Here is a 112122-nt window from a genome sequence, read left to right as displayed (position 1 = left end):
CGATCCCGCCGAGGGCGAGGCCGAAGATGCGGCGGCTGTCCTCATCGGCGACGCCGCCTGAGCGGCATCCGGATGGATCGGCGGCCGCGGTGATCACTCGACCATCAGGTCGTCGATCTCGAGATCCTCATCGAGCAGGCAGTAGATGATCAGGTCGGGGTACTCCTCCGGCGCGATGAAGAGCAGCGTGATCCCGCCGTCGCCGAACACGATCACACCGTCGAGGGCGATGTCCTCCTTCAGCGCGGACAGCGCCTCGGCCATGTCGACCTCGTCGTCGTCGTCCTCGTAGGCTGCCTCGGTGAGCTCTTCGACGACCTCTAGCTCGCGTGCCTCGAGGATCTCCTCGGTGAGCCGTGCCAGAGCGTGCGTCACGGTCTCCTGCATCGCGTCGAGGTCGGGCAGATCCTCCCGCTCGACGGGCTCGTCGTCCTCGTCGCCCTTGTCCTCGTCCTCGTCGTCGTAGTCGAACTCCTCATCGAATTCGTACTCGACTGTGACGCGTCGCCCTCCGGGCAGTTCCACGGACGCGGTGAGCGCGCCGTCCTCATCGGTGTCGATGTCATCGAGATCGATCATGAGAGCCACCTCCTGTCCGCCATGTTCTCACCGGTGCGCCCGAGACGGAAGAGCCGGACTCGACGCGGTGCGGCTGCGGCGCTGTTCTAGGGTCGTCACATGAGAAGAACGCGCGGACGAGTCGTCGATGTCGACACGCTCGAGGACTTCGACCGCCGTCTCGCCGAAGGCGTCCGTTCGCTCTCCGGCTGGCGGATGCGCGCCCTCGACCTCACCGAGCGCGGCAGCGCGCTGCGGTCGGTCGACGTCACCGGATCCCTGTTCCTGGGCTGCCGCCTGACCCTCGCCGACGAGTCGTCGGTGCGTGCCCGGGGCGCTGTCGTGTTCCCCGCACTCCCGGGCATCCCGATCGACACCTACCGCACCACCCTGTACACGCCGGCGGATCTCTTCGGGACCGCCGACTACCACGACAGCCTCGACGCGCGCACCTACGCCTGGTCGAAGCACGAGACGTCAAGGGATGCCGCACTCGCGAAGTCGCTGCACGATCACGCCATCGATCTCGCGCTCTCGGAGTGGGTGTCAGGCAGGAGCCTCGTCGGCGTCATGGGCGGACACGGCGTGATGCGCGGCAGCCGCGACTACGCCGACGGCGTCGAACTCGGACAGCGTCTCTCTCAGACCCTCGCGGTCGCGACCGGCGGCGGCCCCGGTGCGATGGAGGCCGTCAACCTCGGCGGGTATCTCGCCGATCGAGGAGCGGATGCTCGCGAGCAGGCACTCATGATGCTCGCCGCCGTGCCGAACTTCACGCCCAGCATCGCCGCATGGGCCGACGCGGCGTTCGCCGTGCGGCGGGAGTTCCCCGATGGCGGCGAATCCCTCGGCATCCCGACCTGGCACTACGGGCACGAGCCGCCGAATCCGTTCGCCAGCGTGATCGCCAAGTACTTCCGCAACGCGCAACGCGAGGCGATCCTGCTGGAGGTGTGCCAGGCGGGCATCGTGTTCCTGCCCGGAGCAGGCGGAACAGTGCAGGAGATCTTCCAGGACGCGTGCGAGAACTACTACGCCGACGAGTCGTCCGTCGCGCCGATGATCCTCGTCGGACGCGAGTACTGGACCGAGCAGTATCCCGCCTGGCCGCTGCTGACCGCGCTCGCCGCAGGTCGGCCGATGGAGCACCATGTGCACCTCGTCGACACCGTGCAGGAGGCGGCCGAGCTGGCATCCGCAGGCGCATGATGCCGCAACCCGCCCGGCTGACCAGTGCGATTTGGCGCGACCCCCGGCCGCTGGTAATGTAATTCCTCGGCCGGGGAAATCTTCCCGGGCCACGCACCTCTAGCTCAATCGGCAGAGCAACTGACTCTTAATCAGTGGGTTCAGGGTTCAAGTCCCTGGGGGTGCACGGATCAGCTCCGGAAACTCTCGCCAGTTTCCGGGGCTTTTCTGCTTTCGCGCCTCGCCGCGTGATCCGGCACGTAGAGTTCCGGCATGGAGATCACGCCCGACGTCGTCGTCACCCTGCGCCCCGATGAGGTGTTCGTCTTCGGCAGCAACGCGGCCGGGCAGCACGGCGGCGGCGCCGCCCGTGTCGCCTACGAGAAGTTCGGCGCGGTGTGGGGCGAAGGACACGGCCTGCACGGCCAGAGCTATGCCATCGACACGATGAGCGGCCTCGGCGTCCTCGCGCGTGAAGCGCGTGCCTTCGTCGAGTTCGCGGCCGAGCATCCGGACCTCCGCTTCCTGCTGACCCCGGTCGGATGCGGCATCGCCGGGTACACGCCCGAGCAGGTCGCGCCGCTGTTCGCGGGCGTCCCCGACAACGTCGCCGTCCCCTCCTCCTTCGTGCCGTATCTTTGAGGCTCCCGGGCCGTACCTCGCCCGCCCGAAGGTCCGTTTCGTGTCTGGACCGATATCCTGCGGGCCGGTTCGGCCGAGGAGCCGCGCTTATCCTGGATAGGTGACCGACACCCGCGACGACGCCGACCTCGCTGCCGATCTCGCGCTCGCTCTGCGGCTGGCAGACGCGGCGGACGCACAGTCACTCCCCCGGTTCGACGCCGCCGATCTGCAGGTCTCCCGCAAGGCGGACCGCTCGCACGTGACCGATGCCGACCTCGCCACGGAGCGCGCGATCCGCGAGCTGCTGGCCGCTGAGCGCCCCGCCGACGGTATCTTCGGCGAGGAGTATGGCGCCGAGGGCGACACCCACCGACAGTGGATCATCGACCCGATCGACGGCACCGCGAACTTCCTGCGCGGCGTGCCGCTGTGGGGCACGATGATCGCCCTCGCGATCGACGGGGTTCCCCGCGTCGGCGTGGTCAGCATGCCCGCGCTGTCGCGCCGCTGGTGGGCGGCTGACGCTCTCGGTGCGTGGACGAACACCGCCGACGCTCCACGTCGCGTGTCGGTGTCCGGTGTCGACACGCTCGACGACGCGAGCGTCAGCTTTCAGAGCATCGGGCAGTGGGCCGACGCCGGCAGGCTCCCCGAGCTCCACGCCGTCGCCGACCGGGTCTGGCGCGACCGGGCGTACGGCGACGTGTACAGCTACATGCTGCTCGCTGAGGGCCGCATCGACATGGTGGCCGAGTTCGACGTCAAGGAGTACGACATCGCCGCGGCCGTGGCGATCGTCCGAGAGGCCGGCGGCCGGATGAGCGCCTTCGACGGAACCGAGACCCTGTCGGCGCTGTCCACGCTCGCCACCAACGGCATCCTGCACGACCCCTTCCTGTCCCTGTTCCGCGACGCGCGACTCCCCTGAGCGCCGCGGCCCCTCCCCTCTCCCCGGATCCCCTATGAGCCCCCGCACTCCCCTCGCGTTCAGCGCGCTCGCAGCCGTTCTGCTGCTGGCGTCCTGCGCTGCCGCCGACCCCTCGCCCACACCGTCATCGTCCGGTTCGTCCGTGAGCGCCGAACCGACGACCGCCGTGACGACGACCCCGGTCGACGAGACACCGACGCCCGGAGCCGAGCCCACCTGCAAGACGATCATCACCCCGGGCACCGTCGACGCGCTGACCGACCAGGGGTGGACCGCGAAGCAGGAAGAGCTGCGCATCGGGGAGACGCTGGTCGAAGACGGCCTGCTGTGCATGTGGGCCGACTTCAGCACGGCATCCGACCACGGCCAGATGTACGGGTGGGGCACGCTCGACGCGCGCACCTCCGACGTCACTCAGTCGCATCTGAAGCGAGACGGCTGGCTGCGCTCGACCGAAGGTGACGTGGTGTACTTCACCGAGGACCCCGCGTACGCCATCGCGACCGACGACGACGGCTTCGGCATGACCTACGAGTTCGGCGAGGGCTGGGTGAAGTTCGCAGACACGAAACAGGGCCTGCTGCTCATCGACTGGAAGGGATGAGCGAACAGGCCCGCAGAGGAAGGCGCCGCCCGCGAGCGGCGCCTGCCGTCACTTCTGGCGCTGGCCCCAGTTGTCGGTGCGGCGGGTCGCCGAGCCGCGCTGGCGCATGACCCAGGCCATCGCCAGGCTGACGAGGATGATGCCGGCGCTGAACGCCACACCCTGCCATGCCGGCATCTCCCATGCGGCGCCGAGAAGCCACATACCGCCCAGGAACAGCACGAGGAACACGATGAAGTCGACCATGTCGAAGCCTTTCCGATCGTCGGATTACCTTCCCAGCTTACCGGTCTGATCGCCGGCTCCGCGGCCCCACCCGACGGGACCGCACGGCTAGAGTCGAGGGATGCTGAGGACCCGCCCGTGACCGCGACGACCGATCGTCCCGCGCGTCGCGGGCGCCCGGGGCACGACCGCGCAGATGTCATCCGTGTAGGGGTCCAGCTGTTCAATGAGCAGGGCTATGACGCCACGTCTGTCTCGGACCTGACCACTCGTCTCGGGGTCACGAAGTCCGCGCTGTACCACCACGTCGACTCGAAGGAGCAGATCCTCCAGATCGCCCTCGACGACGCCCTCGGTGCGCTGGAGGATGCCCTGGATGCTGCGCTCGAGCATCCCACCGCTGACGCACGGCTCACAGCCATCGTCGACGGCGCCGTGCGGGTGCTGACCGAGCGGCAGCCGCAGGTGACACTGCTGCTGCGCCTGCGCGGCAACAGCGTCATCGAGCTCGCGGCTCTCGAGCGCCGACGTCGCTTCGATCACACGGTCACCGGTCTGGTGCGACAGGCGCAGGCGGAGGGATTCGTGAGAGCGGATCTGGATGCCGGTGTCGCCACGCGCCTGATCTTCGGCATGATCAACTCGGTCGTCGAGTGGTACCGTCCGGACGGCCCGGTGGATCCGGAGCTGCTGCGCGCAGAGATCCGCGCGGTCGCGCTCGACGGGCTGCGCCCACGGGCGTGACCCCCAAGCGCGTGACGCTCGAGGGCGCGACGCTTCAGGGTTGATATTCCACAGTGACCGCGGTTGTGGAGCTGGGGGAATCGAACTATGCCGATCGAGTTTCCGCTCGGTCCTGTCTGATTGGAAACCGTGGAATCACGGGATCTTCGAGAGTTGGTGTTCCTGAGGTCAGGACGCCCAATCTGGGGCGATTGTGAGTGTCAGCCAACCGGCCATGAACCCACTGATTGCCGGTACTCCGTCGCTTCCACATCCTCGTTGAACTCGAGAATATTCCCCACCTTCTGAAGAAGGACCTCGCGGACTTCGGAAGGCGTTGCGAAGAAGAACTCCTTGCGCGCATTCGCGCGGTTGAGCGCGCGCTCTGCGAAGTGTCGGTGCAGTTCCGCCTCGAGGGTGACAGCGTCTTCGGAGAAGAACAGCGTGTGGGTGTCGAAGCGGAAGGGGACGGATGCTCCCCCGAGTTCCAAGATTCGCTCGCGGGGCTCGAGCCGGCGGGTGAGTCCGATCTTGACGACGTTCTTGCCGAACGCACCCTGGTTGGAGATCACGTAGACGTAGCCCGCGCGGATGTTTGCGGCCCGGTAGTCGTTCTGCTCGATTGCCTGGTCGACCTCCGCGAGGCGTTGCGCGAGCGCAACGTCCGTCCTTCCGCCCTTCTGAAGTGCCGAAAGGGTGTTGACCAGGTGCAGGCGTTCCTTGTCCAGCCGGACCCGCTCTTCCGCAAGCTCCTTCTCGACGCGTTTCTCCTCACGCAATCTCGCACGTTCCTCACGCTCGGCTTCACGCTCCTGTTGCTTCTTCATGAGCCAATCAGCGGTCAGCTCGATCTCCTTGACGCGCAAATCGTGGAAGTCCTCACTGATGCGCATCTCCATCAGATGGCCGAGCTTCGCAATCGCCGTGCGTGACGCTTCCAGCCGACGCCTCGCCGTCTGAACGTTTCCTGCGCGGAGCGTGCGGATCGCATTGTCCGCCTCGGCGTTGTACGCGCGAAGCATGAGCTTGCCGAGATCGTCACTCATCCGCCGACCCTGAGCGAGCGAATTGTTGAAGGTGAACATCTCGGAGCGCACGATCGCGCGTCCCTCCTTCACCACCGCTGCGACCTGCTGCTCGAGCGCCTTCAGTTCGACCTGATAAGCAGCTGCCGACTCGAGGGGATGGTGGTACCGATAGATGCCGACGTCCTGCAAAACTCGAGCATCATCCAGTTCCACGACGTCTCCAGAAGACGCACTCGCCAACCGCTGCTTCAATGCCGCATTCTCGGCTTCGAGGAACGCGAGGCGTCCATCTACCACTGCGGGCGCGAGCTCATCTGAGTGGTTTGCCGAAGATTCGGCGGACGCATCCGCATGTTTTGGCTCGGTCGAGAGCCAGAGTTGCCAACCCGGCGGCGGCTCCGGCCAGGACGGGTCGGGAGTCCACCCCGCTGGCGGGACCCAACCGGACGGCGGCTGCGGCCAACCGGGAGGCGGGTTGAAGGAAAGTCCGGAGGTAGTCATCGAGCTCGACGTACCCCGGCCGTCGCGATCGGTGTCAGAGCGTGAGGGTTCTTGGAGACCGCAGCCCCCAGGTGCTCCAGGGTCGCCGCGGGAACGACTGCCGAAAGATCAATCTTCTCGAACTCCTCCCGCCGAACGGCAACCGCGACCAAGGGGACGTAAACGGGCTGCCCCGTCGCCGGGCTGATCGTCTCCGTACCAAGTTCGAGCGAAACACTCTGGATCAGCGCGCGACGATCAGCTTCGAAGATCTCGTGCATCGAGCGAAGCGCGACGTTGTGAACGAGCGCGGCGTAGCGGTCTTTCGTGTCCTTCTGGGTTGCAGCGACCGGTGTGATCTCGTCCGACGCCTTGGTGTACTTGAAGTGCTTCACCGCCGGAACGATCTCGGGCCCCGGAACCAGAACGCGCACGGTGAGCTCTGCCTGGCTGGGTTCGAACTCGGCCGAATGGGACACCTGCAACCACTCCGGGTACACCGAGTTCGCGAGGACGATTGAAACATACTCTTGGACAGCGTCGACCGTTCCGTAGCCGAGGCCCGCGATCAGCTGGTCGAGAGCCTCGTTCTGCTCAGCAACTTCGCGCTCACGAGCCGAGCTTTCTTCCGCATATCGAGCCTCAGCCGCCGCGAGCTTCTGCGCCCGCTCAGCCTCCGCACGCGCATGGGCTTCGGCCTGCTCAGCGCGGCGTGCAGGCAACGCATCCGACTCTGCCTTCCACGCCCAGTAGTCCGCGGCGTACTTCTCCTCCACCGCCGCGACGGCTTGCTCCTGCTTCTGCTTGCGCCCGAAGAGCCCCTTGACCGGCTCGGGTTCCTGCTTCACCGGAAGTGACGGAGCAGGGATCGGCGCGGGGGCACGGACCGGCACTCGCAGGCCCATCTCAGGGAACGGAGGATGCTGAACGACCACACGGAGAGTCGCCAGGTCAACGAAATCATCGACGTCCAAAGTCGCACTCAGGATCCCATCAAGCTCTCTGAAGCGCGCCTGGAGCTCGGCCGTGGCGTCTTCAGCCTCGGCGACGCGGGCAGCCGCATAGGCCTGAGCTGCTTCACGCTCAAGACGCTTTCGGTCTTGCTCCGATGCTCTCTCAGCGGCTAGACGCGCACGCTCCGCGGCACGTTGAGCAACTTCCGTCCGCCGTGCTGCCTGAGCCTGCTGCCGAAGCGCGGCCTGCTGCCGCTGCTCTGCCAGCTTTGCTTGATGCTGCATCTCTGCAAAGAACCCACGACGACGCGCCACAGTCACTCCCTAGTCAATGCCCGTGAGTATATCGGCGGCCCAGAGATCGGTCCGGATGAACGTAGATGTGCCAGTGTCAACTTGCGTGGCGCAACACCCTGGTGGCTACGCCCCCAAAGTGCGCTCGTCCCGGGCGCTGACGCGCATGGCCCCCAAGGATCACCCTTAGGCCGCGAAGACGAGCATCCGAACGACGTCGTGGTTCAGCAACGCACTGGCCGCTGCCCACACCGAGCGGTTGACCCCGCACGACCTCCGGCACACCGCCGCGAGCCTCGCGATCTCATCCTGCGTCAACGTCAAGGGCGTGCAGCGCATGCTCGGACACAAGTCCGCGGCCATGACACTCGACACATACGCCGACCTGTTTGACGACGATATGCCGACGTCGCCACCCGGATGACCGAAGGCGAGCTCTCCGCCGACGTGGGCAGACTCTGGACCTGTCCTGCCCGAGTCCTGAGAAGTTGTGGGCAAATCGCGAAAACGCTCGTAACCCCCCGACATGAAAAAGCCCCTCGATCCCAGGGGATCGAGAGGCTTCTTCAGTGACAGCGGCTGGTGGAGCTGGGGGGAATCGAACCCCCGTCCGACGCTGCTAATCCACGTCTTCTCCGGGCGCAGTCTGTGGAGGCGTTCTGCTCGGCTCCGACCTTTGTCACAGACACCTAAGTCGACGAGCCCAGCCTGGGAAGAGTCCCACGTGACGTCCAGACGCCATCACGCAGCAAGATCCCTAGATGACGCCAGGGTCCGTATGGGGATCACATACGGTCTGACGGACTATCGGGCTCGCTTAGGCAGCGAGGGCGAAGTCGTTGCGCTTGGTTTCGGCAACTATGGTTTTGCAGGGAGCGTTCACGAGATAACCCTGCATCCTCGGCCCGCTTCTCGTCGATACACAGGCGCCGTCGAAACCGATCAGCCCCGTGGACCTTCTTGCGAAGGAGCCGCTGTCACACTGTGGAATTACCAGCAGGAGCATGTGCTCCCGAGCATCACAGACTACAACGGATCGACTGCGGATGCTATTCCGCGACAGGCCTGTCGCCGGTGTGCCGTACAGTCGCTCGCATGAGCGAAGTCATCATCACCGTCCGCGGCGAGCACGAACTGCGCGTCGCACCCGAGCGCGCGACCGTCAGACTCACGGTGGCGTTCGACGGGCCAGAGCGCGAGGATGTGGTGCGGCGTACCCTGACGCTCGCCGAGCCGGTGCGCGAGGGCATCGTCACACGGGAGCAGGCCGGCAGCGTGACCGCGTGGACGAGCCAGCGGCTGAGTGTGTACGCCGAACGGCCCTGGAATGCCGATGGCCGAAAGCTCGCGCCCGTCTACCGTGCGAGCGTGGACTTCACCGCCACTTTCGCCGACGTGTCGGAGCTGTCGATCTGGGCCACGGAGCTCTCAGCCGAGGAGGGTGTCGCACTGGGCGATATCGACTGGCATCTGACGCCAGAGACCGAGCGCGAGGTGGAACGCGAGGTCGCCACGCGGGCCGTCGGCGTCGCGGTGTCGCGTGCACAGGCGTATGCGGAGGCACTCGGGCTGCACACCGTCACACCGCTGGAGATCGCGGACCGGGGCCTGATCTCCACCGAGGCTCCTGCGTTCAAGGCCGTCGCGATGCGATCGGCCGTCGCCTTCGATGCCGCTCCGGCGATGGAGTTCCAGGGCGAGGAAATCACCGTCTCCGCCACCGTGGAGGGCCGCTTCTCGGCATCCTGAGATCCGCTCCTGCTGCGGGCGGAACCCCCGCCCGCAGCAGGAAGCGACTAGCTGGCGGCGAAGGGCGCCAGCTCAGCAGCCAGCCTCTCGGAGACATGTGCGTGCACAGCCGTGCCGTGCTCCTCGTGCACCGCCGAGATCAGCACGCCGCTCTCATGCACCGCCGAGATGAGATCTCCACGGTCGTAGGGCACGAGGGCGCGCACCTCGACGGCGGGCATCGGCAGCCCTCGCTCGATCTCCGCGCGAAGCTCCGCGATGCCCTCCCCCGTGCGCGATGACACGAAGTGCGCGTCAGGCGCCAGACCTCGAAGCACGAGCCGCTCGTCGTCATCGATCAGATCGGCCTTGTTGAAGACGACGATCTCGGGGATGTCGCGGCCACCGACGTCGCCGATCACATCGCGCACCGTCTGCAGCTGCGCAGACGGATCCGGATGCGAGCCGTCGACAACGTGCACGAGCAGGTCGGCCTGGCCGACCTCCTCCAGCGTGGAACGGAACGCCTCGACCAGCTGGTGCGGCAGGTTGCGCACGAAGCCCACGGTGTCGGTGAGTGTGTACACGCGGCCATCGGCCGATTCGGCGCGGCGCACAGTGGCATCCAGAGTCGCGAACAGGGCGTTCTCGACCAGGACGCCCGCGCTGGTCAGCGCGTTGAGCAGGCTCGACTTGCCCGCGTTCGTGTACCCCGCGATCGCCACCGAGGGGATGGTGTTGCGCTTGCGCTCGGCCCGCTTGGCGTCGCGTGCCGGGGCGAACTCGCGGATCTGCTTGCGCAGCTGCGCCATGCGGGTGCGGATGCGACGACGATCGAGCTCGATCTTCGTCTCACCCGGTCCACGCGAGCCCATGCCCGCGCCGCCGGCGCCGACCTGACCACCGGCCTGGCGGCTCATCGACTCGCCCCAGCCGCGCAGGCGGGGCAGCAGGTACTCGAGCTGCGCGAGCTCGACCTGCGCCTTGCCCTCGCGGCTCTTCGCGTGCTGGCTGAAGATGTCGAGGATCACGGTGGTGCGGTCGATGACCTTCACCTTCACGACATCCTCGAGCGCACGTCGCTGGCTGGAGGCGAGTTCGGTGTCGGCGATCACGGTGTCGGCGCCGACGGCGGCGACGATGTCCTTGAGCTCCTGCGCCTTGCCGCGACCGAGGTACGTGGCAGGGTCCGGATGCGGCCTGCGCTGCAGCAGCCCGTCGAGCACCGCCGCGCCGGCGGTCTCGGCGAGGGCCGCGAGTTCGCGCAGCGAGTTCTCGGCATCCTCCTGAGCGCCCTGCGGGTACACGCCGACCAGCACGACGTTCTCCAGACGCAGCTGACGGTACTCGACCTCGGTGACGTCCTCAAGTTCGGTGGAGAGCCCTGCCACGCGGCGCAGTGCGTGCCGGTCCTCGAGATCCCACTGCGCGCCGTCCGCGTCGGTGTGGGCGGCGGATGCCGCATCCTGCAGAGCCTGGGCGGCGCCGAAGACGCGCGCCTGCGTGCGCGGCTCGGCATTCGCGAGCACGCGATCCAGGGCATCCTGTGTGGTGTTGTCGTCGTTGGTGTTCGTCATCCGGTGGTGAACTCTGTCCTCTCTGAGAAGCGCCTTAACCTTAGCCCGCGGCGTCCGGTACGCTCACTGCATGCCGTCGTCCGATCATTACTTCAGTGCGGCCCCGGCCAGTGCCGAGAACCTCCGAACCATCACCGTCCCGCTCGCAGGACGAGATCGTGAGGTGACCACCGCCGGCGGAGTGTTCAGTCCCGACCGGCTCGACGCCGGCACCGCGGTGCTGTTCGCCAACATGGCTCCCCTGCCGCCCAGCGGCAACTTCCTCGACCTCGGATGCGGCTGGGGTCCGATCAGCCTCACCATGGCCCTCTCGGCGCCGCACGCCACGATCTGGGCGGTCGATGTCAACGAGCGAGCACTGGATCTGACCCGGCGCAACGCCCAATCCCTGGGCCTCACCAATGTCAACGCGGTGAAGCCCGAAGATGTTCCCGACGACATCGGGTTCACCACGATCCGCTCGAACCCCCCGATCCGGGTCGGCAAGAGCGAGCTGCACTCCATGCTCGAGCACTGGATCCCCCGTCTCGACGAGCGCAGCGACGCATGGCTGGTGGTTCAGCGCAACCTCGGCTCGGATTCACTGCAGCGGTGGATGTCGACGGTCTTCACCCCCGGCTTCAGCGTCACGCGCGCGGCGACGGGCAAGGGATACCGCATTCTGAAGGTGCGCCGACACGGCACGCCGCCGACCGCCCCGATCGTGCTGCCCTGACGGTCGGGTCGCTTCAGACCAGATCGATCTCGCCGCGGTAGACGAGCTGCGCGGGCCCGGACAGCGCGACGTGCTCGCCGTCCTCCGCAGGGAACATCCGCACACCCAGCACACCCCCGGGCACCTCGACTCGCCACTGATGCGGAGCGCGGGACCCCGCCCAGTGCCGCACCGCGAGGGCGGTCGCTGCGACGCCCGTGCCGCAGCTGAGCGTCTCGCCGACCCCGCGCTCATGCACCCGCATGCGCACGTGCCCGATGCCGTCTCGCACCAGCGGCTCGCCGGGCACGACGAACTCGACGTTCGCCCCTTCCACGGGCGCCGGATCGAGCACGGGAGTGGGATTGAGGTCGAGTTCGGCCAGTTCGTCGTCGGATGCCAGGGCGACCACCACGTGCGGGTTGCCGAGGTCGATGCCAAGTCCGGGTCGCGGCACCGAGAGACCGGCTGCGCGGGCGAGCGGCTCACCGCCGGCGAGCTTCCACAGGCCGAGATCCACCTGGTAGCCGCTCTCGGAGCGCATCACATCGCGCACCCCCGCCCTCGTGCCGATGGGGAGCGTCGAGCCGCTCTCGATGGTGGCGAGCCCGGCACGGAGCAGGTAATGCGCGAAGACCCGGATGCCGTTGCCGCACATCTCCGCGATCGACCCGTCGGCATTGCGATAGTCCATGAACCACTCGGCGTCGGGCTCCTCAACGAGGGCCGCCGCACCCTCGGGGATCGCCGCCGATCGCACCACGCGCAGCACGCCGTCGCCGCCGACGCCGAAGTTGCGGTCGCACAGCGCCTGGACCTGGGTGACCGTCAGATCGAGTTCGCCGTCGACGTCTTCGATGATCACGAAGTCATTGCCGGTGCCGTGTCCCTTGGTGAATGCGACCATGCGAACAGTCTAGAGAGCGCGTAACCGGAAACCGCCCGGCTCAATGGAGCAGTGACTCGACGTCGACGGGGTGCTCGACCCACTCGATGTCGGGGTAGCGCTTGAACCACGACACCTGCCGCCGCGCATAGCGCCGGGTCAGCGCCTGGGTCTCGGCGATCGCCTGGTCCTGAGTCATCTCACCGCGAAGCTGCGCGAGCGCCTGCGCGTAGCCGATCGCGCGCGACGCGGTGACGCCCTGCTCGATTCCGTCGGCGCGCAGGCTCTCGACCTCTTCGAGCATCCCGTGCTGCCACATGCGCTCCACGCGTCGGTCAAGACGCTCGACCAGCAGCTCTCGGGGGGTGTGCAGACCGATGATCCGTGTCGCCGGATGCCACAGCTGGGGCTTCTCGGGCAGAGCCGCGCCGTGCGTGGTGGCGCCCTGCTCGATCACCTCGAGCGCGCGGACGATCCGTCGCCCGTTCTTCGGATCGATGCGCGCGGCGGTCTCGGGATCGCGTGCGCGCAGCTGCTCGAGCAGCGCTGCGGCACCGCGCTCCTCGAGCTCGGCCTCGAGGCGGGCTCTCACCGCCGCATCCCTCGGCGGGAAGCGGAAATCGAAGATCACGCTCGAGACGTACAATCCCGATCCGCCTACCAGGATCGCATCTCCGCCGCGCGCATGGATGGCAGTGATGACCTCCCGGGCACGCGGCTGATACCAGGCCACGGCCGCCTCGTCGGTCACCTCGCGGACATCGAACAGATGATGCGGGACGCCGCGACGCTCATCGACGTCGAGCTTCGCCGTGCCGATGTCCATGCCGCGATACAGCTGCATGGCATCCGCGTTGACGATCTCGGCGGGGTTGCCGCGCGCGCGCAGTCGCTCGGCGAGGTCGAGGGCGAGCTCGCTCTTGCCCGTGCCGGTGGCGCCGACGATCGCCCAGAGCTGCGGCGAGTCGACACGCGCCGAGCCACCGGTCAAGAGCCGACGGGCCGCAGCGTGGGCAGACCCAGCGAGACCGCGCGCGGTGCACCGGACTCGCCTGCGGGGGCAGGGACGCCGCACGACGCCGCCTGTGCGCGATCCCATGCGTCTCCGCCGCGGGTCCGGCGGATGCGCAGGGGCGCACCGGTCGGGTCGTCGGCGAGCAGGTGGAAGGGCGCGCCGTGGGTGATCGTCACGGTGACCACGTCGCCGGGCCGCGGCAGCTCCGAGCCCGGGGTCACCTCGAAGTGGACGAGGCGGTTGTCTTCGGCGCGTCCCGTGAGGCGGTGCGTCGAGGCATCCTTTTTGCCCTCGCCGACCGATACCAGCACCTCGACCTCGCGACCGACCTGCTTCTGGTTCTCTTCCAGCGAGATGCGCTCCTGCAGGGCGATCAGGCGGTTGTAGCGCTCCTGCACGACCTCCTTCGGCACCTGGTTCTCCATGGTCGCGGCGGGCGTGCCCTCGCGGATGGAGTACTGGAAGGTGAACGCGCTCGAGAAGCGGGACTGCTCGACGACGCGCATGGTGTCTTCGAAGTCCTCATCGGTCTCACCGGGGAAGCCGACGATGATGTCGGTCGTGATCGCGGCGTGCGGGATGCGTTCGCGCACGCGCTCGATGATGCCGAGATAGCGGGAGCTGCGGTACGAGCGACGCATCGCCTTCAGGATGCTGTCGCTGCCCGACTGGAGGGGCATGTGCAGCTGCGGCATGACATTGGGGGTCTCGGCCATCGCGTCGATCACGTCGTCTGTGAAGGCGGCGGGGTGCGGGCTGGTGAAGCGGATGCGCTCGAGCCCCTCGATCTCCCCCGCCGCGCGCAGCAGCTTGCTGAAGGCCCGACGGTCGCCGAACTCGACGCCGTAGGAGTTGACGTTCTGGCCGAGCAGCGTGACCTCGATCGCACCGTCTTCGACGAGCAGGCGGATCTCGTTGAGGATGTCACCCGGCCGGCGGTCCTTCTCCTTGCCTCGCAGGCTCGGGACGATGCAGAACGTGCAGGTGTTGTTGCAGCCGACCGAGATCGACACCCAGCCGCTGTGCGCGGAATCGCGCTTGGTGGGCAGAGTGGACGGGAAGATCTCGAGCGATTCGAGGATCTCGAGCTCCGCCTCGCCGTTGTGACGTGCGCGCTCGAGCAGGCCAGGCAGGGAGCCCATGTTGTGCGTGCCGAATACGACGTCGACCCAGGGAGCCTTGTCGAGCACGGCCTGCTGGTCCATCTGCGCCAGGCACCCGCCGACCGCGATCTGCATGCCCTCGTGCTTGTCCTTGCGGGACTTCAGGTGCCCGAGGGTTCCGTACAGCTTGCCGGCGGCGTTGTCGCGCACGGCGCACGTGTTGATGATCACGATGTCGGCCTCGTCGCCGGCATCCGCCCGCACGTACCCCGCACTCTCGAGCGAACCCGACAGGCGCTCCGAGTCGTGCACGTTCATCTGGCAGCCGAAGGTGCGCACCTCGTAAGAGCGACGGTGCCCGTCGGCGGTGATCGCCGCGTCGGAGGGCGCGATGATCGTCGGTTCGGAAGAGAGAGAAGCCATGGTCAGTCCATTCTACGAGCCGCTCGGCCGGGTGGCCGAGCGGCTCGTAGACCGAATCCTCACTCCGAGTCGACGAACCGCACGCCGGAGGAGGGCGCACCGAACGAGCGGCTCGTCGCGCGACGCACTCCCACCTCGCTCAGCGCAGTCCGAGCGGCGTCCATCGCGATGGATCCGCCGTAGCCGCGACGGGCGAGCTGCCCGTGCAGCCGGCGCAGCGCCGTGTCGTAGTCGAGGCGGCTCATGCCGGACGCCTTGCTGCGGGCGAACTCCAGAGCCCGCTCCGCGTCGTCGTCGGGCAGCTCTTCGAGAGCGTTGTCGATGATGTCGCGCGGGATGCCACGCTGCGCGAGCGAGCGTGCCAGGGCGATCCGCCCCTGCCCTTTCCGCTCGGACCCGGAGGTCACCAGCAGCGAGGCCAGCGTGTGATCGTCGAGATAGCTGCGGCGCAGGAACTCGTCGATCACGTCGTCGATCGAGTCGCGATCGAGGTCGTTCTCCCGCAGCACCGACCGCGCCTCGGAGACCGACAGCTGCTTGGCGCGCAGCTTGCGGACCAACGCCTCCTCGGCGCGCTCACGGATCTCGTCGGCATCCGGTTCGACGGGTGCGGTTTCCTCGTGGTCGTCGAGCCGCACGTCAGCCCGAGCAGCACCGCCGAACAGCGGGATCACCGGGGCGAGGTCGTCATCAGCGGATGACATAACTCACCCCGGTTGTTGAGCGACGTCGAAACACGGTTGTTGAGCAACGTCGAAACACGGTTGTTGAGCAACGTCGAAACACGTCGGCCGAGGACATCACGCGGGACGGCGCTCTGCGAGCTCGTCGACAGTGGCCTCCGCCTTGACGCCCACGCCCAGCTTCTGCTTGATCTGGGTCTCGATCGCCATGGCGATGTCGTCGTTCTTGATCAGGAAGTTGCGGGCGTTCTCCTTGCCCTGGCCGAGCTGGTCGCCGTCGTAGGTGTACCAGGAGCCGGACTTCTTGACGATGCCGTGTTCGACGCCGAAGTCGATCAGGCTGCCCTCGCGGGAGATCCCGATGCCGTAGAGGATGTCGAATTCCGCCTGCTTGAAGGGCGGGGCCATCTTGTTCTTGACGACCTTGACGCGGGTGCGGTTTCCCACTGCCTCGGTGCCGTCCTTCAGAGTCTCGATGCGACGGATGTCGAGGCGCACCGAGGCGTAGAACTTCAGCGCCTTACCACCGGCCGTGGTCTCGGGTGAGCCGAAGAACACGCCGATCTTCTCGCGCAGCTGGTTGATGAAGATGGCGGTGGTCTTGGTCTGGTTCAGTCCACCGGTCAGCTTTCGCAGCGCCTGCGACATGAGTCGGGCCTGCAGACCGACGTGCGAGTCGCCCATCTCGCCCTTGATCTCCGCCTCGGGCACGAGGGCGGCGACGGAGTCGATGACGACGAGGTCGATCGCTCCGGAGCGGATCAGCATGTCGGCGATCTCGAGAGCCTGCTCACCAGTGTCGGGCTGCGAGACGAGCAGCTGGTCGATGTCGACGCCGAGCTTGCGTGCGTACTCGGGGTCGAGCGCGTGCTCGGCGTCGATGAACGCGGCGATGCCGCCAGCACGCTGCGCGTTGGCGATCGCGTGCAGGGTCAGCGTGGTCTTACCGGACGACTCGGGACCGTAGATCTCGATGATGCGTCCGCGCGGCAGACCTCCGATGCCGAGGGCGACATCGAGGGCGATCGATCCGGTCTGGATGACCTCGACGGGAGCGCGCTCGTCGCTGCCCAGTCGCATGATCGAACCCTTGCCGAACTGACGCTCGATGTGCGCGAGTGCGGAGTCCAGGGCCTTCTCGCGGTCGTCGGTGGATGGCATGACGTGCTCCTCTGTATTTCGAAGTTCTGCCGCCTGTAGGCTGTCGCGGCCGTTCCGGATGGAGTGACTCTGCGACAAGGCGTATGGCTCTGTGCCACATCCCTCACCGTACGAGCGGCCACCGACATTCCATCGGCGACAGCGTCTGATGTGGAGAAGATGACGTCAAGACCACTTGTGCAGAACGTTACGCGCACATCGAACACATCTTCGACGACACGCCGGTGCGAAGCGACTGACCTTCGGTCAGCGCTCGCGCGGGTCCAGGCGCCCGACGCCGTACCGCCGGGTGGCGGGCACGTCGGTCTCGCCGCACAGGGCGAGCCAGATATCGCGCGGCGGCACACCGGCATCCAGCGCCTCCCGCGCTGTCATACCGAGCGACCCGAGGATCAGATCGTACGTGAGCGAATCCGCGCGACCGCCGAACTCGTCGTCGACCGCGCGGAGGAATTCACTGCGTCGCATGGGAGGAGCGAGGCTGCCCGCTCAGCGCAGCGTCAGCTCTGGCTCGACCTCGGCGACGAGATCGTCGGGCACGACATCCGGGAACGGGCTGAGGCCCTCGAGAACCGAGATGCGGTCGCCGACCTCGCGCATGATGGTCGAGATGGGCACGTCGAGCGCTTCGGCGACGGAGGCGAGGATCTCGCTCGACGCCTCCTTCTGGCCGCGCTCGACCTCGCTCAGGTAGCCGAGAGCCACAGAGGCCTTGCTCGCGACCTGGCGCAGGGTGCGCCCCTTCTGCAGGCGGAAGTCCCGCAGCACATCGCCGATCTCCTGTCTGACGAGGATCATCGGAACCTCCTTTCCGTCGCGCCACCCGGAGCCTGCTCCGAGGGGATCGCCAGTCTAACCCGATTGGGTGTCGTTGAATCTACTGTTTCTCGCTGTGCTTGAGTTGTGAGTGGACGACTTGTCACGTGGAGGAGAACGCCGGCGCGCGTGGGCCTATTCCCGCACCGCGCCCAGCGCCGCCCCGATCGCCGCAGCGGTCGCCTGCGCGCGGATCTGTGCGCGGGCGCCTGCGAACAGGTGCGGGATGCTCCGGATGCCCGTCGGCGTGACCACACCGATGTGCACGGTGCCGACCGGCTGACCATCGGGCGAGTCCGGACCGGCGATCCCCGTCGTCGCGATGCCCACATCTGCGGGGCGTCCTCCGACGGCCACAGCGCGCCGCACGCCCTGCGCCATCTGAGCGGCCACTTCGGGATGCACAGCGCCGTGCTCGGCGAGCAGATCGGCGTTCACGCCGAGCAGCGTGTGCTTGACCGGCGTCGCATACGCGACCACCCCGCCCAGCAGAGTCGCTGACGCCCCTGGAACCGACACGATCTCGGAAGCGACCGCGCCGCCCGTCAGCGACTCCGCCACCCCGAGGGTCCAGCCTCGCTCGCGGAGAGCGGCGACCAGCAGCTCGGCATCGATCATCCGGCCCTCCGGCGGCCGCGCACCTGCGCCACGACGTAGTCGATGCCGCTCGCGACGGTGAGCACGAGCGCCAGGAGCATCAGCACCTGCGTGACCACGACCCACGCCGTCTGCCCGACGAGGCCGTACAGCGGCAGCAGCGCCCAGCTCAGTGCCACGCCCTGCACGACCGTCTTGATCTTTCCCATCCAGGCCGCGGCGACGACGTGCTCGTGCACGAGCGTGAAGCGGTGGATCGTGATCGCCCATTCCCTCACGAGGATGACGATGATGATCCACCAGGGCACCTCGCCGAGGATCGCGAGGCCGAGGAAGCCCGCTCCGGTGAGCAGCTTGTCTGCGATCGGATCCCACAGCTTCCCGAAGTCGCTCACGATGTCGTATCTGCGCGCGAGATAGCCGTCGACCCAGTCGGTCGATATGGCGAGCACGAACAGGCCGGCCGCCACCCAGCGCATGATGACGTCGTCGGCACCGAATGTGCCGGCGATGAGCAGGAGAACGAAGAAGACGACTGCGAGCGGGATGCGGGCGATGGTGATCGCATTGGGAAGCTGCCGCGGAATGGTCATCAGTCGCGTCCCGTCAGTCCCCAGGCGTCTTCGTCGCCGTCGTCATCGCTCTCGACCACGGGCAGCCCCTCGAACTGCTGAGCCACGGGGTCGCGGCCGTACGGGTCGTCGGCAGCGGATGCGCTCGCGCTCGGTGCGGGCGCCGCCGGCGCCGGCGCATCCTCTCCGCGCAGCTTCGCGAGCACGCCCGGGAGCTGTTCCGACGTGACCAGCACGTCGCGGGCCTTCGACCCCTCGGAGGGTCCGACGATCTCGCGTGACTCGAGCAGATCCATGAGGCGTCCGGCCTTGGCGAAGCCGACGCGCAGCTTGCGCTGCAGCATCGAGGTCGAGCCGAACTGCGATGACACGATCAGCTCGGCCGCAGCCAGCAGCAGCTCGAGATCGTCCCCGATGTCCTCGTCGACCTCCTTCTTGCGCGCCTCGGCCGACTCCTGCACGTCGGGGCGATACTCGGGGCGCGCCTGCTGCGTCACGTGCTTGACGACCGCCGAGATCTCGGCCTCGTCCACCCAGGCGCCCTGCAGACGGAACGGCTTCGACGAGCCCATCGGCGAGAACAGGGCGTCACCCTGACCGATCAGCTTGTCGGCACCCGGTGCGTCGAGGATGACGCGGCTGTCGGTGACGCTGGTCACCGCGAAGGCCAGACGCGAGGGCACATTGGCCTTGATCAGACCCGTGACCACGTCGACGCTGGGGCGCTGCGTGGCGAGCACGAGGTGGATGCCCGATGCGCGCGCCAGCTGAGTGATGCGCACGATCGAGTCCTCGACGTCTCGTGGCGCGACCATCATGAGGTCGGCGAGCTCGTCGACGACGACCAGCAGGTAGGGGTACGGCTTGAGCACGCGCTCGCTGCCCGGCGGCACCTGCACCTCACCCGCGCGGACGGCCTTGTTGAAGTCGTCGATGTGGCGGTACCCGAACGACGCGAGGTCGTCGTACCGCATGTCCATCTCCTTCACGACCCACTGCAGCGCCTCGGCGGCCTTCTTCGGGTTCGTGATGATGGGCGTGATCAGGTGCGGCACGCCCGCGTAATTGGTCAGCTCGACCCGCTTGGGGTCGATCAGCACCATGCGCACATCGGCGGGGCGGGCGCGCATGAGCAGGCTCGTGATCATGGAGTTGACGAAGCTGGACTTTCCCGAGCCCGTCGACCCGGCGACGAGAAGGTGCGGCATCTTGGCGAGGTTCGCCACCACGATGTTGCCGCCGACGTCCTTGCCGACGCCGATCGTCAGCGGGTGGGTGCTCTTCTGCGCGGCGGTCGAGCGCAGCACGTCGCCGAGCGCGACGGTCTCCTTGTCGACGTTGGGGATCTCGATGCCGATGGCGCTCTTGCCGGGGATGGGCGACAGGATGCGCACGTCGTTCGACGCGACCGCGTAGGCGAAGTTGTTGCTCAGCTGCAGGATCTTCTCGACCTTGACGCCGTGACCGACCTCGACCTCGTACTGGGTGACCGTCGGACCGCGCGAGAATCCGGTGACCTTGGCGTCGACCTTGAACTGCTCCAGCACGCTGGTGATCTGCTCGATCGTGCGGTCGGTCGCATCCGAGCGGATGACCGGCGGCGGTCCTGCCTTCAGCACGGCCGTCGAGGGAAGCACGTAGGGCGCGGCGGGAGCCTGCATCCCCTTGTCTCCCGGACCGTCGGTTCCGAAGCCGTCGAGGCCGGGCAGCTCTCCCGTGGAGCCCGAGTCGTCGAGCAGTGCGGTCGTGTTCTGCTCGCCGAGCATCCCGGTGAGGGCGCTGACATCGGAGAGCACTTCGGTCGCCGCATCCGCCCCGCCGTGCGTCGCCGGCTCGTCATCGACGATGACCGCCTGGTCGTATGCCGTCTTCTGCGCGGGTTCGTCGAAGAGCGCCGTGATGGCCTGGGAGTCGACGTCGTCGTCCGGCGTCTCCTCCCTGCCGCTCTTGTTGCGTCGCCACCACGGCAGCGCGTCGTCCTTCTCGGCGTCGTCGGCGCTGTCGGCGGCGACGGACTCCTCGGCGCTCGGGCGCATGGGACGCTCGGCGCCGAACATCCAGGCGTACAGATCACCCAGCCGCTCGCCGATGCGGTTCGGGGGCGTCTTGGTCAGGATCAGGATGCTGAGCACGGTCAGCAGCGCGAGGATGATGTACGCGACGACGGAGGTCAGGAAGGCCAGCGGCTCACCGAGCATCCAGCCGAAGAGGCCGCCCGCGGCGCTGAGCTCGGGCATCCCGTCCCGCGGCTGTGGCCGGATGATCGCGCCGGTCGCGCCGGCGGTACCTGAGGCGACATGCAGGATGCCGGCGAGCGAGAGCACGAAAAGGCCGAAGCCGATCCCGATCCGGCCGTTGTCGTGCACCGACGAGGGATGCCGGAACAGCCACCCTGCAAGCAGAAGCAGCAGCACGGGGAGCACGAACGCGACGCGGCCGACCAGCAGACCCCAGGTGAACGCGCTGATGTTCTGCGCGATCACGTTGCCGATGAAGAACCACTCGACGACGCCGCCGATGATGGCGAACAGCACGAGCAGCAGCGGGAAGCCGTCGCGCCGCTGGTCCTTCTCGAGGTTCTCCGGCCCGAAGGCGCGGAACAGCCCGCCGACGCCGTGCGCGAGGGCGAGCCACATGCGCACGCCGAGCGGCGGGCGCTCAGCCTCGTCGATGTACTTCTTCGGAGCCGGAGCGGCTTTCGCGCTCGATCGAGCCGTCGTCTGCCGCTTCGGGCGAGACGAGCTCGCGCTCTCGGACGCGCGCTCGGATTTGGTGGTGCTCCTGGCCATGTGTTCCACGGTACGGCCGACGGCGGACAACGGCCTGCAGTGACGCGGCTTTGCGCGGTATCAGGCCTCGATCACGAGGGGCACGATCATCGGGCGACGGCGCAGCTTCTGGTTGACCCAGCGCCCGATCGTGCGTCGGATGATCTGCGAGAGCGCGTGGTTGTCGCGCACGCCGTTGCTCGCCGCCTCCTTGAGGGCGGCGACGATCTTCGGCGTGATGTCGTCGAAGACCCTGTCGTCCTCCGCGACGCCGCGCGCGTGGATCTCGGGTCCGGAGATGATGCGCCCGGTCGAGGAGTCGACGACGACGATGATCGAGACGAAGCCCTCTTCGCCGAGGATCCGGCGGTCCTTGAGATCCGCGTCGGTGATGCCGCCCACCGTCGACCCGTCGACGTACACGAAGCCGATGTCGAGCTGACCGGCGACCCGAGCCTCGCCGTCGCGCAGGTCGATGATGGTGCCGTTGCCGCCGACGAACGTGCGCTCCTCCGGCACGCCGGTGGCCTGGGCGAGCTTGGCGTTCGCGATCAGGTGACGGTACTCGCCGTGCACCGGGAGCACGTTCCTGGGCTTCAGGATGTTGTAGCAGTAGATCAGCTCGCCGGCCGCGGCGTGGCCCGAGACGTGCACCTTCGCGTTGGCCTTGTGCACCACGTCGGCGCCGAGCTTGGTGAGTCCGTCGATGACGCGGTAGACCGCGTTCTCGTTGCCGGGGATGAGGCTCGAGGCGAGGATCACCGTGTCGCCCTCACCGGGCTCGATCGCGTGATCGAGGTTGGCCATGCGGCTGAGCACGGCCATTGGTTCGCCCTGCGAGCCCGTCGACATGTAGACGATCCTGTCGTCGGGCAGGTCGCGGGCCTTCTTGTAGTCGATCAGCACGTTCGCGGGGACCTTGAGATAGCCCAGCTGCTCGGCGATGGTCATGTTGCGCACCATGCTGCGGCCGAGGAACGCCACGCGACGGCCGTGCGCGTGCGCGGCGTCGATCACCTGCTGCACTCGGTGCACGTGGCTGGAGAAGCTCGCGACGATGACCCGACGCCGGGCCTTGCCGATCACCTGCTCGAGCACGGGGCCGATCGATCGCTCGGTCGGCGTGAAGCCGGGCACGTCGGCGTTGGTGGAGTCGACGAGGAACAGGTCGACTCCCTCCTCGCCCAGACGGGCGAAGGCGCGCAGGTCGGTGATCCGCCCGTCGAGCGGCAGCTGGTCCATCTTGAAGTCGCCGGTCGCCAGGGCGAGTCCGGCCGGAGTGCGGATGGCGACGGCCAGGGCATCCGGGATCGAGTGGTTGACCGCGATGAACTCCAGGTCGAACGGCCCGACCTTCTCCTCCTGGCCCTCCCTCACGGTGAGGGTGAAGGGCTTGATCCGGTGCTCCTTGAGCTTCGCCTCGACGAGCGCGAGGGTGAGGCCCGATCCGATCAGCGGAATGTCCTGCTTCAGGCGCAGCAGATACGGCACCGCGCCGATGTGGTCTTCATGGCCGTGCGTGAGCACGACGCCGACCACGTCGTCGAGGCGGTGCTTGATCGGCTCGAAGTCGGGCAGGATCAGGTCGACGCCGGGCTGGTGCTCCTCGGGGAAGAGCACACCGCAGTCGACGATGAGGATCTTACCCTCGTACTCGAACGTGGTCATGTTGCGACCGATCTCACCCAGACCGCCCAGCGGGGTGACCCGCAGCGTTCCGGGGGCGAGCGGGGCGGGTTCGGCGAGGGGGAAGGACATTCGGTCTCCTCAGCCGGGCAGGCGAGGCCCGGTCATGTCGTTGTCAGCGCGAAGCAGCGCTCATCGGGTGGTGCCGTGCACCTTGGGCAGTGCGCCGCCCGCGGCCGCATTGCGGTCGGGGCGGAAGTTCGAGAAGTCGGCGCCGGCGATGCCCGTGACGAGCGCGAGCTCGTCTTCGATGACGGCGGCCTCCCACTCCTCCGGGCCGACCAGCGGCAGGCGCACGCGCGGGCTGTTGATGCGGCCGAGCCCGTGCAGGATGTACTTGGCTGAGACGGTTCCAGGCACGTGGGTCATCGCCGCGCGCACGAGCGGCTCGAGGCGCTTGTGCTCGGCGGTCGCGGTGGCGAGGTCGCCGCGGTTCACCGCGTCGACGATCGTGCGGTAGGGCGCGGAGGTGATGTTGGCTGTCACGCCGATCATGCCGGTGGCGCCGATCGACAGGTGCGGGAGGACGTTCGAGTCGTCCCCCGAGAAGTACATCAGGTCGGTCTGGTTCAGCACGCGGCTGACCTCGCTGAAGTCGCCCTTGGCGTCTTTCACCGCGAGGATGTTGGGGTGCTTGGCCAGGCGCAGGATCGTCTCGTACTTGATCGGCACGCCGGTGCGGCCGGGGATGTCGTAGAGGATGACCGGCAGGTCGGTCGCGTCTGCCACGAGCCGGAAGTGGGTCAGGATACCCGCCTGAGTGGGCTTGTTGTAGTAGGGCGTGACGATCATGATGCCGTCGGCGCCGGCCTTCTCGCTGGCCTTGTACAGCTCGATGGCATGGGCGGTCTCGTTGGACCCGCCGCCGGTGATGATCTTCGCGCGCCCTGCGGAGACGTCCTTTCCGACCTCGACGAGACGGATCTTCTCGTCGTCGGTGAGGGTGGAGGTCTCGCCGGTCGTGCCGGTGACGACGATGCCGTCGGCGCCGTCGCTGATGACGCGGTCCATGTGCTTCTCGGTGGCGGGCCAGTCGACCTCGCCGTCGGCGGTCATCGGTGTGACCAGCGCGACGAGCACCTGTCCGAAGGGATTATCCGCGTGCGTCATCCTCTCAGCGTAGCGTTTCAGTGCCTGGCGTCGGCACCGCGCGTCAGACGCGCCCGCGTCGCGCGACACCGGAGGTGAGCCGGCTGGGCAGCACCCGCGTGAGCGCGACGATGAGCTTGTACCTCAGCGAGGGGACCGACACGGGCCGGCCGAGCGCGGCGTCCCGCAGTCCCGCCCGCACGACGCGGGGCGCATCGAGCCACATGATGGCCGGCACGCCCTCCTGCCCCGGGGTGAGCCCCATCCGCTCATGGAAGCTCGTGTGCGTGAATCCGGGGCACAGGGCCGTCACGCTGACGCCGTCGCGGCCGTACTCGGCGTTCGCCCACCGGCTGAAGCCGATCAGCCACGACTTGCACGCGGAGTACGTGGAGCGGGAGATGAAGCCGGCGACGGATGCCACGTTGATGATCCGCCCGCCTCGGCCGCGCATGGCGCGGATCGCGGCGTGCATGAGACGCATCGACGCCTCCACATGCACGCGCAGATGCCGCACCTCGTCCTCGATCGGATTGTCGGCGAACTGCAGCGGCAGACCGAAGCCGGCGTTGTTGACGAGCAGATCGACGGGCGCGTCGGCATCGGCGATGCGCTTCGCCACGCGCTGCACGTCGTCCTCGTCCGCCAGATCGGCGGTGAGCACCTCGACGTGCACGCCGTGCTCGTCGCGCAGCTGCTCGGCCAGCGCCTCGAGCGCGTCCGCGCTGCGGGCGACGAGCACGAGGTCTGCGTGGCGCGCGGCGAGCTGCCGTGCGAACTCCGCGCCGAGTCCGGCGCTGGCTCCGGTGATCAGTGCGACGGGCATCAGCGCTCGTATCCGAGGAAGCGGTATCGGATGCCGGTGCGGGACATCTGCCACTCCCCCTCGTCTGCCAGATGCCAGCCGTCGACCGACGGCGCGTAGGCATCGCCGTCGACCTCGATGTCGAGCTCGGTCACCTCGAGCCGATCGGCGTCGTCGATGACCTGACGGAAGATCTCCGCTCCCCCGATGATCCACACCCGCTCCTGACCGCGCACCGCCTCGGCGATGCCGGCGACCCGGCGAGCGCCCTCCGCGCTCCAGTCCTGACTGCGTGTGATCACGATGTTCTCGCGGCCGGGCAGCGGACGGAAGCGCTCGGGCAGCGAATCCCAGGTGCGTCGGCCCATGATCACGGGCGCACCGGAGGTGACCTCCTTGAAGTGAGCGAGATCCTCGGGCACGTGCCAGGGCATCCCTCCGCCTGCGCCGATCACGCCGCCTCGCGCCTGGGCCCAGATGAGCCCTGCCCAGGTCATACGGCCACCGCCGCGCGGATCGCCGGGTGGTGCTGATATCCCTCGACGACGAAGTCCTCGTAGCGGTAGTCGAGGATCGACTCCGGGGTGCGCGCGAACCCGAGGGTCGGGTAAGGGTACGGGTCCCTGCTGAGCTGCTCGCGCACCTGGTCGATGTGGTTGTCGTAGATGTGGCAGTCGCCGCCGGTCCAGACGAAGTCACCCGGCTGGAGACCGGTCTGCTGCGCGACCATGAGGGTCAGCAGCGCATACGAGGCGATGTTGAAAGGGACGCCGAGGAACAGATCGGCGCTGCGCTGGTACAGCTGGCACGACAGCCTGCCGTCGGCGACGTAGAACTGGAACAGGGCGTGGCACGGGGCGAGCGCCATGTCGGGGATGTCGGCGGGATTCCACGCCGAGACGATGAGGCGGCGCGAGTCGGGAGTCGCCCTGATCTGCTCGATGACCTGGGAGAGCTGGTCGATGTGGCCGCCGTCCGGCGTGGGCCACGAGCGCCACTGCACCCCGTAGACCGGGCCGAGGTCACCGGAGGCATCCGCCCACTCGTCCCAGATCGTCACCCCGTTCTCCTGCAGCCAGCGCACGTTCGAGTCGCCACGGAGGAACCACAGCAGCTCGTACGCGATCGACTTGAAATGCACCCGCTTGGTGGTGATCAGCGGGAATCCCTGAGAGAGATCGAAGCGGATCTGCCGACCGAAGACGCTGGTCGTGCCCGTGCCGGTGCGGTCGTCCTTGTGCGTGCCCGATTCCAGCACGTCACGCAGCAGGTCTTCGTAGGGTGTCGGCACGACTGCACTCATGCCAGCAACGATACGTCACACGGGGTCGGACTCGGATGGGCTGGCATCGTTCGACGCAGCCTCGACGCGTGCCTCTCGCGACCGCGGGCGCATCGACCTGAAGCCTGTTCCGACGCAGCGCCCGTCTGGATAGGCTGGCCGGGCGACGCGAACCCGCGTCTGCGATGCGACGAGCGATTCTCGGAGGAACCATGACCGTCACCAGCGAAGCCGCAACCACCTGGACCGGATCCCTGATGGAGGGCTCGGGCACCGTCGCCTTCTCGAGCTCGAACCTCGGCACCTTCCCGATCGACTGGAAGTCGCGCAGCGAAGGATCGGACTCGACCACGACCCCGGAAGAGCTCATCGCCGCCGCGCACGCGTCGTGCTTCAGCATGGCGCTCTCCCACGCCCTGGCCGAGAACGGCACTCCGCCCGAGCGCGTGAACACGTCGGCATCCGTCACCTTCAAGCCCGGCACCGGCATCACCGGCAGCCACCTGAACGTGAATGCGAGCGTCCCCGGACTCACTCCGGAGAAGTTCCAGGAGATCGCCGAGGGCGCCAAGACCGGATGCCCGGTCTCGCAGGCGCTCGCCGGCATCGAGATCACCCTCGAGGCCAGCCTCGCCTGATATCTCCGATGTCAGGGCCGGGTCCGCGAGAGCCTGATCGCCTCGCGGATGCTGGCCCTGGCATCCTTCCGCCGCCCGGCGGCATCCTGCACCACACCGAGCCGGTAGCGGGCGCGCCAGTCGTCCGGCTCCGCCTCTGCGGCCGAGCCGTATCGAGAGATCAGCGGATCGACGTCGTCGCGCATCAGACGCCCGCTCGGCGCCAGCTGCTCCGGCGCCTCCGGCATCCCGCCCTCTGCATCGAGCGTGCGGCCCAGCCGATCCGCTGCGAAGCCGAACATCACCTCTCGAACCAGCGCCCACGCTCCGATCGGTGCGATCACGATCAACGCGGTCGCCATCCCGATCGAGACCGGAGTCGCCACTCGTAGGAACATCACCGCGAGCCAGCCCGCGATGACCACGTAGAGCAGCAGCGCCGCCCCCATCACCGCAACCCCGATGCGCGAGCTCACGAGCGCGCCCGGATGCCGATGTCCACGAGGTTCTCCAGTCCCACGACGACCCCGCGCGCATCGCGCGCGAACGGCACCGCCAGGCGGATGCCAGGGGCGTATGCCGCTGCGGAGTCGACCGTGTCGTGCACGATCGTCAGCGACTCCCCAGGACCCGACAGGATCGCCTCCTGCTTGGCGATGACCCCCGGCCGACGCAGGGAGTGCACGGGCACGCCCGCGACCTGCTGTCCTCGCGCGCGCTGGTCGACGTGCGGCGCCTGGAACGGACCCTGCGCCTCACGAGCGGCGACCATCAGCTCGGCGGTGCGCACTGCAGTGCCGCTGGGCGAATCGATCTTGCGTTCGTGATGCGCCTCGACGATCTCCGCTGAGGGGAAGAACGGCGCTGCGGCGGCGGCAAGCGCCGATCCCAGCGCCGAGCCCAGCGAGAAGTTGGGGATGAACACCGCGCCGGTGCCGGCGGACTCGACCAGAGGCCGCACCAGCGCGATGCGCTCCTGCGACCACCCCGAGGTCCCGACGAGGACGTTGATGCCGCGCTCGACGGCCGCGCGCACGACATCGATGCTCGCAGCCGGCGTCGACGCGTCGACGACCAGGTCGGCGCCGTCGATCTCGGCGAGGTCGCTCGCCGACCCGAGCACGGAGCGCACCTCGAAGCCGTCGAGCTGGTCGATCACCCCGTGGATGATCCGTCCGAGTGATCCTGTACCGCCGACGAGGGCGACCTGTGTCGTCATGGTCCCAGTCTAGAATCGCCCGATGAACGGATCCGCCGTCGTGACCCACGTTCGTGACGCGGCGGGTGATCGCCGAGTCAGACCAGAGCGCCCTCGGGCAGCCCGGTGCGCAGCTCCATCGGCAGGTGGCCGAGATCGTTGTGGCTCAGCAGCGTCCACGGCCGGCCCTGCTTCTGCGCGATCACGGTGAGACCGCAGTGCGCCTGGTTGAGGGTCATCCAGCGCCAGTCGGGCGCGCCGAGCACCTCGCGCACGAACCAGGAGATGACGAAGTTGTGGGTGATGAGCACCTCGTGCACGTCGCCGTTGCGGCGTCGCAGGAACTCGCCGACCGCATCGGCCATCTGCGCAGAGCCCGCCTCGATCTCCGCGTCGCTCACCGAGCCGAAGAACGGCTCGTAGACCGATGGCACGTCTTCGCTCATGCCGCTGGGCACGCAGTCGAAGAGCAGGGCGGACGGCACGGGGTCGACCGCGGGCAGTCGTGCGGCGACCGTTCGCGCGGTCTCGGCCGCGCGAAGCAGCGGCGAATGCCAGACGGCGTCGAGCGGCAGCCCGGAGAGCCGATCCGCGATCAGCTCGGCCTGACGCCGCCCTCGAGGCGAGAGAGGTCCGTCGTCGATGCCGTGCTCGGCATCCTGATGTTCACCGTGTCTGACCAGATATATGTAGTGCGTCACTGCCCGCTCGCTTCAGCCCCGCCGTCTCGGTGGGGCGATTCCAGCTTAGGTCACGGCGCCGACACGCCGCCGAGGCGCGACACGATGCGCACAGTCTGTGCGCTCACTCGCCGGCGCGGGTGAGCTCGGCGACCTGCGAGCGCAGCAGCGAGACGCCGGCGCCCTGCATGAGCTCTTCGACGTGCTGCGGTGCGAACGCGTTCACGATCGGCGCCACCACCGTGCGCTGCGCGAGCAGCCACGCGATCGACACGGCCGCGACGGGCACCGACAGCTCGGCCGCGATGCGGTCGAGCACCCGCAGGACGCGGATGCCACGGCGGTTGAGATTGCCCTTCATCTGCTCGCCCCGCACGCCGACGGCGGCGGACTTGCTGCGGTGCTGGCCGGAGAGGAATCCGTGCTCGAGCGCGTGCGAAGGCGTGACGGCGAGGTTCTGAGCCCCGGCCACCAGGCGCAGATCGCCCTCGAATCCCCCACGTCGCACGAGGTTGTAGGGCTCATCGACCACCTCGATGCGCGGGTATCCGGCCGAGGCGAGGATACGCGCCTCGACGAGTCGCTCCGCAGGGAAGCGGAACGCGCCCACCGAGCGGATCTTCCCGGCATCGCGCAGCCACTCCACCGTCGCGAGAGTGTCTTCCAGCACCGAGCTGCTGTCGAGCGTGGCGTCCAGGTACAGCACGTCGATGCAGTCGACGGCGAGTCGCGTCAGCGAGCCCTCGACCGCACGGACGAGGTTCACCGAGCCGAGACCGGGGTTGTCGGCGTGAGAGCCGACGCGCACGCTCAGGCTGATCCGGTCGCGGATGCCGCGGGCGCGAAGCCACTGCCCGATGATGTGCTCGCTGCGTCCACCCGAGAACCCATCGGCCGTGTGCACCGCGTTGCCGCCGAATTCGACGTAGCGGTCGAGGATATGGCTGCTGGTGAGCTGATCGATGCTCCAGCCGAACTCGGCGGCGCCGAGCATGAGCGGGAAGATCGAGAGCCCCGTCTCGCCGAGCGGCACTCGGATGCCTTCGCCGACGCCGGGTCCGACCACGGGGATCGGCGCAGAGGGATGCGAGTCGAAGCCGGGCGCGGTGCTGGTCGGCGCGCCGGCCGTGTCGGCTGCTCCTGTGCCGAAGAGCTTCACATCGCCACCCCCGTAGCTGCGCACCTCTGGTGCGTACTTCGAGGGTAGGCGAGTGCAGACCCGGTTCCGGTCACGACAGCAGCGCGCGTGGGAAGTTCTCGTAACGGTTCGATCACATCGGATACGAAAGAACCCGGGGTCGCGGCGATGTGCGCACGATCCCGGGTTCCTCGATCATGGATGCTGCTCAGCAGACATCCGGACGGCTCACGCCTCAGCGGTCTCCGACTCGCCCTCAGCGACGGCGTCCTCGATGACAGGCTCGAGCGACAGCTTGCCGCGGTCGTCGATCTTGGTGATCTTCACCAGGATCTTCTGGCCGACCGAGAGCACGTCGTCGACGTTCTCGACGCGCTTGCCACCGGCGAGCTTGCGCACCTCGGTGACGTGCAGCAGTCCGTCCTTGCCGGGCAGCAGCGACACGAAGGCGCCGAAGGTGGCGATCTTCACGACGGTGCCGAGGAACTGCTCGCCGACCTCCGGGTTGGTGGGGTTGGCGATCGCGTTCACCTGGGCGCGGGCGGCCTCAGCCGACGGGCCATCGGTCGCGCCGATGTAGACGGTGCCGTCCTCCTCGATGGAGATCTGCGCGCCCGTCTCGTCCTGGATGGCGTTGATCGTCTTGCCCTTGGGCCCGATGAGCTCGCCGATCTTGTCGACCGGGATCTGCACGCTGATGACGCGCGGCGCGGTCGGCGCCATCTCGTCGGGAGCGTCGATCGCGGCGTTCAGCACGTTGAGGATCGTCAGGCGAGCGTCGCGCGCCTGGGTCAGCGCGCCGGCGAGCACCGACGACGGGATGCCGTCGAGCTTGGTGTCGAGCTGGATCGCCGTGACGAACTCGCTGGTTCCCGCGACCTTGAAGTCCATGTCGCCGAGGGCGTCCTCTGCGCCGAGGATGTCGGTGAGCGCCGCGTAGCGGGTCTCACCGTCGACCTCGTCGGACACCAGGCCCATGGCGATGCCGGCGACGGGTGCGCGCAGCGGCACGCCGGCGTTCAGCAGCGACAGGGTCGACGCGCAGACCGAGCCCATCGAGGTGGAGCCGTTGGAGCTCAGCGCCTCGGAGACCTGGCGGATCGCGTAGGGGAACTCCTCGCGCGAGGGCAGCACCGGCACGAGCGCGCGCTCGGCGAGGAAGCCGTGCCCGATCTCGCGACGCTTCGGCGACCCGACGCGACCGGTCTCACCGGTCGAGTAGGGCGGGAAGTTGTAGTGGTGCAGGTAGCGCTTGCTGGTGGTGGGCGACAGCGAGTCGATCTGCTGCTCCATCTTGAGCATGTTCAGCGTGGTGACGCCCAGGATCTGGGTCTCACCGCGCTGGAAGATCGCCGAGCCGTGCACGCGCGGGATGACCTGCACCTCTGCGTCGAGCGGGCGGATGTCGGCGAGACCGCGGCCGTCCATGCGAACACCCTCGGTGAGGATGCGTCCGCGGACGATCTTCTTGGTGACCGACTTGTACGCCGCGGAGAACTCCAGCGGGGCACCGGCAGGCAGCGTGCCCGCCTCGGTGGCCTCGATGAGCTCAGCCTTGACACGGTCCTTGACCGCGTCGTCGGCGTTCTGGCGCTCCTGCTTGTCGGCGATCTGGTAGACGTCCACCAGCTGCGAGTGCGCACGGTCGGCGACGAAGCTGTAAACCTCTTCGCTGTACGGCAGGAAGACCGGGTACACGCCCGGCTCCTTCGATGCGGTGGCGGCCAGCTCGGCCTGAGCCTTGACCAGCTGCGCGATGAACGGCTTGGAGGCCTCGAGACCCTGCGCGACGATGTCCTCGTTGGGCTTGGTGGCGCCGGCCTTGATCAGGTTCCAGCTGCCCTCCGTCGCCTCGGCCTCGACCATCATGATCGCGACGTCTTCGGACCCGTCGGCCTTGGTGACGACGCGGCCCGCGACGATCAGGTCGAACACGGCCTCGGAGACCTGCTCGGCGGTGGGGAACGCGACCCACTGGTCGGCGTGCTCGCCGTGACCGGGGATGAACGCAAGACGCACACCGGCGATCGGGCCGGAGAACGGCAGACCCGAGATCTGGGTCGACGCGGAGGCGGCGTTGATCGCCAGTGCGTCGTAGTACTCGCCGGGGGCGATCGACAGCACGGTGATGACGATCTGGACCTCGTTGCGCAGGCCGTCGACGAACGACGGGCGCAGCGGACGGTCGATCAGACGGCAGACGAGGATCGCCTCGGTGGAGGGGCGGCCCTCGCGACGGAAGAACGAGCCGGGGATCTTGCCGGCGGCGTAGGAGCGCTCCTCGACGTCGACCGTCAGCGGGAAGAAGTCGAAGCCCTCGCGCGGGTGCTTGCCCGCGCTGGTGGCCGACAGGAGCATGGTCTCGTCGTCGAGGTAGGCCGCGACCGAGCCCTGAGCCTGCTGGGCGAGGCGTCCGGTCTCGAAGCGGACGGTGCGGGTGCCGAAGCGGCCGTTGTCGAGAACGGCCTCGGTGGCGGTGATTTCAGGACCTTCCAAGAGGTCTCTCCTTCTTTGTTTAGGCTCGCTCGCCCGTGTGGCGCGCGAGTTATCGCGAAGGAGCGGATGCGGGCAGATATAAGCGCGCGGGGATCCCCGCTGATCTCGCCTGCGCTGGCCACCAGTAGAAGACCACCCGGCGCATGTGCGACGAGGAACCCACCACAGGGGACCAGCTTCTCAGCCGACCGCTCCGTGAATCGATGTGAAGTTGTGCGGCGCAGAATGCACCACTGTCGATCGTAGCAGTCGAGGCGTTCACCCGCGGCCGACGCCGTCTTCGCCTAGGCTGACGAGCATGAGCGAAGACAAGGCAGTCTCTTCCGAGGAGATGAAGCGCAAGTTCAGGGAAGCGCTCGACAAGAAGAATGCGCACAATCGGGGCGGAGAGTCGCATCTGGACGGCGACTCCGCCGTGCATGCCACCCACGCGCCGCAGATGAAGCGCGAGTTCCGCCGCAAGAGCGGCTGAGCTGCTTCCGAATCAACGGCGAAGGGCTGCGACAGGAATGTCGCAGCCCTTCGCCGTTCACTCTCCCGAGTGGTTCGCCCCGGCCGTGAGCGCTCACTCCCCGGCGAGTCCGCCGAGCATGTGCCCGAATGAGCGTCCCTCCCCGAGGTAGGTGGCGGGATCGTACGGGTCGACGACCTCCGCAGCGCCGCGCCTGGAGATCGCCTCGGCGAGCTCCTTCGCGCCCTTCTCGACGCGCTTGGCGAGCGGGGCGACCTCGTCTCCTGCACCGCCCCAGTCGCTGGATGCCGCGAACACTCCTGTGGAGACCGCCTCGGCATGCAGGTAGGCGAACAGCGGGCGGATCGCGTAGTCGATCGCCAGCGAATGCCGGGGGGTGCCGGCGTTCGCGCCGATCAGCACGGGTTTGCCCGTCAGGGCATCCGGGTCGAGAACGTCGATGAACGACTTGAAGAGCCCGGAATAGCTCGTGGAGAAGATCGGCGTCACCGCGATCAGCGCATCGGCGGACACGACCGTGTTGATCGCGGTCTCCAGCGCGGGCGGGGCGAAGCCGGTGAGGAGGTTGTTGGTGATGTCGTGCGCGAGGTCGCGCAGCTCGATCACGTCGACCTTCACGGCGATATCCCGCTCGCGCAGCGCCTTCGCGGTCTCCGCCGCGAGGCGGTCCGCCAGCATGCGGGTGGATGAGGGATTGGACAGGCCCGCGGAGACGACGGCGATGCGACGCTCGCTCATGTCACGCGTCCTTCCGGCCGAGGCCGAAGGCTGCACCGGCGGCGACCGGCGCATCCTGATACGGGGATCCGGCGGTGAGGTTGTCTCCGCGGTTCGCCGACGGGCGCGCCTGTCGCGAAGGCCCCTCACCGTAGACGGCGCGCACTCGGGCGGCATGGGTGGGGGCATCCGGAACCGTCTCAGGACGGTTCTTCGCGAGCTCGCGACGCAGCACCGGCACGACCTCGCCGCCCAGGATGTCGAGCTGCTCGAGCACGGTCTTCAGCGGGAGTCCGGCGTGGTCGATGAGGAACAGCTGACGCTGGAAGTCGCCGAACGTGTCGCGCATCGACGCATAGCGGTCGATGACCTGCTGCGGCGATCCGACGGTCAGCGGCGTCATCTCGGTGAAGTCCTCCATGCTGGGGCCGTGACCGTAGACGGGCGCGTTGTCGAAGTAGGGGCGGAACTGCGTCACCGCATCCTGCGAGCGGGCGGCCATGAAGACCTGTCCCCCGATGCCGACGATGGCCTGCTCGGGCGTGCCGTGGCCGTAGTGGGCGTACCGCTGCCGGTACAGCTCGATGAGGCGCTGGTAGTGCTCCTTGGGCCAGAAGATGTTGTTCGCGAAGAAGCCGTCACCGTAGTACGCGGCCTGCTCGGCGATCTCGGGCGTGCGGATCGATCCGTGCCAGACGAACGGCGCCACCCCGTCGAGCGGCCGCGGCGTCGCGGTGAAGCCCTGCAAGGAGGTGCGGAACTTCCCCTCCCAGTCGACGACGTCCTCGTCCCACAGCTTGCGCAGCAGGGCGTAGTTCTCGATCGCGAGCGGCAGCCCCTGGCGGATGTCCTTGCCGAACCACGGGTAGACCGGGCCGGTGTTGCCGCGGCCGAGCATGAGATCCATGCGCCCGTCCGAGACGTGCTGCAGCATCGCATACTCCTCGGCGATGCGAACGGGGTCGTTGGTGGTGATCAGCGTCGTCGAGGTCGACACGATCAGCCGCTCGGTCTGAGCGGCGACGTGGGCGAGGAAGGTCGTCGGGCTCGACGACCAGAACGGCGGGTTGTGGTGCTCGCCGATGGCGAAGACGTCGAGGCCGACCTGTTCGGCATGCTTGGCGATCGTCGCCGTCGCCTTGATGCGCTCGGCTTCGCTCGGGGTGGCTCCGGTCGTCGGATCCTGCGTGATGTCGCTGACGGACATGATGCCGAACTGCATCGCGCTCTGCTCGTTCACTGTTCTCTCTCCACTCCGGACCCCCGAAGGCATCCGTTCTATTCACTTGAATGTACTTGATGGAACGCCGAAGCGGCAACATTATTCCCGCAAACCCGCAACCGCTAGCCTCGTGCCATGAGCAGTGCCGAGCATCCGCCCGCGACCGCCTCGACCGGCGCCGTCGCCCGGCCGCGTCGCCGAGTCCCCTTCTGGGACAACGCGCGGTTCGCGTGCATCGTGCTGGTCGTCATCGGGCACGGAACGCAGCGGCTGATCTACGACTCGGATGTCTCGTACGCCTTCTACCTCTGGGTGTACGCGTTCCACATGCCGGCGTTCGCGATCATCTCCGGCTACTTCTCGAAGGCGGGAAGCCCCACGAAGCGCCAGATGGCCCGGGTGATCACCGACATCCTCGTACCGTACGTGATCTTCGAGGGGCTGTGGACGCTCACCAAGTGGCTGGTCGAGGGAAGGGTGGAGCCGAACCTCACGAAGCCCTCCTGGACGCTGTGGTTCCTGCTCGCGCTGGGCATCTTCCGCCTGGTGCTCCCCTACCTCGCCCTGCTGCGGTGGCCTCTCGCCTGGGCCCTCGTGATCTCCGTCGGCGTCGGGTACGTGACGAACGTCGACAGCACGTTCTCGCTCTCGCGGACGCTCGGACTGATGTTCTTCTTCACCCTCGGGTGGTGGCTCAGGGAGCGGGATGTGGTGCGCCGACTGCGTCTCATCGAGTACCGGCCCTGGTGGGTGCGGGCGATCGCAGTCGGGGTGCTCGCGGCGTGGGGCTGCGCCAGCTGGGTGTGGCTGGATGTCTGGAAGGCCATCGACCTCAGGCACTGGCTGTTCTACGACGACTCGTACGCCGATCTCGCCCGTGAGCAGTGGTGGGCCGGCGGCATCCGCCTCGGGCTCATCCTGCTCGCCGTCCTGCTCAGCGCATGCTTCTTCGCGCTGCTGCCGCGCCGGGCGCAGAGCTGGACCACGCTGGGCCAGTACACGATGTACGTGTACCTGCTGCACTCCTTCGTGCTCTACCCGTTCCGCGAGTCGGGAGCGCTGCGCGGGCTGCAGCCCACCTGGATCTGGCTCCCGCTCATCATCGCGGTCGCCGTCGGTATCGCGTTCGCACTCTCCTCGAAGCCGGTGCGCGCGCTGTTCCGCCCGCTGATCGAGCCGCGGCCGCACTGGATGTTCCGCGACTCGGAGCTGACGTCGGGAAGCGACCACCGCAGCGACCCCACCGGGTCGCGGCGCAGCCGCTGACCCTCACGCGACTCGCGCCGCTGCCTCACCCGGTAAGAGAAGGCAACATTCGTGCACACCGGCGCACCGAGTCCTAGCGTCGACGCATGACCGATCTCACCCTTCCCATCCTCGACCTGTCACAGCTGGATGCCGGTGACGACTCGGCAGCGCGGTTCCGCGCCGATCTGCGCGCGGCGACCCGCGATGTCGGCTTCTTCTATCTCACCGGCACGGGCATCCCGGCCGACCTGGAGCAGCGGCTGCACCGCGCCGCGCGAGACTTCTTCGCCCTCCCCGACGAGGACAAGCTCGCCATCGAGAACGTGAAGAGCCCGCACTTCCGCGGTTACACGCGCATCGGCGGGGAGCGCACCAAGGGCGCCGTCGACTGGCGCGAGCAGATCGACATCGGCCCGGAGCGGGATGCGGTCGCGGGCGGGCCGGGGTTCAACCGTCTCATCGGACCGAATCTCTGGCCGGAGGCGCAGCCGGAGCTGCGCGCCGTGGTCGCTGAGTGGCACGCCGCCCTCTCCGGCATCGCGCGCAAGCTGCTTCGCGCCTGGGCGCTGGCTCTGGGCGCCGACGAGTCGTACTTCGACGACCACTTCGGTGAGCCGTCCACGCTCATCAAGATCGTCCGCTACCCGGGCACGACCGACCCCGAGCCTCAGCAGGGCGTCGGCGCCCACAAGGACAGCGGCGTGCTCACCCTGCTCTGGGTGGAACCGGGACGCGGCGGCCTGCAGGTCGAGCGCGATGGCGAGTGGGTGGATGCACCGCCCGTCGACGGCGCGTTCGTCGTGAATATCGGCGAGCTGCTCGAGTACGCGACGAACGGCTACCTCAAGGCGACCAACCACCGCGTCGTCTCACCCCGAGCGCCGCACGATCGCCTGTCGATCCCGTTCTTCTTCAACCCCGCTCTCGACACTAAGCTGCCGCTGATCGAGCTGCCGGCTGATCTCGCGGCGCACGCGCGCGGCGTGACCAGGGACCCGGCGAACCCGATTCACAGCCTCTACGGCGAGAACGCGCTGAAATCGCGTCTGCGCGCGCACCCGGACGTCGCCGCGATCCACCACGCCGACCTCGTCGAGGTCGCGCAGGTATGACGAGAGCCGCCCACACCGGTGGGCGGCTCTCCAAGAATGTTCTGCGCGATTGAACGCTGGTCGATGCCTTATCGACGAAGACCGAGACGCTCGATGAGCGAGCGGTAACGGTTGATGTCGACGTCCTGCAGGTAACCCAGCAGGCGACGGCGCTGACCGACGAGCAGGAACAGGCCACGGCGCGAGTGGTGGTCGTGCTTGTGTGCCTTGAGGTGCTCGGTGAGGTCCTTGATGCGCTGCGTCAGCATTGCGACCTGCACCTCGGGGGATCCGGTGTCACCGGGGTGCGTCGCGTACTCTTCGATGATCGCCTTCTTGACGTCTGCTTCCAGTGCCATAGATTCGATCCCCTCTCTGCTTGTTGCGCGGTGCCCGACGCCGAATGCGAGGGCTCTCTTTATCCGCGGCCGATCAAACGGCAACCTCGACAGCTTACCAGCATCCCGGTCGCCTGAAGCGCACCGGTAGCCTCGACGGGTGCAGTTCTCCCGCGCCCACCTGATCGATCTCTCCCCGCTGCGATCCAGCCCTGCTTTCGCACGCATGTGGATCGGCTCGGCCCTTGCCGGGATCGGAGGCCAGCTCACGATCGTGACCGTGATGCTGCACGTCTTCGAGCTCACGGGCAGCACGTTCGCCGTCTCGATGATCGCGGTGGCGGGTCTCGTGCCGATGATCCTCGCCGGGCTCTACGGCGGGATGCTGGCCGATGCCTTCGACCGCAGGCGCGTGGCTCTTATCGCTGCGACCGTCGCGTTCGCGGCGACCGTGCTGCTGTCGGTGCTGACGTGGACGCGCGCCGAGACGATCTGGTGGCTGTACGGGCTGAGCATGGTCATCGCCGCAGCGAACTCGGTCGGCATGGCGACGCGCACGGCGATCGTGCCGCGCCTGATCCCGCTGAACCAGCTCGCCGCTGCGTCGGCTCTGAACGGCGTCGCCTTCGGCCTGACCGTGATGGTCGGCCCGCGGTGGCGGGCGTGCTCGTCGCGCTCACCGGGTTCGGCTGGACATACACGATCGACGTTGTGCTCATGCTCTGCATGTTCCTGGGCCTGTGGACCCTGCCCGCTCTGCTGCCGGAGGGCGCGATCGTGCGACCGGGACTGACATCCCTCGTCGACGGTTGGCGCTTCCTGCGCCGCGCCGGCAACATCCGCGCCCAGTACCTGCTCGACATCGCCGCCATGACGTTCGGCAACCCGCTCGCCCTCTACCCCGCGCTCGGCACGGTGCTGCTCGGCGGCGGAGCGGTGACGACGGGCCTGCTCACCGCCTCCGTCGCGGTCGGCACGTTCGCGTCGAGTCTGTTTTCGGGCCGGATCGTCCAGTACCGCTGGCACGGCCGCGGAATCGCCAGGGCGGTGCAGGCCTACGGCGCCACGATCGCACTGTTCGGTGCCATCCTCCTCATCGGAGCTTTCCTGCCAGGGGCATCCGAGGACTCCCCCGACGTCCCGCTCATCGTTCTCGCCTGCGTCGCGCTCGCCCTGTCGGGAGCGGCCGACAACATCAGCTCGATCTACCGCAACACGATGATGCAGGCCGCGGTGCCCGACGCGATGCGCGGACGCCTGCAGGGCGTCTTCATCATCGTCGTCGCGGGCGGCCCCCGACTCGGGGCGCTGTACGCCGGCACTCTGGCGACGCTCACCGCGCTGTGGTTCCCGCCGCTGCTGGGCGGGATGCTCGTGATCGGCCTCGCAGTGATGATCGCGCGCCTCACACCCCGCTTCCGCGCCTATGACGCACTGAACCCGGAGGCCTGAACCGCCTGCGGCGGCTCGACCTCCGGGCTCGAGGACGCCGACTCAGGCCTGCAGGGCGCCCTGCAGGTCGAGGTTGATCGTGATGTCCTTGCCGACGAGCACGCCGCCGGTCTCGAGAGCGGCGTTCCAGGTGAGGCCGAAGTCCTCGCGGTTGATCACGGTCGTCGCCGAGGCGCCCGCCTTGTAGTTGCCCCACGGGTCGGAGCCGAAGCCGCCGAAGTCGAACTCGAAGCTGACCGGCTTGGTGATGCCGCGAATGGTGAGGTCTCCGTCGACGAAGAAGTCGCCGTCTTCGACACGGGTTCCGGTGGAGACGAACTCCATGGTCGGGAAGTTCTCGGTGTCGAAGAAGTCCGCCGAGCGCAGGTGCGTGTCGCGTCCCTCGTCGTTGGTGTCGATGGAGGCGACATCGACGGTCGCCTCGACCTTGGCCTCGAGCGGGTTCTCGGGGGCGACGAGGGTGGCGTTCTTGATGCCGAAGGAGCCGCGCACCTTCGAGATCATCATGTGGCGCACGCTGAACGTGACCTCGCTGTGGCTGGGGTCCAGCACCCAGGTGCCGGGGCGGTAGCCGGGGATCTCGATCGACATGTGTGTGTTCTCCTTGACGTTCATCGGCGCGCTCTCGCGCCGTACCGAGGATAACTTGCATTCACCTGCATGTATTCCTCGATGTCCGGATTCATGCAGAAGCCCCCGCCCGCCGAGGCGGACAGGGGCTGTGATCAGCAGATTCGGATCAGCCGACGGCGACGAGATCGATGATGAAGATGAGGCTCTTGCCGGAGAGGAAGTGCCCGCCACCGGCCGGGCCGTACGCCAGGTGCGGCGGGATGACGAGTTCACGGCGACCGCCGACCTTCATGCCGGGGATGCCGTCCTGCCACCCCTGGATCAGGCCGCGCAGCGGGAACTGGATGGTCTCGCCACGACCCCACGACGAGTCGAACTCCTCGCCGGAGTCGTACTCGACACCGGCGTAGTGCACGGTGACGGTGTCGCCGGGCTTCGCCTCGGCGCCATCGCCCTCGATGATGTCGCGGATGACCAGCTCTGCGGGGGCAGGGCCAGTGGGGGCGTCGAACTCTGGCTTCGTGCGTTCAGTCATGGATCCATCCAACCGCGATGCGCGGGCCACGGTCAATGCAGAACGTCCGCTGAGCGCGTAACACACCGACAGGCGAGTGCAGCCGGAAGCTCTCCCGGCCTCAGGCGACACTTCGGAGCCGGCGCGTGGAACAATCCAGTATGGAATCGCTGACGTCTCCCACCGGTGCGCGCGCCGAGCCGGACCGTCAGCGCAGTCGTCAGCCGCATCGGCTTCAGGGCGCGCTGTTCCGGTCGATCGGGGACGAGGGCCGGGCGGAGCTGGTCGTGCGACGTCTGGTTGACGCGATCCACCGCGGCCACCTGCGCGCCGGTGAGCGACTCCCCTCCGAATCCGAGCTCGCCCGCAGCTTCGGAGTGGCACCGGTCACCGTGCGGGAGGCTCTGCTCACCCTGCGCGGTCGAGGGCTGATCGTCACCCGCCGCGGACGCAATGGCGGCAGCTTCGTCGTCGATGACGCCGACCCGCTCGCGTTCGCACGCGACGCGCTGATGCGCACGTCGCGGCTCGCGCTGCGCGATATGGGTGCGCACTACAGCGCGATCACCGCGGCGGCGGTGCGTCTTGCCGCGCGGCGAGCGGACGCGAGCGAGGCCGGTCGCGTGCTGCATCGTCTGGAGCTTCTCGACGACCTGGATGTCGACCAGCAGCGTCGTGTGCTCGACGACGTGCTCGTCGAGCTCGTCTCGCTGAGTCAGTCGGCACGCCTCACCCGCGAGCAGATGAAGCTGCAGGCGGAGTTCTCGCCGTACCTGCGCCTCGCCGCGCCCGACGACGCAGGGCTGCGCAAGCAGGCCGCATCGCTCGCCGACATCATCAGCGCGGTGGAGCAGAGCGATCCCGACACCGCCGGCGTCCGCACCGAACGCCTGGTCGCAGGCGTGATCGACGCCCTGATCCACCTGCAGAGCTCACCCGCCGGCATCTCATGATCATCTCCATCGACGTGCACTGGAGGACGCGATGAACACCCCCGCCACCACTGCCCCCGCTGCGGCCGCGCGGATCGTCGAGGAGTACTTCAGCTCCCCGATCCGCATGCTCGACTCCTGGGTGGGCTCCTGCGCCCATGAGCTCGCGCAGCTTCTCGATGAGGGTGCGCTCACCCGCCCGCGTCTGGATGCGATCGTCGAGCCGTACGCCGAGCGCACTCTGGCTCTGGGCGCCGTGCCGGTGTACGGTGCCGGGTTCATCGCTGCCATCGGCCTTCTCTCCGACGCGCGAAGCCATCTCGCCTGGTGGCAGGGTGAAGGCGGCCGGCAGCTGGTGCTCGCCTCGCAGACGGTGAACAAGGAGTACATCGACTACAGCGAGCTCGAGTGGTACCGCGTTCCGATGAGCACAGGAAGACCGCACATCGCGGGGCCCTACGTCGACTATCTGTGCAGCGACGAGTACACCATCACGATCGCTGTTCCGGCGAGCGCCGGTACCCGTCTGCTGGGCGTCGCCGGACTCGACCTGCTCGTCGCCGAGGTGGAGCGGGAGCTGACTCCCCGCTTCGCCTCGCTGGGCCATCAGGTCACTCTCGTCAACGGCGTCGGGCGCGTCGTGGTCTCCACCGATCCGCGCTGCGCCACGGGGGACTCGGTGCGCGGAAGCCGGCTCTCCGACCTTCCCCGCATGTCCTGCTCGGGCATCGCCCTCGACGTGATCGTCGAGGGCGTCTGAGGTCGCGATCGACGCAGAGGTCTTGACTTCGCCCGGCGTGCGAGGCACCCTGTCTGTGTAGATCAACTCAGCGCCCGGGAGACCAGCAGGCATCGCCGCAGCACCGGGCGCTGAGTGCGTCTGCGCTGGATCGCCCGAGGCGGTCAGTACGCGAGCAGCCGCGCTCTGGCATCCCGGGTGCGCATCAGCAGCGCGTGCTCGTCGGCGGCGGCCAGCGGGTCTCGACCGGTGATCGCCCGCTGGCGCACGGCAGCCAGCGCCGCGGCATCGCGGATGAACGCCTGCATCACGCGGCGTCGGTCGCCGCGAAGACCGGATGCCCACTGCAGACCGGTGCGCCTGCCTGCCGGAGTGGCCAGCATCTCGACCTCCTGGGGCGTGAACCATCCCGCGGTGACGTAATCGCCGAGGCGCAGACGCGTCAGTCGCGCCTCCTCGCGACGCAGCGCCAGAATCGCGATGATGAAGCCGATGAACAGCGGCACCTGCGTGGTGATGTACAGCGCGAGGAAGTCGCCCAGCAGAGAGGAGCCGTTCCAGTACGCGTGCAGTCCGATGGCGCCGACCAGACCTATCGCCCCGGTTCCGACGGCGGAAGCGCTGCTCGCGCCACGTCGCGCGGCGAGCCCGATGGCGAATCCGGTCAGCGCGGTGAACATGGCGTGCGCGAACGGCGAGACGAGTCCGCGGAGGATGAACGTGAGCGTGAGCTCGCCTGCACCGCCAGAGGTGAGGCTGGTGCCGAAGTACTGGATGTTCTCCGTGAACGCGAAGCCCGCACCCACCAGCGCACCGTAGACCACCCCGTCCACCGGGCCGTCGAAAGCCCGGCGGCCGATGACGAACACCAGCAGGACGCCGATGCCCTTGGCGAGCTCCTCGATCACGGGCGCCTGGATGACGGCGGCGAAGAACTCGTTGCGCTGCCCGACCGCCAGCGCGAACGCGACGTCGACGAGCAGAGCGATCCCGGCGCTTGCCACGGCACCCCAGGCCAGGGCGAAGATCACGAGGCTCTTCGGCTCCGGCTCCCATCGATCGATCATCCGCACGCCGGTGAGCACGATCGCAAGCGGCACGAGCGCGAGGACCAGTCCGACGATCGATGCCCCGACCCCGAGGAAGAGCGCGAAGTACGCGATCAGCGCGATCATCACGAACGCGAGCACCCCGAATACCCACACCGAAGCGCTGCGTCCGCGCCTGGCGGGCACTGGCAGGGCCGGCATCGCCGGAGCGGGTGCGGGCGCTGCGGGCGCCGGTGGAGCGTACGGAGAACGCCTGGCGAGCAGGGTCGGGAACGGTTCCGAGGGCTGTGCGGCCGAGGGCCGTCCTCCAAAGCTCATGAGCAAAGCCTAGAGGCCGCCTCTGCCACGGGCGGCACCACGACGGGTAGCGTGGAGTCATGCGTTTCGCCCATCTGAGCGCTCGCGATTCCGAGGCCCTGCAGCTCGCCGTCATCGACGGCGCGGAGGCCACCCTCGTGAGCGACCTCCTCTCCCCCGCTCCCTCGACCCTGCAGCAGCTGATCGAGGGCGGCGACGAGCTGCTCGAGGAGCTGCGCGCCGCATATGCCGCTGACGACGCGCCACGGCATCCGGTGGCCGACCTGCGCTTCGGCCCCGCCGTCGTCGCGCCGCCGGTCATCCTGGCGGTGGGCCTGAACTACGCGGCGCACTCGAGCGAGCTGGGGCTCAAGACCGACACCGCCCCGACCGTCTTCACGCTCTGGCCCAACTCGCTCAGCGCGCACGACAGCACCACCGCATGGCCGCGTGACCTGAGCGAGTCGGTCGACTACGAGGCCGAGCTCGGTGTGATCATCGGCCGCCCCGCGAAGGACGTGACTGCCGACGAGGCGCTCCACGCCGTCTGGGGCTACACCGTCGTCAACGACATCACGGCGCGAGACATCCAGTTCGCCGAGGCGCAGTGGTCGCGCTGCAAGTCGTTCGACGGCTTCACCCCGACCGGCCCTGTGGTCGTCACAGCTGACGAGGTCCCCGACCCGCAGGACCTGCACATCTGGGCCGTCGTCGACGGGCAGACCGTGCAGGATGCGAGCACGGGGCAGATGGTGCGCAGCGTCGCGACGCTGATCGCGCACCTCTCATCGTCCGCGACCCTGCAGCCGGGAACGCTGATCTCCACCGGCAGCCCGGGCGGCGCCGGCTACTCACGGGATCCGCAGATCTTCCTCCGCGACGGCTCCACGGTCACGGTGGGCGTCGACGGCATCGGCGAGCTGACGACGCACTGCCGCACGATCGGCTGATCGCGCCTTCAGAGACAGAAGAGGCGGATGCCCTGCGGCATCCGCCTCTTCTGCTGTCTGTGCTTAAGCTTCGGGGAGATCTTCGGCGGCGATCACGGGGATCGCGGCGGTGACGGTCTCGAGTCCCGAGAGGCGGGCGGGCGAGATCTGCTTCATGACCTCGTCGCGCGACATCAGGCCCGCTTCGACGACCAGGTCGGCCACGTTGCGGTTGGTGAGCAGCGCCGTCTTGGCCAGCGCGGCAGACGCTGCGTAGCCGATGAACGGGGTCAGCGCGGTGACGACGCCGACCGATGCGCCGACCATGGCGCCGAGGCGCTCGCGGTTGGCGGTGATCCCGTCGACGCAGTTCACGCGCAGGGTCCACATCGCCTGACGCATCCACGTGATCGACTGGAAGATCGAGTGCGCGATGACAGGCTCGAAGGCGTTGAGCTGCAGCTGGCCGCCTTCGACGGCCATGGTGACCGTGACGTCTGCACCCGCGACCGCGAACGCGACCTGGTTGACGGCCTCGGGGATCACGGGGTTGACCTTGCCCGGCATGATGCTGGAGCCGGCCTGCATGGCCGGCAGGTTGATCTCGCCGATGCCGGCCTGCGGGCCGGACGAGAGCAGACGCAGGTCGTTGCAGATCTTCGAGAGCTTGATCGCGTTGCGCTTCAGCGACGAGGAGAACGACATGAAGGCGCCGGTGTCGCTGGTGGCCTCGACCAGGTCGGTCGCGGTGCTGAGGTCGAGACGGCTGATCTCGCGCAGGTGCTTCAGCACGGTCGGCGCGTAGTCGGGGTGGGTCGTGATGCCGGTGCCGATGGCCGTGGCGCCCATGTTGATCTCGGTGAGCAGCGAGGCGTTCTCGGTGAGGCGGCTGTGGTCTTCGCCGAGTGTCGTCGCGAAGCCGTGGAACTCCTGGCCGAGCGTCATCGGCACCGCATCCTGCAGCTGGGTGCGGCCGACCTTGAGCACGTCGTGGAACTCATTCGCCTTGCCGAGAAAGGACTTGCGCAGCAGGTCGAGCTCGTCGAGCAGCGAGACGAGGTTCAGCGAGAGGCCGATCTTGACCGCGGTCGGATAGACGTCGTTGGTGGACTGGCTGCGGTTCGTGTGGTCGATCGGCGAGAGGAAGGCGTAGTCGCCCTTCTCGCGGCCCGCCATCTCGAGCGCGATGTTCGTGATGACCTCGTTGGCGTTCATGTTGGTCGAGGTGCCTGCCCCGCCCTGGATGACGCCGACGATGAACTGGTCGTGGAACTCGCCGTCGATCACGCGCTGTGCGGCGGCGTCGATCAGGTCAGCCTTCTCGGGGTCGAGGACCCCGATCTCCTTGTTCGCGCGCGCGCTGGCCTGCTTGACCATCGCGAGGCCGCGCACCAGGTCGGGATAGACCGAGATCGGGCGCTTGGTGATGGGGAAGTTCTGCTCGGCGCGCAGCGTGTGGACGCCGTAGTAGGCGTCTCCCGGGATCTCGATGCTTCCGATCGAATCGGTCTCTGTGCGGGTAAGAACAGGCTCAGACGAGGCCATGTCACATCCTTGTGGGTAGTGGCGATCAGGGATTCGGGGGATGCCCCCAGTCTACGATGCTTCAGCGCGGGGGCTTGCGGGAGAAGGCGTCGAGTCGCTGTTCCGGTGTGAGGGATGCCATTCGCTCTGCCCACTCGCGCGTGAAGTGATCGGCGGTGGGCGCCTCGACAACCGGCACGACGGTGTGCGTGATCGTCTCTGGGTACACGTGCACCAGCTGGAACGACTGCGCGGCATCCATCCCGTTGACCTCGACGGCGGGTCGCGCGACGTTCATCGTGTAGCAGGTGGCGGAGGCGACGCTGACCGGGATGCCCGCGAACACTCCATGCGAGGAGTAGTGCAGGTGACCCGCCAGGATGGCGCGCACGTCGCTCCCCCGCAGCACCTCGGCGAGCTCGTCCTGGTGGCGCAGCTCGAGGATGTCGAACAGCGGGATGTGACTGGGCAGCGGCGGGTGATGCATGGCAAGCACCGTGCCGTGCGGTGCGCGCTCACGCAGCACCTCGCGCAGCCAGTCGAGCTGGGCCGCATCGAGGTCGCCGTGGTGCCAGCCGGGAACGCTCGTGTCCAGGGCGACCAGTCTCAGCCCGCCGAGGTCCCACACGCCGGTGACCGGCTGCTCGGTGGGCTCGAGATCGAGCAGATGCTGCCGCAGCGCGGGCCGCTCGTCGTGATTGCCCGCCACCCAGACGACCGGGCAGCCCAGTTCGGCAGCGAGCGGTTCCACCGCAGCCCGCAGGCGGCGGTAGGCATCCGGCTCACCGAGATCGGCGAGGTCTCCGGTGACGACGATCGCCGCCGGATCGCTGTCCGTGTCACGGATGGCGTCGAGCGTGCGCTGCAGAGTGCTCTCCACGTCGAACCGGTCTGCCAGCCGCGCACCGTCGGCGAGCAGGTGCGGATCGCTGATGTGCACGATGACGTGCGATGCCGGGGGGTGGCTGCCGAATGCGAACGAGGCTGACATGGCCCCAGCCTAGAACCGCCCTCTCCGGCGGTGGATGCCCGTCAGTGACCGACGACGATCAGCAGGATGCCGCCGAGGACCGCCGCGCCGCACAGGATGAAGCATCCGATCGCGGCGGCGAAGGCGAGCGCCTTCTGCCCCTCGCTCAGCGGGCTCTTGCGCGCGGCCTTGGCGGCCTGCTTCGACGCGCGGCGGATCTCCTTCTCGGAGAGCACGGTGATGGCATCCGTGAACTCGGCCGGTGTCACGACCGGGACCCGCCCGGCCCGCACGAGCATCCGCAGACCCAGCGCGTAGAACAGCACGATCGTGCCGGCGCCGACCAGCGCGGCGACGAAGACGTTGACGAAGGCGCCCCAGTCGATGCTCATCGTGCCTCCTCCTGCTCATCCACGGCGATGTCCCACTCGGCGAGCTTGGCCCGCGCCTTCCGGCTCGCGATGGCGCTCTCCCACTCCTGAGCCGCCTGCTCGGCAGCGGCGAACTTCAGCGCCGCCTTCTCGGCCGCGCGCTTCGCCGCCTTGATCTCGGCCGGCGATGCGCCCGCCTTCTTCAGCTTCTTCGCCCGACGGGCCGCGCGCTCGGCCTCATCGGCCTTGCGTTCAGCGCGCTCGAGGGCGCGCATGAGCTCCATGCGGCTGGCGCGGCGGGTGGGAGCCGGCACCTCGGGGTGGTCCACGGCGAGCCCGGACTCCGCGACATCGCTCATGGCGTTCGCTGACGTCACGGCGTTGCGACGCGAGTGCATGAACAGACTCACGATGATCACGAGCGCCAGCACGGCGTCGATCGCCACGCCCCAGTTGCCGAACCAGATGACCAGCAGGGCGGCGAGGGCGCCGACACCGCCCGCCGCAGGAAGCGTGAGCAGCCAGCCGATGGCGATCCGGCCGGCGGTCGCCCAGCGCACCGTCGCACCGCGCCGACCGAGGCCCGAGCCGATGACCGAGCCGGAGGCCACCTGGGTGGTGGAGAGCGCGAAGCCGAGGGCGCTGGAGGCGAGGATGGTCGCGGCGGTGGAGCTCTCGGCGGCGAAGCCCTGTGCGGGCTTCACCTCGGTGAGGCCCTTGCCGAGGGTGCGGATGATGCGCCAGCCGCCGAGGTACGTGCCGAGCGCGATGGTGAACGCGCAGGCGACGATGACCCAGAACTCGGGGTTGTGGTAGTGCTCGCTGCCGGGGTCGCCGGTCTGCCAGCCGATCGTGATCAGCGCCAGCGTGATCACGCCCATCGTCTTCTGCGCGTCGTTGGTTCCGTGGGAGAGCGCCACGAGGGAGGAGGTGAAGATCTGGCCCCAGCGGAAGCCGGAGCGTCCGTCGGGCTTCCCGTCGTACCGGCGCGTCACACCGTAGGCGACCTTGGTCGCGATGAACGCGATGATGCCCGCGGTGAGCGGGGCGATCAGTGCCGGGAGGATGATCTTCGACAGCACCATCCCGAAGTCGATGCCGGTGGCGCCCACGCCGACCAGCGTCGCGCCGATGAGCCCGCCGAACAGGGCGTGGGACGAGCTGGACGGAAGGCCCAGCAGCCACGTGAGCATGTTCCACGTGATGGCGCCGATCAGTCCGGCGAAGATGAGCGGGAGGAAGACCTGCGCGCCCATCTGACTGATCGCGTCTTCGCGGATGATGCCGCCGGAGACGGTCTTCGCGACCTCTGTGGAGAGGAACGCGCCGACGAGGTTGAGCGTCGCAGCGAGAAGCACGGCGGTCTTCGGCTTCAGAGCGCCGGTGGCGATGGGCGTGGCCATCGCGTTCGCCGTGTCGTGGAATCCGTTGGTGAAGTCGAAGAAGAGCGCCAGCGCGATGACCAGCACGACGATGAGGGCTGCGGTTTCCACCGGTCTCTTTCGTTGGGACTGCCAGGGAGGGGCCGAGAGCTCGGCTTGTGACGAACGAAGAGTTCACCGTGGGTGTGTCATCCGTTAAGGACCCGGATGAATCCTCCCATCCTGCCCGTTCGCGGTCAACTCGCCGGGTAGCGTGGCAGGGTGACCGATCCTCGCATCCAGCCGCCCGAGACCGCCCGCCGCATCACCACGCGCTCCCATCACGGCGACGAGTTCGATGACGCCTACGAGTGGCTGCGCCAGAAGGACGACAGCGAGGTCATCGCGCATCTGGAGGCGGAGAACGCCTACACCGATGCGCGAACCGCTCACCTCGCCGGACTGCGCGACACGCTGTTCGAGGAGGTCAGGTCACGGGTGCAGGAGACCGACCTGTCCGTCCCCACCCGACGCGGTGACTGGTGGTTCTACAGCCGTACCGAGGAGGGCGCGCAGTACGGCATCCACTGCCGGACCGCCGCACAGGGCGATGACTGGACCCCGCCCGTGCTCGAGCCAGGCGTGCCGGTGCCAGGCGAGGAGGTGCTGCTCGACGGCAACGTCGAAGCGGCGGGGCACGAGTTCTTCTCGCTGGGCGCGTTCGACGCGTCAGATGACGGCAGGCGACTGCTCTGGTCGGTGGATGCCGAGGGCTCCGAGCTGTACGCCGTGCACGTGCGCGACCTGGCATCCGCGGAGAAGCTCGACGACGTGATCCCGAACACCGGACAGGCGTTCTTCACGCCGGACGGCACGGCGATCCTCTACACGACACGCGACGAGGCCTGGCGACCCGACACTCTGTGGCTGCATCGCATCGGCACTCCGGTGGACGACGACGTCAAGCTCTTCCACGAGCCGGATGAGCGCTTCTGGATGGGCGCCGGCATCACCCGCAGCCGGAAGTACCTGATGATCGGGCTCGGCTCGAAGATCACCAGCGAGGAGCTGCTCGTCGACCTCGCCGCGCTCACCTCCGACCCGCTGACCGTCGAACCGCAGGTCGTGTGGCCGCGCCGTGACGGCGTGGAGTACTCCGTCGATCACGCCGTGGTCGACGGAGAGGACCGGCTGCTGATCCTGCACAACGACGACGCCCTCGACTTCGAGCTCGTCTCGGTCGCGGCATCCGACCCGCAGGGCGAACGGCAGGTGCTGCTTGCACACAAGCAGGGTCGGCGGATCATCGACGTGGACTGCTTCCGCGACTTCGCGACCGTCGAGTATCGCAGCGGGGGTCTGGTGCACTCGGCGATCATGGATCTCGCGACGGGCGCGCTCGACGACGTCGACTTCGACGAGCCGCTGTTCGACGCCTACTTCAGCGGCAACCCCGAGTGGCACTCGCCGTTCCTGCGGATGACGTACACCTCGTTCGTCACGCCGTCGCAGGTGCTCGACCTCGAGGTCGCGACGGGCGAGAAGCATCTGCGCAAGCAGATGGCGGTGCTCGGAGGCTACGACCCGTCCGACTACGGACAGCAGCGGGTGTGGGCGACTGCGCCCGACGGTGCGCAGGTGCCGGTCTCGCTCGTCTGGAAGCGCTCGTTCGGGGACCCCGGCGACGAGCCGCGCGCCGTTCATCTGTACGGCTACGGCTCCTACGAGCACTCCATCGATCCCGGTTTCTCGACCATGCGCCTGTCGATGCTCGACCGCGGTGTGATCTTCGCGGTCGCGCACGTGCGCGGTGGAGGCGAGATGGGCCGCCACTGGTACGAGCAGGGCAAGGAGCTGCACAAGCGCAACACCTTCACCGACTTCGTCGCGTGCGCACAGCACCTCATCGACACCGGGGTGACCGCACCCGAGCGGCTCGTGGCGGAGGGCGGCAGCGCGGGCGGCCTGCTCATGGGCGCGGTGGCGAACCTGGCCCCCGAGCTGTTCGCCGGCATCCTCGCCGGTGTGCCGTTCGTCGATGCACTCACCTCGATCCTCGACCCGTCGCTGCCGCTCACCGTGGTCGAGTGGGACGAATGGGGCGACCCCCTGCATGACCCCGAGGTGTACGCGTACATGAAGTCGTACACGCCGTACGAGAACATCCGCGAGGGTGCGGACTATCCGCGGATCCTGGCGATGACCTCGCTCAACGACACCCGCGTGCTGTATGTCGAGCCGGCGAAGTGGGTCGCTGCTCTGCGATACGCGGGTGCCCAGGACGTGATGATGAAGTGCGAGATGTCGGCTGGGCACGGCGGTGTCAGCGGACGCTACAACTCCTGGCGCGAGCGCGCGTTCGAGATCGCCTGGATGCTGGACGTCCTCGGCCTGGCCGACTGAGGCTGCGTCCTCGGCGCGCCGACTGACGCTCGGCCGCTCGGCGCGCCGAGAACCGGCAACCGGCCCCAGTTCCGGATGCCAGGACGCAGCGCATCCGGATCCCGGGCGCATTGCCGGAGCCGAGGCTGCCGCCTATCACTCTGCACAGGCGGCGAATCCGCCGGAAGCTTCCACAATCGGCTGTTTCCGGCTCCAGGTCTCGCTGCGTTCGCGCAGAGTAGCCTGATGCTTCTGACGGAATGGCTGCATCGACACGACGGCATCGCTCACACGTCCGAGATCTACGCGGCCGGGTTCTCGAAGCGCGCGGTGGGGGTCGCAGTGAGTCGCAGGACGCTCGTTCGCGTGCGGCGCTCGTGGATCGCGACACCCGACTGCGATCCCGCGCTTCTTGCCGCCATCGGCGCCGGAGGGCGGCTGACGTGCGTCAGCCAAGCCCGAAGGCTGGGACTCTGGGTTCCCGATGACGACGCCGTGCATCTGGTGGTGCCGCCGGGTGCAGGCAAGACGAAGGCGGCCAACGGCAGGGTCCACTGGTCCGCCGGTCCGGCGCCTGTGCATGAGCGCGCGCCTGTCGACCCGCTGATCAATGTGTTGCACCACGTCGCTCGCTGCCTCGATTCGCGTTCGGCGCTTGCGCTCTGGGACTCCGCTGTGAACAAGAAGCTGATCGCGGCAGCCGTGCTCGAGCGCGTGCGGTGGCGAGGCCGTCGCGAGCGATGTCTTGCGCGCACTGCCAGCGCTCTGAGCGACTCCTGTCTTGAGACCGAGTTCGTGCTGCTGATGAAGGCGATCGGAATCGGCGTCCGGCAGCAGGTGTGGATCGACGTGCGGCCCGTCGATGCTCTCATCGGCGAGAAGCTGATCGTGCAGCTCGACGGCTTCGAGCACCACAGCAGCGCGGCCGCGCGACGTCGGGACATCGAAGCGGATGCGCGCCTGCGGCTACGGGGATTCACTGTGCTGCGGTTCGACTACTACCAGGTCTTCTTCCAACCTGAGCTCGTCCAGGATCTGGTGCTGGCAGCAGTCGCGCAGGGGCTCCACCTCGCGGCGTGATTCCGGGCCTCGGCGGGCCGGGATCCGGCATCCTGACCCAGATCCGGATGCCCGCCTGCGAAACGTCCGGATCTCAGGCACCCTGCCGGATCGCGGGCCGCATCTCCGCACAGACCGGCGACGGCCATCTGCGCCGAGATCCGGCATCCCGACCCAGATCCGGATGCCCGCACGCGAAACGTCCGGATCTCAGTCACCCTGCCGGATCGCGGGCAGGCCATGGAGCTCAGCCGAACAGCGCGGCCGCTTCGTCGTAGCGGGCGCGAGGGACAGTGTTCAGCTCGCCCAGCGCCTCGGCGAACGGCACGCGGACGATGTCGGTGCCGCGCATCGCGACCATCTGGCCCCACGCACCGTCGACGAGGGCGTCGGCGGCATGCAGGCCGAGCCGCGTCGCGAGAACCCGGTCGAAACCCGACGGCGACCCGCCGCGCTGGATATGTCCCAGCACGGTGGAACGCGTCTCGATCCCGGTGATCCGCTCGATCTCGGGAGCGAGGATCTCGCTGATGCCGCCCAGGCGCGGACGGTTGAACGCGTCGAGCCCCTTGTCGCTGTAAGCCTCATCCATGCCCTTGAGCGTGAAACCCTCCGAGACGACGACGAGCGGCGCGCGCCCGCGCGCGGCGGCGCTGCTGACCAGCGAGCAGATCTCGTCCATCGACATCGGCACCTCGGGGATGCAGATGACGTGCGCACCCGCGGCCATGCCGGCGTGCAGCGCGATCCAGCCCACGTGCCGGCCCATGACCTCGGCGACCATGCAGCGCTGGTGCGAATCGCCCGTCGTGCGCAGGCGGTCCATCGCGTCGGTGGCGATGTTCACAGCGGTGTCGAAGCCGAAGGAGTAGTCGGTCGCGCGAAGGTCGTTGTCGATCGTCTTGGGCACGCCGAGCACGTTGATGCCGTCCTTGGCCAGGCGATCTGCGGCCGCGAGCGTGCCCTCGCCGCCGATCGCGACGATGCCGTCGATCCGGTGACCGTACATCGTCTTGGCGATGTTCTCGGCTCCCCCACGAGCGCCTTCGTACGGGTTGGTGCGGCTCGTGCCGAGGATCGTGCCGCCGACCTTCGACAGCCCCTTCACCTCGTGGCGGGTGAGCGGGAAGAAGTCGCCGTCGACGACGCCGCGCCAGCCGTCGCGGATGCCGACGAACTCGAGGTCATACGTGGTGGTGCCCTTGAGCACGATGCCGCGGATGACCGCGTTGAGCCCGGGACAGTCGCCGCCGCTGGTGAGGATGCCGATCTTCATGCTGCTGCCTTCGTGCTTCAGGGAAAGGGTAGAAGAGGCGACGCTGCCTGTCTCGACCCTAGTGCCCATCGGGCCCGAAAAGCCATTCCGCATGCGCGAAAACGAACGATCTTGCCGACGTCACCGCAGTGATGCGAGATTCTTGGGCAGATTCCCTCCCCGGACGCGAAAACGGGCGCCAAGAACACGAGTTCTTAACGCCCGTTCTCAGGTTCGCGTCACTCCGCGCCCAGAGCCTCCCGCAGCAGGTGCATGAGCGCGGCCATCTGCACCGACTCGCCCGGCTCCTCCGCGACGGCCTCACCGTCGAGGGCGCGGGCGGCCAGACCCTGCTTCTGGTCGATGAGCTCGGCGATCTTCGTGTCGAGCGTGTGCGCGGCGATGATGCGCCACGCGGTGACCGGCTCGTCCTGGCCGATGCGGTGCACGCGGTCGATCGCCTGCGTCTGCTCCGCCGCCGTCCAGCTCAGCTCTGCGAGCACGACGTTGGAGGCGACCTGCAGGTTGACGCCGACGCCGGCTGCGGTGAGCGAGCACACCGCGACGCCCACCTCGGGATCGGTGTTGAAGGCGTCGATCGCCTGCTGGCGCACGGGTGTCGTCTGGTCGCCCCGAATCGACACCGACTTGATCCCGGCGGCGGCGAAGTGCGCCTCGGCCTGATCCATCACGTCGACGTGCTTCGCGAAGAACACGACCTTCCCGACCGACCGCTGAAGCTGGGCGGCGTAGTCGGCGGCGAGCAGGGCCTTAGCCTGACCGATCTTGCGCACCATGGTGAAGACGTTGTCGCCGCCGGCTCCGGCGGCCTTCGACTCCTCGAGTTCGTTGTGGGCGACGAGACGCACGATGTCGTCGTCGATGCCCTTCGACGAGCTCAGGGACCCACCTGCAGATGTGCCGTGTGCGGCCGTGCGCGCTTCGACGATCCGGCGGTACTTCGCGGCCATGCGCTCGCCCAGCTCGCGCTCCGCCGCCCGGATGCCGCGGCCGAACTCATCGTCCAGCTGCACCGGCAGATCGGCGATGAGCTTGTCGGGCAGGTCGGCGGCGACGTCCTTCTTCTTCCGCCGCACGATGCCCATCGAGATGACGGCCTCGCGAGCCTCGGCGTAGAAGGACTTGTCCGCAGGCGTCAGTCCCGTGGCGTCGAGCTTCTCCATCAGCTCCGGCTCGGGCTTCTCGCCGTTCGTCCAGCCGAGGAAGCGCCAGATGGCGTCGAAGTCCTCGACGTCGTTGATCAGCGGCGTGCCCGTCAGCGCGAGCATCAGCGGATCGCGCGCGCTCTCGCGGATGCGGGCCGCGAGCGCCAAGACGTTCTGCGAACGCTGCGATGACAGGTTCTTGATGAAGTGCGCCTCGTCGACGACCATGCCCTTGAGCCCGATCGAGCCGAGCCACGAGAGGTGCCGGTCGAGGATCTCGTAGTTGACGATGAACACATCGGCGAAGGCGTCGATGTCGGCGCCGTCACCCTGGATCACCGCGGCGCGGCGCTGCGGCGTCCATCGCTCGACCTCGCGTGCCCAGTTCATCTTGACCACGTTCGGCACCACGACGAGCAGCGGGTAGGCATCCGCGACCGAGGCGGCGAGCACCGACTGCGCGGTCTTGCCGAGGCCGGGCTCGTCGGCGAGCAGGAAGCTGCGGTGTCCCGAGCGCACAGCCTCGACGAAGCGGGACTGGTGCACCATGACCTCGCGCCCCTTGGGCGAGATGTGGTCGTACTCGGGGGTCGGGGGCAGTTCCATCGTGGCCGCTCCCCCGCCGGCGCCCGACTCGAAGGCCTTGTACAGCGGTCCCATGAGCTCCCACCCATCGAGCCGGCGGCGGGGCACGGCCGCAGGGCGGGGCGTCAGGTCAGGGGCCAGGAACGGCGATGCCAGCAGACGCGACTCGACCGCCGGCGGGGTCACCTGCTTCTCGGCGAGCGCGGCCGGAACGACCGGGGTCTGCACGATCGGCGCGATGTCGGTGATCACCAGCTCTTCGGGAGCCAGCTCGGCTCCCGACTCGAGCAGCCAGTCACGGCGCATGCGCTTGGCGACGGGCGACGTCGCCTGGTCGGCCTCGAGCAGCTGGATCAGCGAGGTGTCGCGGGCGGCGGTCTTCGCGAGGATCGTGGCGACGCCGTCGAGCCGCTTGAGCAGCTCGACGCGGGCGGCGTCGGTCACCTCGCCGTCGGCCTTCACCCTGGCGCGCTCCTCGCGCACCAGGAACGCGATCACCTGGAACTTGACGCGGTTGGTCGGGCCCAGCTTGGCGCGCTGCGCCTTCGCCTCGATCTCGCGCACCTTGCGTGCGAGGATCGGGATCAGCGGCGCCTCTTCATCTCGACGGGACGTCTTCTTTCGCCGCGGGGCGGCGGTCGCCGTGCTCGGCATGCTCCTCCTGAGCGTGAGTACCGGTCATCCGGCGGGGCCGGATGCTGCTCTCCGTGAGCGGCTCCGATGAGGCGACCGCGAGAATGCGGAGTGCGAGGGTTGGGTGCGGACCTGGTCAGAAACGCCGATGCCAGAACCCTCATCGACAGTCTACGCCATGACTGGGGTCATCCCCAGAGCCGAGCTACCATGTCGTCGGCGTACCCCTTCATGTCGACGTTGATCCACTTCGTCGAAAGCCACGCATTGGCCTGGAAGATCTGGATCTCGCCGATCGCACCGGGCATCTCGTCCTCGAACCTCTCCTCGGCGAGGCAGCGCGTCTGCTGCGGGTCGCCGGCGACGACCTCGCAGGCCATCCCCTCGGCCTGGTACGCATCACGCAGGTTCTTGGACTGCTCTGCATCGACGAGGGCGATCGTCGTCGCGATGCCCACCTCCGACGCCACACCCCACGTGCAGCGCAGATGCGGAAGACCCTCGAGCATCTGCGCTCCGGTCGCCAGGTCGGTCGAGGGCATGGTCAGGGTCGGGTCGTCCAGGGGAAGCTGCGCCGCGATGAGGCGGTCGCGCATCGACGCACTGAAGACGTCGTCGCATGCTGCGGGGAGTGCTATGGAGTCGTCGGCAGGGGCGGCCGTGGTCGGAGGCACAGGCGTGCTCGTGCTCGCGGAACTCGGGCCGCCTGTCGGCGTGTCGGACGCCGTGGGCTCGGGCGCACCGGGGGCGCAGGCGCTCACCGCAACGGCGATGATCACAGCGCTGAAGATCGCGAGAGGCGTCCGACCCGACATGCCCCGATCGTACCTGTTCGGGGGCTCCGCACCGCAAGACCGAGCGGGAGTCCGCGCGGCAAGGATTCAGCCCTGGCCGAGGAGGCGGCTGCGGGCGACCGACACGTCGTCGGCCATCTGGGCGATGAGGGCATCCATCCCCTCGAACGCCACCATGCCGCGCAGGTGATCGGTGAACTCGACCGTCACGCGATGCCCGTACAGATCGAGCCCGGTCTCATCGAGAACATGCGCCTCCACCTGGCGACGCTCGACGTCGTCGAACGTCGGGTTGGTGCCGACAGAGATCGCAGCCGGATGCCGGATGCCCGTGTCGTGGTCGTGCAGCCAGCCGGCGTACACGCCGTCGGCGGGAGCCAGCGCGTCGATCATCTCCGACAGGTTGGCAGTGGGGAATCCCAGCTCGCGGCCGCGCTTGAGACCGTGCACGACCTCGCCGGTCACGGTGACCGGCCGGCCGAGCACCCCGGCAGCCTGCGCGACGTCGCCGGCGGCGAGCAGCTCGCGCACCCATGTCGACGAAACCCTGCGTCCGCCGCCTTCCGGAGTGACGTCGTCGACGACGTCGACGGTGAAGCCGTGCTGCGGTCCGAGCTTCTGCAGCAGCTCGGGGTCACCGGCACCTCCGCGACCGAAGCGGAAGTCCCGGCCGACCAGGATCATGGCGGCGTGCAGCGCGTCGACCAGGATGTCGCGGACGAAGTCCTCGGCGGGCACGGATGCCAGCGCGCGGTCGAAGGTGAGCACGAGAGTGGCATCGAGGTCGAGCTCGCCGAGAAGCTCGACCTTGCGGTCGATGGCGACCACGTTCTCGGGGCACAGCTCGGGTCGCAGCACCTCGAGGGGATTCCGGTCGAAGGTGACGGCGACGGTGCGGGCGCCGATCGCGCGCGCATCCTCGCGCATCCGCTCGATGACCGCGCGGTGCCCGACATGCACGCCGTCGAACTTGCCGATCGCGATGACGGACCGCCCGAAGTCGGCGGGCACCTCCGACGGATCGCGGAAGACGATCATGCTGAAGCCCCCTGGGGGCGGTGGGTGCGCAGCCACCACAGGCCGAACACGGGCAGCACCAGGGGAATGAAGAGGTAGCCCATGCCGAAGTACGACCACACGCTGTCGTGACCGAACAGCTCCGGCGCCAGCAGACTGAGGGCGCCGACCACGATCACACCGGTCAGCTCGAAGACGATCGCCACCCAGGCGACCGTGTACCAGCCGCGGCGGTGCGCGAGCACGAGGGCCAGCGTGGCGAGGATGTACACTCCTGCGGCCAGCGCCGACAGGCTGTACGCCAGCGGTGCCTCGTCGAAGCGGCGGATGACCTGAACGAAGCTGCGACCGGCGGCAGCCAGGGCCATCACGGCGTAGACGACGACGAGGACTCGGCCGATGCCCGTCATCCGGGCGCGCGAAACGGTGTGGGACATTGCGTCGTCCATCTTACGCGCGGCGACGACCGGCACCGGCGCGGTCACGCGATCTGGATCGTCCAGATCGCGTGCATCCGCCACAGCATGATGCCCAGCGACAGACCGATCACGCCCAGGATGACCGTGCTCCACCGCGTGCGATCGAGCAGGGCCCATGCCGTGCCCCCGAGGGGCAGCAGAACGGCCGAGACGAGGTAGACCCAGAACTCGAGCAGGTCGCCGGTGGGCGGGTTGCCGGCGAGCGGGGCGATGATCGCCACGACCACCTGCGCGATGAGCAGCAGCTCGACCAGCAGCAGGCTCCCGACGGTCCAATCGCTCGGACGGCGTCCGGCGAGTCCCGCGATCAGGCAGAACAGTCCGGCGGCGCACGCGACGGCGATCTGCGTCATGGTGAACCACAGGATCATCCCTGCACCTCCGGCATGTTCATCGCGCTCTTGATGTCCTTCCCTCGCGCCTCGATCACTCCGATGAGCTGACCATCCGGGTCGATCGCCGCGACCTCGGAACCGGTCAGCCGGCTCGCCTGGCCGTGCAGCCGCTTGCCGTGGCGCAGATCTGTCGCCTCCTCAGCAGAGACCGGCAGAACCGGCATGGTGCGCGCGGCAGCCTCGGCTGGCGTGAGCATCGTCGCGGAGTCGAGCTCGTCGATGCCGACCGCACCTGCGATCTCGAAGCCGCCGACGCGGGTGCGTCGCAGGGCGGTGAGATGGCCGCCGACGCCGAGCGCCGCGCCCAGATCACGGGCGAGGGCGCGGATGTATGTTCCCGACGAGCAGTCCACCACGACGTCCAGATCGATGAACCCGTCGACACGTCGGGTGCCGAGCACCTGAAAACGCGAGACCGTCACCTGCCGCGCGGCGAGCTCGACTTCTTCGCCCGCTCGCACGCGATCGTACGCGCGCCTCCCATCGACCTTGATCGCCGACACCGAGCTGGGCACCTGCGAGATGGGGCCGGTGAGTGCCGCGATGCCCCCGGCGATGCCGTCGTCGGTGATCGCCTCGACCGCCGCAGCCTCCGCTGTCGCGACGGGCTCGCCCTCGGCGTCGTCCGTGGTCGTGCGCATCCCGAGACGGATGGTGGCCGTGTAGGTCTTGTCGGCGCCGACGACGTAGGTGAGCAGCCGGGTCGCCCCCTCGATGCCGATCACCAGCAGCCCCGTCGCCATGGGGTCGAGGGTTCCGGCGTGCCCGACCTTGCGGGTTCCGAAAGCGCGCCTGGTGCGGGCGACGACGTCGTGGCTGGTCAGCCCGCCGGGCTTGTCGACGAGCAGGATGCCGGGTGAGACCATCCCTCAAGCCTAGAGCGTGTGCATGCGGTCGCCGGTGGGTCGAACGGGGACGCCTGCGACATAGGCTGGTCGGATGCCCGTGCCCTCGTCGACGCCCGCCACCGTCTGGCGTGGCGATCTGCTCGCGTGGTACGCGGCGACAGCGCGCGACCTGCCATGGCGCCGCGAGGAGTTCGCGACCGAGTACGGCGCCTGGGGCACCCTGGTGAGCGAGTTCATGCTGCAGCAGACGCCGGTGAGCAGGGTCATCCCCCACCTGGACGCGTGGCTGCGCCGCTGGCCGGCCCCCGCCGACATGTCGCAGGCGACTCCGGCGGAGGTCGTGCATCAGTGGGCGAACCTCGGCTACCCGCGGCGTGCGCTGTGGCTGCACCGCGCGGCGATCGAGATCGTCGAGCGTCACGAGGGCATCGTGCCGCGCGACGTGCCCGCCCTGCTCGCCCTCTCCGGGATCGGCGAGTACACCGCACGCGCCGTGGCGGTCTTCCACTACGGCGACCGGCATCCGGTCGTCGACACGAACACGCGTCGCGTGATCGCCAGGGCGGTCGACGGCCGCTCGCAGCCCGGCCCGCCCGCGAAGCGCGATCTCACGCGGATGGCAGATCTCCTCCCCGACGACGTCACGGAGTCGGCGATCTTCAACGCCGCCATGATGGAACTCGGCGCCGTGGTCTGCACGGCGCGCGCACCCAAGTGCGAGGTCTGCCCTCTGGCATCCGGATGCGCGTGGCTGGCCGCAGGCCGGCCCGACACCGGCGACTCGCGTCGCCGGCAGGCGCGCTACGAGGGGTCGGATCGTCAGGCGCGCGGGGCCGTGCTCCGCACCCTGCGCGTCGCGACCGACCACCGGCTGGCGGCGGAATCGGTCGCCGCCGACTGGCCGGATGCCGTGCAGCGCGACCGCGCCATAGACTCGCTCGTCGCAGACGGGCTCATCGAGGCGACCGCCGGGATGCTGATGCTGCCCCGGTGAACGGGATCGGCGTCAGTCCTCGCCGGCGTCAGTCCTCGTCTTCGTCGTCGCGACGGTACGGGTCGGCCTCGCCGGCGTGGGTCGCGGACGACGCCAGCTTCGCCACCTCCGCGTCGCGCTCGCGCGCCTCGCGCAGAAGGTCGGCGATGTGGCCGGCGCTCTCCGGCAGCGCGTCGGGGATGAACTCGAGCGTGGGCACGAGGCGCACGTTGAGCTGACGGCCCACCTCCTTGCGCAGCAGCCCGGTCGCCGACGTGAGGGCCGCGCCGCTGGCGACGCGCTCCTCATCCGTGCCGAGCACGGTGTAGAACACCGAGGCGTGCTGCAGGTCGCCTGAGACGCGCACCTCCGTGATGGTCACGAATCCGAGGCGCGGATCGCGCAGCCCCTTCTCGAGGCGCTCGGCGAGGATGACGCGGATGCGATCCGCGAGTCGTGCCTGTCGTTCTCCAGCCATTCCCTTTTCCTATACCTTCCGAGCGGATGCGGCTGTGAACCGCGGAGGCGGCTGCCTTTCCTTCGCGAGCATCGGGGCAGGGGCCCACTCTGCGAGCGAAGGAAAGGCAGCCGCCGGAGCAGCATTCAGCGTCAGCCGCGAGGCTTCTCGACGAGCTCGGTCGTCTCGATCTCGTCGCCGATCTGGATGTCGTTGTACTTGCCCAGGCCGATACCCGCCTCGAAGTCCGTGCGGACCTCGGTGACGTCGTCCTTGAAGCGGCGCAGCGACTCGATGGCCAGGCCATCGGCGATGACGACGCCGTCGCGGATGACGCGCGCCTTGGCGTTGCGCGTGATCGTTCCGGAGCGGACGATGACACCGGCGATGTTGCCGAACTTCGAGGAGCGGAACACCTCGCGGATCTCGGCGACACCCGACTTGACCTCTTCGTACTCCGGCTTGAGCATGCCCTTGAGCGAGCTCTCGATCTCGTCGATCGCGGAGTAGATGACCGAGTAGAACCGCACGTCGACGCCCTCGCGGGCGGCCGCCTCACGGGCCTTCGGGTCGGGGCGGACGTTGAAGCCCACGATGATCGCGTTGTCGATCGTCGCCAGGTTCACATCCGACTCGGTGACTGCACCGACGCCGCGGTGGATGATCCGCAGCTGCACCGAGTCGTCGACCTCGATCTTGAGCAGCGACTCCTCCAGCGCCTCAACGGCACCGGACACGTCGCCCTTGATGATGAGGTTGAGCGTCTCGACCTTGCCCTCTTCGAGAGCGCGGGTGAAGTCCTCGAGCGAGATGCGCTTGCGGGCCTTGGCCAGCAGGGCGTTGCGCTGAACGGCTTCGCGCTTCTCGGCGATCTGACGCGCCATCCGGTCTTCCTCGGTGACGATGAAGACGTCGCCGGCGCGCGGCACGGAGTTCAGACCCTGCACCTGCACCGGGCGCGACGGTGCGGCGTACTCCACCGCATCTCCGTTCTCGTCGAGCATGGCGCGCACCCGGCCATAGGCGGTGCCGGCGACGATCGAGTCGCCGACGTGCAGCGTTCCGGACTGGATCAGCACGGTGGCGACCGAACCGCGGCCCTTGTCGAGCTTCGCCTCGATGGCGACACCGCGGGCTGCCTTGTTCGGGTTGGCCGTGAGGTCGAGACCGGCGTCGGCCGTCAGCAGGACGGCGTCGACCAGCTCCTGGATGCCCGTGCCGTTGCGCGCCGAGACATCGACGAACAGCACGTCGCCGCCGTACTCCTCGGCGACCAGTCCGTACTCGGTCAGCTGCTGGCGCACCTTACCGGGGTTCGCCTCGGGCTTGTCGACCTTGTTGACCGCGACCACGATCGGGACCTGAGCGGCCTGCGCGTGGTTCAGCGCCTCCACCGTCTGCGGCATGATGCCGTCGTCGGCCGCGACCACGAGGATCGCGATGTCGGTCACCTGCGCACCACGAGCACGCATGGCGGTGAACGCCTCGTGACCGGGGGTGTCGATGAAGGTGACCGCGCGGTCGATGCCGTCGTGCTCGGTCCAGATCTGGTACGCGCCGATGTGCTGGGTGATGCCACCGGCCTCGCCCTCGATCACGTTGGACTGGCGGATCGCGTCGAGCAGACGGGTCTTACCGTGATCGACGTGACCCATGACGGTGACCACCGGCGGGCGGATCTCGAGATCCTCGCCGCTCTCGGCGTCGAGCTCGCCCTCCAGGTCGAGACCGAAGCCCTCGAGGAGCTCCTTGTCCTCGTCCTCCGGCGAGACCATCTGGATCTTGTAGCCCAGCTCCTCACCCAGCACCTCGAAGGTGGCCTCGTCGAGCGACTCGGTGGCCGTGGCCATCTCACCCAGGTTGAAGAGGATGGTGACCAGCGTCCCGGGCTGGACGGTGTAGCCGTTCAGTGCCTCGAGCTTGTCTGCGAAGTCCGCGATGGATGCGCCGCGGCGCAGGCGGATGATCTCGCCGTTGCCCTTCGAGACGTTGATGCCGCCGACGACCGGCGCCGACCGCATCTCGAACTCTTGGCGCTTCGCCCGACGCGACTTGCGCTGCTTGCTCTTGCCGCCGCCCTTGCCGAAGGCACCAGCGGTGCCACCGCCGGGTCCACGGCCACGGCCGCCACCACCGCCGGGACGACCGGCGAAGCCGCCGCCCGGACGCTGGAACCCGCCACCTGCACCTGCACCAGCACCGGCGCCACCGGGACGACCGGGGCCGCCGGGACGCTGCTGGAACGGAGCACCGGGACGACCGCCCTGACCACCGCGCGCACCAGCGCCACCGGGACGACCGGGACGCGGAGCGCCGACGCGGGGCGAACCGGGACGGGGAGCCTGCGGACGCGGGATGTTGCCGGGCGTCGGCCGCTGGCCCATGCCCTGCTGCGACGCGAACGGGTTGTTGCCCGGACGGGGACCGGCGGGACGCTGTCCCATGCCCTGTGCGGACGAGAACGGGTTGTTGCCGGGGCGCGGAGCTCCGGGCTTGGGGGCGCCACCGGGCTTCGGTGCGCTGTCGCCGGCAGCGGGAGTGCTGCCGCCGGGCTTCGGAGCCGCGGGCTTGGCCGGCCCGGGCGTGGGTGCACCGGACGTCGCTGCGGGAGCGGCGGGCTCAGCCGCAGGAGCGGCAGCCGCGGGCTCAGCGGGAGCCTCGGCGGGCGCCTCGACCGGAGCCGCCTTCTTGGCGGGACCCGGCTTGGGGCCGGGCGTCGGCGCCTTGGACGATGCGGGGGCGGACTTGGCCGCCGGCTTCGCCTCGGTCTTCTCTGCCGGCTTCGCGTTCGGGTCGGCCTCGATCGCGGCGCGCAGCTTGCGCGCCACAGGGGGCTCGACCGTCGAAGACGGGCTCTTCACGAACTCGCCGAGCTCCTTGAGCTTCGCGAGAGCGAACTTGCTGTCGACGCCGAGTTCGGCGGCGATCTCGTGCACACGTGGTTTGGCAGCCACAATTCTCCTGTCTGGGTCGGTCCGCCCAGGCAGGGCAGACCACTAGTCGCGGACGGGTCTCATTTCGAGCCGTTCACTTTGTTTCCATAGCCGTTCAGCCTTTGTTCCGGTGGAAGTGCCGTTGGATGGTCTGCGCGTCCTCCGCCTCGGGAAACCCGATGGACGGCGGCACGCGGAGTGCTCGTGCGAAGGCCCGTCGCCGCAGGGCGGTGTCGAGGCACTCGGGCGACGGATGCAGCCACGCGCCCCTCCCCGGCAGAGCAGCCCGCTCGTCGACGACGAGCCGGTCGTTCTGCACGACCACCCTGATCAGGGCGGACCGAGAGGCACGACCGCGGCAGCCTACGCACGTTCGTACAGGATCCATCTTACACCTCGGCGCATCGACCGACGCCCGCCGCACCGCGAGCGGACAGGTCGAGGGGACTCACTCCATCACGCTGTCGGGCTGGATGTCGATCTTCGCGCCGGTCAGCTTGGCGGCGAGACGGGCGTTCTGCCCCTCCTTGCCGATGGCGAGCGACAGCTGGTAGTCGGGCACCAGTGCGCGGACGGCCTTGGTGCTGGCGTCGAGCACGAACGACGACGTGACCTTCGCCGGCGACAGCGCGTGCGCGACGAAGGTCGCGAGGTCGGGGTGGTGGTCGACGATGTCGATCTTCTCCCCCGCGAGCTCCTCGGTCACCGCGCGGACGCGGCGGCCCATCTCCCCGATGCACGAGCCCTTGGCATTGACCGACGGGTCGTTGGCCTTCACGGCGATCTTGGTGCGGTGCCCGGCCTCGCGGGCGAGGGAGACGATCTCGACGAGGCCGCCGGCGATCTCGGGCACCTCGAGGGCGAACAGCTTGCGGACGAGCCCCGGGTGCGTGCGCGAGACGGTGATCTGCGGGCCCTTGGCCCCCTTGGCGACGCTGGTCACGTAGACGCGCAGACGGCGTCCGTGCGTGTACTCCTCACCCGGCACCTGCTCCTCGGGCGGGAGGATGCCCTCGACGCTGCCGAGGTCCACATGGATCATGCGCGGGTTCGGGCCCTGCTGGATGACGCCGGCGACGATGTCGCCCTCCTTGCCGCGGAATTCGCCCAGCACGGCGTCGTCTGCGATGTCGCGCAGACGCTGGCTGATCACCTGCTTCGCGGCGTACGCGGCGATGCGGCCGAAGTTCTCGGGAGTGGCCTCCTCCTCGCCGATCACCGCGTCCTCGTCATCGCGCACGGGCTGCAGCACCGCGACGTGACCGGTCTTGCGGTCCAGCTCCACGCGCACTCCGGCCGGGACGGTGCCGTCTTCCGAGACGTGCTTGCCGTAGGCGGTGAGGATGGCCTGCTCGATGATCGACACGAGTTCGTCGAAGGGAATCGCCTTCTCCTTCTCGATTCCGCGCAGCAGTGCGAGTTCGATATCCATCAGCGGTCTCCTCTATTCAGCTCTCACCGCGGACAGACGCTCCGCGGGCATCAGACAAGAATAGCCGATCCGTCGCGACCGCACCGAGAGCAGGTCACTCGCGACCCGGCGGCGATGCACGCTCATACTGGGAGCCATGGAGCGATTCGACACGGTCGTCGTCGGCGCCGGGATGGCCGGCCTCACCTGTGCGCGGATGCTGGCAGACGCCGGCCGGGCCGTCGTCGTGCTCGAAGCACGCGACCGGCTCGGCGGCCGGATGTCGACCGACCGCTCGGCGGGGTTCCCCGTCGATCTCGGCGCGTCCTGGATCCACGGCATCCGCAGCTCACCGCTGTGGGAGCTGGTGCAGGCGCTCAGCATCCCGACGCGGGAGTTCACGGTGGGCAGCTTCCAGGCCGGCGGGCGGCCGATGGAGCACTTCGGCGGCTCGGGCATCCGGATGGATGCCGAGGAGGCCGCGCAGTGGGTCGCCGACGTCACGGCGGTCGATGGGCATCTGCTCGATGTGATCGCGCACTCCTCCGCAGGCGACAGCTACCTCGACGTCACCGAGCGCGCACTGGACGCCTCGGGGCTCGATCCGGAGCGCATCGACGAGATCCGGGAGTTCTTCCGCCACCGCGTCGAAGAGCAGTGCGGCGCGTGGATCGGCGATCTCGACGCGCACGGCCTGGATGAGGATGCCATCGAGGGCGACGAGGTCATCTTCCCCCGCGGCTACGACGAGCTTCCGCGGCGTATCGCCTCCGGCGTCGATGTGCGCCTCGCTCAGACGGTGCACAGCATCGAGCGGACGAGAGGCGGATGGATCGTCTGCAGCGACGGGGACGCATTCGCGGCCGCGGACGTGGTGATCACGGTTCCGCTCGGAGTGCTGCAGGCGCAGGCGATCCGCTTCGACCCGCCTCTCCCCCCGCTGGCGACCGAGAGCATCGCGCGTCTGGGGATGGGCGTGTTCAACAAGGTCTTCGTGCAGTTCCCCGAGCGGTTCTGGGATGAGGGCACGTACGTGATCCGCGCGCTGGGCGAGGCCGGTGAGCGGTGGCATTCCTGGTACGACGTGTCGGCCATCAGCGGCATCCCGACGCTGCTCACGTTCGCCGCCGGCCCGCTCGGCCGGCACATGCAGACGCTCCCGGATGCCGAGGTCGTGGCGGACTCCGTGCGCGCCCTGCGCGCCCTGTACGGCGGCGCGGTGGGTGAGCCGATCGCCTCCTGGGTCACCCGCTGGGGCGACGACGCGTATTCGCGGGGTTCGTACTCGCACCTGCCGATCGGCGCGTCGCACCGCGACCACGACGCGCTCGCGGGACCGTTCCCGGGCGGACTGCGCTTCGCGGGCGAGGCGACCTGGGGCGAGGAGCCCGCGACTGTGGGCGGCGCCTACGCCTCGGGGCATCGGTCGGCGGAGAGCATCCTCGGGCATCAGATCGACAGAGCCGCCTTCGCCGCCGCGATCGTCGCCCGCGAGCAGGGATCGACTGGGTGACGTTCAGCCCGCGGAGGGCAGATCGTTGATCGCGCGGATGAGGGCGTAGAGCTGACCGACGCTGCGCTGCTCGAGGTGCAGCGCCAGGCGCGGCAGCTCGACGACGTCGCCGGCCGCGCGCTCGACGTCGAGCGGCTCGGTGCGCTCGATGCGACCGGTCGCGCACATGTGCCCGAAGCGCTCGTTGAGGCTCTCGACCTCGGCATCCGTCGGGGTGTGCACCAGCCGCAGCACCAGCAGATCCTCGACCCAGCGAAGCGAGTCGTAATTGCTCCAGAATCCGGTGACGCTGGCCGCTGCTTCCTCCACCGAGTCGGTGATCAGCACGCGGTCGAGGTCGTGGGGCGAGATCACGCCGGCCGGGGCGAGGTGCTCATCGACGAAGCGCTTCAGGCCGCTCCAGAAGCTTCCGTCCGGCGCGTCGAGAAGCACGATCGGCATCGGCTCGGCCTTGCCGGTCTGCTGCAGCGTGAGCAGCTCGAACATCTCATCCATGGTGCCGAATCCGCCGGGCAGGCAGATGAAGCCGCGCGACTCCTTGATCAGCATCAGCTTGCGCGTGAAGAAGTACTTCATCGACACGACCTGCGTGCTCTCGGCGATGATCGTGTTGGCGCGCTCCTCGAACGGCAGGCGGATCGACACCCCGAGCGACATCTTCGATCCAGCACCCTCGGCCGCCGCCTGCATGATGCCGGGGCCTGCACCCGTGACGACCATCCACCCGTCGTCGGCGAGCGCCGAGGCCACATCGCGCGCCTGCAGGTACAGCGGATCGTCCTCCCCGGTGCGAGCGGAGCCGAACACGGTGACCTTCGGCACATGGTGGAAGGGCTGGAACAGGCGGAACGCGAGGTGCATCTCCTGCAGCGCCGCCGAGGCGATCTTCAGATCGAGACGGTCGGTGTTCTCCATGCCCAGCGACAGCGAGGTCTGCAGCAGCCGCGCGATGAGACCCCGCTCTGCGCGGATGCCGGCCTTGTCGAGCAGCGCGGTCAGCTCGTGGCGCAGGTCATCGTCAAGCGTGGCATCGGTCATGTCTCCACCCTGGCACAGCCCTCCCCGGGCGGCCCGGAGAGGTCAGCGGGTGAGTCGCGCGACCGCGTCGTCGACCGAGACCGATTCCCGCTCGCCGGTGACGCGATCCCAGAGCTCGACCTGACCTTCGGCCGCACCGCGACCGACGATCACGATCTTCGGCACGCCGACGAGCTCGGCGTCGCCGAACTTCACGCCGGGAGACACCTTCACGCGGTCGTCGTAGAGCACGTCGATGCGGCTGGCTTCCAGCCGGCTCGCGATGTCCTCGGCCACGTCGAACGCGACCTGATCGCGTCCCGCAGCCACGACCTGCACGTCGAACGGCGCGACGGACGCCGGCCAGATGAGGCCCTTCTCGTCGTTGTTCAGCTCGGCGATGATCGCCAGGATGCGAGTGACGCCGATGCCGTACGAGCCCATCGTGACGGTGACGAGCTTGCCGTTCCGGTCGAGCACCTTCAGCCCCAGCGCCTCGGCGTACTTCCGGCCGAGCTGGAAGACGTGGCCGATCTCCATGCCGCGTGCGAGCGAGACCGGGCCCGACCCGTCGGGTGCGGGGTCGCCGTCGCGGACGTTCGCGATCTCGACGGTGCCGTCCGCCGTGAAGTCGCGGCCGGCGACGACCGTGTGCGCGTGCTTCTGGTCGATGTTCGCACCGGTGATCCAGCGGGTGCCGTCGGCGACGCGGGGATCGACCAGGTACCGGATGCCCGTGGCGGAATCCTCGCCGAGCACCGGGCCGGTCGCGGACCACGGTCCGATGTAGCCGCGCACGAGCAGCGGGTGCCGCTCGAAGTCCGCGTCGGTGGCCGCCTCGACCTCGGCGGGCGCGAAGGCGACCTCGGCGCGCTTGAGATCGACGTCCCGGTCGCCTGGGATCCCCACGATGACGAGTTCGCGCGAGCCGTCGAGGTGCGTCAGTGCGAGCACCACGTTCTTGAGCGTGTCCGCGGCGGTGAACTCGCCGTCGAGCACGGCGTTCGCGTGTGCGACGAGCGTGTCGATGGTGGGGGTGTCGGGCGAATCGAAGATCGTCGCCGCTTCCACGCCCTCCCAGCCGACGGCATCCGGAGCGGTGGTGGTGTAGGCCTCGACGTTGGCGGCGTAGCCGCCATCGCTGCGGACGAAGGTGTCCTCGCCGACGGGCGTCGGGTGCAGGAACTCCTCGCTTCGGGAGCCGCCCATCGCGCCGGCATCGGCCTGCACGATCGCGTACTCGAGGCCGAGGCGCTGGAAGATGCGCTCGTAGGCGTCTCGCTGGGCCATGTAGCTGGCGTCGAGACCCTCGTCCGAGGCGTCGAAGGAGTACGCGTCCTTCATCGTGAACTCGCGGCCGCGCAGCAGGCCTGCCCGCGGACGAGCCTCGTCGCGGTACTTGTCCTGGATCTGGTAGATCGTGAGGGGGAGGTCCTTGTACGACGAGTAGAGGTCCTTCACGAGGAGGGTGAACGCCTCTTCGTGGGTGGGGGCGAGCAGATAGTCGCCACCCTTGCGGTCCTGCAGCCGGAACAGCAGGTCGCCGTACTCGTCCCACCGGCCGGTGGCCTCGTAGGCCTCTCGGGGCATCAGCGCCGGGAAGTGCACCTCCTGGGCACCCGCGGCGGTCATCTCCTCGCGGATCACCGTCTCGATCTTCGCCTTCACCCGAAGACCCAGCGGCAGCCACGCGAAGATGCCCGCCGCCTGCGGACGGATGTATCCCGCGCGGATCAGCAGCTTGTGGCTGGCGACCTCGGCACCTGCCGGGTCTTCGCGGAGCGTGCGGAGGAAGAGATTCGAGAGACGAGTGACCACGGGGCAAGTCTACTGACCCGTGATCACCCGTCCCGGCCGTCGATCAGTTCAGCGCGCGCGTGCCTTCGGGGATGACGCCGTTCGCATACAGATCGGTGGCGAGATCCTGCAGGGTGGTGAGTGCCACGCGCTGGGTGAGGGGGCCGTATGAGATGCGTGAGACGCCCAGCGCCTCGTATTCGGCAGCGGCGAGCGCGCCCGGCAGACCGATGACGCTGACCTTGTTGCGGCCGATGCCGTCGACGAGGGTGCGGGTGGCATCGGCGTCGAGCACGCCGGGCACGAACACCGCCGTGGCGCCCGCGTCGATGAACGCACGGCCGCGCTCGACGGCGTCCGCCAGCTTGTCGGCAAGCGGCTTGTCGCCGCCGCGCACGATCGCGTCGGTGCGGGCGTTGAGCGCGAACGGCACGCCCTCCGCCTCCGCGGCCTTGACGATCGCCTCCACCTTCGCGACCGACTCGGCGAAGGGCGCCAGACGGTCCTCGATGTTCGCGCCGACCACGCCGACGCCGATCGCGAGGCGGGTGGTCTCGCCGGCGTCGCCGTAGCCGTCGTCGAGGTCGGCGGTGACGGGCAGGTCGACCCCGGCGGCGATGCGTCCGACGAAGTCGATCATGATGTCGCGCGGGATCTGCCCGTCGGCGTAGCCGAAGGTCGCCGCGATCGAGTGACCTGCGGTGGCGAGAGCCTTCGTCCCGGGCAGGGCGGCGACGGCCTTGGCCGAGACTACGTCCCAGATGTTGACGACGCGCAGGATCTCCGGAGCGTCGTAGAGGTCGATCAGGGTGCGGGCCTTGTCAGCGTTCGTCATGCATTCACGGTAGTGCCCGTGCCGCGGTGCGGGGCCGCTGTTACCCGAGGTTGCACAGGCCCCTGCGTAGGGTGGGAGCATGCCTCAGCGTCGATCACACGTCTCATCCTCCGCCGCGCAGAGCGAGCTCGCCGAGGCGCTGGCGGCACTGCGCGAGGGGATCGAGGCGCCCGTCGAGTTCCCGCCGGAGGCGATCGCCGAAGCGGAGGCGGCGAGCGCACCGACGCCCGATCTCGATCTGCGCGACGTCCCCTTCGTCACCCTCGACCCCCTGGGTTCGAAGGATCTCGACCAGGCGTTCCACCTCGAACGCGCCGGATCCGGCTATCAGGTGCGCTACGCGATCGCGGACGTTCCCGGCTTCGTGACGCCCGGAGGCGCTGTGGATGCGCAGGCGCGCCTACGGGGGCAGACGCTGTACCTCGCCGACGGCAGCATCCCGCTGCACCCTCGGGTCCTGTCGGAGGATCGTGCGTCTCTGCTGGCGGATGCCGAGCGTCCGGCGCTGGTGTGGACCTTCGCACTCGACGCCGAGGGGTCGAAGACGGACTTCCGGCTGGAGCGGGCACTGATCCGCTCGCGGTCTCAGCTCGACTACGCCTCGGCACAGGCATCCGTCGATCGGGGTGGGGACGACCACCTTGGTCTGCTGCGCGAGATCGGCGAGCTGCGCCGTGCGCAGGAAGCCGACCGCGGAGGCGCGAGCCTGAACCTGCCGGATGAGGAGGTCGTGCAGCGCGAGGACGGCCGATACGACATCGAGCGCCGCAACCCGCTCGCCATCGAGGACTGGAACGCGCAGCTGTCTCTGATGACGGGCATGGCGGCTGCCGAGCTGATGATCGACGCGAAGGTGGGTGTGCTGCGCACCATGCCGCAGCCCGACGAGGGCGCATTCGAGCGCTTCCGGCGGCAGACCGAGGCTCTCGGCCGGCCATGGACCTCCGGTCGGTACGGCGAATACCTCCGGACGCTCGACAAGGCCGACCCGCTGACGCTGCCGGTGCTGGAGGCTGCCGCGTCGCTCTTCCGCGGCGCCGGCTACATCACCTTCGACGGCGAGCTGCCCGAGGGCGATCTCGCACAGGCGGCCATCGGCGCGCCCTACGCCCACGCCACCGCTCCCCTGCGCCGGCTGGTCGACCGGTGGTCGCTGGCGATCTGCCTGGCCGTGTCGGAGGGCCGGCCCGCGCCGGAGTGGGCACGCGAGTCGCTCACCCAGCTGCCGACGCTGATGCAGCAGTCGGGGCAGCGGGCATCCGTGCTGGATGCCGAGACGATCAACCGCGTCGAGGCCGCGCTGCTGCAGCCTCTGGTGGGACAGGTGATCGAGGCCACCGTCATCGAGATGCGCGGCGAGGACCGCGCGTCCGTGCAGATCGCTGCGCCCGCTGTGACGGCGACGGCGCCGGTCTCTGCGGGGACGGCCCCCGGTTCGACTGTGCAATTGCGGATCGCCGCCGTGGACGTGACCGGGGGCAGCGTCGACCTCAGAGCGGTCTGATCGCGAGGAGGCACGGAGAAGGGGCATCGCGCGTGATTCTCACGCACGATGCCCCCTGGTCGAGTCGGGTCAGACCGCGCAGGCCCCCACCTTCTGCCAGACTCCCCACTCACCCGTGGTTCCCGGAGCCTCGCCGCGGGTCCACCACTTCGCGCGGTAGGTGACGCCGCCCGCGACGACCGTGTCGCCGCTGTTGTAGACCGTGGTCGCGCTCCACGCCGCGCCGCAGGGCTGCTCGGGGACGACCGGCGGGTCGGTCGGGACGACCGGCGGTGGGGTCGTCGCGCCGCCCTGGCCGACGGTGACGTCGATGCAGCTGTAGAACGCGTTCGGCGTGTCGGCGATGGTCCAGCGCGCCAGGATCTTGTGGTCTCCCTGCGGAAGGCCGGGCAGCACGTGGGTCAGCGATGCGGGCGGCTGAGCGCCGTGGTCGTTGATGGTCTTGAACAGCTTCCCGTCGACGAAGTACTCCCACTTGTCGGTCGCATGACGGGCCGTGAGCTTCCAGGTGATGCTCATGTCGCCGGAGACCTTCGTGCGCGGCCAGTTGCGCGAGTTGTCATCGAGAATCGAGAACGCGGCGTTGCCGCCCGAGCAGAGCATCGATCCCTTCGGGGCCTCCACGCTCTGCGGCTCGTACTTGATCGACCCGCAGTCGAACCCGGTGCTGCCGGTCGAACACAGGTCCTGCCGGCTCGGCGGGTCAGTCACCCACCCGTGCGCTGATGCACTTGTCGCGGCCCCGGCTGCCCCCGCCAGCACACCGACGGCGAGCGCCGCCGTCATCAGGATCGCTCGAACGCGTTGCTTCATTGCAGACTCCATCCTCCGTTGGATCAGACGCCGTCCGGCATCTGTTCGGTGACAATATGAAACCCAGCTAACAAATTCAAGCGATCTCGGCGATTGGCGCGCGATCGCCCGTGATGGTGCCGTAGCTTGTGGCCAGAAGTCGACACATCACGTATCACGTATGCGATACATCGGAATACCAGACGCAGCGAGAAAGGAGCGGTGTCCCTCATGAAGATCGCCCTCTCCCCCGGCGCGGGCTCCGCCTCCGAGCAGGTGCACAGCCAGCTGCGAGGACTGATCGCCGCGGGGTGGCTGCAGCCCGGCAGACGCCTTCCCCCGGTGCGACAGCTCGCCGCCGACCTCGGACTCGCCGCCGGCACCGTCGCGAGGGCGTACAAGCGCCTGGAGCAGGAGGGACTCGTGGTGTCCCGCGCCGGCGCAGGCACACACGTGTGCGCCGACGTGGCGCCCATCCCGCGAGACGTCGTGCGGGCCGCGCGATCGTTCGCGGTCACCGCCCGACGAGCGGGGCTCGGCTACGAGGATGCGGAGCGGATCCTCAAGGCGGTATGGATCAACGACGGGTGATCAGTGGGACGGCTGATCACCTGGCCGCGGCAGTGGTGGTCATGACGAGCAGCTGCGGATCGGCGAGATCGAGCGAGACGCTGATCGAGGCGAACTCGGCCAGCGAGCGCACGTGCGTGCCGCCGCAGAGGAAGCCGACCTCGCCCTCGGGCAGTGCGCAGCGCCAGGTGCGACGGTCGACGATGCTCGGCCCGCCGACGTCGATGCGGCTCTTCCCTGCCGACGCCACCCAGGCGGCGAGCGTCTCGTTGATCCGCGCCTCGCGCTCGGCGAGGGTGGCGGCGAAGCCCTCCGAGTCGAAGCCGGCCTTGCGCAGGCTCTTGCCGAGGCGGTACTCGTCCACGCTGCCGTCAGCGTGAATGCGGCTGGACTGGTTCGCCTTCCCCTCGAAATCGGGGTTGCCCAGCGGGTCGGTGCCGATCTCCTTGCGCCACAGGTCCGCGAGGGCCGCATCGAGGGCAAGAGATGCCAGGTGGCACGCGGTGTGTCCTCGGCTCAGCGAGGCCCGGCGATCGGCATCCACCGTCAGCGCGACACGCGCCCCGACTGCTATCCCGGTGGGGATCGCCCCCTCGGTGCGATGACCGACCATCCACGTCCAGCCCTCGCCGCCGCGCTTGACGGGGATGTCGGACCCGACCGCCAGCGCACCCTCGTCGCTGATGGCCGCCATGACGGCCTCGGTCACGCGCACCTCCGCTTCGCCGACGGTGATGGCGCCCGAATCTCCCGGCTGGTCGGGCCAGGTGTGATCTACGGGATGGAACGGTGTCGCATCCACCACGATGATGGAGGCACGCTGATCGACGAGAAGCACCTCACCCTCGCCGGCGAGTGCACCGTCGGGGAACGAGACGAGCGTGGACTGCATGGATTCTTCCCGACGGCTCAGCCGGTGACGACCTGGGCGGTGCCCAGCGGCGCGTCGGAGCCCATCTCGGCGGCGATGCGGTTCGCCTCTTCGATGAGGGTGGCGACAATGTCGGCCTCGGGGACGGTCTTGATGACCTCTCCCTTGACGAAGATCTGGCCCTTGCCGTTGCCGGATGCGACGCCGAGGTCGGCTTCACGGGCTTCGCCCGGCCCGTTCACGACGCAGCCCATCACGGCGACGCGCAGCGGGACGGTCATGTCCTTGAGACCTTCGGTGACGTCTTCGGCGAGCGAGTAGACATCCACCTGCGCGCGGCCGCACGACGGGCACGACACGATCTCGAGCTTGCGCTCGCGCAGGTTGAGCGACTGCAGGATCTGGTGACCGACCTTGACCTCTTCGGCGGGCGGCGCGGAGAGCGAGACGCGGATGGTGTCGCCGATGCCCTCCCCCAGCAGGATGCCGAACGCGGTGGCGCTCTTGATCGTGCCCTGGAATGCCGGGCCCGCCTCGGTGACACCGAGGTGCAGTGGCCAGTCGCCGCGCTCGGCGAGCTGGCGGTAGGCCTTCACCATGACGATGGGGTCGTTGTGCTTGACCGAGATCTTGAAGTCGTGGAAGTCATGCTCCTCGAAGAGCGACGCCTCCCAGACCGCGCTCTCCACGAGCGCCTCCGGCGTGGCCTTGCCGTACTTCTGCAGCAGGCGCGGATCCAGCGATCCCGCGTTCACACCGATGCGCAGCGACACACCCGCCGCCTGGGCCGCCTTGGCGATCGTGCCGACCTGGTCGTCGAACTTGCGGATGTTGCCCGGGTTGACACGCACCGCAGCGCAGCCGGCGTCGATGGCCTGGAACACGTACTTCGGCTGGAAGTGGATGTCGGCGATCACCGGGATCTGGCTCTTCGCCGCGATGATGTGCAGCACATCGGCGTCATCCTGCGACGGCACGGCGACGCGCACGATCTCGCATCCGGATGCCGTGAGCTCGGCGATCTGCTGCAGCGTGCCGTTGATGTCGGTGGTCTTCGTCGTCGTCATGGACTGGACGCTGACGGGGGCGCCGCCGCCGACGAGCACCTTGCCGACCCGGATCTGGCGGGACTTGCGACGCGGGGCGAGGACTTCGGGGACGCGCGGCATCCCAAGATTCACTGCAGGCACGACTCCAGGCTACCGCCGCACGATCGGCGTCGGCTGGATGCCCGCACCTGGGGTGTTCGCGTGCATAATGCTCGCGGCAAAGTGTAGACGCATTCGTAGTTTTGTATTGGGTATCTGCTTAGGTCAAGTCAGTGTTCTCAGTGTCGGTTCATGGATCGCCGCACCTACCGGCCCACCCAAGCGCAGCGCGACTGGCTGATCCTGCACCATGGCACCTGCTCCCGCGACGGCTGCACCGGCCTCGCTGTGGATGCCGACCTCGACCACGGCCGCCCCTGGGCGAACGGCGGCACGACGGATCTGAGTCAGCTCCGACCCCTGTGCCCCCGCGATCACACACTCAGACACCGCATCCGGTACCGAACCAGACCCGACCGCGCGGCGCAGGTCATGCCGCACGATGTGCTACTTTTCACGGTATGTCCGCGACCCGCACCTGGTGGCCCGCCTTCTAGGCGGTGATTCGCGTACCCACGAGATCAGACCGCCTCCCGGGGCGGTCTTTTTCTTGCCCGCACCGGATCCCCGACCGAGGAGACACCGATGACCGCAGTTCCGCTCGCCCGATTGACTGAGCTCACGGACGACCACGACGCATCGTTCGTGCTGATCGCCCGTGAGGGCGGCATCGACCTGCTCACCGGTGACGTCGTCGACGTCGACAGCTTGGCCGACATCCCGCTCGAGGGACCCGACGGCGGCCGCGAGGTCTTCGCCATGGTCCCCTACCATCAGGTGCGCGAGCGCGGGTTCGACGCGCAGGACGACGGAACACCCCTGCGCTGCCTGCTCGTCACCGAGCATGTGCAGCTCGACCGGGCGGAGTTGATGAGCGCCCTTCCCCAGACTCCGATCGCGCTGCGAGATGGCGGGTTCGACATCTCAGACGATGAATACGCCGAGATCGTTCAGCGGGTCATCTCCGACGAGATCGGCCGAGGCGAGGGAGCGAACTTCGTGATCCGCCGCGACTACCGGGCCGGATTCGAAACCGATGACCGCACCGCCGCACTCACGTGGTTCCGCGCCCTGCTCGCGCACGAGCGCGGCGCGTACTGGACCTTCGCGGTCATCACACCGGGACAGATCGCCGTCGGCGCCAGCCCCGAGGCGCACGTCGTGGCGCGAGACGGCATCGTCACCATGAACCCCATCTCCGGCACCTTCCGTCACCCGGCGGGCGGCGCGACCCGCGAGTCGCTGACCGAGTTCCTCTCCTCCACCAAGGAGACCGAAGAGCTGTTCATGGTGGTCGATGAAGAACTCAAGATGATGAGCCAGGTCTGCTCGGACGGCGGCCGCATCACCGGGCCGCATCTGAAGGAGATGTCACGACTCACGCACACCGAGTACATGCTGCGCGGGCGCAGTCGCCTCGACCCGCGCGACATCCTCCGCGAGACGATGTTCGCGCCCACCGTCACCGGCTCGCCCATGCAGAACGCGTGCGCGGTGATCCGTCGCCACGAGCGGTCGCCGCGCGGCTACTACTCCGGGGTGGCCGCGCTGTTCACGCCGAACAGCGAGGGCGGACACGATCTGGATGCGCCGATCCTCATCCGCACCGTCTACCTGGATGACGGGCAGCTGCGCGTGCCGGTGGGCGCCACTCTCGTGCGCCACTCCGACCCGCATGGCGAGGTCAGCGAGACGCACGGCAAGGCAGCCGGCGTGCTGGGCGCGATCGGCGCCATCGATCGCGACCATGCGGCCGAGGCTCGAGACGGCGATGCGCCCAGTGAGGTCCGACTCGCAGACGATCCCGAGATCGCCGCGCTCCTGGCATCCCGCAACACCCGCCTCGCTGACTTCTGGATGCAGCCGCAGGATGCCCATCCCGGCGGCCGCTTCGCCGGCCGCAGCGCGCTGGTCGTCGACGCCGAGGACCGCTTCACCACCATGCTCGCGCACCAGCTGCGCCATCTCGGGCTCGACGTCGAGATCGCCAGCTGGGACGACGTGACAGACACGGCGATCGACACCGCAGACCTCGTCGTCGCAGGCCCCGGGCCCGGGGATCCGCGCGATGCCTCCTCCCCGCGCATCGCGCGCATGCAGCAGGTCGTCGCCCGCCGCCGCGACGCGGGCGCACCGCTGCTCGCGGTCTGCCTGAGTCACCAGATCCTCGCCGATCGGCTCGGCATCGACCTGGTTCCGCTCGCCGCGCCGCATCAGGGTGTGCAGAAGACGGTTCCGGTCTTCGGGCAGGACGCGTCGGTCGGCTTCTACAACACCTTCACCGCGCGGGTCGCACCGGGCACGACGGCGGTCCCGGATGCTGAGGTGTCGGCGGATTCCTCCAGCGGCGACGTCTACGCGCTGCGCGGCCAGCGCTTCGCCTCGGTGCAGGGGCACCTCGAGTCGATCCTGTCGCGCGACGGCCTGCAGACCCTCGAGCGGCTCATCGCCCACGCCCTCTCCTGACACGGGTCAGCCCCCGGCGCGGCCGGCTCGGGCACGTCAGCCCAGCAGGCTCATGGGCTTGACGAGATCGGCCACGATCAGCAGCGCGCCCATGCCGATCAGCAGGACAGCGACGACCACCGTCACGGGAACCAGCCTGGTCGCGTCGACGGGTCTCGGGGCCGAACGCCCCGTCGCCTTCGCCCACATGCGCTTCACGCCCTCCCAGAGGGCGACGATGATGTGCCCGCCGTCGAGCGGCAGCAGCGGGATGAGGTTGAACACGAACAGGGCGACGTTCAGCGCCGCGAGGAGGTTCATCAGCACGACCAGGCGGTTCAGGACCGGGGCGTCCGTCGCCGCCACCTCACCCGCCAGACGGCCCACGCCGACCACGCTGAGCGGGCCGTTCGGGTCGCGCTCGGCGCCGGTCACGAGCGACGCGCCGACGTTCCACAGCTTCGTGGGCAGGTTGACCACGAGGGATGCGACGGCACCGGTCTGCTGGATCGCCAGCTCGGGCCCCGTGGCGATCGGCTGCGGCACGTACTCGCTCTGCGCGAAGATGCCCGCGTACCCCACTGTGCGCGTGACCGGGTCGCCCTGGTCATCGAGCACCGGGCGGCCTTCGGCATCCACCTCTCCGCGCTCCGCCGCAACCGGGGTGAGCGTCAGATCCACCCGCTCGCCATCGCGGTCCACGACGACCGCCAGCCGCTCGCCCGGCGAGCGCTGGATGATCGCGGAGGCCTCCGCGAACGTCTGCACCTGCTCGCCGCCGACGCTGATGAGCACATCGCCCGCTTCGACGCCCGCCTCGGCCGCCGGGGCGGCGGGGTCGTCACTCGCACAGCTCTGCTGCGTCGTGCCCGCGGGCAGCACGCATTCGGTCACCGAGGCGACGGTCGCGCTCGCCTGCTGGACGCCGATTCCAGATGCCATGATCGTGAAGATCGCGATGGCGAGCACGAAGTTCATCGCCGGCCCGCCGAGCATGATGATCACGCGCTTCCAGACCGGCAGACGGTAGAAGACCCGATGCTCATCGCCGTCGGCTATCGTCTCGTCGTTGGCGGTGCGGGCATCCTGCACGAGAGATGCGAACAGACCGCGGGCCGGGGTGCTCTTCGCCGAAGGCGGGTACATGCCCGACATCGAGATGAAGCCGCCGAGCGGCAGCGCCTTGAACCCGTACTCCGTCTCGCCGATCCGCTTGGACCACAGCCGCGGCCCGAAGCCGATCATGTACTGGCCGACGCGCACGCCGAACAGCTTCGCGGGCAGCAGGTGCCCGACCTCGTGCAGTCCGATCGAGAGGCCGAGGCCGATCAGCATGAACACGACGCCGCCCAGGTACAGCAGGATCTCCACCCGTCCACGCTACCGGCCGCTCTGAGGAATCCCCTGGATCCCCCGCACGCCGGGTGCGAGCGGGTCGCGTGAGATCATGGACGGGATATGACCACGACATCGCTGCCCCCTGTGCTCCGTCCGGCCGACCCACCCCGTCGTGCTCTGACCGAGCTGGCCGAACGCTTCGCCCGAGACGTCCGCGGTGACATCGCCGACGTGCAGCTGAGCGGCATCACTCTCGCCACCGCCGACCTGCGCGTCGGAGAGGCGTTCGTCGCCATCCAGGGCGTCAATCGGCACGGGGCCGAGTTCGCGCAGGCGGCGGCCGAGAAGGGTGCGGTCGCGGTGATCACCGATGAGGCGGGCGCCGAGATCGCCGCTGCTGCGGGCCTGCCGATCATCGTCGTCGATGACCCGCGGGGTGTTCTCGGCGCGCTGAGCGCCTGGGTCTATGGCACCGGCGCGGGCGACCCGCTGCCGCTGCTGTTCGGCACCACCGGCACCAACGGCAAGACGAGTGTGTCGCATCTGCTGCAGGGTCTGCTCGATCAGATCGGCGTCGTGTCGGGTCTGTCGTCGACGGCAGAGCGGCACATCGCCGGTGAGGTGATCGTCTCGCGCCTCACCACTCCCGAGGCATCCGAGATGCACGCCCTGCTCGCCCTGATGCGCGAGCGGCGCGTCGAGGCGGTCGCCGTCGAGGTCAGCGCACAGGCTCTGTCGCGGCACCGGGTCGATGGCATGATGTTCGACGTCGCCGGGTTCACGAACCTCTCGCACGACCACCTCGATGACTACGCCGATATGGAGGAGTACTTCGAGGCCAAGCTCGCGCTGTTCACGCCGGAGCGGTCGCGCCGCGCGGTGGTGAGCGTGGACTCGGCATCGGGTGCCGTCGTCGTCGAACGCGCCGCCGTCCCCGTCGTCACCGTCGGCACGCCGGCGATCGCGGCGGACCCCGATGCCGCCGCCCGCGCCGACTGGGTCGTCTCGATCGATGACGAGCGCCCGAGCGGCACCGCGTTCACTCTCACCGGTCCTGCGGGGCGCACCCTGTCGACCGTCGTGCCCGTCATCGGTCCGCACATGGCGGCCAACGCGGGACTCGCGATCGTGATGCTGCTGGAGGGCGGATACGACTGGGAGCGCATCACCGAAGCACTCGAGCGCGACGGGCACATCGTCGCGCATCTGCCCGGACGCACGCAGTTCATCTCGGGCGAGACCGGCCCCGCGGTGTACGTCGACTTCGGGCACTCCCCCGACGCCTTCGAGAAGACGCTCGCCGCCGTGCGGCGCGTCACACCCGGCAGGGTGCTCATGCTGTTCGGCGCCGACGGCGACCGCGACGCCACGAAGCGCTTCGACATGGCGCGCACCGCCGTCGAGGGCAGCGACATCCTCGTGGTCACCGATCACCACCCGCGCTTCGAGGACCCGGCGTCGATCCGCGCCACCCTCGTCGAGGGCGCGCGTCGCGCTCGTCCGGATGCCGAGATCCACGAGGTCTCGCCCCCGGAGGACGCGATCGTGACGGCCGTGGGCCTGGTCGGCGAAGGGGATGCCATTCTCTGGGCGGGTCCGGGGCACCAGGACTACCGCGACATCCGCGGAGTCCGCACGCCGTACTCGGCCCGTGAGCTGGCCCGTCGGGCGCTCATCGCCGCCGGATGGCCGGCACCCGACTCGCACTGGCCCGTCCCCTACGCGGACTGACCGGCGCCCGGACCGGTAGGGCGGCTCAGGACGCGGCGATCAGGGCGTCCGCCTTGGCACGTGCCCAGAGCTCGGCCTCGTCGAGCGCCTCGATGGTCAGCTTCTCCGGCGCATCGTGCGCGTCGACGACGCGCTGCACGGTGTCGACGATGCCGAGGAAGGTCAGCCGGCCCTCGTGGAACGCGTGCACGGCCTGCTCGTTCGCGGCGTTGTAGACAGCCGGGAAGGTGCTGCCGGCGCGGCCGACCGCCTTGGCGAGCGCGACGGCGGAGAAGGCCTCGTCGTCGAGGGGCTCGAAGGTCCAGCTCGTCGCGGTGCGCCAATCGAGCGGCCGGCCCACGCCGCCGACCCGGTGAGGCCAGTCCAGGCCGAGCGAGATGGGCAGTCGCATGTCGGGCGGAGAGGCCTGCGCGATGGTGGAGCCGTCGACGAACTCGACCATCGAGTGCACGATCGACTGCGGATGCACCACCACCTCGATGTCGTCGTAGGGCACGTCGAACAGCAGATGCGCCTCGATGACCTCGAGACCCTTGTTGACGAGGGTCGCCGAGTTGGTCGTGACCATCCGGCCCATGTCCCAGGTGGGGTGCGCGAGCGCCTGGGCCGGGGTGACGTCCGCCAGCTCGGTGCGGGAGCGGCCGCGGAACGGACCGCCGGATGCCGTGACGACGAGCCTTCTGACCTCGGCGCGCGTGCCGGCGCGCAGCGCCTGGGCAAGCGCGGAGTGCTCCGAGTCGACCGGCACGATCTGATCGGGAGCGGCCGCCGCCCGCACGAGCTCGCCGCCGACGATGAGGGACTCCTTGTTCGCGAGTGCCAGCGTGCGTCCGGCTTCGAGCGCGGCGAGAGTCGAGCCGAGGCCGATGGATCCGGTGATCGCGTTGAGCACGACATCGGCGTCGACGTCGCGCACCAGCTGCTCCGCCTCGACCGCTCCGAGGGCGGTGTGCTCGACCTGGAACTGCTGGGCCTGTTCGGCGACCAGCTCGGCGTTGCTGCCAGCGGCGATGCCCACCAGCTCGAAGCGGCGGGGGTTCCCCCTGATCACATCCAGCGCCTGGGTGCCGATGGAGCCTGTGGAGCCGAGGACGATGACGCGACGCATCCCGTCAGCCTATGCGAGAGGGCCTCGACCCTGTCGGATCGCCGCCCTCTCGTCCCGCGGGACGCTGCTGTTCAGCGGATCACTGCGCGGCGGGCGCGTGCTGCGTCGCGAGGATGTCGATCACGAAGACGAGGGTCTTGCCGCCGAGCTCGTGGCCCTCGGGGTCCTCGCCGTAGGCGAGCTCCGGCGGGATGACCACGAGCACCTGCGAGCCGACCTTCTGGCCCGCGAGTGCCTGCACGAACCCGGTCACGTACGCGTTGCCCGGCGCGGCGTACGGCGCGCCCTTCGACCAGGACGAGTCGAAGCTCTCGCCGCTCTCCCAGTCGACGCCGTAGTACTGAAGCAGCGTGGTGTCGCCGTCGGCGACCTCCGGCCCGTCGCCCTGCTTCAGCACTGAGATCTTGAGCTCATCGGGGGCGTCGCCAGTGGGGACGTCGACGTCGGGCTCGCCATCCTTGGCGAGCTTGACGGTGGGCATCCCGTCGACCGGCTCCTGCTTCTCGCCCCACGCCGCGGTCGGCACCTTGTCGAGCACGTCGATGATGTACAGCTGGGAATCCGCCCCGTCGGACGCCGGCAGCGCGAACGCGACGCGCGTGCCGATCGGCGAGCAGCCGATCGCCTCGGCGAGCGCCTGGTTCGCCAGCGCGTCCTGCGGCAGCAGCTCGCCCTCGGCGTAGCCGATGTCGCCCAGGTGATCACCGGTCTTGGAGTCGAAGGCGCTCATCGCGTAGGAGATGTAATCGCCCTCCTCGACCTTCTCTCCCTTGCCCTCGGCGATGACGGTGCGCTGCACGTCGTCGACCTTCTGATCCTTCGCCACGGTGATCTCGGCGGGCTGGCCGAACTCCCCGCTGACCTCGACGCTGTCGGTGAGTGCGCCCGGCGCGGCGACCTGCGCGCACGCGTCGGCGCTGCCCTTCGAGTCGGACGAATCCGGGGCGTCCTGTGCACCGGAGCATCCGGTGAGCAGGAGCGCGGTGACGGCCACGGTGGAGGCAAGGGTGAGGGGGCGCAGACGCAAGATGAGACCTCGGATTCGCGGAACGGGAAGCTCCCATCCTGACGCACGCGGCTTTGCCGACGCTGAGTGCCCGAGCATGACGCGGCGTCATTCCGTAGCCGGCATTCACCGGAAGATAGGCTCTTACGGTGAGTTCTGAGCAGTCGGTCACCCCCACGGACCCCGAACCCGAGACGCCGGAGCATTCGTCGCCCCGCCATGCCGGGTTCAAGTACAAGGTCGGGCGGATGGTCGCAGCGTCCGTGGCGCGAGTGGTCTACCGGCCCCGCATCGAAGGACGGGAGAACGTGCCGCTCACGGGCGCAGTGATCCTCGCCAGCAACCACCTGTCGTTCATCGACTCGATGGCGATCCCGATCGCCGCTCCGCGGCCGGTGCACTTCCTGGCGAAATCGAGCTACTTCGAGGGCACCGGGCTGAAGGGCGCGATCTCCCGCGACTTCTTCACCTCCGTCGGCGCGATACCGGTCCGCCGAGGTGCGGGTCAGGCTGCTCTCGACGCGCTCGACCAGCAACGGCAGCTGCTCGACGACGGCCTGGCCGTCGCGCTCTACCCCGAGGGCACCCGATCGACCGACGGCCGGCTCTACCGGGGACGCACCGGCGTCGCCTTCCTGGCCCTGCAGACCGGCGCTCCGGTCGTGCCCGTCGGCCTCATCGGCACGGACAAGGTGATGCCGAAGGGAGCGAAGATGCCCTCGCTCAGCGAGCGCGTGACCGTGCGCTTCGGAGCACCGATCGACGTGTCGACGCACGGTCCGGCGACGAGCGGGCGAGCTCGCCGGCTCGCCACCGACGAGATCATGGCGGCCATCCACGCCTTGAGCGGGCAGGAGCTCGCGGGCGTGTACAACGAGCCGCCCGCGCAGACGCCGATCGAGAAGATCAAGCAGGCGCTCCCCCACGAGCGCCGCTGATCTCAGGCGCGTTCGGACGCCACCACGACGGTCGCGTCATGATGCACCTGGAAGTTCACCGAGTTGGCGATGAAGCACCACTCGTGGGCGGTGTGGTGCGCCTGCCGAGCCGCCTCGAGCATCGACTCGTCGGCGACAGTCACCCGAGGATGCAGTGTGACCTCGGCGAAGGCGCCGCCGCCTCGGCCGTCCTCGCGCATGACCCCGGAGGCCTCGTCGCGGTAGTCGGTCACGACGACTCCGGCCGTGACGCACGCGTGCAGGTACGACAGCAGGTGGCATTCCGACAGCGCCGCCAGCAGCAGGTCCTCCGGGTTCCACCGTGCCGGGTCACCGCGGAACGGCTTGTCTGCCGATGCGAGCAGGTCGGGCTTTCCCTGGATGCCGATCGTGACGTCGCGGGTGTAATCGCGGTAGCCGCTCGTGCCAGTGCCTCGATTGCCCGTCCAGGTGGTCGTGAGCGCGTAGTGGTGTTCGCCGAGGGGGGCCATCGCGCCAGTCTGCCATCGTGCGGCGCATTAGGCTTGTGTGGTGCTCGAGACTCTCACCATCGCTGACGCTGTCGAACTCGCGATCGTGGAGCGCAACGGCTTCGTGGAGTCCCGCCATGCGGGCGCCGCTGTCGTGCTCTCCCCCGGAGGGGAGGTCATCGCCCAGCACGGCAACGCCGAAGCGCTGGTCCTGCCGCGCTCCAGCCTCAAGCCCCTGCAGGCGATCGCCAGCGTGACCGCCGGAGCGACGCTGGAGGGCGAGCAGCTCGCGCTCGGCACGGCCAGCCACAGCGGAACCGATCGTCACGTGGAGGTCGTGCGCGAGGTGCTCGCCGCGGGTGGGCTCAACGAGGACGACCTCGCGTGCCCCGCCGCATGGCCGTCAGACACGACGGCACGACGCGACATGATCCGCGATCACGCCGACAAGGCTCGGGTGCGGATGAACTGCTCCGGCAAGCACGCGCTGATGCTTCGCGCCTGCGTCGCGACCGGATGGCCGACCGAGGGCTACCTCGACCCCGCGCATCCGCTGCAGGTGCATATCCGGGATGTCGTGGAGCGCCTCGCCGGGGAGAAGATCGCGCACACCTCGATCGACGGATGCGGCGCGCCGGTGCACGCCATCACCCTGCTGGGTCTCGCACGGGCGATCCATCGGATCGGATCGGCCTCCGAGCGCTCCCCGTTCGCTCTGCATCGGGTCGCCGGCGCACTCGTGCGTGCCGTGCGCGAGAATCCGTGGACGATCGCCGGGCCCGGCGAGCCTGACACCATCGCCATCGAGACGCTGGGCGTGTTCGCCAAGCACGGTGCCGAGGGTGTGATGGTCATGGTCGCCCCGGACAACACGACCGTCGCGCTCAAGACGCTCGACGGCAGCAGCCGCGCCTCGGCGATCGTGGCCGCGACCCTGCTGGCGCGCGCCGGTGCGCTCACCGAGGCGGACGTCGCCGCGCTGGCGTCGGCCCTGCCGCTCGACGTGCTCGGCGGCGGTCAGCCGGTCGGCATGATCCGCCCGGGCTCCGGCATCTGACCCGGCCGCCCGCTCACATCAGCCGCACCCGCCGGGGTCTGCCTCCGGCCGCCACCACCCATGCCCGGCCCTCGTGGAGCCGAGCGTACGGCGGCGTGTCGCGCACGCCGGCGAGCTGGCGCAGCTCCGTCGCGCATTCGGCCGCGACGACGAGTTCGCCACTGCCCCGGATGCCCTGCAGCAGCGACCATTGAGCGCGCCACTGCTCGGGATCGCCGACGATCACCAGCGGCGCACCATCGGCATCCGACTCGACCGGGCCCGCGCCGTTCTCGGCGAGGAGAGTCACGCGGCATCCCGGATGTGCGGTGGCGAGTGCCACCCGGACCGCTTCGACCGCTGAGGTCACCACACCGGCGGCGGTGTGCTGCTGGGGCCGCCAGCTCTTGACGCTGCCCGCGTGCCCACCGCTCCCTCGTCCACCTCCCGCGGTTTCACTGCCCGCTGCGACCGGATCGGTCCAGCAGAGCTGCACATCACGCCCGTACACCGATCCGCGGCCCGGTGGCCGGTGCGGATCGAAGACGGCGGACTCGCCGCCGGCGGCGATGTGCTCCACCCTGCTGCTCAGCCGCAGCAGGGCGCGGCCGGAGAGGCCGTCGAGCAGCCGTCCGACCGGACCGGATGCCCGGGATGCGCTGATCACCGCGCCGGCAGGGCTGCGCACGATGCCCTCCCAGCGAGTGAGGAAGAGCTGCGCGTGCTCGGCCGGGTACTGTGCGACCAGGACGTCGAGGTCGTCGCAGAGAACCATCCCGTGCCGTCCGGTGGCGAGCTCGGCCACCGCGTCCCAGGCCTCCTCGGCGTCGCTCGGGATGACGACCGCATCGGGAACCTGCCGATGCACCGTGCGGATCAGCGTGCTCTTGCCCGCTCCCGAACCGCCGATCACGCCGAGTCCTTCGCCGGGTGCCAGATGCACCCAGGGCTGCCTCTGCTGCTCGGGCTCGTCCGCTCGACCGAGCACGATGCCGCCGGCGGCCGCACTGCTGCCGGTCGGAACGTCGATCACGCGGGGCAGCGGAGGCAGCCATGGGCTGGCCGGGGTCTCGGCACCCGCCCACCGGCGCGCCACCCCCGCCAGATCGTGCGGTGAGGTGAGGGCCACGCGCATGGCGTGCGGCTCGACGTCCTCGGGCCGTCGCAGGTAGACCAGGCCGCGCGATGCGGAGCCGCCGGGCAGTGCCGACGCCGCGTCCGAGCCGATCACGAAGCGGCTGTCCGCTGCTTCCGCCACGCGCAGACTCAGCCGCAACGGGCAGTTGGCTGCCAGGGCGTCCCGGATCACACCGCCCGCACGCTGCGTGCCGAGAATCAGATGCATCCCCAGCGCGCGGCCGCGTGCGGCGACGTCGGTGAAGATCTGCGCCAGGTCGGGATGCTCCTGCACGAGGGCCGCGAACTCGTCGACGACGATCACGAGTCGTGCGAGCGCAGGGAACTCGCTGACATCGCGCGCACCGGCCGAGGCCAGAGCCGCCTCCCGGCGCCGCAGCTCGGCGCTGAGGCTTCCCACACCGCGCCGGGCGCCGGTCGCATCGAGGTCGGTCACGACGGCGACGACATGCGGCAGCGAGCGCAGCGGCTCGAAAGCGGTTCCCCCCTTGAAGTCGATCAGCACGAACGTCACCTCCTCCGGCGCGTGCGCTGCGGCGATCGCGGCGACCCAGCTGGTCAGCAGCTCGCTCTTGCCCGTGCCCGTCATACCTGTGACGATCGCATGCGGCCCGTCGTCGACGAGATCGACGAGCACGTCGCCCTGCTCCCCGCGCCCGAACCGCGCGACGAGTCGGCCGTCGCCGCCCGCGGCGACCTCGAGGTCGCCGAACGCCACCGCAGCCGGCACCTGAGCGTCGTCCTCCGACCTGCTGGCCGCCCCGGCGGCGATCATGGCGGCCTGCTGCATCGACAGACCCTCGAGGGAGAGGTCACGCAGCCCCTCCGCTGTCCGCGCCACGGCTCGTGCGGGTGCGACGCACTCCAGCACGGTCGTGATGCCCTCGGGCGGTTCCTCCCCCGGCATCCGCACGCAGACCACGGCATCGGCCGGTTCCACCCCGTCGCCGACTCTCAGCCGGAATCGAGCGCTGCGACGATCGACGTGCGGAAAGCCGCCCAGCCCCCAGTCTGTGACGCCGCGCCCGTGCAGGCTGAGCTCAGAGGGGCCGAACCGCAGGCACAGCTGAGCGACGAGCGCTCTGACCATCGCACTCGCGACGGGAGTGGCTGCGCGGACGCACACCCCACCCCCGAGCTCGACGACGATGGGCGCATCGTCGAGCTGCTCGGCGCGCTCCCGGAAGGCGCGGGATCGCTCGTCGTCACCGCCCGAGGCGCGCACCCGGCTGCCGGTGCGCCCCCGCCCGATCACGAGCTCGGTGGCGGCGCTCAGCGGCGTGCGACCGCGCAGCGGCGGATCCAGCAGGCAGCCCGCCGCATCGGGTGAGCGGTGCCAGAGCGTCCGGTGCTCCCGTTCGTGCAGGCGGACGAGTTCGTCTTCAGCACGCTGCCATGCCGCATCAGACTCGCCCTCTGCCAGCCTGCTCGCTCGACGGCGCGACCGCATGCCGTCGAAGAACGAGGCGAGCAGCATGAGCGGGCCGAGGGCTGCGAAGCACAGCGCGAACAGCGATCCCGTGATCAGCCACAGCACGACCCCGGCGATGACGGGAACAATCGCGGCGAGCACCGGAAGCGGAGGTCGCCTGGGCTGTGCGGGGGCCGCGGGGAGGACGATGGTCGTGGCATCCATCCGTCCATCTCAGCTCATCGCGGAGGCAGAAGGCGGCCTGTCCACAGGCAGTGCGGCTCAACCCTCGATCGCGGGTTATGTGGAGGACGACTCGTCGGCGTCGGCGGGCTGATCGGCCGTGACCGCATCCCCGGCCCCGCGGGTGAAGCGCACGTTGAGGACGATCAGGGTGACGTTGTCGCGTCCGCCGTTCTCCAGCGCCGCGTCGACCATCGCGCTCACCGCGTCGGCGGGTTCAGCGTTCTCACGCAGGAAGTGCAGGATGCCGTAGTCGGTGAGCTCCTTGGTCAGACCGTCGGAGCAGATGATGAAGCGGTCGCCGTCGACGACATCGATCGCGACGTAGTCCGGTGAGACGAGTTCGTTCGCCCCGACCGCGCGGGTGATCACGTTGCTGTACGGGTGGGCGTCGGCCTCTTCCGGGCTGATCTTGCCTGAGGCGATGAGCTCCTGCACGACGGAGTGGTCGGTGGTGACCTGGATCAGCCGGCCGTCGCGCTCGAGATAGACGCGAGAGTCGCCGATGTTCAGCGATATCCAGCGCCAGCCGTCCTCGCCGCGGTCGAGGTACACGCCGGTCAGCGTCGTGCCTGTTCCCTCATCGGTCGTCTCGGGATGGCTGTGGATGTCGTCGACGGCCCGCTGAAGCGCCGCGACGATGCGCTCGTCGTCGATCTGCCCCGCGTCGACCATGTCGGAGAGCCGGTCGACGGTCGCCTGGCTGGCGATCTCGCCGCCCGCGTGTCCGCCCATGCCGTCGGCGACGATGAACAGCGGATACTTCGCGAGGAACGAGTCCTGGTTGTTCTCACGGCGTCGACCGCGATCGGTCACCCCCGCCCAGGCGAGTTCCAGGTCATCGCTGACGCGGAACGTCTGCGTCGTGGTCTCAGGCACGTGGGCTCTCCATCGGACGGCTGGGCGGCTGAACGGCCGCGGGATTCATCATCATCGTAGTGGTGCCGTCACATCCGGTCGGCGGGATCATCGACCAGGGGGAACAGGGCGTCGATCTCTGCCAGGTCGGCTGCCGTGGGAGTCCAGGCATCAGCCGCGGCTGCGTTCGCCTCGACCTGTTCGGGTCTGGTGGCGCCGGCGATGACGCTGGAGACGCCCGGCTGCGCGAGCAGCCAGCCGAAGGTGGCCTGAAGCATCGTGATGTCACGCTGGTCGCAGAACGCCTGGTACTGCTCGAGGGCGTCCCAGGGCGCATCCGCCCAGATGTGCTGACGCGTGTCCATGATCCGGCTGCCTGCCGGCCCTCCCTCGCGGGTGAACTTGCCCGTGAGAAGTCCGTTCTTCAGTGGGAAGAACGGGAAGAAGCCGAGGTCGTAGCGATCGACCGCGGGCAGCACCTCGCGCTCGGACGCGCGCGCCAGCAGCGAGTAGTGGTTCTGAGCGGAGATGAACCGGCCTGTCGACCGCGCACGGGCGGTGAGCTCGGCCTCGGCGATCTGCCAGCCGGTGAAGTTCGAATGCCCGTAGTAGCGGATCTTCCCCTCGTCGACGAGTTCGTCGAGTGCGTCGATGGTCTCCGCAATCGGCGTCTGCGGATCGGGCAGGTGCAGCTGGTACAGGTCGATCCAGTCGGTGCGCAGGCGGCGCAGCGAGTGCTCGACGGCGTGACGCACGTACCGACGCGACCCGCGACCGCCGGGGAAGTCGTAGCCCATGTCGCGGTCGTGACCGAACTTGGTCGCGAGCACCACGCGGTTGCGACGGCCCTCGAGCACCTCGCCCATGAGCTCTTCGCTGCGGCCCGCGTCAGCGCCGTACATGTCGGCGGTGTCGAAGAAGAACACGCCGTTCGCGAGGGCGGCGTCGATCACCGCCCTCGTGCCGTCGAGCGTCTCCGTCAGGGTTCCCGCGCGGCCGAAGTTGTTGCAGCCGAGACCGGCGGCGGAGACGACGAGTCCGGATGCGCCGACGCGACGCTGCGAGGTAGCCATGCGTCCACACTATCGGGGCGCCGGACGCGCTCGGACCGGCTCGGCGGCCAGCACCGCAGCCGGGCGGACCAACGGCCACGGCGCGGCACGCATGACTGCGCCGTGACGCACGGAAGCCCCCGACACCGTCGGGGGCTTCCTCGAGCTCAGCTCAGCTCAGGGGCGCGGCTGGGAAGGATCCTCGGGCGCCGCCGGGGGCGCGGGAGGAGCGGGCGGTGCGGCGGGAGGCGCGACCGGCGGTGCCGGTGGCGTGGCCGGAGGCGGGACAGGCGCTCCCGGCGCCGGCGGAACGGGCGAAGCGGGGCTGTGCGGCGCGCCGTAGCCCGGCTGTGTCGGCTGGCCGTAGCCCTGCGAAGCGGGAGGTGCGTAGCCCTGCGGGGCGGGAGGTGCGTAGCCCTGCGGGGCGGGCGGGGCGTAGCCCTGCGGTGCGCCGTAGCCCTGCGGTGCGCCGTAGCCCTGCGGTGCGCCATAGCCGGCGGGTGCGGCGTTCTGGCCGGGCTGGACGGGGATGCCGTCCCAGACGGTCTTGTCGCCGAGGAAGCCGTTTCCCGCCCACGGAGCGGGCGCGACGTTCGGGTTCCAGCGCGAGCGGTCGAGCGCGGCGATGCCCATCCATACGACGTTGAGCAGCACGAAGAGGATGACCCAGGCCGCCTGCTTCTGCAGCTTGAGACCGACGCGCCATCCCGCCATCGCGAACAGCGCGGTGAAGGCCAGACCGACGATCCCGCTGAGGCCCACGATCGACAGCACGATCGATGCGCCGAGCGCGTACAGCACGAGCCACGGGCTCATGTCACCGAGCTTGAAGAAGATCATCTCCCGGTACACCGGAACCCACGCGCGCCACTTCCCGACGACGCCCGCCTTCTCGAAGATCTTCATCATGAAGATCGAGGTCAGGACGTACATGATCGGCCCGACGATCAGCAGCAGCACCGTCAGCAGGCCGATGATCGCAGCGAGGGCGCTGTAGTCGCCGTAATCGCCATTTCCCATGAATGAACCACTTCTCTCATTGAGAGGAAGCGGTAGCGCTCCCCCATGCGAATCTCGTGCACCGGACATGCTAGCGAAGCGCCGCGATCACGGGCAACGAGGCGCCGATGCATTGCGGCGATCAGCTCTCGACCACGAGCTCCAGAACACCGGCATCCGCCGTCTCCTGCAGCCGGAGACCGTTCTGCGCGGCCCACTGCAGGAGCGCGCGCACGGAGCGGAGCGTCGGGCGTGTCGTGGCGAGGGCGCGCACGAGCATGCCCTTGGCCTTCTTATTGAAGTGATTCAGTGCGCGACCTGTATCGGTGACCACGCGCACATAGGTTGATGGGACCGTGCCGGCCACCGGCCCCAGCGCCACGTACGACTCGCTGCGCAGGTCGAGCACGAAGCCGGCATCCGCCAGCGCCTGGGATGTCGCGTCCGCCCAGTGCCGGCGCAGGGGACGGATGCCGGGCAGCGAGGTGCCGGCCGCCAGCCGGTACACGGGGATCTGATCGAGCGCGCCGACCGGGCCGAAGGGCGCCGAGTGGATCAGCAGGTGCTCGCCGAGCCAGCGACGAGCCGTCCGGTCGAGGGAGTTCGCATCGAGGGCGTCGTACAGCACGCCCGTGTAGCGGTCGATGGCGGCCATCGTCGGCGACGTCCGCAGCATCCGGTTGTGCTCGACCTCACCGGCCTGACGCTCGCTCAGCTTCAGCACGCGACGTGCCTCCGTCTCGTCCGCGCAGAGCGCGACGAGAGCGTCGATGAGCTCCGTGCGCTGCGTGGCCAGCGACGGCAGAGCGAGCTCGTCGAGACGCATCGGCGCACCGGAGCCACCCGGGCGCTTGGTCTCGGACGGGGGCAGAAGGATCTTCATGGACTCCACACAGACGAAGCGTCCGCTCCGGTTCGTGCGACGGCACGAACCGGAGCGGACGCGGGGTGTGTCAGGCGATCAGTGCGGCGTTGCCGGCCACGATGGTGAGCGTCTCGCCCTCCATCGAGAGGAAGCCGTCCTGTGCGTTCGCGAGCACCTTGCTGCCGTCGGTCTGAGTGATGCGGACCTCGCCCTGGGCGAGGATGGCCAGCACCGGCTCGTGACCGGACATGATGCCGATCTCGCCCTCGACGGTCTTGGCGACGACCAGCGACGCCTCTCCCGTCCAGACCTCCGCGTCAGCGGAGACGAGGCTCACGTGCAGCGCCATGGTCAGGCGTTCTCCTTCTGGATCTTCGCCCACTGCTCTTCGACGTCGGAGATGCCGCCGACGTTGAAGAAGGCCTGCTCTGCGACGTGGTCGAAGTCACCGCGGGTGATCGCATCGAACGACTCGATGGTCTCCTTGAGCGGCACGGTCGAGCCCTCGACGCCGGTGAACTTCTTCGCCATGTAGGTGTTCTGCGAGAGGAACTGCTGGATGCGGCGTGCACGGGACACGACGATCTTGTCCTCTTCGGAGAGCTCGTCGACACCGAGGATCGCGATGATCTCCTGCAGCTCCTTGTTCTTCTGCAGGATCTGCTTGACCGTGGTGGCCACGCGGTAGTGGTCCTCACCCAGGTAGCGCGGGTCCATGATGCGCGAGGTCGAGGTCAGCGGGTCGATCGCGGGGTACAGACCCTTCGAGGCGATCTCACGCGAGAGCTCGGTGGTGGCGTCGAGGTGCGCGAACGTGGTCGCGGGAGCCGGGTCGGTGTAGTCGTCGGCCGGCACGTAGATCGCCTGCAGCGAGGTGATCGAGTGACCGCGAGTCGAGGTGATGCGCTCCTGAAGGAGGCCCATCTCGTCGGCGAGGTTCGGCTGGTATCCCACGGCCGAGGGCATGCGGCCCAGCAGCGTCGAGACCTCGGAGCCGGCCTGCGTGAAGCGGAAGATGTTGTCGATGAAGAGCAGCACGTCCTGCTTCTGCACATCGCGGAAGTACTCCGCCATGGTCAGTGCCGACAGCGCGACGCGCAGACGCGTCCCCGGCGGCTCGTCCATCTGGCCGAAGACGAGGGCGGTCTTGTCGAAGACGCCTGCCTCCTCCATCTCGTGGATGAGGTCGTTGCCCTCACGGGTGCGCTCACCGACACCGGCGAACACCGACACTCCACCGTGGTCCTGTGCGACGCGCTGGATCATCTCCTGGATGAGCACCGTCTTGCCGACACCTGCACCACCGAACAGACCGATCTTTCCACCCAGCACGTAGGGGGTGAGGAGGTCGATCGACTTGATGCCGGTCTCGAACATGGTGGTCTTCGACTCGAGCTGGTCGAAGTTGGGAGCCTTGCGGTGAATCGGCCAGCGCTCGGTGACCTCGATGGTCTCGCCGGGCTCGAGGTTCAGGACCTCGCCGATCACGTTGAAGACCTTGCCCTTGGTCACGTCGCCGACGGGGACCGAGATGGCCTCTCCGGTGTCGCGAACCTCCTGGCCGCGGACGATGCCGTCCGTCGGCTTCAGGGCGATGGCGCGGACGAGGTCGTCGCCGAGGTGCTGTGCGACCTCGAGCGTGATCTCGGTGGAGCTCTCGCCGATCGTGATGGTGGTCTTGAGGGCGTTGTAGATGTCGGGGATCGAGTCGTGGGGGAACTCGATGTCGACAACCGGACCGTTGACGCGTGCGACGCGTCCGACGACCGCGGTCGCCGGCTGCTCAGCCATGGCGGTGGTGGTCATTTCTCGTCTCTTCTCCTGATGTGTGTCAGCTGGATGCCAGGGCGTCGGCGCCGCCGACGATCTCTGCGATCTGCTGGGTGATCTCGGCCTGGCGAGCGTTGTTGCGCAGGCGGGTGTAGTCGGTGATCAGCTTGTCGGCGTTGTCGCTGGCCGACTTCATGGCCTTCTGCGTGGCGGCCTGCTTGGCTGCCGACGACTGCAGGAGGGCATTGAACACGCGGCTCTGGATGTACACCGGCAGGATCGCGTCGAGGACGGTCCCGGCGTCGGGCTCGAACTCGTAGAGCGGGTAGACGGCCGCGGTCGCGGTGTCCTCGGCCTCTTCGATCTCGAGCGGCAGCAGACGAAGGGCCGTGGGCTCCTGCGTCATCATGCTGACGAAGCGGTTGTACACCAGCACGATCTCGTCGACTCCCTCGGACTCGCCGCCGCGCAGGAACGCCTGCTGCAGCGTGTGCGCGATCTCCTCGGCGGTGTGGAACGACGGCGTGTCGGTGTCGCCGATCCACTCCGCAGCGGACTCGATCCGGCGGAACTGGAAGTACCCGACCGCCTTCCGGCCGACCAGGTAGTACACCGGCTCGCGGCCGAGCTCGCGCAGACGCTCGCCCTGCTCGAGAGCCTCGCGGATCACCTGCGAGTTGAACGCGCCTGCGAGACCGCGGTCACTCGAGAAGACGACGACCGCCGTGCGGCGGATCGTCTCTGCCTCGCGGGTGAGCGGGTGGTCGACGCTGGAGTGCGTCGCGACGGCCGACACGGCCCTCGTCACGGCCCGCGCGAAGGGGCTGGACGCCTTGACGCGTGCCATCGCCTTCTGGATGCGCGAAGCCGCGATGAGTTCCATCGCCTTCGTGATCTTCTTGGTCGTCTGAGCAGAAGAGATCTTCTGCTTGTAGACCCTGAGTTGAGCGCCCATGAATCAGTACCTCACGCGATTACGCGCGACGACCCTTGACGATCTTCTCCTGGCTGACGTCACCGGCGTCCTCGGCCGAGACCTGCTCGTTGCCCGGGTTGCTGATCGACTGGCCCTTGCCGCCCTGGAACTCCAGGATGAAGGCGTCGGTCTGCTTGTCGAGCTCTGCGACCGTGGCGTCGTCGAGGACGTTGGTGTCGCGCAGAGTGTCGAGGATCGACGTGTTGCGGCGCAGGTAGTCGAGCAGGTCGCGCTCGAAGCGGAGCACGTCCGCGACCTCGAGCGAGTCGAGCTTGCCGTTCGTTCCGGCCCAGATCGAGACGACCTGCTCCTCGACGGGGTACGGCGAGTACTGCGGCTGCTTGAGCAGCTCGGTCAGACGAGCACCGCGGGCGAGCTGACGACGCGATGCCGCGTCGAGGTCGGATGCGAACATCGCGAACGCCTCGAGGGAACGGTACTGCGCAAGCTCCAGCTTCAGCGTTCCGGAGACCTTCTTGATCGACTTGACCTGAGCGTCACCGCCGACTCGCGAGACCGAGATTCCCACGTCTACCGCCGGACGCTGGTTGGCGTTGAAGAGGTCGGACTGCAGGAAGATCTGGCCGTCGGTGATCGAGATCACGTTGGTCGGGATGTACGCGGAGACGTCGTTCGCCTTGGTCTCGATGATGGGCAGACCCGTCATCGAACCGGCGCCGAGCTCGTCGGACAGCTTCGCGCAGCGCTCGAGCAGACGCGAGTGCAGGTAGAAGACGTCGCCAGGGTACGCCTCGCGCCCCGGCGGGCGGCGCAGCAGCAGCGAAACGGCACGGTAGGCCTCGGCCTGCTTCGACAGGTCGTCGAAGATGATCAGGACGTGCTTGCCGCCGTACATCCAGTGCTGGCCGATGGCCGAGCCGGTGTACGGAGCGAGGTACTTGAAGCCGGCGGGGTCGGATGCGGGAGCGGCGACGATGGTGGTGTACTCCATCGCGCCGGCTTCTTCGAGCGCACCGCGGACGCCGGCGATGGTCGAGCCCTTCTGACCGATCGCGACGTAGATGCAGCGCACCTGCTTGCTGACGTCGCCCGACTCCCAGTTGGCCCGCTGGTTGATGATCGTGTCGATCGCCAGGGCGGTCTTGCCGGTCTGGCGGTCGCCGATGATCAGCTGGCGCTGGCCGCGGCCGACGGGGATCATGGCGTCGATCGCCTTAACGCCGGTCTGCATCGGCTCGTGCACCGACTTGCGCTGCATGACGCCGGGCGCCTGCAGCTCGAGCTCGCGGGAGCCCTCGGTGGCGATGGTGCCGAGACCGTCGATCGGGTTGCCGAGCGGGTCGACGACCCGGCCCAGGTAGCCGTCGCCGACCGGAACAGAGAGGACCTCGCCGGTACGGGTGACCTTCTGTCCGGCCTCGATGCCGGTGAAGTCGCCGAGGACGACCACGCCGATCTCGTGCTCGTCGAGGTTCAGTGCCAGGCCCTTCGTGCCGTCGCCGAAGGTGACGAGCTCATTGGCCATGACGCCCGGCAGTCCTTCGACGTGCGCGATGCCGTCGGCCGCGTCGATGACGGTGCCGACCTCGGTCGCCGCGGCGCCCGAGGGCTCGTAGGCGGCGGCGAAGTCCTTCAGCGCGTCACGGATGACGTCGGGGCTGATCGATAGTTCTGCCATTGTCTTCCCTTTGTGTGTCTGGGTGTGCGCGGTTCCCCGCGTCGAGTAGTTCAGCTCGCGAGCTTCTGGCGAAGGTCGGCGAGGCGGGCGGAGATGCTGCCGTCGATGACGTCATCGGCGATCTGCACACGCAGTCCTCCGACGACGGATTCGTCGATCACCTGGTTGATGGAGATCTCACCGCCGTAGCGGCGGGCGAGCGCGTCGCGCACGCGCGCTTCCTGGGCAGCCGAGAGCGGAGCGGCGGTGTACACCGTCGCCACCGAACGGCCGGCCTGCGCGGCGACGATGCGGACCGCGCGGCTGAGCACCTGGCGGACGCGCCGCGCACGCGGTCGCGGAACCAGGGACGAGGCGATGAGCATGGTCGCGGGTGACACTGCCCCGCCGAGCACCCGCTCGACGAGCGCGAGCTTCGCCGCATCACCGCCGAGACGGCCTCCGAGCGCGAGCTCGAGCTCGGGGTTCGCCGCGACGACGCGCGAGAAGCCGAACAGCTCCGTCGCGACGTCGTCACCGGGAGCCGCCGCAGCCGCTGCCCGGATGGCGAGCTCCTCGACACCGTCGACGAGATCGGACACCGACGACCAGCGCTGGGCCGCGACCGCGGTCAGCAGTGTGCGCACCGGAGCCGAGACACCGGCGAAGACAGCCGAGACGAGCGCGCTGCGCGCCTCAGCCGGAGCTGCAGGATCGGCGAGCGCGCCGCTCAGCTGACCCGACTCCCCGATGGTGCGGGCCGCTGCGAAGAGCTCCGCCGCACTGTGGAGGTTCAGGCCCGACGCTGCGGCAAGCGCGTCCGTCGATGCCGCGAGTGCCTGAGTGGTCGCGCTGCCCATTACTTGGCCTTCTCGAGGTCGGCGAGGAAGCGGTCCACGACGGCCGCCGCACGAGCGTCATCGCTGAGGGTCTCCCCCACGACGTTGCCTGCGAGGTCGATCGCCAGCGTGCCGACCTCGCTGCGCAGCGAGACGAACGCCGCCTGGCGCTCCGCCTCGATCTGCGAGTGAGCTGCTGCGGTGATGCGGCCTGCCTCGGTGACGGCGGTCTCCTTGGCCTCGGTCACGATCTTCTTGCCGTCCTCACGGGCGGCCTCGCGGATCTCACCGGCCTCGGTGCGGGCCTCGGCGAGCTGGCGGGTGTACTCCTCCAGCGCGGCCTCGGCCTGCTTCTGGGCCTCGTCGGCCTTGGCGATGTTGCCCTCGATGGCGGCCGAGCGCTCGTCGAGGATCGCGGTCAGGCGAGGAAGGGCGACCTTCCACACCACGACGAGGATGACGAGGAACCACAGGCCCGACCAGATGATGTCGTACCACTCGGGAATGAGCGGGTTCTTCGGCTCACCCTCAGCCGCGAGGTTCGTGACAAGAGCGTTCAGCATCCTGTCTCCTTCAGAGGTCGAAGCGGATTACGCGGGGAACGGGATGAATGCGACGGCGATGCCGACGAATGCGAGTGCCTCGGTGAAGGCGATACCGATCCACATGAGGACCTGAAGACGGCCGGCCAGCTCGGGCTGACGGGCGACACCCTCGATGGTCTTGCCGACGACGATGCCCACGCCGATGGCCGGTCCGATGGCTGCGAGGCCGTAGCCGACCGCACCGATGTGACCGTTGATTTCAGCGAGAACCGTAGTAGCGTCCACGGGTTTTTCCTTTCGTTGGGTGGGACGGCAGTTGCCGACCCGCTCAGTGCTCTTCTGCGACCGCGAGCTGGATGTAGATCGCGGTGAGGACGGTGAAGACGTAGGCCTGCAGGACGACGACCAGGATCTCGAAGAGAGTGAAGGCGCCGCCGAAGGCGAGGGTGCCGACGCCGAGCGCCGCCCATCCGCCACCTGCGGTGAAGAAGAAGAAGTGCGTGGCCGCGAAGCACAGCACGAGGATCATGTGCCCGACGACCAGGTTCATCATCAGACGCAGGGTGAGGGTCACCGGGCGGATGATGAAGGTGGAGATGAACTCCAGCGGGGTCACGATGATGTAGACCGGCCACGGCACACCAGCCGGGAAGAGCGCGTTCTTCCAGAACCCGAGCGGGCTCTTCTTCATTCCGGCGTAGATGAAGGTCACGTAGCTGATCACGGCGAGCGTGAGCGGCACGGCGATGATCGCGGTACCGGGCATGTTCAGGAACGGGATGATGCCGGTGACGTTCATGAACAGGATCATGAAGAAGATCGTCACGAGCAGCGGCGCGAACCGCTCGCCGTCCTTGCGTCCGAGCAGGTCGTGCCCGATGCCGGTGCGGACGAAGCCGATTCCCATCTCGACGAGACTCTGGAAGCGACCGGGCACGATCGTCATGCGACGCGTTCCGAGCCACATGATGAGCACGACGGCGATCACCGAGAGCAGCTGGATCAGGTGGATGCGATGCATCGGCACACCGAACACGGTGAACAGGATGTCCGGGAAGAACTCGTCCATCGACGGGCCGTGGAATTCACCGTCACCGGCGATCGGACGAAGGGTCAGGGTCGCAACGGGATTCAACAGCGCGGGCTCCAGCTTCGGGTCACCGGACGGAACCGGGGCGACGAGGGACGGTGTGCATCAGCGCAAGCGCTCGCGAGACGAGCGGCGGGCACGGATCAACACTACCAGATTCAGCGGTCGTCCTCGGTCGCGCCGCGCGTGTCCCGGCCGTCCGCGTCGGCCTCGTCCTCGGGGTTGACGGTCGGAAGATCGATGTCGCTCACGTGCGGCAGGCGCATGCGCACGAGCACGATGGCGTCGACCACCAACGACAGGAGCACTCCGGCGACGATGGAGAGGAAGAAGACCACTGGCGAGATCCACGGCTGGCCGCTGAGCACGATCATGAGGACGAGGAACAGACCGAGCTTGACGAGCCAGCCGCCCAGCACGATCGCGAAGAACAGCTGCACGTAGATCGGGTCGCCGAACCAGCGGTTCGCGAACAGGATGCTTCCCGCCGTGATACCGAGGAAGAGGAAGGCGAGCAGCACGCCGATCAGGCCGCTCCACAGCCCGTCCGTGGCGTCGACGGCGTATCCGATGCCTCCCGCCACGAGCGCGAGCACCAGGGCGGCACCCGCCGACCACGTCAGCGTGCGGCGCAGGATGGGGGTGCTGGAGACGGGGCTCGGGTTCATCGGGGCTCCATGTGCTCAGGGTCGGGCGGGGTCGGGTCGGACGTGGTCGCGTGGGAGTCGGCTGCTGCGGCTCTGCGCTCAGCGGCCCTGCGTCGGACGCTGAGCGGGGTGCGCGTGATGATCAGGCAGGCGACGATGCCCACGACGCCGAACCCGACCGCGGCGAGGTACCCGCCCGGCCAGTCCTGCCGGCCGGCGATGTACATCAGCAGCACCGTCAGCGAGATGACTGCGGTCCAGGCGTAGAAGATCAGCACGGCGTCGCGGTGCCGGTGGCCGAGATCCAGCATCCGGTGGTGCAGGTGCTTGCGGTCCGGCGAGAACGGCGACCTGCCCGCGCGCATCCGGCGCGAGACGGCGAGGCCGAAGTCGAGGAGCGGAAGCATGACGATCACGAGCGGCAGGACGATGGGGATGAACGCGCCGAGCAGCTGCGAGCGGCCGAAGCGCTCCGGGTCGAAGGCGTTGACGTCGCCCTGCGTGGTGAGCGCGATCGTCGATGTCGCCATCAGCAGGCCCAGCACGAGGGCCCCGGAGTCGCCCATGAAGAGCTTCGCCGGGCTCCAGTTCAAGGGCAGGAAGCCGAGGCAGGCGCCGATGAGGACGGCGGCGAGGAACGTGGCGAGGTTGAAGTAGCTGGTCGCGCCAGAGTCGCGCGTGAGGATGTAGGCGTAGACGAAGAACACGCCGTTGGCGATGAGGCAGACGCCGGCGACCAGTCCGTCGAGCCCGTCGATGAAGTTGACGGCGTTCATCACCACGACGATCGCGAACATCGTGATCGAGATGCTCACCCAGCTGGACACGAGGATCATGTCGCCCACCGGCAGCGACAGGATCTGGAGGCCTCCCCCGACCGAGATGATGCCTGCGGCGAGGAACTGCGCGGCGAGCTTGATCATCCAGTCCAGATCGATCAGGTCGTCGATCACGCCCACCACCGCGATCAGAAGCGCCGCGGCGAGGATCGCCCAGAGGGTGTTCGGCGGCGACCACATGCGCTCGAAGAACGGGTTGGCAGCGGAGATGAGAACCGCGCTGGCGATGCCGACGAACATGGCGACCCCGCCGAGGCGCGGGGTCGGGGTCTTGTGCACATCACGTTCACGGATGCCGGGGTACAGCTTGAACCGCAGGCTCAGCCGCCACACCGCCCACGACAGCGCGAAGGTGATCGCCGCCGTGAGGATGATCGTGAACAGATACTGCTTCACTCTTCGTCGACCGGGCTCTCATCGACCGGACTCTCCCCGACCTCGCCCGGCTGCTCCTCCGGCTCGAGGAGGTCCCCGAGCACCTCCGACAGCTGCTCCCTGGTCACCGCTCCCGCACGCAGGATGCGCACCATCGGGGCCTCCCCCTCGGGGCTCGCGACGAGGGAGGTGGCATCGACGATGGTCGAGGGCACGCCGGTCTCGCTGTAGCCCTCCTCCAGGTAGACGGCGACACTGTCGCCGAGCATGGTCTGAGCGTCCGAAGCGATGATCGCGGCGTCTCGGCCGCTGAGGTTCGCGCTCGACACGGCGAGCGGGCCCGTCTCGGCCAGCAGCTCGAGTGCGATGCGACGGTCGGGCATCCGCACGGCGACGGTGCCCTTGGTCTCGCCCAGATCCCACGTCAGCGACGGCTGAGCGGGCAGCACGATCGTGAGGCCGCCGGGCCAGAAGGCGTCCACGAGCTTCTGCACCGGCGCGGGAACCGTCTCGACGAGCGCGGTGAGCATGTCCTGCCCGGCGACGAGCACGGGCGGCGGCATGTCGCGGCCGCGTCCCTTCGCGTCGAGCAGGCGCTGCACAGCAGCGGGCGAGAACGCGTCGGCGGCGATGCCGTACACGGTGTCGGTGGGCAGCACGACGAGCTCGCCGCGGGCGATCGCCTGGCGGGCATGGCGCATGCCGGCGAGGATCTGGGCGTCGTCGCGGCAATCGAAGACAGTTGACATGGCGCTCCTAGTCTACGTCGGTGATCGCCGTGCCCCCGGGCGCGTGAGCGCACCCCGCTCGGCTCTCGTCAGGCCCGCAGCGCCGTCGTCGCGCGATCACGACGGGTGAGGTCCTGATGCGTCGCGGCCGCACGCCATCCGTCTGCGGTGAGGATGTCGCGGATGGCCGCCCCCTGCAGCTCGCCGTGCTCGAGCACGAGCAGTCCGCCGCCGTGCAGCAGCTCCTGCGCACGCGCGCTGATCACGCGCACGACATCGAGGCCGTCCGCTCCGCCGTACAGCGCCTGTGCCGGGTCGTGCAGCCGCACCTCCGGGTCGCGCGGGATCGCATCATCGGGCACATACGGCGGGTTCGAGATGACCACGTCGACCGTGCCGCGCAGCTCATCGAACGCGGTGGCGAGATCGCCGAGGACCAGGGTGAGGTTGTCCACGCCGCGCACGTTGCGCTCCGCCCAGGCGTGAGCATCGGTGGAGCGCTCGACGGCGTGCACCCTGGCGTGCGGCACCTCCGTGGCCATCGCCAGGGCGATGGCGCCGCTGCCCGTGCCGAGGTCGACGGCGATCGGCGGCGCAGCCGCGCTCTCCAGGAGCGCGTCGATCGCGAACTGCACGACCGTCTCGGTCTCCGGGCGCGGCACGAAGACGCCGGGCCCGACAGTCAGCTCGAGGTGGCGGAATGCCGCGCGGCCGGTGAGGTGCTGCAGGGGCTCGCGCGCAGCGCGCCGGTCGACGAGGGGCGTCAGCCGCTCGGCATCCGCATCGGCCATCTCATCGCCGCGCACGAGTGCGGCCTGCAGCTCACCGCGGCCGAGCCGGAGCACGTGGCCGATGAGCAGCTCGGCGTCCACCAGCGGGTCCGGAACACCCGCATCGGCGAGGCGCTGCGCGATGGCGCGCAGCTGCGCCGAGATCGGAAGGGGCATCCTCTCAGCGTAGGCGGTGCGGCGGCCGGTCACATTCCGTCATCAGCCGGAGCCCGCCCCGTAGGCTGATCTCGCTGACTCCGCTCACGAGAACTCCGCTCACGAAAGGTCTGCCATGACCGGCATCCACAACGACATCACCAGCACCTTCGGCAACACTCCCCTGGTACGGCTGAATCATCTGACCGAGGGACTGGACGCGACCGTTCTCGTCAAGCTCGAGTCGTTCAACCCGGCCTCGAGCGTGAAGGACCGCATCGGGATCGCGATCGTCGACGCTGCGGAGGCGTCCGGAGAGCTGAAGCCTGGCGGCACCATCGTCGAGGCGACCAGCGGCAACACCGGCATCGCCCTGGCGATGGTCGGCGCTGCGCGCGGCTACAAGGTGATCCTCACCATGCCGGCCTCCATGTCGAAGGAGCGCCGCGTGCTGCTGAAGGCGTTCGGCGCCGAGCTCGTGCTGACCGATCCGACGCTGGGCATGAAGGGCGCGATCGAGAAGCTGCAGGAGATCATCGAGTCCACGCCCGGTGCTGTCTGGGCCCGCCAGTTCGAGAACTCCGCGAACCCGCAGATTCATCGCGAGACGACCGCGCAGGAGATCCTCCGCGACACCGACGGACAGGTCGACATCTTCGTCGCGGGCGTCGGCACCGGCGGCACGATCACCGGTGTCGGTCAGGCGCTCAAGGCCGTCAAGCCCGAGGTCCACGTCGTGGCCGTCGAGCCGACCGACTCGCCCCTGCTCTCGGAGGGACGCACGGGACCTGCGAAGATCCAGGGCATCGGGCCGAACTTCGTGCCCGCGATCCTCGACCGCGACGTGATCGACGAGATCGTCACCGCAGGTTTCGAGGAGTCGCTCGAGACCTCACGGGCGCTCGCCGCGAAGGAGGGCATCCTCGTGGGCATCTCCGCCGGGGCCGCCGTCGCCCAGGCGCTGAAGATCGCGGCCCGCCCCGAGAGCAAGGGCAAGCAGATCGTGGTCATCGGCTGCGACACCGGTGAGCGCTACCTCTCCACCGCCCTGTTCGAAGACCTGCGCGAGGACTGACCGTCTCTGTGAGCATGCTCTCCCGGGTCCGCGAAGACATCGCGGCCGCCCGTCACCGCGACCCCGCTGCCCGCAGCGGGGTCGAGGTGGCTCTGCTCTACCCCGGCCTCCACGCCGTATGGGGCCATCGAGTGTGGCATGCGCTGTGGCAGCGCCGACTGCGCTTCGTCGCGAGGATGGGTTCGCAGATCACACGCTGGGTCACCGGCATCGAGATCCATCCTGGGGCGCGCATCGGCCGGCGCTTCTTCATCGATCACGGCACCGGCGTCGTCATCGGCGAGACCGCCGAGATCGGCGATGACGTGATGCTCTACCACGGCGTCACCCTCGGCGGCCGCACCCGCGATCACGGCAAGCGGCACCCCACGCTCGAGGACGGCGTGTCGGTGGGTGCGGGTGCGAAGATCCTCGGTCCGGTGCGCGTCGGCGCGCGCTCGGTCGTCGGCGCGAACGCCGTGGTCACCAAGGACGCGCCGGCCGACAGCGTCCTGGTGGGAGTTCCGGCCAAGCCGCGTCGGCGCAGCGATTCGGTCGACTCGCGCGCGCTGCTGACCGCTCCCGACTACGTGATCTGAGGCCGCGGCTCACTCGCCGCCGAGGGCGGCGAGCCTGGCTTCTTCGTCGGCGTGGATGGCCGACTCGATGATCGGCTCGAGCGCGCCGTCCATCACCTGGTCGAGGTTGTACGACTTGTACCCGGTGCGGTGATCCGCGATGCGGTTCTCCGGGAAGTTGTAGGTGCGGATGCGCTCCGAGCGGTCCATGCCGCGGATCTGCGAGCGGCGGGCGTCGGATGCCGCGGCATCCAGCTCCTCCTGCTGCTTGGCGAGCAGCCGGGCGCGCAGCACGCGCATGGCTGCCTCACGGTTCTGCAGCTGCGACTTCTCGTTCTGCATCGACACGACGATCCCGGTCGGCACGTGCGTGATCCGCACCGCCGAGTCGGTGGTGTTCACCGACTGGCCGCCGGGGCCCGAGGAGCGGTAGACGTCGATCTTCAGATCGTTCGCGTCGATCTGGATCTCCTCCGGCTCGTCGACCTCGGGGAAGACGAGCACACCCGTGGTGGACGTGTGGATGCGCCCCTGCGACTCGGTGGCGGGCACGCGCTGCACGCGGTGCACGCCGCCCTCGTACTTCAGGTGCGCCCAGACGCCCTGCGACGGGTCGGATGAGGAGCCCTTGATCGCGACCTGCACATCCTTGTAGCCGCCGAGGTCCGACTCGTTGCGCTCCAGCAGCTCGGTCTTCCAGCCCTTGGATGCCGCGTACTGCACGTACATGCGCAGCAGGTCGGCGGCGAACAGCGCGGACTCAGCGCCGCCCTCCCCCGCCTTGATCTCCATGATCACGTCGCGCGCATCGTCGGGGTCGCGAGGGATCAGCAGGCGCCGCAGCTTCTCCTGCGCCACCCGCAGCCCCTCTTCGAGCCCAGGGATCTCGTCCGCGAACGCGTCGTCCTCCCTGGCCAGCTCACGCGCCGCGTCCAGGTCGTCGGCCGCCGTCGTCCACGCCTCGTGGGCGGCCACGATGCGGTTCAGCTCGGCGTAGCGCCGGTTGACCCTTTTGGCGCGGGCGGCGTCGGCGTGCACCGCCGGGTCGGAGAGCTCCTCCTGCACCCGGCGATGCTCGTCGATGAGAGCCTGGACCGATTCGAACACGCCTCTGCTCCGCTCAGCGGTGGATCAGCGGATGCTGTTCTCGTGGGCGTGCGAGCCGCCGTTCGCGGTCGGCGCGGGCACCGACTTCTGCATCTGGAACAGGAACTCCACGTTCGAGCCGGTCTCCTTGAGCTTGCCCAGAACGACCTCGAGCGCCTGCTGCGGGTCGAGGCCCGCGAGGGCACGACGCAGCTTCCAGGTGATCTTGACCTCGTCGGCCGAGAGCAGCATCTCCTCGCGGCGCGTGCTCGACGCGTTGACGTCGACGGCCGGGAAGATGCGCTTGTCGGCGAGCTGGCGCGACAGGCGCAGCTCGCTGTTGCCGGTGCCCTTGAACTCCTCGAAGATGACCTCGTCCATCTTCGAGCCGGTCTCGACGAGAGCGGTCGCGAGAATGGTGAGCGAGCCGCCGTTCTCGATGTTGCGCGCGGCGCCGAAGAAGCGCTTCGGCGGGTACAGCGCCGCAGCGTCGACGCCGCCGGTGAGCACACGACCCGACGCGGGAGTCGAGATGTTGTACGCACGGCCGAGGCGCGTGATCGAGTCGAGCAGCACGACCACGTCGCGACCGAGCTCGACGAGGCGCTTGGCGCGCTCGATCGCGAGCTCGGCGACCGTGGTGTGGTCTTCAGCGGGGCGGTCGAAGGTCGAGGCGATGACCTCGCCCTTCACCGTGCGCTGCATGTCGGTGACCTCTTCCGGACGCTCGTCGACCAGCACGACCATCAGGTGGGCCTCGGGGTTGTTCTGCGCGATGGCGTTGGCGATCTGCTGCAGCACGATCGTCTTGCCCGCCTTGGGCGGCGCGACGATCAGGCCGCGCTGTCCCTTGCCGATGGGGGCGACCAGGTCGATGATCCGCTGGGTGAGCTTCTCGGGCGCGGTCTCGAGGCGCAGTCGCTCCTGCGGATACAGCGGCGTCAGGTTGCCGAACTCGACGCGGTTCGCCGCGTCGTCGGGCGACAGACCGTTGATCGAGTCGACCTTCACCAGTGCGTTGTACTTCTGACGGCCCTGCTGCTCGCCCTCGCGGGGCTGCTTGATGGCGCCGACGACGGCGTCGCCCTTGCGCAGGTTGTACTTCTTGACCTGACCGAGCGAGACGTACACATCGCTGGGTCCTGCCAGGTAGCCGGTGGTGCGCACGAAGGCGTAGTTGTCGAGCACGTCGAGGATGCCGGCGACGGGGATGAGCACGTCATCCTCGCCGATCTCGGTCTCGAACTCGTCGGCGGTGGTGTTGCCGCCGCCACGGCGCTTGCTGTTGCGCTGACGGCCACGGCCGGAGCCGCTCTCCTCGTCGGAGTCGCTGTGGCCACCGCTGCTCTGCGCGCCGCCGTTCTGGCCGCCGCTGTTCTTGTCGCTGCCGTTCTGGCCGCTGCCGTTCTTGTCGCTGCCGTTCTTGTCGCCGCGTCCGCGGCTGCGGTTGCGACTGCGGCTGCGGCTGCGGCCGGAGCCCTCACCCTCGCCGTCGTTGTCGCCACTCTGCTCGCCGGCTGTCGCAGCCTGCTCGCTCGGAGCGGACTCGGCCGGCGCCTCGGCAGGAGCAGCTTCGGCCTCCGCGGCCTTCGCGCCGCGACGGCCGCGGGCAGGACGCTTGGCGGGCTCGGCCGAGGCACCCCCCTGCTGCTCGTCGCCGGCGTCAGCCGACGGGCTCGCTGCCTCGGACGGCTGGGAGGCCTCGGACGCACCCTGGTCCGGCGTCGCCTCGGCGGGAGCGTCGCTCTTCTTCGCCCGCGTGGGGCGCTTGCGGGCGGGCTTGGCCGTCGCCTCGGCGCTGTCGGTCTTCTCCGCTGACGCGGAGTCAGCCGGCTGGGCATCCGCCGACGCCGACTGGGTCGGGGCTTCCGCGGCCGGCAGGTCGAGCGTCTCGGCGTCGGCCTTCTTGGCGCGCGTGCGGCGCGGCGCCTTGGCCTTCGGCTGCTCCTCCGCCGGAGCGGAGTCCGCCGCGGGAGCGGACTGGGCTGCGGGGGCGGTCGCCGCCGGAGCGGAATCGGCCGCGGGAGCGGTCGCCGTGTCAGCGGCGTTCGCCTCGGCTGCCGCCGCGGCGGAGGCGGTCGTGGCGCGACGCGGTGCGCGCTTGCGCGCGGGCGCCGGAGTCTCGGCCGTCACCGACTCGGTGGTCGGGGTGTCGTTCTGGGTCTCGGAGAGGTTCTCCACGAGTACTCCCTCATATGTCGTGGGAAGACGAGCAGTCCGATGTGCACGCAGCAGATGCCGCGGGTATCACACGCGCCGACGCAGAGCGTCTGCCAGCCAGTACCTGGATGTTCCTGGGGATCGCGTGCGGACTTCGCAGAATTGCGATAGGGCGAGAATCACGAAGTTACGTGGTGCCCTCCGCTCGTTCCCTTACTGTACCACCCTGGACATCGACCGCGAGCATGTGGGCCTGCCACGGAGTGTCCGTCACCGCATCGGCGAGCTGGACTGCGCGCTGCCGGGCTCCCGGCCCGTCTGCCAGTACGAGAACGCTGGGACCTGCGCCAGACACGACCGCCGCGAAGCCCTCTGCGCGCAGCGCCTGGACCAGGCGCAGCGTCTCCGGCATCGCAGGGCCGCGATAGTCCTGGTGCAGCCGGTCATCGGTCGCGTCGAGCAGTAGCTCCGGGCTCTGCGTGAGAGCGGCGATCAGCAGGGCCGAACGCGAGACGTTGAAGACGGCGTCCTCGCGGGAGACCTGCGGCGGCTGCAGCGAGCGGGCGAGCGAGGTCGACATCGTGAAGCCGGGCACGAACACGAGCGGCGCGACACCACGGTGCACGAGCAGCTTCTTGTGCTGGGGCCCGCGCTCCCCCGTCCATGCGATCGTCAGACCACCGAACAGCGCCGGTGCGACGTTGTCGGGATGCCCCTCGAGCTCCGTCGCCAGACGCAGCAGCGCCTCGTCGTCGAGATCGACGTCTCCGGCCAGCAGACCCTTCGCGATCAGGATGCCCGCGGTCACCGCCGCGCCGGACGAGCCGAGGCCGCGCCCGTGCGGCACGCCGTTCTCGGCGTGCAGGTGCAGACCGGGCATCCGGCGGCCGACATCGGCGTACACATGCGCGATCGAGCGGACGACGAGGTTGCTCGCATCGGTGGGGATCTCCGCCGCACCCGACCCGGTCACCCCGATCACGAGGCGGTCGTCGTCGAAGGACGACGCCGTCAGCGTGTCGTACACGCTGAGCGCGAGACCGAGGGTGTCGAATCCAGGGCCGAGGTTCGCGCTGGTCGCGGGAACGGTGACCATGACGGTGCGGATCGCTCCGTCGACGAGCGGCGTCTCGGAGGTGACCGGCTCAGCCGGCACGAGGGTTACCCCCACGCTCACTCCCCCTCGACGCGCAGCACCGACACGAGCCGCTCGACGACGTCGCTCGCCGTCAACCGGTCGACCGCGGCGCTGAGGGCGCTGTCCGTCGCGCGGTGCGTGCCGATGATCAGCCGTGCGCTCTCGCGCTCGTTGCCGTCGGCGGCGGGGATCACGGTCTGCACCAGCGTGGCGACCGAGACGCCTCCGTCGCTGAGCAGGCCGGCGATCGTGGCGAGGACGCCCGCCTCATCCGACACCTCGAGGGTGATCTGGTAGCGGGTCAGCACGTGGCCGATCGAGACGATCGGCAGGTTGGCGCGCGTCGACTCGCCGACTCCCGTGCCGCCGGCGATGTGACGACGTGCCGCCGAGACGACGTCGCCGAGCACGGCCGACGCCGTCTGCACGCCGCCTGCTCCGGCGCCGTAGAACATGAGCGAACCGGCGGCCTCCGCCTCGACGAAGACGGCGTTGTTCGCCCCGTGCACGGCGCCGAGCGGGTGATCGCGCGGCACGAGAGCGGGGTACACCCGCACCGAGATCGACTCGGGTCCGCCGGTGCCGAGACGCTCGCACACAGCCAGCAGCTTGATGACGAACCCGGCCTCGCGGGCCTCCTCGATCATGTCGGCGGTGATCGTCGTGATGCCCTCGCGGTGCACGGCGTCGAGCGGCACGGCGGTGTGGAAGGCGAGGGATGCCAGGATCGCCGCCTTCTGTGCGGCGTCGTACCCCTCGACGTCGGCGGTGGGGTCCGCTTCGGCGTAGCCCAGGCGCTGCGCATCGGCGAGCACGTCGGCGAAGTCGGCGCCCTCGCCGTCCATGCGGTCGAGGATGTAGTTGGTCGTTCCGTTGACGATGCCCATGATGCGCACCACGCGATCGCCGGCGAGCGAGTCGCGCAGCGGCCGGATGATCGGGATCGCACCGGCTGCGGCGGCCTCGTAGTACACCGAGGCGCCCACCCGCTCGGCGGCTTCGTAGATCTCCGGCCCGTGCGTCGCGAGCAGCGCCTTGTTGGCCGTGACCACATCCGCACCGGAGCCGAGGCCCAGCAGGATGTGCGAGCGGGCGGGCTCGATGCCGCCCATCAGCTCGATGACGATGTCGGATCCGGTGATCAGGGTCTCGGCGTCTGTGGTGAACAGCTCGCGAGGCAGGTCGACGTCGCGCGGGGCGTCGACGTCGCGCACGGCGATGCCGGCGAGCTCCAGGCGGGCTCCGGCCCGGTCAGCGAGCTCGTCGCCGTGGCGCAGCAGCAGGGACGCCACCTGGGAGCCCACGGCTCCGGCTCCCAGCAGCGCCACACGAAGTCGTCGGTAGTCAGTCATCTGCGCTCCTCAGCACGGTCGGGTCAGGACATCGGGTCTGGCCGCGGACGGCCGTGGCTCACTGCGGGATGCCCGCGTCGCGTGCGAGCAGATCGGCGAACGACTCGCCGCGCACGATCACGCGCGACTCTCCGCCGGACACGGCGACGATGGGCGGCCGTGGCACGTGGTTGTAGTTGCTCGACAGGGGTGCGCAGTACGCGCCGGTGGCGGGAACGGCGAGCAGGTCGCCTGGGGTGGCATCACCCGGCAGGTACTCGTGGTCGACCACGATGTCGCCCGACTCGCAGTGCTTGCCCACGACCCGCACGAGCATCGGCTCGCCGGTTCCCACCCGCGAGGCGAGGCGAGCCGAGTACTGCGCGCCGTAGAGAGCGGGGCGCGGGTTGTCGCTCATGCCGCCGTCCACGCTGATGTAGCGCCGGGTGGTCGTCTCGAGCGCGACGTCCTTGGTCGTCCCGATCTCGTAGAGGGTCACGCCCGCGTTGCCGACGATCGCCCGACCCGGCTCGAACGACAGCGCGGGCATCGGGATGCCGCGAGCCGCGCAGCCCTCGGCCACGGCCGCGACGATGCCATCGGCGAGGTCGTCGATCGGCGTCGGGTCATCCACTCGCGTGTAGGCGATGCCGAACCCGCCGCCGAGGTTGAGCTGCGGGATGTCGCCGCCCTCGAGCAGCTGCTGGTGCAGGTCGAGCAGGCGGGAGGCCGACTCGCGGAACCCGGCGACACCGAAGATCTGCGAGCCGATATGGCAGTGCAGGCCGGCGAACACGAGTCCGTCGACCTCGCGGATCCGTGCGACGGCCGCGGGAGCCTGACCCAGCGCGAAGCCGAACTTCTGATCCTCGTGCGCGGTCGCGAGGAAGTCGTGGGTCTCGGCGTGCACCCCGCTGTTGACGCGAAGCATGACACGCTGGGAGGCGCCGGTGCGCGAGACGATCGCGGCGAGGCGCTCGATCTCGATGACGCTGTCGATGATGATGGTGCCGACACCGGCATCCACCGCCCGCTCGAGCTCGGCGACCGACTTGTTGTTGCCGTGGAAGCCGAGCCGGCTGGCATCCGCTCCTCCGGCCAGAGCCACCTCGAGCTCGCCTCCGGTGCAGACGTCGACGTTCAGGCCCTCCTCGAGCACCCAGCGCACGATCGACGTGTTCAGCAGGGCCTTGCCCGCGTAGTAGATGCGGGCCGTCGTGCCGTGGACGGCAGCCGCACGATCGAAGGCGGAGCGCAGCGCGGCGGCACGGCGGCGCACCTCCGTCTCGTCGATCACCTGCAGGGGCGTGCCGTAGGTGCGGACCAGCTCGCCGACGCCGACGCCGGCGATGCGCAGCTCGCCGCCGGCATCGCGCTCCGCGGAGAGCGGCCACACCCCCTCGACCAGGTCGTTGGCGTCGTCGGGGACGACCAGCCATCCGGGGGCGGGAGGGGAATCAGGGGAATGCACGCAGCGCCAATCGGGTCACGGTTCTGACGGGTTCGCCGTGGAGACGAGGTCGACCCTGATTCTAGGACACCACCGAGTCAAGCCCCGTTCACATTCCGGCGCACTGAATAGTGTGGTGAAGATGGAGAGGCCGACGAGTTCTGACCCCGCTTCGACCCCCGAGCAGAAGGGATGGCTGGCGCGGACATCCGCGAACGTGATCCGCCGGATGCTGCGGCTGCGCATCGTGCGCGCGGCGCTGCTGTACGTCGGCAGACGCGGCCCGATGCTCGCCGACGCCGTGACGTACCGGGCGCTGTTCAGCGTGTTCGCCGCCGTGCTGCTCGGCTTCTCGGCCGCGGCGCTGTGGCTCTCCCAGGATGCCGCCGCGTGGACTGCCGTCGTCTCAGCGGTGGACTCCGCGGTGCCGGGGCTCATCGCGACGGGTGACGACAAGGGCATCGTCGATCTCGATGACATCAACGCGCCGGGCGGGCTGTCGATTGCGGGAGTGATCTCGCTGATCGGTCTCATCGGCTCCGCCCTCGGGGCGATCGGCTCGATGCGCAACGCCGTGCGCACGATCGCCGGGACGGACTCCGCGGACGTCGTCTGGTACCTGGTTCTGCTGCGCAGCGCCCTTCTCGCGCTGATCATCGGCGGCACGTTCGTCGCGGCTGCAGGTCTCACCTTCGCCGGCGAGCTGATCGTGGGCTGGTTCGCCGGGATGCTGGGCGTGGCGAGCGACGCACCCGCGGTCTTCTGGACGGTGCGTCTGCTGTCGCTGGTCATCGTCTTCGCTCTCGACGCCGTGCTCATCGCCGCGGTGTACCGGATGCTGTCGGGCGTGCGCGCAGCGCGAGGCACGCTGTGGGGCGGTGCTGCACTGGGTGCCGTGGGCCTGGTGGTTCTTCAGGAGCTGTCGGGGCTGTTCGTCGGCGGGGCGAGGACGAACCCGCTGCTCGCCTCGTTCGCCTCGTTGCTGGCGCTGCTGCTGTGGCTGAACCTCTCGTCGCAGGTCATCCTGCTGGCGAGCGCGCTGATCACGATCTCGCACCGCGAGCAGAGCGATCGCGTGGCGGAGCGCTTCGGCGCCGAGACGCTGCCGGAGTTCGCGCTTCGCCAGGCAGAGGACGACGTGCGAGCCGCCACCGCCAACCTGCGCGCCGCGCAGAAGGCAGCCGCCCCCGATTGACCGGTCCCTGGGTTCAGGACTTCATGGACCCCTGAGCCCACACCTGGGTCCCTGAGCCTGCCGAAGGGCCTCCCCACCTGGGCACATGCGCTTCATGGGTCACTGAGCCTGCCGAAGGGCCCGCCCCGACCTTGGGCCCCTGAGCCTGCCGAAGGGCCGCCACACCTGGGCACATCCGCTTCATGGGTCCCTGAGCCTGCCGAAGGGCCCGCCCCGACCTTGGGCCCCTGAGCCTGCCGAAGGGCCGCCACACCTGGGCACATCCGCTTCATGGGTCCCTGAGCCTGC

The 112122-nt window shown here is 68.8% G+C and carries 107 protein-coding genes, 1 tRNA gene, 1 other RNA gene and 2 pseudogenes (1 of these 111 running past the window's edge); 32 read left to right on the top strand and 79 right to left on the bottom strand.

Annotation, left to right across the window (positions count from 1 at the left end):
• Positions 1–61, top strand: the 3' portion of a protein-coding gene (locus tag ACIPV2_RS04620) for an MFS transporter (protein ID WP_400838920.1). It extends 1166 nt beyond the left edge of the window; only the last 61 of its 1227 coding nucleotides appear in the window; its start codon lies beyond the left edge, outside the window; its stop codon occupies positions 59–61.
• 32 nt (positions 62–93) lie between these two features.
• On the opposite strand, the gene ACIPV2_RS04615 is transcribed toward ACIPV2_RS04620, so the two are convergent.
• Positions 94–579, bottom strand: a complete 486-nt coding sequence (locus tag ACIPV2_RS04615; RefSeq protein WP_400838918.1) for a hypothetical protein — start codon at positions 577–579, stop codon at positions 94–96.
• 99 nt (positions 580–678) lie between these two features.
• Here ACIPV2_RS04615 and ACIPV2_RS04610 point away from each other — a divergent pair, with 99 nt between their 5' ends.
• From ACIPV2_RS04610 to ACIPV2_RS04590, 5 genes are all read left to right on the top strand, one after another.
• The gene (locus tag ACIPV2_RS04610; protein ID WP_400838916.1) at positions 679–1767 is read left to right on the top strand and encodes an LOG family protein; all 1089 of its coding nucleotides are present in this window, start codon (positions 679–681) and stop codon (positions 1765–1767) included.
• Between the two features lie 93 nt (positions 1768–1860).
• Positions 1861–1933: transfer RNA gene (locus ACIPV2_RS04605), tRNA-Lys, on the top strand.
• Between the two features lie 86 nt (positions 1934–2019).
• Positions 2020–2388, top strand: coding sequence for a hypothetical protein (locus tag ACIPV2_RS04600; protein ID WP_101186412.1), 369 nt, complete (start codon positions 2020–2022; stop codon positions 2386–2388).
• 100 nt (positions 2389–2488) lie between these two features.
• Complete coding sequence (locus ACIPV2_RS04595) at positions 2489–3298, top strand: inositol monophosphatase family protein (protein ID WP_400838914.1); 810 nt, start codon at positions 2489–2491, stop codon at positions 3296–3298.
• 34 nt (positions 3299–3332) lie between these two features.
• Entirely contained in the window at positions 3333–3902 is a 570-nt protein-coding gene (locus ACIPV2_RS04590; RefSeq protein WP_400838912.1) for a hypothetical protein, read from the top strand.
• Positions 3903–3950: 48 nt separating this feature from the next.
• Here ACIPV2_RS04590 and ACIPV2_RS04585 read toward each other — a convergent pair whose 3' ends face one another.
• A complete protein-coding gene (locus ACIPV2_RS04585; protein ID WP_101187003.1) occupies positions 3951–4148 on the bottom strand; it encodes a hypothetical protein in 198 nt (65 codons plus the stop codon).
• 117 nt (positions 4149–4265) lie between these two features.
• On the opposite strand from ACIPV2_RS04585, the gene ACIPV2_RS04580 reads away from it, so the two are divergent.
• Positions 4266–4871, top strand: a complete 606-nt coding sequence (locus ACIPV2_RS04580; protein WP_400838910.1) for a TetR/AcrR family transcriptional regulator — start codon at positions 4266–4268, stop codon at positions 4869–4871.
• Positions 4872–5071: 200 nt separating this feature from the next.
• Here the strand turns inward: ACIPV2_RS04580 and ACIPV2_RS04575 are convergent, their stop codons facing one another.
• The gene (locus ACIPV2_RS04575; protein ID WP_400838908.1) at positions 5072–6091 is read right to left on the bottom strand and encodes a DUF4041 domain-containing protein; all 1020 of its coding nucleotides are present in this window, start codon (positions 6089–6091) and stop codon (positions 5072–5074) included.
• A 284-nt stretch (positions 6092–6375) separates the two neighbouring features.
• A complete protein-coding gene (locus ACIPV2_RS04570; RefSeq protein ID WP_400838906.1) occupies positions 6376–7632 on the bottom strand; it encodes a hypothetical protein in 1257 nt (418 codons plus the stop codon).
• 193 nt (positions 7633–7825) lie between these two features.
• Between ACIPV2_RS04570 and ACIPV2_RS04565 the strand changes: the two are divergent.
• Positions 7826–8008 (top strand): annotated as a pseudogene (locus ACIPV2_RS04565) (tyrosine-type recombinase/integrase); the annotation flags it as partial.
• Positions 8009–8185: 177 nt separating this feature from the next.
• Here ACIPV2_RS04565 and ssrA read toward each other — a convergent pair.
• Positions 8186–8555, bottom strand: a transfer-messenger RNA (tmRNA) gene (gene ssrA / locus ACIPV2_RS04560).
• Between the two features lie 145 nt (positions 8556–8700).
• Between ssrA and ACIPV2_RS04555 the strand changes: the two genes are divergently transcribed.
• Positions 8701–9354, top strand: coding sequence for an SIMPL domain-containing protein (locus ACIPV2_RS04555; RefSeq protein ID WP_400838904.1), 654 nt, complete (start codon positions 8701–8703; stop codon positions 9352–9354).
• Between the two features lie 47 nt (positions 9355–9401).
• On the opposite strand, the gene hflX is transcribed toward ACIPV2_RS04555, so the two are convergent.
• Complete coding sequence (gene hflX, locus ACIPV2_RS04550) at positions 9402–10910, bottom strand: GTPase HflX (protein WP_400838902.1); 1509 nt, start codon at positions 10908–10910, stop codon at positions 9402–9404.
• Positions 10911–10980: 70 nt separating this feature from the next.
• Between hflX and ACIPV2_RS04545 the strand changes: the two genes are divergently transcribed.
• Complete coding sequence (locus tag ACIPV2_RS04545) at positions 10981–11625, top strand: class I SAM-dependent methyltransferase (protein ID WP_400838900.1); 645 nt, start codon at positions 10981–10983, stop codon at positions 11623–11625.
• Between the two features lie 13 nt (positions 11626–11638).
• Here the strand turns inward: ACIPV2_RS04545 and dapF are convergent, their stop codons facing one another.
• From dapF to ACIPV2_RS04470, 15 genes are all read right to left on the bottom strand, one after another.
• Complete coding sequence (dapF, locus tag ACIPV2_RS04540) at positions 11639–12511, bottom strand: diaminopimelate epimerase (RefSeq protein ID WP_400838898.1); 873 nt, start codon at positions 12509–12511, stop codon at positions 11639–11641.
• A 40-nt stretch (positions 12512–12551) separates the two neighbouring features.
• Positions 12552–13481, bottom strand: coding sequence for a tRNA (adenosine(37)-N6)-dimethylallyltransferase MiaA (gene miaA, locus ACIPV2_RS04535; protein WP_400838896.1), 930 nt, complete (start codon positions 13479–13481; stop codon positions 12552–12554).
• The gene (miaB, locus tag ACIPV2_RS04530; RefSeq protein ID WP_400838894.1) at positions 13478–15031 is read right to left on the bottom strand and encodes a tRNA (N6-isopentenyl adenosine(37)-C2)-methylthiotransferase MiaB; all 1554 of its coding nucleotides are present in this window, start codon (positions 15029–15031) and stop codon (positions 13478–13480) included. Before miaB ends, miaA begins: the two co-directional genes overlap by 4 nt.
• A gap of 59 nt (positions 15032–15090) precedes the next feature.
• Positions 15091–15735 (bottom strand): regulatory protein RecX, encoded by a 645-nt coding sequence (locus ACIPV2_RS04525; RefSeq protein ID WP_400838892.1) that lies wholly within the window; start codon positions 15733–15735, stop codon positions 15091–15093.
• 96 nt (positions 15736–15831) lie between these two features.
• Entirely contained in the window at positions 15832–16875 is a 1044-nt protein-coding gene (recA, locus tag ACIPV2_RS04520) for a recombinase RecA (RefSeq protein ID WP_071642386.1), read from the bottom strand.
• 246 nt (positions 16876–17121) lie between these two features.
• A complete protein-coding gene (locus ACIPV2_RS04515; protein WP_400838889.1) occupies positions 17122–17343 on the bottom strand; it encodes a DUF3046 domain-containing protein in 222 nt (73 codons plus the stop codon).
• A gap of 21 nt (positions 17344–17364) precedes the next feature.
• Positions 17365–17673, bottom strand: a complete 309-nt coding sequence (locus tag ACIPV2_RS04510) for a helix-turn-helix domain-containing protein (RefSeq protein ID WP_101187014.1) — start codon at positions 17671–17673, stop codon at positions 17365–17367.
• 153 nt (positions 17674–17826) lie between these two features.
• Entirely contained in the window at positions 17827–18309 is a 483-nt protein-coding gene (locus ACIPV2_RS04505) for a CinA family protein (protein ID WP_400838887.1), read from the bottom strand.
• Entirely contained in the window at positions 18306–18881 is a 576-nt protein-coding gene (gene pgsA, locus ACIPV2_RS04500; protein ID WP_400838886.1) for a CDP-diacylglycerol--glycerol-3-phosphate 3-phosphatidyltransferase, read from the bottom strand. Before pgsA ends, ACIPV2_RS04505 begins: the two co-directional genes overlap by 4 nt.
• The gene (locus ACIPV2_RS04495) at positions 18881–21649 is read right to left on the bottom strand and encodes a DNA translocase FtsK (protein ID WP_400838884.1); all 2769 of its coding nucleotides are present in this window, start codon (positions 21647–21649) and stop codon (positions 18881–18883) included. The genes pgsA and ACIPV2_RS04495 overlap by 1 nt, the downstream gene beginning before the upstream one ends.
• Before the next feature lie 60 nt (positions 21650–21709).
• Positions 21710–23386 carry a ribonuclease J gene (locus tag ACIPV2_RS04490; RefSeq protein WP_400838882.1) on the bottom strand — a complete coding sequence of 559 codons (1677 nt, stop codon included), beginning with the start codon at positions 23384–23386 and terminating at the stop codon, positions 21710–21712.
• 60 nt (positions 23387–23446) lie between these two features.
• A complete protein-coding gene (gene dapA, locus ACIPV2_RS04485; protein WP_101187019.1) occupies positions 23447–24424 on the bottom strand; it encodes a 4-hydroxy-tetrahydrodipicolinate synthase in 978 nt (325 codons plus the stop codon).
• A gap of 43 nt (positions 24425–24467) precedes the next feature.
• Positions 24468–25229 carry an SDR family NAD(P)-dependent oxidoreductase gene (locus ACIPV2_RS04480; protein WP_400838879.1) on the bottom strand — a complete coding sequence of 254 codons (762 nt, stop codon included), beginning with the start codon at positions 25227–25229 and terminating at the stop codon, positions 24468–24470.
• Positions 25229–25705: a dihydrofolate reductase gene (locus ACIPV2_RS04475; RefSeq protein WP_400838877.1), complete on the bottom strand. Its 477-nt coding sequence runs from the start codon at positions 25703–25705 to the stop codon at positions 25229–25231. The genes ACIPV2_RS04480 and ACIPV2_RS04475 overlap by 1 nt, the downstream gene beginning before the upstream one ends.
• Positions 25702–26511 (bottom strand): thymidylate synthase, encoded by an 810-nt coding sequence (locus ACIPV2_RS04470; RefSeq protein ID WP_400838875.1) that lies wholly within the window; start codon positions 26509–26511, stop codon positions 25702–25704. The genes ACIPV2_RS04475 and ACIPV2_RS04470 overlap by 4 nt, the downstream gene beginning before the upstream one ends.
• Before the next feature lie 191 nt (positions 26512–26702).
• On the opposite strand from ACIPV2_RS04470, the gene ACIPV2_RS04465 reads away from it, so the two are divergent.
• Complete coding sequence (locus ACIPV2_RS04465; RefSeq protein ID WP_101187023.1) at positions 26703–27128, top strand: OsmC family peroxiredoxin; 426 nt, start codon at positions 26703–26705, stop codon at positions 27126–27128.
• An 11-nt stretch (positions 27129–27139) separates the two neighbouring features.
• Here ACIPV2_RS04465 and ACIPV2_RS04460 read toward each other — a convergent pair whose 3' ends face one another.
• From ACIPV2_RS04460 to ACIPV2_RS04440, 5 genes are all read right to left on the bottom strand, one after another.
• Entirely contained in the window at positions 27140–27583 is a 444-nt protein-coding gene (locus tag ACIPV2_RS04460) for a hypothetical protein (protein WP_400838873.1), read from the bottom strand.
• A complete protein-coding gene (gene dapB, locus ACIPV2_RS04455) occupies positions 27580–28326 on the bottom strand; it encodes a 4-hydroxy-tetrahydrodipicolinate reductase (protein ID WP_400838871.1) in 747 nt (248 codons plus the stop codon). The genes ACIPV2_RS04460 and dapB overlap by 4 nt, the downstream gene beginning before the upstream one ends.
• Positions 28327–28403: 77 nt before the next feature.
• Positions 28404–29006, bottom strand: coding sequence for a histidine phosphatase family protein (locus ACIPV2_RS04450; protein ID WP_101187025.1), 603 nt, complete (start codon positions 29004–29006; stop codon positions 28404–28406).
• A 103-nt stretch (positions 29007–29109) separates the two neighbouring features.
• A complete protein-coding gene (locus tag ACIPV2_RS04445; RefSeq protein WP_400839919.1) occupies positions 29110–30144 on the bottom strand; it encodes an aldo/keto reductase in 1035 nt (344 codons plus the stop codon).
• A gap of 207 nt (positions 30145–30351) precedes the next feature.
• Entirely contained in the window at positions 30352–32619 is a 2268-nt protein-coding gene (locus tag ACIPV2_RS04440; protein WP_400838868.1) for a polyribonucleotide nucleotidyltransferase, read from the bottom strand.
• A gap of 298 nt (positions 32620–32917) precedes the next feature.
• Here ACIPV2_RS04440 and ACIPV2_RS04435 point away from each other — a divergent pair, with 298 nt between their 5' ends.
• Complete coding sequence (locus ACIPV2_RS04435; protein WP_157823502.1) at positions 32918–33091, top strand: DUF5302 domain-containing protein; 174 nt, start codon at positions 32918–32920, stop codon at positions 33089–33091.
• A gap of 93 nt (positions 33092–33184) precedes the next feature.
• Here the strand turns inward: ACIPV2_RS04435 and ACIPV2_RS04430 are convergent, their stop codons facing one another.
• Both ACIPV2_RS04430 and ACIPV2_RS04425 read right to left on the bottom strand, forming a co-directional pair.
• Positions 33185–33829, bottom strand: coding sequence for an FMN reductase (locus ACIPV2_RS04430; RefSeq protein ID WP_400838866.1), 645 nt, complete (start codon positions 33827–33829; stop codon positions 33185–33187).
• Between the two features lies 1 nt (position 33830).
• Positions 33831–35030, bottom strand: a complete 1200-nt coding sequence (locus ACIPV2_RS04425; protein WP_400839917.1) for an LLM class flavin-dependent oxidoreductase — start codon at positions 35028–35030, stop codon at positions 33831–33833.
• Positions 35031–35165: 135 nt separating this feature from the next.
• Here ACIPV2_RS04425 and ACIPV2_RS04420 point away from each other — a divergent pair, with 135 nt between their 5' ends.
• A complete protein-coding gene (locus ACIPV2_RS04420) occupies positions 35166–36296 on the top strand; it encodes an acyltransferase family protein (RefSeq protein ID WP_400838864.1) in 1131 nt (376 codons plus the stop codon).
• 86 nt (positions 36297–36382) lie between these two features.
• Positions 36383–37390, top strand: a complete 1008-nt coding sequence (locus ACIPV2_RS04415) for an isopenicillin N synthase family dioxygenase (protein ID WP_400838862.1) — start codon at positions 36383–36385, stop codon at positions 37388–37390.
• Positions 37391–37458: 68 nt separating this feature from the next.
• Here the strand turns inward: ACIPV2_RS04415 and rpsO are convergent, their stop codons facing one another.
• Positions 37459–37728: a 30S ribosomal protein S15 gene (gene rpsO / locus ACIPV2_RS04410; RefSeq protein ID WP_071642334.1), complete on the bottom strand. Its 270-nt coding sequence runs from the start codon at positions 37726–37728 to the stop codon at positions 37459–37461.
• Between the two features lie 205 nt (positions 37729–37933).
• Between rpsO and ACIPV2_RS04405 the strand changes: the two are divergent.
• Positions 37934–39159, top strand: a pseudogene (locus ACIPV2_RS04405) (MFS transporter).
• Positions 39160–39201: 42 nt separating this feature from the next.
• Here the strand turns inward: ACIPV2_RS04405 and ACIPV2_RS04400 are convergent.
• Positions 39202–39750, bottom strand: coding sequence for a YceI family protein (locus ACIPV2_RS04400; protein ID WP_400838859.1), 549 nt, complete (start codon positions 39748–39750; stop codon positions 39202–39204).
• A gap of 148 nt (positions 39751–39898) precedes the next feature.
• Positions 39899–40267, bottom strand: coding sequence for an FKBP-type peptidyl-prolyl cis-trans isomerase (locus ACIPV2_RS04395; protein WP_101187031.1), 369 nt, complete (start codon positions 40265–40267; stop codon positions 39899–39901).
• A gap of 140 nt (positions 40268–40407) precedes the next feature.
• Here ACIPV2_RS04395 and ACIPV2_RS04390 point away from each other — a divergent pair, with 140 nt between their 5' ends.
• Positions 40408–41199, top strand: coding sequence for a GntR family transcriptional regulator (locus tag ACIPV2_RS04390; protein ID WP_400838857.1), 792 nt, complete (start codon positions 40408–40410; stop codon positions 41197–41199).
• A 31-nt stretch (positions 41200–41230) separates the two neighbouring features.
• Positions 41231–41938, top strand: a complete 708-nt coding sequence (locus ACIPV2_RS04385) for a cache domain-containing protein (protein ID WP_400838855.1) — start codon at positions 41231–41233, stop codon at positions 41936–41938.
• Positions 41939–42081: 143 nt separating this feature from the next.
• On the opposite strand, the gene ACIPV2_RS04380 is transcribed toward ACIPV2_RS04385, so the two are convergent.
• Positions 42082–43167: a PrsW family intramembrane metalloprotease gene (locus ACIPV2_RS04380; RefSeq protein WP_400838853.1), complete on the bottom strand. Its 1086-nt coding sequence runs from the start codon at positions 43165–43167 to the stop codon at positions 42082–42084.
• Positions 43168–43343: 176 nt separating this feature from the next.
• Between ACIPV2_RS04380 and ACIPV2_RS04375 the strand changes: the two genes are divergently transcribed.
• Positions 43344–44213 carry a fumarylacetoacetate hydrolase family protein gene (locus tag ACIPV2_RS04375; RefSeq protein ID WP_400838851.1) on the top strand — a complete coding sequence of 290 codons (870 nt, stop codon included), beginning with the start codon at positions 43344–43346 and terminating at the stop codon, positions 44211–44213.
• Positions 44214–44276: 63 nt separating this feature from the next.
• On the opposite strand, the gene ACIPV2_RS04370 is transcribed toward ACIPV2_RS04375, so the two are convergent.
• The 4 genes from ACIPV2_RS04370 to ACIPV2_RS04355 all read right to left on the bottom strand — a co-directional run bounded on the left by ACIPV2_RS04370 (position 44277) and on the right by ACIPV2_RS04355 (position 48550).
• Positions 44277–45737, bottom strand: a complete 1461-nt coding sequence (locus ACIPV2_RS04370; protein WP_101187036.1) for an aspartate ammonia-lyase — start codon at positions 45735–45737, stop codon at positions 44277–44279.
• Positions 45738–45798: 61 nt separating this feature from the next.
• Positions 45799–46707, bottom strand: coding sequence for a phosphodiesterase (locus ACIPV2_RS04365; protein ID WP_400838849.1), 909 nt, complete (start codon positions 46705–46707; stop codon positions 45799–45801).
• 41 nt (positions 46708–46748) lie between these two features.
• Complete coding sequence (locus ACIPV2_RS04360) at positions 46749–47078, bottom strand: peptidase (protein ID WP_101187038.1); 330 nt, start codon at positions 47076–47078, stop codon at positions 46749–46751.
• Entirely contained in the window at positions 47075–48550 is a 1476-nt protein-coding gene (locus ACIPV2_RS04355) for an anion permease (protein ID WP_400838846.1), read from the bottom strand. Before ACIPV2_RS04355 ends, ACIPV2_RS04360 begins: the two co-directional genes overlap by 4 nt.
• 150 nt (positions 48551–48700) lie before the next feature.
• Here ACIPV2_RS04355 and ACIPV2_RS04350 point away from each other — a divergent pair, with 150 nt between their 5' ends.
• Positions 48701–50821, top strand: a complete 2121-nt coding sequence (locus ACIPV2_RS04350; RefSeq protein WP_400838844.1) for a S9 family peptidase — start codon at positions 48701–48703, stop codon at positions 50819–50821.
• A gap of 225 nt (positions 50822–51046) precedes the next feature.
• Entirely contained in the window at positions 51047–51880 is an 834-nt protein-coding gene (locus ACIPV2_RS04345; protein WP_400838842.1) for an endonuclease domain-containing protein, read from the top strand.
• Positions 51881–52106: 226 nt separating this feature from the next.
• Here ACIPV2_RS04345 and ACIPV2_RS04340 read toward each other — a convergent pair whose 3' ends face one another.
• The 7 genes from ACIPV2_RS04340 to truB form a co-directional block, all read right to left on the bottom strand.
• On the bottom strand, positions 52107–53135 hold the full coding sequence (locus ACIPV2_RS04340; RefSeq protein WP_101187041.1) for an ATP-dependent 6-phosphofructokinase: 1029 nt from the start codon (positions 53133–53135) through the stop codon (positions 52107–52109).
• Between the two features lie 218 nt (positions 53136–53353).
• Positions 53354–55519 carry a DEAD/DEAH box helicase gene (locus tag ACIPV2_RS04335; RefSeq protein ID WP_400838840.1) on the bottom strand — a complete coding sequence of 722 codons (2166 nt, stop codon included), beginning with the start codon at positions 55517–55519 and terminating at the stop codon, positions 53354–53356.
• Between the two features lie 167 nt (positions 55520–55686).
• On the bottom strand, positions 55687–56313 hold the full coding sequence (locus tag ACIPV2_RS04330) for a hypothetical protein (protein WP_400838838.1): 627 nt from the start codon (positions 56311–56313) through the stop codon (positions 55687–55689).
• A gap of 66 nt (positions 56314–56379) precedes the next feature.
• On the bottom strand, positions 56380–57330 hold the full coding sequence (locus ACIPV2_RS04325; protein ID WP_400838836.1) for a bifunctional riboflavin kinase/FAD synthetase: 951 nt from the start codon (positions 57328–57330) through the stop codon (positions 56380–56382).
• Entirely contained in the window at positions 57327–57719 is a 393-nt protein-coding gene (locus ACIPV2_RS04320) for a hypothetical protein (protein WP_400839915.1), read from the bottom strand. Before ACIPV2_RS04320 ends, ACIPV2_RS04325 begins: the two co-directional genes overlap by 4 nt.
• 71 nt (positions 57720–57790) lie before the next feature.
• Positions 57791–58159, bottom strand: a complete 369-nt coding sequence (locus tag ACIPV2_RS04315) for a hypothetical protein (RefSeq protein WP_400838834.1) — start codon at positions 58157–58159, stop codon at positions 57791–57793.
• Positions 58156–59049, bottom strand: a complete 894-nt coding sequence (truB, locus tag ACIPV2_RS04310) for a tRNA pseudouridine(55) synthase TruB (RefSeq protein WP_400838832.1) — start codon at positions 59047–59049, stop codon at positions 58156–58158. The genes ACIPV2_RS04315 and truB overlap by 4 nt, the downstream gene beginning before the upstream one ends.
• A gap of 73 nt (positions 59050–59122) precedes the next feature.
• Between truB and ACIPV2_RS04305 the strand changes: the two genes are divergently transcribed.
• Entirely contained in the window at positions 59123–60025 is a 903-nt protein-coding gene (locus ACIPV2_RS04305; RefSeq protein ID WP_400838830.1) for an A/G-specific adenine glycosylase, read from the top strand.
• 28 nt (positions 60026–60053) lie between these two features.
• Here the strand turns inward: ACIPV2_RS04305 and rbfA are convergent, their stop codons facing one another.
• The 4 genes from rbfA to nusA form a co-directional block, all read right to left on the bottom strand.
• Positions 60054–60482 (bottom strand): 30S ribosome-binding factor RbfA, encoded by a 429-nt coding sequence (gene rbfA / locus ACIPV2_RS04300; protein ID WP_191711764.1) that lies wholly within the window; start codon positions 60480–60482, stop codon positions 60054–60056.
• Positions 60483–60613: 131 nt separating this feature from the next.
• Positions 60614–63415, bottom strand: a complete 2802-nt coding sequence (gene infB / locus ACIPV2_RS04295) for a translation initiation factor IF-2 (RefSeq protein WP_400838828.1) — start codon at positions 63413–63415, stop codon at positions 60614–60616.
• Between the two features lie 94 nt (positions 63416–63509).
• A complete protein-coding gene (locus tag ACIPV2_RS04290; RefSeq protein ID WP_101187049.1) occupies positions 63510–63782 on the bottom strand; it encodes a YlxR family protein in 273 nt (90 codons plus the stop codon).
• Between the two features lie 60 nt (positions 63783–63842).
• The gene (nusA, locus tag ACIPV2_RS04285; RefSeq protein ID WP_400838826.1) at positions 63843–64826 is read right to left on the bottom strand and encodes a transcription termination factor NusA; all 984 of its coding nucleotides are present in this window, start codon (positions 64824–64826) and stop codon (positions 63843–63845) included.
• 136 nt (positions 64827–64962) lie between these two features.
• Between nusA and ACIPV2_RS04280 the strand changes: the two genes are divergently transcribed.
• The gene (locus ACIPV2_RS04280; protein ID WP_400838824.1) at positions 64963–66318 is read left to right on the top strand and encodes a flavin monoamine oxidase family protein; all 1356 of its coding nucleotides are present in this window, start codon (positions 64963–64965) and stop codon (positions 66316–66318) included.
• Between the two features lie 3 nt (positions 66319–66321).
• On the opposite strand, the gene ACIPV2_RS04275 is transcribed toward ACIPV2_RS04280, so the two are convergent.
• The 3 genes from ACIPV2_RS04275 to ACIPV2_RS04265 are packed head-to-tail and all read right to left on the bottom strand — an operon-like array spanning position 66322 to position 69967.
• Entirely contained in the window at positions 66322–67356 is a 1035-nt protein-coding gene (locus ACIPV2_RS04275) for a TIGR00730 family Rossman fold protein (RefSeq protein WP_400838822.1), read from the bottom strand.
• Positions 67357–67398: 42 nt separating this feature from the next.
• Positions 67399–69153, bottom strand: a complete 1755-nt coding sequence (locus ACIPV2_RS04270) for a proline--tRNA ligase (protein ID WP_400838820.1) — start codon at positions 69151–69153, stop codon at positions 67399–67401.
• A gap of 43 nt (positions 69154–69196) precedes the next feature.
• On the bottom strand, positions 69197–69967 hold the full coding sequence (locus ACIPV2_RS04265; RefSeq protein WP_400838818.1) for an isocitrate lyase/phosphoenolpyruvate mutase family protein: 771 nt from the start codon (positions 69965–69967) through the stop codon (positions 69197–69199).
• A gap of 79 nt (positions 69968–70046) precedes the next feature.
• Between ACIPV2_RS04265 and ACIPV2_RS04260 the strand changes: the two genes are divergently transcribed.
• The gene (locus ACIPV2_RS04260; protein ID WP_400838816.1) at positions 70047–71471 is read left to right on the top strand and encodes an RNB domain-containing ribonuclease; all 1425 of its coding nucleotides are present in this window, start codon (positions 70047–70049) and stop codon (positions 71469–71471) included.
• A gap of 69 nt (positions 71472–71540) precedes the next feature.
• On the opposite strand, the gene ACIPV2_RS04255 is transcribed toward ACIPV2_RS04260, so the two are convergent.
• A complete protein-coding gene (locus ACIPV2_RS04255) occupies positions 71541–72284 on the bottom strand; it encodes a lytic polysaccharide monooxygenase (RefSeq protein ID WP_400838814.1) in 744 nt (247 codons plus the stop codon).
• A gap of 210 nt (positions 72285–72494) precedes the next feature.
• Between ACIPV2_RS04255 and ACIPV2_RS04250 the strand changes: the two genes are divergently transcribed.
• Positions 72495–72854: a GntR family transcriptional regulator gene (locus tag ACIPV2_RS04250; RefSeq protein ID WP_400839913.1), complete on the top strand. Its 360-nt coding sequence runs from the start codon at positions 72495–72497 to the stop codon at positions 72852–72854.
• 16 nt (positions 72855–72870) lie between these two features.
• Here ACIPV2_RS04250 and ACIPV2_RS04245 read toward each other — a convergent pair whose 3' ends face one another.
• Positions 72871–73725: a hypothetical protein gene (locus tag ACIPV2_RS04245; RefSeq protein ID WP_400838812.1), complete on the bottom strand. Its 855-nt coding sequence runs from the start codon at positions 73723–73725 to the stop codon at positions 72871–72873.
• A gap of 17 nt (positions 73726–73742) precedes the next feature.
• Positions 73743–74873, bottom strand: a complete 1131-nt coding sequence (gene ispG / locus ACIPV2_RS04240) for a flavodoxin-dependent (E)-4-hydroxy-3-methylbut-2-enyl-diphosphate synthase (protein WP_101187059.1) — start codon at positions 74871–74873, stop codon at positions 73743–73745.
• A gap of 171 nt (positions 74874–75044) precedes the next feature.
• On the opposite strand from ispG, the gene ACIPV2_RS04235 reads away from it, so the two are divergent.
• Together ACIPV2_RS04235 and ACIPV2_RS04230 are read left to right on the top strand one after the other, a co-directional pair.
• Entirely contained in the window at positions 75045–75356 is a 312-nt protein-coding gene (locus ACIPV2_RS04235) for an HNH endonuclease signature motif containing protein (protein ID WP_400838810.1), read from the top strand.
• Between the two features lie 81 nt (positions 75357–75437).
• Entirely contained in the window at positions 75438–77318 is a 1881-nt protein-coding gene (locus ACIPV2_RS04230) for an anthranilate synthase family protein (protein ID WP_400838808.1), read from the top strand.
• A gap of 36 nt (positions 77319–77354) precedes the next feature.
• On the opposite strand, the gene ACIPV2_RS04225 is transcribed toward ACIPV2_RS04230, so the two are convergent.
• Positions 77355–78668, bottom strand: a complete 1314-nt coding sequence (locus ACIPV2_RS04225; RefSeq protein ID WP_400838806.1) for a M50 family metallopeptidase — start codon at positions 78666–78668, stop codon at positions 77355–77357.
• Between the two features lie 87 nt (positions 78669–78755).
• Between ACIPV2_RS04225 and ACIPV2_RS04220 the strand changes: the two genes are divergently transcribed.
• Positions 78756–80366: a Mur ligase family protein gene (locus ACIPV2_RS04220; protein WP_400838804.1), complete on the top strand. Its 1611-nt coding sequence runs from the start codon at positions 78756–78758 to the stop codon at positions 80364–80366.
• A gap of 25 nt (positions 80367–80391) precedes the next feature.
• Here the strand turns inward: ACIPV2_RS04220 and ACIPV2_RS04215 are convergent, their stop codons facing one another.
• A complete protein-coding gene (locus ACIPV2_RS04215) occupies positions 80392–81474 on the bottom strand; it encodes a 1-deoxy-D-xylulose-5-phosphate reductoisomerase (RefSeq protein ID WP_400838802.1) in 1083 nt (360 codons plus the stop codon).
• Between the two features lie 79 nt (positions 81475–81553).
• A complete protein-coding gene (locus ACIPV2_RS04210) occupies positions 81554–82468 on the bottom strand; it encodes an FKBP-type peptidyl-prolyl cis-trans isomerase (protein WP_400838800.1) in 915 nt (304 codons plus the stop codon).
• 161 nt (positions 82469–82629) lie between these two features.
• Here ACIPV2_RS04210 and ACIPV2_RS04205 point away from each other — a divergent pair, with 161 nt between their 5' ends.
• A complete protein-coding gene (locus ACIPV2_RS04205) occupies positions 82630–83418 on the top strand; it encodes a lysophospholipid acyltransferase family protein (RefSeq protein WP_400838798.1) in 789 nt (262 codons plus the stop codon).
• Between the two features lie 2 nt (positions 83419–83420).
• Here ACIPV2_RS04205 and ACIPV2_RS04200 read toward each other — a convergent pair whose 3' ends face one another.
• Entirely contained in the window at positions 83421–83909 is a 489-nt protein-coding gene (locus ACIPV2_RS04200) for an OsmC family protein (protein WP_400838796.1), read from the bottom strand.
• 40 nt (positions 83910–83949) lie between these two features.
• Between ACIPV2_RS04200 and ACIPV2_RS04195 the strand changes: the two genes are divergently transcribed.
• A complete protein-coding gene (locus ACIPV2_RS04195) occupies positions 83950–84945 on the top strand; it encodes an asparaginase (RefSeq protein WP_400838794.1) in 996 nt (331 codons plus the stop codon).
• Between the two features lie 13 nt (positions 84946–84958).
• Here ACIPV2_RS04195 and ACIPV2_RS04190 read toward each other — a convergent pair whose 3' ends face one another.
• The 17 genes from ACIPV2_RS04190 to prmC form a co-directional block, all read right to left on the bottom strand.
• Positions 84959–87697: an FtsK/SpoIIIE domain-containing protein gene (locus ACIPV2_RS04190; RefSeq protein WP_400838792.1), complete on the bottom strand. Its 2739-nt coding sequence runs from the start codon at positions 87695–87697 to the stop codon at positions 84959–84961.
• Between the two features lie 75 nt (positions 87698–87772).
• Positions 87773–88594, bottom strand: a complete 822-nt coding sequence (locus tag ACIPV2_RS04185; protein ID WP_400838790.1) for a PP2C family protein-serine/threonine phosphatase — start codon at positions 88592–88594, stop codon at positions 87773–87775.
• 68 nt (positions 88595–88662) lie between these two features.
• Complete coding sequence (locus ACIPV2_RS04180; RefSeq protein WP_400838788.1) at positions 88663–89646, bottom strand: aldo/keto reductase; 984 nt, start codon at positions 89644–89646, stop codon at positions 88663–88665.
• A 156-nt stretch (positions 89647–89802) separates the two neighbouring features.
• Complete coding sequence (locus ACIPV2_RS04175; RefSeq protein WP_400838787.1) at positions 89803–90645, bottom strand: large exoprotein; 843 nt, start codon at positions 90643–90645, stop codon at positions 89803–89805.
• A gap of 121 nt (positions 90646–90766) precedes the next feature.
• Complete coding sequence (locus ACIPV2_RS04170; RefSeq protein ID WP_400838785.1) at positions 90767–91507, bottom strand: YaaA family protein; 741 nt, start codon at positions 91505–91507, stop codon at positions 90767–90769.
• A 70-nt stretch (positions 91508–91577) separates the two neighbouring features.
• Positions 91578–91838 carry a F0F1 ATP synthase subunit epsilon gene (locus ACIPV2_RS04165; protein ID WP_099197126.1) on the bottom strand — a complete coding sequence of 87 codons (261 nt, stop codon included), beginning with the start codon at positions 91836–91838 and terminating at the stop codon, positions 91578–91580.
• Between the two features lie 2 nt (positions 91839–91840).
• Complete coding sequence (atpD, locus tag ACIPV2_RS04160; protein WP_400838782.1) at positions 91841–93295, bottom strand: F0F1 ATP synthase subunit beta; 1455 nt, start codon at positions 93293–93295, stop codon at positions 91841–91843.
• Between the two features lie 25 nt (positions 93296–93320).
• Positions 93321–94214 (bottom strand): F0F1 ATP synthase subunit gamma, encoded by an 894-nt coding sequence (locus tag ACIPV2_RS04155; RefSeq protein WP_400838780.1) that lies wholly within the window; start codon positions 94212–94214, stop codon positions 93321–93323.
• A 19-nt stretch (positions 94215–94233) separates the two neighbouring features.
• Positions 94234–95874, bottom strand: a complete 1641-nt coding sequence (gene atpA, locus ACIPV2_RS04150; protein WP_400838778.1) for a F0F1 ATP synthase subunit alpha — start codon at positions 95872–95874, stop codon at positions 94234–94236.
• 50 nt (positions 95875–95924) lie between these two features.
• A complete protein-coding gene (locus ACIPV2_RS04145) occupies positions 95925–96713 on the bottom strand; it encodes a F0F1 ATP synthase subunit delta (RefSeq protein WP_400838776.1) in 789 nt (262 codons plus the stop codon).
• Positions 96713–97255, bottom strand: a complete 543-nt coding sequence (locus ACIPV2_RS04140) for a F0F1 ATP synthase subunit B (protein ID WP_400838775.1) — start codon at positions 97253–97255, stop codon at positions 96713–96715. Before ACIPV2_RS04140 ends, ACIPV2_RS04145 begins: the two co-directional genes overlap by 1 nt.
• 27 nt (positions 97256–97282) lie before the next feature.
• Positions 97283–97522, bottom strand: coding sequence for an ATP synthase F0 subunit C (gene atpE, locus ACIPV2_RS04135; protein WP_045265023.1), 240 nt, complete (start codon positions 97520–97522; stop codon positions 97283–97285).
• A gap of 43 nt (positions 97523–97565) precedes the next feature.
• Entirely contained in the window at positions 97566–98306 is a 741-nt protein-coding gene (atpB, locus tag ACIPV2_RS04130; protein WP_400838772.1) for a F0F1 ATP synthase subunit A, read from the bottom strand.
• 179 nt (positions 98307–98485) lie between these two features.
• Positions 98486–98995 (bottom strand): hypothetical protein, encoded by a 510-nt coding sequence (locus ACIPV2_RS04125; protein WP_400838771.1) that lies wholly within the window; start codon positions 98993–98995, stop codon positions 98486–98488.
• Positions 98992–100209: an MraY family glycosyltransferase gene (locus tag ACIPV2_RS04120; RefSeq protein ID WP_400838769.1), complete on the bottom strand. Its 1218-nt coding sequence runs from the start codon at positions 100207–100209 to the stop codon at positions 98992–98994. The genes ACIPV2_RS04125 and ACIPV2_RS04120 overlap by 4 nt, the downstream gene beginning before the upstream one ends.
• Positions 100206–100937: an L-threonylcarbamoyladenylate synthase gene (locus tag ACIPV2_RS04115; protein WP_400838767.1), complete on the bottom strand. Its 732-nt coding sequence runs from the start codon at positions 100935–100937 to the stop codon at positions 100206–100208. The genes ACIPV2_RS04120 and ACIPV2_RS04115 overlap by 4 nt, the downstream gene beginning before the upstream one ends.
• Before the next feature lie 68 nt (positions 100938–101005).
• Positions 101006–101863, bottom strand: coding sequence for a peptide chain release factor N(5)-glutamine methyltransferase (gene prmC / locus ACIPV2_RS04110; RefSeq protein WP_400838765.1), 858 nt, complete (start codon positions 101861–101863; stop codon positions 101006–101008).
• A 115-nt stretch (positions 101864–101978) separates the two neighbouring features.
• Between prmC and cysK the strand changes: the two genes are divergently transcribed.
• Both cysK and epsC read left to right on the top strand, forming a co-directional pair.
• Positions 101979–102917 carry a cysteine synthase A gene (cysK, locus tag ACIPV2_RS04105; RefSeq protein ID WP_400838763.1) on the top strand — a complete coding sequence of 313 codons (939 nt, stop codon included), beginning with the start codon at positions 101979–101981 and terminating at the stop codon, positions 102915–102917.
• A 14-nt stretch (positions 102918–102931) separates the two neighbouring features.
• The gene (gene epsC, locus ACIPV2_RS04100) at positions 102932–103495 is read left to right on the top strand and encodes a serine O-acetyltransferase EpsC (RefSeq protein ID WP_400839910.1); all 564 of its coding nucleotides are present in this window, start codon (positions 102932–102934) and stop codon (positions 103493–103495) included.
• 9 nt (positions 103496–103504) lie between these two features.
• Here the strand turns inward: epsC and prfA are convergent, their stop codons facing one another.
• The 5 genes from prfA to lysA form a co-directional block, all read right to left on the bottom strand.
• Complete coding sequence (prfA, locus tag ACIPV2_RS04095) at positions 103505–104581, bottom strand: peptide chain release factor 1 (protein WP_101187084.1); 1077 nt, start codon at positions 104579–104581, stop codon at positions 103505–103507.
• A 24-nt stretch (positions 104582–104605) separates the two neighbouring features.
• Positions 104606–106741 carry a transcription termination factor Rho gene (rho, locus tag ACIPV2_RS04090; protein WP_400838761.1) on the bottom strand — a complete coding sequence of 712 codons (2136 nt, stop codon included), beginning with the start codon at positions 106739–106741 and terminating at the stop codon, positions 104606–104608.
• Positions 106742–106907: 166 nt separating this feature from the next.
• Positions 106908–107816 carry a homoserine kinase gene (gene thrB / locus ACIPV2_RS04085; RefSeq protein ID WP_101187437.1) on the bottom strand — a complete coding sequence of 303 codons (909 nt, stop codon included), beginning with the start codon at positions 107814–107816 and terminating at the stop codon, positions 106908–106910.
• 77 nt (positions 107817–107893) lie between these two features.
• Positions 107894–109210, bottom strand: coding sequence for a homoserine dehydrogenase (locus tag ACIPV2_RS04080; RefSeq protein WP_400838759.1), 1317 nt, complete (start codon positions 109208–109210; stop codon positions 107894–107896).
• A gap of 58 nt (positions 109211–109268) precedes the next feature.
• A complete protein-coding gene (lysA, locus tag ACIPV2_RS04075; RefSeq protein WP_400838757.1) occupies positions 109269–110660 on the bottom strand; it encodes a diaminopimelate decarboxylase in 1392 nt (463 codons plus the stop codon).
• A 121-nt stretch (positions 110661–110781) separates the two neighbouring features.
• Here lysA and ACIPV2_RS04070 point away from each other — a divergent pair, with 121 nt between their 5' ends.
• On the top strand, positions 110782–111834 hold the full coding sequence (locus ACIPV2_RS04070) for a YihY/virulence factor BrkB family protein (protein ID WP_400838755.1): 1053 nt from the start codon (positions 110782–110784) through the stop codon (positions 111832–111834).
• Positions 111835–112122 lie beyond the last annotated feature (288 nt).

The organism is Microbacterium sp. NPDC089987, assembly GCF_044748505.1.
Taxonomy (GTDB): domain Bacteria; phylum Actinomycetota; class Actinomycetes; order Actinomycetales; family Microbacteriaceae; genus Microbacterium.
This window is presented reverse-complemented; position numbering and strand designations above follow the sequence as displayed.

Excerpts from the sequence above, each read along its gene's own strand:
- ACIPV2_RS04615 (WP_400838918.1), bottom strand. The coding sequence starts at position 579 with ATGATCGATCTCGATGACATCGACACCGATGAGGACGGCGCGCTCACC.
- ACIPV2_RS04610 (WP_400838916.1), top strand. The coding sequence starts at position 679 with ATGAGAAGAACGCGCGGACGAGTCGTCGATGTCGACACGCTCGAGGAC.
- ACIPV2_RS04600 (WP_101186412.1), top strand. The coding sequence starts at position 2,020 with ATGGAGATCACGCCCGACGTCGTCGTCACCCTGCGCCCCGATGAGGTG.
- ACIPV2_RS04590 (WP_400838912.1), top strand. The coding sequence starts at position 3,333 with ATGAGCCCCCGCACTCCCCTCGCGTTCAGCGCGCTCGCAGCCGTTCTG.
- ACIPV2_RS04585 (WP_101187003.1), bottom strand. The coding sequence starts at position 4,148 with ATGGTCGACTTCATCGTGTTCCTCGTGCTGTTCCTGGGCGGTATGTGG.
- ACIPV2_RS04555 (WP_400838904.1), top strand. The coding sequence starts at position 8,701 with ATGAGCGAAGTCATCATCACCGTCCGCGGCGAGCACGAACTGCGCGTC.
- hflX (WP_400838902.1), bottom strand. The coding sequence starts at position 10,910 with ATGACGAACACCAACGACGACAACACCACACAGGATGCCCTGGATCGC.
- ACIPV2_RS04545 (WP_400838900.1), top strand. The coding sequence starts at position 10,981 with ATGCCGTCGTCCGATCATTACTTCAGTGCGGCCCCGGCCAGTGCCGAG.
- dapF (WP_400838898.1), bottom strand. The coding sequence starts at position 12,511 with ATGGTCGCATTCACCAAGGGACACGGCACCGGCAATGACTTCGTGATC.
- miaB (WP_400838894.1), bottom strand. The coding sequence starts at position 15,031 with ATGGCTTCTCTCTCTTCCGAACCGACGATCATCGCGCCCTCCGACGCG.
- ACIPV2_RS04525 (WP_400838892.1), bottom strand. The coding sequence starts at position 15,735 with ATGTCATCCGCTGATGACGACCTCGCCCCGGTGATCCCGCTGTTCGGC.
- recA (WP_071642386.1), bottom strand. The coding sequence starts at position 16,875 with ATGCCATCCACCGACGACCGCGAGAAGGCCCTGGACTCCGCACTCGCG.
- ACIPV2_RS04515 (WP_400838889.1), bottom strand. The coding sequence starts at position 17,343 with ATGCGACGCAGTGAATTCCTCCGCGCGGTCGACGACGAGTTCGGCGGT.
- ACIPV2_RS04510 (WP_101187014.1), bottom strand. The coding sequence starts at position 17,673 with ATGATCCTCGTCAGACAGGAGATCGGCGATGTGCTGCGGGACTTCCGC.
- ACIPV2_RS04505 (WP_400838887.1), bottom strand. The coding sequence starts at position 18,309 with ATGATCGATGCCGAGCTGCTGGTCGCCGCTCTCCGCGAGCGAGGCTGG.
- pgsA (WP_400838886.1), bottom strand. The coding sequence starts at position 18,881 with ATGACCATTCCGCGGCAGCTTCCCAATGCGATCACCATCGCCCGCATC.
- ACIPV2_RS04495 (WP_400838884.1), bottom strand. The coding sequence starts at position 21,649 with ATGGCCAGGAGCACCACCAAATCCGAGCGCGCGTCCGAGAGCGCGAGC.
- ACIPV2_RS04490 (WP_400838882.1), bottom strand. The coding sequence starts at position 23,386 with ATGTCCTTCCCCCTCGCCGAACCCGCCCCGCTCGCCCCCGGAACGCTG.
- dapA (WP_101187019.1), bottom strand. The coding sequence starts at position 24,424 with ATGACGCACGCGGATAATCCCTTCGGACAGGTGCTCGTCGCGCTGGTC.
- ACIPV2_RS04480 (WP_400838879.1), bottom strand. The coding sequence starts at position 25,229 with ATGCCCGTCGCACTGATCACCGGAGCCAGCGCCGGACTCGGCGCGGAG.
- ACIPV2_RS04475 (WP_400838877.1), bottom strand. The coding sequence starts at position 25,705 with ATGACCTGGGCAGGGCTCATCTGGGCCCAGGCGCGAGGCGGCGTGATC.
- ACIPV2_RS04470 (WP_400838875.1), bottom strand. The coding sequence starts at position 26,511 with ATGAGTGCAGTCGTGCCGACACCCTACGAAGACCTGCTGCGTGACGTG.
- ACIPV2_RS04465 (WP_101187023.1), top strand. The coding sequence starts at position 26,703 with ATGACCGTCACCAGCGAAGCCGCAACCACCTGGACCGGATCCCTGATG.
- dapB (WP_400838871.1), bottom strand. The coding sequence starts at position 28,326 with ATGACGACACAGGTCGCCCTCGTCGGCGGTACAGGATCACTCGGACGG.
- ACIPV2_RS04435 (WP_157823502.1), top strand. The coding sequence starts at position 32,918 with ATGAGCGAAGACAAGGCAGTCTCTTCCGAGGAGATGAAGCGCAAGTTC.
- ACIPV2_RS04430 (WP_400838866.1), bottom strand. The coding sequence starts at position 33,829 with ATGAGCGAGCGTCGCATCGCCGTCGTCTCCGCGGGCCTGTCCAATCCC.
- ACIPV2_RS04425 (WP_400839917.1), bottom strand. The coding sequence starts at position 35,030 with ATGCAGTTCGGCATCATGTCCGTCAGCGACATCACGCAGGATCCGACG.
- ACIPV2_RS04420 (WP_400838864.1), top strand. The coding sequence starts at position 35,166 with ATGAGCAGTGCCGAGCATCCGCCCGCGACCGCCTCGACCGGCGCCGTC.
- ACIPV2_RS04415 (WP_400838862.1), top strand. The coding sequence starts at position 36,383 with ATGACCGATCTCACCCTTCCCATCCTCGACCTGTCACAGCTGGATGCC.
- rpsO (WP_071642334.1), bottom strand. The coding sequence starts at position 37,728 with ATGGCACTGGAAGCAGACGTCAAGAAGGCGATCATCGAAGAGTACGCG.
- ACIPV2_RS04400 (WP_400838859.1), bottom strand. The coding sequence starts at position 39,750 with ATGTCGATCGAGATCCCCGGCTACCGCCCCGGCACCTGGGTGCTGGAC.
- ACIPV2_RS04395 (WP_101187031.1), bottom strand. The coding sequence starts at position 40,267 with ATGACTGAACGCACGAAGCCAGAGTTCGACGCCCCCACTGGCCCTGCC.
- ACIPV2_RS04390 (WP_400838857.1), top strand. The coding sequence starts at position 40,408 with ATGGAATCGCTGACGTCTCCCACCGGTGCGCGCGCCGAGCCGGACCGT.
- ACIPV2_RS04385 (WP_400838855.1), top strand. The coding sequence starts at position 41,231 with ATGAACACCCCCGCCACCACTGCCCCCGCTGCGGCCGCGCGGATCGTC.
- ACIPV2_RS04380 (WP_400838853.1), bottom strand. The coding sequence starts at position 43,167 with ATGCCGGCCCTGCCAGTGCCCGCCAGGCGCGGACGCAGCGCTTCGGTG.
- ACIPV2_RS04375 (WP_400838851.1), top strand. The coding sequence starts at position 43,344 with ATGCGTTTCGCCCATCTGAGCGCTCGCGATTCCGAGGCCCTGCAGCTC.
- ACIPV2_RS04370 (WP_101187036.1), bottom strand. The coding sequence starts at position 45,737 with ATGGCCTCGTCTGAGCCTGTTCTTACCCGCACAGAGACCGATTCGATC.
- ACIPV2_RS04365 (WP_400838849.1), bottom strand. The coding sequence starts at position 46,707 with ATGTCAGCCTCGTTCGCATTCGGCAGCCACCCCCCGGCATCGCACGTC.
- ACIPV2_RS04360 (WP_101187038.1), bottom strand. The coding sequence starts at position 47,078 with ATGAGCATCGACTGGGGCGCCTTCGTCAACGTCTTCGTCGCCGCGCTG.
- ACIPV2_RS04345 (WP_400838842.1), top strand. The coding sequence starts at position 51,047 with ATGCTTCTGACGGAATGGCTGCATCGACACGACGGCATCGCTCACACG.
- ACIPV2_RS04340 (WP_101187041.1), bottom strand. The coding sequence starts at position 53,135 with ATGAAGATCGGCATCCTCACCAGCGGCGGCGACTGTCCCGGGCTCAAC.
- ACIPV2_RS04335 (WP_400838840.1), bottom strand. The coding sequence starts at position 55,519 with ATGCCGAGCACGGCGACCGCCGCCCCGCGGCGAAAGAAGACGTCCCGT.
- ACIPV2_RS04330 (WP_400838838.1), bottom strand. The coding sequence starts at position 56,313 with ATGTCGGGTCGGACGCCTCTCGCGATCTTCAGCGCTGTGATCATCGCC.
- ACIPV2_RS04325 (WP_400838836.1), bottom strand. The coding sequence starts at position 57,330 with ATGATCGTCTTCCGCGATCCGTCGGAGGTGCCCGCCGACTTCGGGCGG.
- ACIPV2_RS04320 (WP_400839915.1), bottom strand. The coding sequence starts at position 57,719 with ATGACGGGCATCGGCCGAGTCCTCGTCGTCGTCTACGCCGTGATGGCC.
- ACIPV2_RS04315 (WP_400838834.1), bottom strand. The coding sequence starts at position 58,159 with ATGATCCTGTGGTTCACCATGACGCAGATCGCCGTCGCGTGCGCCGCC.
- truB (WP_400838832.1), bottom strand. The coding sequence starts at position 59,049 with ATGGTCTCACCCGGCATCCTGCTCGTCGACAAGCCCGGCGGGCTGACC.
- ACIPV2_RS04305 (WP_400838830.1), top strand. The coding sequence starts at position 59,123 with ATGCCCGTGCCCTCGTCGACGCCCGCCACCGTCTGGCGTGGCGATCTG.
- rbfA (WP_191711764.1), bottom strand. The coding sequence starts at position 60,482 with ATGGCTGGAGAACGACAGGCACGACTCGCGGATCGCATCCGCGTCATC.
- ACIPV2_RS04290 (WP_101187049.1), bottom strand. The coding sequence starts at position 63,782 with ATGGATCCTGTACGAACGTGCGTAGGCTGCCGCGGTCGTGCCTCTCGG.
- nusA (WP_400838826.1), bottom strand. The coding sequence starts at position 64,826 with ATGGATATCGAACTCGCACTGCTGCGCGGAATCGAGAAGGAGAAGGCG.
- ACIPV2_RS04280 (WP_400838824.1), top strand. The coding sequence starts at position 64,963 with ATGGAGCGATTCGACACGGTCGTCGTCGGCGCCGGGATGGCCGGCCTC.
- ACIPV2_RS04275 (WP_400838822.1), bottom strand. The coding sequence starts at position 67,356 with ATGACCGATGCCACGCTTGACGATGACCTGCGCCACGAGCTGACCGCG.
- ACIPV2_RS04265 (WP_400838818.1), bottom strand. The coding sequence starts at position 69,967 with ATGACGAACGCTGACAAGGCCCGCACCCTGATCGACCTCTACGACGCT.
- ACIPV2_RS04260 (WP_400838816.1), top strand. The coding sequence starts at position 70,047 with ATGCCTCAGCGTCGATCACACGTCTCATCCTCCGCCGCGCAGAGCGAG.
- ACIPV2_RS04255 (WP_400838814.1), bottom strand. The coding sequence starts at position 72,284 with ATGAAGCAACGCGTTCGAGCGATCCTGATGACGGCGGCGCTCGCCGTC.
- ACIPV2_RS04250 (WP_400839913.1), top strand. The coding sequence starts at position 72,495 with ATGAAGATCGCCCTCTCCCCCGGCGCGGGCTCCGCCTCCGAGCAGGTG.
- ACIPV2_RS04245 (WP_400838812.1), bottom strand. The coding sequence starts at position 73,725 with ATGCAGTCCACGCTCGTCTCGTTCCCCGACGGTGCACTCGCCGGCGAG.
- ispG (WP_101187059.1), bottom strand. The coding sequence starts at position 74,873 with ATGCCGCGCGTCCCCGAAGTCCTCGCCCCGCGTCGCAAGTCCCGCCAG.
- ACIPV2_RS04235 (WP_400838810.1), top strand. The coding sequence starts at position 75,045 with ATGGATCGCCGCACCTACCGGCCCACCCAAGCGCAGCGCGACTGGCTG.
- ACIPV2_RS04230 (WP_400838808.1), top strand. The coding sequence starts at position 75,438 with ATGACCGCAGTTCCGCTCGCCCGATTGACTGAGCTCACGGACGACCAC.
- ACIPV2_RS04220 (WP_400838804.1), top strand. The coding sequence starts at position 78,756 with ATGACCACGACATCGCTGCCCCCTGTGCTCCGTCCGGCCGACCCACCC.
- ACIPV2_RS04215 (WP_400838802.1), bottom strand. The coding sequence starts at position 81,474 with ATGCGTCGCGTCATCGTCCTCGGCTCCACAGGCTCCATCGGCACCCAG.
- ACIPV2_RS04200 (WP_400838796.1), bottom strand. The coding sequence starts at position 83,909 with ATGGCCCCCCTCGGCGAACACCACTACGCGCTCACGACCACCTGGACG.
- ACIPV2_RS04190 (WP_400838792.1), bottom strand. The coding sequence starts at position 87,697 with ATGGATGCCACGACCATCGTCCTCCCCGCGGCCCCCGCACAGCCCAGG.
- ACIPV2_RS04180 (WP_400838788.1), bottom strand. The coding sequence starts at position 89,646 with ATGGCTACCTCGCAGCGTCGCGTCGGCGCATCCGGACTCGTCGTCTCC.
- ACIPV2_RS04175 (WP_400838787.1), bottom strand. The coding sequence starts at position 90,645 with ATGGGAAATGGCGATTACGGCGACTACAGCGCCCTCGCTGCGATCATC.
- ACIPV2_RS04170 (WP_400838785.1), bottom strand. The coding sequence starts at position 91,507 with ATGAAGATCCTTCTGCCCCCGTCCGAGACCAAGCGCCCGGGTGGCTCC.
- ACIPV2_RS04165 (WP_099197126.1), bottom strand. The coding sequence starts at position 91,838 with ATGGCGCTGCACGTGAGCCTCGTCTCCGCTGACGCGGAGGTCTGGACG.
- atpD (WP_400838782.1), bottom strand. The coding sequence starts at position 93,295 with ATGACCACCACCGCCATGGCTGAGCAGCCGGCGACCGCGGTCGTCGGA.
- ACIPV2_RS04155 (WP_400838780.1), bottom strand. The coding sequence starts at position 94,214 with ATGGGCGCTCAACTCAGGGTCTACAAGCAGAAGATCTCTTCTGCTCAG.
- atpA (WP_400838778.1), bottom strand. The coding sequence starts at position 95,874 with ATGGCAGAACTATCGATCAGCCCCGACGTCATCCGTGACGCGCTGAAG.
- ACIPV2_RS04145 (WP_400838776.1), bottom strand. The coding sequence starts at position 96,713 with ATGGGCAGCGCGACCACTCAGGCACTCGCGGCATCGACGGACGCGCTT.
- ACIPV2_RS04140 (WP_400838775.1), bottom strand. The coding sequence starts at position 97,255 with ATGCTGAACGCTCTTGTCACGAACCTCGCGGCTGAGGGTGAGCCGAAG.
- atpB (WP_400838772.1), bottom strand. The coding sequence starts at position 98,306 with ATGGACGAGTTCTTCCCGGACATCCTGTTCACCGTGTTCGGTGTGCCG.
- ACIPV2_RS04125 (WP_400838771.1), bottom strand. The coding sequence starts at position 98,995 with ATGAACCCGAGCCCCGTCTCCAGCACCCCCATCCTGCGCCGCACGCTG.
- ACIPV2_RS04115 (WP_400838767.1), bottom strand. The coding sequence starts at position 100,937 with ATGTCAACTGTCTTCGATTGCCGCGACGACGCCCAGATCCTCGCCGGC.
- prmC (WP_400838765.1), bottom strand. The coding sequence starts at position 101,863 with ATGCCCCTTCCGATCTCGGCGCAGCTGCGCGCCATCGCGCAGCGCCTC.
- cysK (WP_400838763.1), top strand. The coding sequence starts at position 101,979 with ATGACCGGCATCCACAACGACATCACCAGCACCTTCGGCAACACTCCC.
- epsC (WP_400839910.1), top strand. The coding sequence starts at position 102,932 with ATGCTCTCCCGGGTCCGCGAAGACATCGCGGCCGCCCGTCACCGCGAC.
- thrB (WP_101187437.1), bottom strand. The coding sequence starts at position 107,816 with ATGGTCACCGTTCCCGCGACCAGCGCGAACCTCGGCCCTGGATTCGAC.
- ACIPV2_RS04080 (WP_400838759.1), bottom strand. The coding sequence starts at position 109,210 with ATGACTGACTACCGACGACTTCGTGTGGCGCTGCTGGGAGCCGGAGCC.
- ACIPV2_RS04070 (WP_400838755.1), top strand. The coding sequence starts at position 110,782 with ATGGAGAGGCCGACGAGTTCTGACCCCGCTTCGACCCCCGAGCAGAAG.